The following is a 115,343-nucleotide window of genomic DNA, read 5'->3' on the forward strand; positions in this document are numbered from 1 at the left end:
TGTGTTGATCTCATCAAGTTTGCAGAAATAATTGTGAATAACTTGGATCTTATTCACTGGATCGTCGATCAATCGCTGGCGATCTTGGTTATCAACAGGTAAAATTGCCAGTCTTTTCCGATAATTCAATTACTCAGTGGGGGCACCGTGTCATCTTCGCTTTGGCTGCAATGTTTGCAGCAGCTTCAAGAAGAGCTACCAGCTACAGAATTCAGCATGTGGGTTCGTCCGCTACAAGCGGAGCTCAATGACAATACTCTCACTCTATTCGCGCCAAACCGCTTTGTGTTGGACTGGGTGCGTGATAAGTATCTGAACAATATTACTCGCTTACTGCAGGAATACTGTGGTGGCGACATTCCTAACTTACGCTTTGAAGTGGGGAGCCGACCTGTCTCTGCTCCAAAACCAGCGCCGACACGTACGCCTGCAGATGTGGCTGCGGAGTCATCTGCACCTGCGCAATTACAGGCGCGTAAGCCAGTACACAAAACTTGGGATGACGACGCTCAAGCGATTGCGGCGATCAATCACCGCTCAAACATGAATCCAAAACACAAGTTCGACAACTTTGTTGAAGGTAAGTCGAACCAACTGGGTTTGGCTGCGGCGCGTCAGGTATCGGATAACCCAGGTGCAGCTTACAACCCACTATTCTTATACGGCGGCACGGGCTTGGGTAAAACCCACTTATTGCATGCGGTGGGTAACGCGATTGTGGATAACAACCCGAACGCGAAAGTGGTTTACATGCACTCAGAACGTTTTGTGCAAGACATGGTGAAAGCGCTGCAAAACAATGCGATTGAAGAATTCAAACGCTACTACCGCAGCGTGGATGCGCTCCTTATCGATGACATTCAATTCTTTGCTAATAAAGAACGTTCGCAAGAAGAATTCTTCCATACCTTCAACGCACTATTGGAAGGTAACCAGCAGATCATTCTAACGTCTGACCGTTATCCTAAAGAAATTAATGGCGTTGAAGATCGTCTTAAATCTCGCTTTGGTTGGGGTCTTACTGTTGCGATCGAGCCGCCAGAGCTTGAAACGCGTGTGGCGATCTTGATGAAAAAAGCCGAAGATCACCAAATCCACCTTGCTGATGAAGTGGCATTCTTCATTGCCAAGCGTCTGCGTTCGAACGTTCGTGAGCTAGAAGGTGCACTGAACCGTGTTATCGCGAACGCGAACTTTACTGGTCGTCCAATTACGATTGATTTTGTTCGTGAAGCGCTGCGCGATCTGCTTGCTCTGCAAGAGAAGCTGGTGACGATCGATAACATTCAAAAGACCGTGGCGGAATACTACAAGATTAAAGTGGCGGACTTGCTGTCTAAGCGTCGCTCTCGTTCTGTAGCGCGTCCTCGTCAGCTGGCCATGGCGTTAGCAAAAGAGCTAACCAACCACAGCTTGCCTGAAATTGGCGATGCGTTTGGGGGCCGCGATCATACGACCGTACTTCATGCGTGTCGCAAGATTGAGCAGCTGCGTGAAGAGAGCCACGATATTAAAGAAGATTACTCTAACTTGATTCGCACCCTGTCCTCGTAATCGGTTAGAATAACGGTATTCTAAGCAAATCATTTATTGAGCTGACAGCGTAAAGAGCCAAGCATGAAATTTACCATTGAACGTAGTCATTTAATCAAACCGCTACAGCAGGTTTCGGGCGCTTTAGGTGGCCGACCAACTCTGCCAATCCTGGGTAACCTACTTCTTAAAGTAGAAGAGAACGTATTGTCGATGACGGCAACCGATCTTGAAGTAGAGTTAGTAAGCAAAGTGACGCTAGAAGGTGATTTTGAAGCGGGCAGCATTACCGTTCCTTCGCGTAAGTTTCTCGATATCTGCCGTGGTTTACCGGACGATGCGATCATCACATTTGTATTAGAAGGTGATCGCGTACAAGTTCGCTCTGGTCGCAGCCGTTTCTCATTGGCAACGCTTCCTGCGAACGATTTCCCTAATATTGAAGATTGGCAAAGTGAAGTGGAAGTATCACTGAGCCAAGCCGATCTACGTACGCTGATCGACAAAACTCAGTTCTCGATGGCGAATCAAGACGTTCGTTACTACCTCAACGGCATGTTGTTTGAAATTGACGGCACCACGCTACGCAGCGTGGCGACGGACGGCCACCGTATGGCGGTATCGCAAACTCAGCTAGGTGCAGACTTTGCGCAGAAGCAAATCATCGTGCCACGCAAAGGTGTGCAAGAATTAGTGAAGTTGATGGATGCGCCAGAGCAGCCCGTAGTACTTCAGATCGGTAGCTCCAATGTTCGTGCTGAGGTGAATAACTTTACTTTTACCTCTAAGTTGGTTGATGGTCGTTTCCCTGACTACCGCCGCGTATTGCCTCAGAGCACCAATAAGACCCTAATAGCAAGTTGTGACGAGTTGCGCCAAGCCTTTTCTCGTGCTGCGATTCTTTCCAACGAAAAATTCCGTGGCGTGCGTGTGAATCTGGCTGATACTGAAATGCGCATAACCGCGAATAACCCAGAACAAGAAGAAGCGGAAGAGATGCTTGATGTAACCTTTGAAGGTGACGCCATCGAAATCGGCTTTAACGTAAGCTATGTGCTTGATGTTCTGAACACGTTGCGTTGTGAAAATGTACGTGTGTCGATGTCGGATGCTAACGCTAGCGCATTGATTGAAAATGCCGACGATGACAGTGCCATGTACGTGGTGATGCCAATTCGTCTATAAGCCAACTGAATGCCTCTTTCTCGTCTCATCATTCAGCAGTTTCGAAACATTAAAGCCTGTGATATTGAGTTATCAGCAGGCTTTAACTTTCTTATCGGGCCGAACGGCAGCGGTAAAACCAGTGTCTTAGAAGCGGTTTACCTGCTTGGGCATGGCCGCTCATTCAAGAGCTCTCTCACCGGACGAGTGATACAAAATGAGTGTGATGAACTGTTTGTTCATGGTCGTTTTTTGAACTCGGATCAATTTGAGCTACCTATCGGCATTAATAAGCAGCGTGATGGCTCAACAGAGGTTAAAATAGGCGGTCAATCTGGACAAAAATTAGCGCAGTTGGCACAAGTTCTGCCTCTGCAGTTGATACACCCAGAAGGGTTTGATTTACTGACAGATGGCCCTAAACATCGTCGTGCGTTTATTGATTGGGGCGTGTTTCATACCGAGCCCGCTTTTTATCAAGCATGGGGAAGGTTCAAACGCCTGAACAAGCAGCGCAACGCGTTGTTGAAAACCGCCAATAGTTATCGTGAGCTCAGTTATTGGGATCAGGAAATGGCAGGATTGGCTGAAAGCATCAGCCAATGGCGAGCAAGTTACATCGAGCAGATGAAAACCGTCGCAGAAATTATCTGTCAGACATTTTTGCCAGAATTTGAGATCCAATTGAAGTATTATCGTGGCTGGGATAAAGACACCCCATACCACGAGATACTAGAAAAGAATTTTGAGCGTGATCAGGCATTGGGATACACCTTTAGTGGCCCAAACAAAGCTGATTTGCGCATTAAAGTGAACGGAACGCCCGTTGAAGATGTTCTGTCACGCGGTCAATTAAAACTCATGGTGTGTGCATTGCGTGTCGCGCAAGGGCAACACCTGACAGAGATGACCGGTAAACAATGCATTTACCTAATTGATGACTTCGCGTCGGAATTAGATAGCCAACGTCGCAAGCGTCTTGCTGACTGCTTAAAAGAGACGGGCGCACAAGTATTTGTAAGCTCTATCACTGAAAGCCAAATCGCCGATATGTTGGACGATAACGGTAAATTGTTTCATGTGGAACATGGCAGGATAGAGTCAAACTAGAAGAGAGAAACTCATGTCTGAAAATTACGATTCATCGAGTATTAAGGTACTGAAGGGTCTGGATGCGGTACGTAAGCGTCCAGGAATGTACATCGGCGATACGGACGACGGCACCGGCCTTCACCACATGGTTTTCGAGGTGGTGGATAACTCAATTGATGAAGCGTTGGCAGGTCACTGTAAAGACATCGTTGTGACAATTCATGAGGATAACTCGGTTTCCGTTAGCGATGATGGTCGTGGCATTCCAACAGAAATCCACTCAGAGGAAAATGTCTCTGCAGCAGAAGTAATCATGACGGTACTTCACGCGGGTGGTAAGTTCGACGATAACTCATACAAAGTATCGGGTGGTCTTCACGGGGTAGGTGTTTCAGTGGTAAACGCGCTATCTGAGAAAGTTGAGCTGACGATTCATCGTGGTGGCCATATCCATACGCAAACCTACCGCCATGGTGAGCCTCAAGCGCCACTAGCCGTTGTGGGTGATACGGATAAAACCGGTACACAAATTCGTTTCTGGCCAAGTGCCGAGACGTTCTCTAACACTGAGTTCCACTATGACATTCTGGCGAAACGCCTGCGTGAACTGTCATTCCTGAACTCTGGTGTATCGATCAAATTGGTTGATGAGCGTGAAGCGGACAAACATGATCACTTCATGTATGAAGGTGGTATTCAAGCGTTCGTTGATCACCTAAACACCAACAAAACGCCAATCATCGAAAAAATCTTCCACTTTAACTCAGAGCGTGAAGACGGCATTTCAGTTGAAGTGGCGATGCAATGGAACGATGGTTTCCAAGAGAACATCTTCTGTTTTACCAACAATATCCCACAGCGTGATGGTGGTACTCACCTTGCTGGTTTCCGTGCTGCGTTAACACGTACATTGAACAGCTTTATGGATAAAGAAGGTTTCTCTAAGAAAGCAAAAACAGCGACTTCAGGCGACGATGCGCGTGAAGGTCTAACTGCGGTTGTTTCGGTGAAAGTGCCTGATCCTAAGTTTTCAAGCCAAACAAAAGACAAACTGGTTTCTTCTGAAGTGAAATCAGCTGTTGAGTCTGCAATGGGTGAAAAACTGTCTGAGTTCCTGATTGAGAACCCGACAGAAGCGAAGATGGTTTGTTCGAAAATCATCGATGCAGCACGTGCACGTGAAGCTGCGCGTAAAGCTCGTGAAATGACGCGCCGTAAAGGTGCACTAGACCTAGCTGGCCTTCCAGGTAAACTTGCAGACTGTCAGGAAAAAGATCCGGCACTCTCTGAACTATACATAGTGGAGGGTGATTCGGCAGGCGGCTCCGCAAAACAAGGCCGTAACCGTAAGAACCAAGCAATCCTACCGCTAAAAGGTAAGATTCTTAACGTAGAAAAAGCACGTTTCGACAAGATGCTGTCTTCGCAAGAAGTGGCTACTCTGATCACTGCACTTGGTTGTGGTATCGGTCGTGACGAGTACAACCCGGACAAGCTGCGTTACCACAACATCATCATCATGACCGATGCCGATGTCGATGGTTCGCACATTCGTACGCTACTATTGACCTTCTTCTACCGTCAAATGCCAGAGCTTATCGAGCGTGGTTACGTGTACATCGCTCAGCCACCACTTTACAAAGTGAAAAAAGGCAAACAAGAGCAGTACATCAAAGACGAAGAAGCGATGAACCAATACCAAGTATCATTGGCTCTGGATAATGCATCGCTACACGTAAACGCAGAAGCACCAGCATTGGCAGGTGAAGCATTAGAGAAGCTTGTTCAACAGTACAATGCGGGTATTAAACTGGCGGAACGTATGAGCCGTCGTTACCCAAGTGCTTTGGTAAACGAGCTGATTTACACTCCTCGTCTAACGCCTGAGCAATGCCATGACGCATCAGTTGTTGAAGCGTGGACGAAGCAGCTTATTGAGCAGCTGAATGCGAAAGAAGTGGGCGCTAGCCAATACAGCTACGAAGTTGAACAGCACGAAGAACTAGGCTTAAACTTGCCTAAGATCGTGGTTCGTACTCACGGTGTGACGCACGAACATGCAATTAGCATCGATTTCCTAAACTCGAAAGAGTACGGCAAATTGGCTGATCTATCAGAAGCACTGGATGGGCTTCTGGAAGAAGGCGCGTACATCAAACGTGGTGAACGTACGATGCCAGTAGCAAGCTTTGCAGAAGCGCTTGATTGGTTGGTTAAAGAGTCAATGCGTGGTCTGAGTCGTCAGCGTTACAAAGGTCTAGGTGAGATGAACCCAGATCAGCTGTGGGAAACGACTATGGACCCAGAAACGCGTCGCATGATGCAAGTAACGATTGAGGATGCGGTAGGCGCAGACCAATTGTTCACAACACTGATGGGTGACCAAGTAGAACCTCGTCGTAACTTCATCGAAGAGAACGCACTGAAAGTAGCGAACTTAGACGTGTAACGACAACTTGTCTTAATAGAAAAAAGCAGCGAGAAATCGCTGCTTTTTTGTTTTAACCACCAATGAAAATCGCCACTTTCTGCCAAGACTTTGGTTTTTCTGGTGCTAACTGCCAATAACCTGATCAAGCTTGCCATTTTATTTCTGTTTTCTTTTTTTCTCGCCATTTTGTTCGCTTGGGCACTTTTGCTTTCTTTTTTCTGCTCGCTATAGTGCTGAAGAGCTGATGAATAAGGAGGTTGAGAAAATGGTGATGACTTTCCTGAACTAAGCCGGAGGTGATGCACTTCCGGTTCAATGCACTGAATTTATTTGTAAAACAAGGCATTAAGAAGGAAATAATCATGTTTGAACGCTGGTTCTCGGCGTACTGTTTGGCGCTGCGAACTTGGTGGTTAACCAGTCGCTTTTTAACCTATCAATCACCACTAAGGTTGTTATCGCTATTTGAAACCTGCGAGCAACAGGCCCATTGCCGTAACCGAGCTCGTATTGCGGTTGGGGACACGGTTCGCTTAGTGGATGTTGAACGCGCCTATCAATATCGCATGACGTTAGTCAGCTCGCGCAAGGGACAACCGATGACATGTATGCTCGCGGTCGATTCTTATTTGGGGTCTCGATTGTTAGGTCGAGCTAAAAATGATGCGCTCGAAGTGGAAATTTTTAATCAGCGACGCTGCTTTGTGATTACTGAAATTGTTCATCAATCGCAGCCACCAGCTCAGAAAATGCTGTGTGGTTGTCTGTTGTGCCAATAAATAGAGGTGAAGCCATGAGTAAGAAAGACAAAAAACAACCGCAGTTGAGTCTGAAAGAAAAGCGTAAGTTAAAACAGGAAAAAGCGGCAGAAAAGAGCGTTGTAAAAGCGCGTAAATCCTCCCGCAAGTAGAGTGCAGATTGAGCCCACCAGAAAGGTGGGCTTTTTAATACCGATCGCAAAGCGAGGGTAAACTGACCTTTCTGGGGAGATAACGAGCGTACTTAAAATTTTTTATTTTTTCCCTTGAAAGTCATTTTTGACGACCTTATATCTAGTTGTGAAGAGGATGACTGGCTTGCTAGAGACTAGAAGACTGCCCTCTGGAATCGCTAAAACGAGATCGCTCAAAAGAGGATATGGCGTTTTAGCACACAACTTAAACCTTTAGATTTCCTATCATGTCTCCGAGCCAAATGATGGCCTGCGGAATGATAAAAATCTCTTAGCTCGGCGTTGGTTTTTGCATAAACACGCCTGTGAGATGAAGGTCATCTGAGCTAAGACTATTGCTTAATTAAGAGGATAGATTTATGCGTAACGTAGATTTCTCACCACTATACCGTAATGCAATTGGCTTTGATCGTCTGCTAAACCTGATGGAAGCGAATACCGCGAAAAATACTTCTGGCGGTTACCCTCCGTACAACATTGAGCAAAAAGACGAGCATAACTACCGTATTACTATGGCAGTTGCTGGCTTCTCTGAAGACCAACTCGATCTGACTCAAAACGAAAACATGTTGATTGTGAAGGGCGAACGCAAAGCAGAAGAAGGCAAAAATTACGTGTACCAAGGCATTGCTGAGCGCGACTTTGAACGTAAATTCCAGTTAGCGGATTATGTAAAAGTGACTGGCGCATCAATGGAAAACGGCTTATTACATATTGATTTGGTTCGTGAAATCCCAGAAGCAATGCAACCACGTAAAATTGCTATCGGTGGCAACAACCTGCTAGAAAGCAACTAATCAGCAAGTTATTTGCCTTATAGAGTGAGAAAGAGCGCCAGTTGGCGCTCTTTTTAATTGGAGTAGCCGAAGCGATTGCTTCGTATTACAGACCTTGCTGGTAAGCCTTTTCAACTTCTTCCGCGATAATCGCAATCCCTTTCTGCATCATCTCATCGTCTTGAACGTAGTTCATGCGTAAGCACTGATGAGCATGGTCCCACTCGTCTTTCTGACCAATAAAGAAGTACTCACCCGGAACAATCAATACGCCACGCGCTTTCAAGCGTTGGTACAACTCCATTGTCGTAATTGGCAGCTCATCAAACCATAACCACAAGAAGATCGCCCCTTCAGGTTTGTGAATACGGAAGCGCTCATCGGTAATCGCTTCTTGCAGCAGTTCAACCGCACGTTGCGACTTCTGCTTGTAAAACGGCTTAATCACCTCTGAACTCAGTTTAAGCAGGTCGCCTTTAGCGATGATGTGGTTTGCCAGCGCTGGACCCACACTGCCTGGTGCTAGGCTGATGATGCCGTTCATATTGGTTAACGCTTGAGTGATTTCTTCACTCGCAATCACAATCCCGCAACGCACGCCAGGCAAGCCAAGTTTGGATAGGCTCATGCACAAGATGGTGTTTTCATTCCAGAACGGTTCGACATCTTCAAAGATGATGTTCGGGAACGGCAAGCCGTAGGCGTTATCGATGATCAGTGGGATGTTGTTTTCACGTGCGAGTTTGTCCAGTTTACGCACTTCTTCGTCTGTCAGTACGTTACCCGTTGGGTTGGTTGGGCGAGATGCGCATATTGCCGCAACAGAATCGTCGACGGTTAGCTGTTCAAAATCGACGTGGTATTTAAACAATCCGTTATCTAACAGCTCGATTTCTGGGTGGTAAGAGACAAAAATATCTTCATCAATGCCAGCATCACCATAGCCGATGTACTCAGGCGCGATAGGCAGTAGCACCTTCTTATGCGAACCGTCAGGCTGTTTACCTGCGAGTAAGTTGAACAAGTAGAAGAAGCCACTTTGGCTGCCGTTAGTTAGGCTGATGTTCTTCTCTGAAATCTCCCAACCGTAAGTTTCACGGAATAACTGAGCCAGCGCTTTCACGAACGCATCTTTACCCTGCGGCCCATCGTAGTTGGCGAGTGCGGCGACGAGTTCGCCACTGGCGAGCATTTCCTCACTGGCTTGGTGAAAGTAATCGAGCATGGCAGGAATGGCGGCTGGGTTGCCTCCACCGAGCATGATGGCACCTGGTGTGCGTAGACCATCATTCAAATCGTCCATTAACTGCGTGATACCTGAATACTGATTAAATTTTTCACCAAACTTTGAGAACTGCATGCTGACTGATACCTAATTCATTGTGATTGCTTATGTGTATTGAATGCTGATGAAACATCAGCTTATAGAGTAATACTTGACCTTACCCTAATGTTATTACGACGCAAAGTGTGAATTTACTCGAAGAAGAAAAAAGTTTGTCATCAGACCAGATGATGGGGATATGAGCAGTGAATAAAAAAGGGAAGCGAAATGCTTCCCTTGCTGGTGGAGTGAATCGGCTATTCGCCAGTGTAGACGATCAGCACTTTGTCGTCGTGGTATTGGCGCTCGAACGCGTAATACCCTTCTTGATTGCGAGTGATGTGTTTGCCTTGCGCAACCGCTGGGTGGCGTTTACGGAATTCGCCCAACTTTTGCCAATGTTGCAGTAGACCTTCTCGCTTGCCATGAATCTTATCCCATGGCATATCAGAGCGAGTACCTTGAGTAGGATCGGAGCCAGTCACGCCAAAGTCACGAGCAATCTCATCGCCGTAGTAGATTTGGACTGCACCCGGAGCCAGCATTAGTGCATTGGCAGCGCGTGCTTGGTCATCGAAGCTGCGGCTGCGTGCCGACCAAAACAGTTGAGTATCGTGCGAAGACAGGTAACTCAACACGTTGAACTCAGGATCGGAGTTAATACGTTCCGCGTAGCGGCGATAATCGCTATCGAGTTGCGCAAAGCATTTCAGCGCTTTTGGTGCTACATCAGATTGGAACTCGAAGTTGATGATGGAATCGAAGCCGTTATCGAAATACGGGCTTTTCACCACGCTGTGCGCCCATACTTCACCCGTCATCCAGAAAGGTAGGTCATCCAAGGCTTTGTCTGGGTTGTTTTGTTTCCACTGGGCAAGCGCTTGAGTGGTGCTGGCTTTCAGCTCTGCCCATGCTTCCATTTCTACGTGTTTAGCAGTGTCGACGCGGAAGCCATCAATGCCGTAGTCGCGCACCCAATCGGATAACCAGGTAATCAGGTGTTCACGTGGGGTTTGCAGCTCATCTTGCGCATTGGTGTCTTTATTGCGGAAGAAGTTTGGTAATCCGGTTTTCTGAGTCGATTCGGTTTTGAGATCCGGTAGGTAGTTCAAAGACATGGTGATGTCGTTGTAGCCTGGTGCATCATAGTCACCAATGTCGGTGCGGATCCAATCTTTGCCCCACCATTTATCCCACGCTTCGCTATCACTGTATTTGATGTAGTCGTTGAAGCTGTGCCAGCTTTGTCCTGATTTTGGCTGCCAGTCGGTCCATTTTTCACCAAGGACTTCTTTGGCTTCTTGGTCATCAAGGTAAAGCTGACCAAATCCGAATTCCTGCATGTCTGCTAATGTTGCGTAGCCAGTGTGGTTCATGACCACATCCCAAATCACGCGGATGCCTTTCTTGTGGGCAGTATCGACGAAGGTTCTGAGTTCATCTTCGGTACCCATGTTGGCATCAAGCTTGGTCCAATCTTGATGGTAGTAGCCGTGGTAGCCGTAGTGTTTAAAGTCGCCTTTATCGCCGCCGCCAACCCAGCCATGGATTTGTTCCAGTGGTGAGGTTATCCAGATAGCATTCACACCAAGTGATTCGATGTAATCGAGTTTTTTCGTCAGACCCGCTAAGTCACCACCATGGAAGGTACCAATCTCGTATTTCCCGTCTTTGCTGCGACCGTAGCTGTTGTCGTTGTCTGGGTTGCCGTTATAGAAGCGGTCAGTCATGACGAAGTACACCGTCGCGTTATCCCAGCTGAACGGTTTATCGGCTTGCTGTTCAACTTCTTCTAGCAGCAATAGACCTTGGCTCATAGGACCCGGCTGCATGGTGACGCTGCCATTGGTGACTGTGGCTTCTTGTCCGGTTAAGGCATCACGAACGACTGTGCCATCATTAAAGGTTTGCTCAACGTTGATGGTTTTTGGCGCGTCAGTTGCGACAGGGCAAGAGTAGGTGATGTCTTGGTTCTGTTTGGGTTTGAGCCTAACAGTTAGCTCGTTAGTAGTTGGGTTGAGCGTAAACTGATAGGTGTTGGCTTTGAAGATGCGCAGCGGCATTTGGGCATCTGTGGCGCAATTATCCATTTTTAATGGACGATTGAATTTGATGCGGCTTTCTTCTGCCAAAGCAAAGCTGCTGCCGCAGGTTTGGTTGCTGTCGGCAATGGTAAAGGTGTAGCTGCCTTTTTCGAGTTTTTGCTCGGCGACAAGTAAGCCGTTAGAGTTTGGTTCGAAGACGGCTGTATCGTCTCCAACGCTCAGTACGATAGCATTTTCTGGAATTTGGCTGCAGGCGCTCAATAGTCCAATAGAGAGTGCGAGAATTGTTTTTTTCATTGTGTCCTTCCCCCGAATAAACAGTCCAGTTATAGCAAAACCGAGCCTCTACAATCCGAGCTCTGCACCAACAAGTTAAACGTGTCTCACCCTACAAATTTTTGCCTTGTTCACAAAATGAATAATAAGCGTCACCTTCATCAGTTTGAAGACAACAAAAAAGGGAAGCATTTGCTTCCCTTTTACTTATTTCTTAATCACTTCGAAGAGTAATGAATTACTTTTGAAGGACAGAGATATCTGCGACCTGTAAGAACAGGTTACGCAGGTTGTTCAGCAATGTCAGACGGTTCTTCTTAAGTGCTTCGTCGTCTGCCATTACCATTACGTTATCGAAGAATGCATCTACTGGCTCACGTAGATCTGCTAGCTTGCTTAGGGCTTCTTGGTAGTTACCGGTCGCAAATGCAGGCTCTAGTGCTTCAGTCATGACTTCAACGCTTTCTGCTAGCGCTTTCTCTGCGTCTTCTTGTAGCAATGCTAGGTCAATTTCTTCTGCAAGTTCGCCGTCGAATTTCGCTAGGATGTTACCAACACGTTTGTTCGCTGCTGCTAGAGACTCTGCCGCTTCCAGTTCACGGAAGTGAGAAACCGCTTTAACACGTTGGTCAAAGTCTGCTGGTTTAGTCGGACGACGAGCCAGTACCGCTTGAATGATGTCTACGCTGAAGCCTTCGTCTTGGTACCAAGCACGGAAACGACCAAGCATGAACTCGATAACGTCTTGTTCAACGTTGTCGTTGGTTAGGCGGTCGCCAAACAGTGACTTCGCTTTCGCTACTAGGTCAACAAGATCTAGGTTGTAGCCATATTCAACGATGATACGTAGTACACCCAGAGATGCGCGGCGTAATGCGAATGGATCGCTGCCTTTAGGTGCTTGACCAATACCGAAGATACCTACGATAGTGTCTAGCTTGTCTGCCATTGCAACTGCTGTTGAAACGCCGTTTGATGGCAGTTCATCACCAGCGAAACGAGGCATGTATTGCTCGTTCAGTGCTACTGCAACTTCTTCTGCTTCACCATCGTGGCGCGCGTAGTGCATGCCCATGACACCTTGAGTATCCGTAAATTCGAATACCATAGAGGTCATTAGGTCACATTTTGCTAGTAGACCAGCACGCTTTGATTTCTCAACGTCAGCCCCGATTTGTTCTGCGATGTAGCCAGCAAGTTCAGTGATGCGGTCTGTTTTGTCTTTGATCGTACCCAGTTGCTTTTGGAAGATCGCTTGCTCTAGTTCAGGAAGACGGTCGATAAGCGGACGCTTACGGTCTGTGTTGAAGAAGAACTCTGCGTCAGCAAGACGAGGACGAACCACTTTCTCGTTACCTTCGATTACGTAACGAGGTTCTTTTGATTCGATGTTCGATACGAAGATGAAGTTAGGTAGTAGCTTCTTGTTTTCGTCATAAACAGGGAAGTACTTCTGGTCACCTTTCATGGTGTAAACCAACGCTTCAGAAGGCACTTTTAGGAACTCTTCTTCGAACTTCGCTGTAAGTACTACTGGCCATTCAACCAGAGACGTAACTTCTTCTACTAGATCATCTTCTAGATCAGCGATACCGCCAACTTCGGCTGCCGCTTTTTGTGCGTCAGCTAGGATGATGGCTTTACGTGCTTCGTAATCTGCCATAACTTTACCGCGCTCTTCTAGGATTGCAGGGTATTGCTCAGCAGAATCGATAGTGAACTCTTGTTCACCCATGAAGCGGTGACCACGGATAGTGCGGTCAGAAGCAACACCAAGGATCTCGCCTTCGATTAGGTCGCTGCCCATTAGCATGGTTAGCGTCTTAACTGGACGGATGAACTGAGTTGTTTTGTTACCCCAGCGCATTGGTTTTGCGATAGGTAGGTTTGCTAGTGCTTTCGCTGCAAGTTCAACTACGATCTCAGACGTTGGCTGACCTTTCACTTCTTGTTTGAACAGTAGCCACTCACCTTTGTCTGTAACCATGCGCTCTGCTTGGTCAACCGTGATGCCACAACCGCGTGCCCAGCCTTGAGCCGCTTTGGTTGGGTTGCCTTCCGCGTCAAACGCTGCAGAAACCGCAGGGCCACGTTTTTCAACGATTTTGTCTGATTGGCTTTCTGCTAGTGCCGCGACTTTAAGTGCAAGACGACGAGGAGCCGCAAACCATTTCACGCCTTCGTGAGCAAGCTCAGCGCTTTTTAGTTCTGCTTCGAAGTTTGCTGCGAATGCTTCAGCTAGCGTACGAAGTTGCGTTGGTGGTAGCTCTTCTGTACCTAGCTCAATTAGAAATTCTTTTGCCATGTTCTCTACCCCTTACGCTTGTTCTTTCTTACACATTGGGAAGCCAAGAGCTTCACGCGATGCGTAGTATGCTTCTGCTACTGACTTAGTCAGATCGCGAATGCGCAAGATGTAACGCTGACGCTCAGTTACTGAGATCGCTTTACGCGCGTCTAGTAGGTTGAATGCGTGACCAGCTTTTAGAATGCGCTCGTAAGCAGGTAGTGGCAGTGGCTTTTCAAGCTCAAGCAACTCTTTACACTCTTTCTCACATTGCTCGAAGAAACCAAATAGGAATTCAACGTCTGCGTGCTCGAAGTTGTAAGTCGATTGCTCTACTTCGTTTTGGTGGAAGATATCACCGTAAGTCACTTTGCTGCCGTCTGGTGCGATGTTCCAAACGAGGTCGTAAACCGAGTCTACTTCTTGGATGTACATTGCTAGACGTTCGATACCGTAAGTGATCTCACCAGTGACTGGTTTACACTCAAGACCACCAACTTGCTGGAAGTAAGTAAACTGAGTCACTTCCATGCCGTTTAGCCAAACTTCCCAGCCCAGACCCCATGCGCCTAGTGTTGGGTTTTCCCAGTTGTCTTCTACGAAACGGATGTCGTGTACAAGAGGGTCAATACCAAGAACTTCAAGGGAGCCAAGGTACAACTCTTGAATATTGTCAGGCGATGGTTTTAGCGCTACTTGGAATTGGTAGTAGTGCTGAAGACGGTTAGGGTTTTCACCGTAACGGCCATCAGTAGGACGACGTGAAGGTTGTACGTAAGCTGTCGACATTGGCTCTGGGCCAAGCGCTCGTAGACAGGTCATTGGGTGAGAGGTACCCGCACCCACTTCCATATCTAGCGGTTGAACAATGGTACAACCATTTTGAGCCCAATAATCCTGCAGCGCGAGGATCATTCCCTGGAAGGTTTTGATATCGTATTTTTGCATAAGTCAGGTTCGCGCGATTCTCTTGTTACTCGTTAATTCGTCATCTATGCCGAGTTTTTCAACTCTAACAACGGCGATAAAGAGTAATTACGGTTGAATAAATTAACAATCTAGTATAACCAGATATTGAGCATGGGAGTAGAGCTAATCTTGATTAATTCGTGGGCGATTTTCTCCTTTAATGAATTTTTACCGCGTTATCTGCTGTATTTTTCTTAAAAGGGAGTTTTTGCCTGCTTTGGCTCTTGAGAAGCGCAACAAAGGTGGCTAGAATTGCGCCTGTCTTTGGGGAGTAGCTTACCTGATGAAGTTTCTGTTTCATCTGGTTCGTCCGTCAACATAATTGGTGCAAAATCACCATGGCGTTCGAGACTTGAAGCCTTTCAAGTTTAGCAAGACCTTAGACAAATCATCACGAACCGGGGTAGGGGCGTGAGGTTTGTCTTTGGTTAAATATAATAATCCCTGCCCCAATGAGCATGTCGTGAGCGTTTTAGCTATTTCAATTACTACTGTAGCGTTAGCAGAAATTGGCGATAAGACCCAATTGCTATCTCTATTACTCGCAAGTCGTTACCGCAAACCAATCCCAATTATTGCAGCAATCTTTTTGGCAACCATTGCCAACCACGCTTTGGCTGCATGGTTAGGTGTGGTTGTCGCTGATTATTTATCACCTGATATTTTAAAGTGGGTGCTGGTGGTCAGTTTTGTCGCGATGGCGGCTTGGGTGTTGATTCCTGATAAGTTGGATGATGACGAACAGATTTCAAACCGAGGTCCTTTCATTGCCAGCTTTATTGCTTTCTTTGTGGCTGAGATTGGTGATAAAACTCAGATCGCCACTTCCATCTTAGGGGCGCAATACGCGGATGCGCTGAGTTGGGTCATACTTGGCACGACCATTGGTATGTTGTTGGCTAACGTGCCTGTGGTGTTAATTGGTAAGCTTTCAGCAGACAAGATGCCCCTGGGGTTGATTCGTAAAGTCACCGCTATTTTGTTCGTGTTGTTGGCGATTGGTGCGGCCTTCTTTTAATATTTTTAGGCGGATAACGCAGCCTGAAAATGGAAAATGTTATCCGCGAACAATCGTTAAAATGATGCAAATAATCAATAACTAGCGAATTAGTGGCGTAGCTCAAACTCTGACTTAAAATCGCTCCGTAGCGTGACGGATGACATATTAGTGTCATACTTGTCATGGTAGTTTAATGGTGTGAATGATAGCGAGAGGGCAAGTTTATGCTTACACGTTACATGGGGATGACCCCAAAGAGTCAGAGTTATTTATTCACCTTTGGTTTGGCGCTGTGCTTGTTAGCGATGGTACTGACTGATATGTGGTTGCCGATTGTGGCAGGATCGTTCGTTCTTACTGGATTAACAGTAGAGGCGTGGATTCGCGTAGCCCACATCATTCCTATGCATGAAGAGATGCGGGCAATGAAAAAACAACTCAACAAGCTCCAATCAGAAGTTCGCACACTCGAATACGATGAATAAACAAACGGCAGCCAATCGGCTGCCGTTTTTAATTCGACCAGATTATTCCAATCCTTTCTTGATCAGGTACTGATACGGAACTTGCTCCGTTTGTGCTGCAATTAATTGGTGATCCATAAAACGGCAGAAACTCGGAATGTCTCGAGTCGTGGATGGGTCATCTGCTTTGACCAGCAAAATCTCACCATCTTGCATGTTGCGAATTGTCTTCCTGACCATCATCACTGGCTCTGGGCAGCGCAGTCCTTCCGCCTCTAATGTCTTTGTTGCCAGTTCAGGATTAAAGCTCATAGTGTGATTCTCGTAACTAACTTAGCGGTGAATTCTACGTTCGTTGAAAAAATATTCAATAACCACTTGGCAAACGGAATTTTTGTTTTACCTTAAATTAACAATTTGGTAACAACTAGCAAGGGAGAGGCAATGTTAACAGCGTTAGACAGACTTACGATTTACTCCGTACTTTGTTTTATCTCGTTTTGTGCTTTGGTACTCAGAACGCCAGCTGACACCTCTTTGATGCCTCTTGTAGGCATGGTTGCCACTATTATTGGGATTTGGATCGAGATGCGCAAATGGTCAGGTGCATCTGAGCAAGAAAATTAGCGCTTTTTGCTTCGATCAGAATACTTTAATAACGCTCACCTATTTTTACCGACACTTCATTCCGACACTATCCCCATTTTTCTTGGGCTTCCCCGCTGAAAGGCGGGATTTTTTTTGCCTGAAGAGTACAATTTACCCAAACACATACAAAATAAGTGGCTAATTCGTGGAACTGGAAGACATCTATCGCCGAGATTTAAATTTACTGGTTGCGTTGCGAGTACTGATAGAAGAAAACAGTGTCAGTAAGGCGGCAACACGTCTGAATTTGAGTCAATCAGCAATGAGTCGTGTGCTTGGTCGTCTGCGTGACTTATTGGGAGACCCGCTGTTTACTCGTCAGGGGCAGCATTTGATCCCAACTCAGAAAGCGTTAGAGATCGATCGCTCACTAGGCGAGCCATTAGAGTCTTTACGTCAGTTGTTATCTCCGGTTGAGTTTGACCCATTGCAATGCGTACAGACTTTCAACATCGTGACCACCGACTATGCCATGCAAACGATCTTACCGTTCGCTTTGCCGAGAATTTACCAAGAAGCGCCGAATGTGTCGTTTAACTTTTTGCCTTTGCAGCATGACCGTTTATCCGATCAGTTGACTTATGAAGGGGCAGACTTAGCGATTTGTCGCCCGACAGGTCCGGTGGAGCCGCTACGCAGTGAAGTGTTGGGGCGAGTGGGGGTGCTGTGTATGCTTTCAAAACAGCATCCATTAGCGGATAAAGAAATGAGCTTGGATGATTATCTGAGTCATCCACATGCCATGATCGCCATCAGTGATGGTGTTAAGGCACTGATCGAACAAGCTTTGATGGAGAAACCTAAGCGTAAAATGGTTCTGCGGGCTTATCATTTAGAAGCCGCATTGGCGATCATGGATACCTTGCCAATTATCATCACAGTGCCAGCGGACTTGGCGTATCTGGTTGCCGAGCGTTATGACTTGGTGGTGAAACCATTACCATTCCAATTTACTCCATTTGAATACTCGATGATTTGGCATGCGCGTTGCGAGCATTCTCCTGCTCAAGAATGGTTAAGAACGATTGTGCGTGAAGAATGTAGCCGTCTAATAGCTAAGCGTATCGAAGATATGGGACTAAACTGCTAACAAAAAGAGCCAGCAATGCCGGCTCTTCGTCTGTTTACGCTGAGTCAGTGTTTATAGCTTGATAACCACACGACCCGTTACTTGACCGTTGGTGATGTCTTCTGCGTATTTTGGTGCTTCTGCTAGTTCTACTTCAGTACACGCTTGCTCGAAATAGCTGTCTGGTAGTAGTTCAACCAGTTTTTCCCATGCTGCGATGCGTTTCTCTGTTGGACACATTACTGAGTCCACACCTTGTAGACGAACGTTACGTAGGATGAACGGCATCACTGTAGTTGGTAGATCAAAACCACCTGCAAGACCACAAGCGGCGACTGCACTGTTGTAATCCATTTGCGCCAATACTTTTGCTAGTACTTTGCTGCCGACGGTATCTACCGCACCTGCCCATACTTGCTTTTCAAGTGGACGTGCTGGTTCTTCAAATTCAGTGCGGTCGATGATGCGGCTAGCACCTAGTTTTTCAAGTAGCGGGCCGTTTGTCTCTACACGTCCTGTCACTGCAGCAACTTTGTAGCCAAGCTGTGCTAGGAGCGTTACTGCAACCGAGCCTACGCCGCCACTTGCGCCCGTTACTAGGATTTCACCAGCTTCAGGTTTGATGCCTGCATCAAGCAGTGCTTGAACACATAGCATACCAGTGAAGCCAGCAGTACCAACCATCATTGCTTTCTTGCTGTCTAGACCTTTTGGTAGTGGCACGAGCCAATCCGCTTTTAGACGAGCACGTTGAGCCATGCCACCCCAATGGTTTTCACCCACGCCCCAGCCAGTTAAGACCACTTTATCACCAGCTTGGTAACGCGAATCTTCAGAACTTACAATCGTACCTGCTAGATCAATGCCAGGTACCATCGGGAAGTTACGGATGATTTTACCTTTACCTGTGATCGCCAAACCATCTTTGTAATTCAACGATGAGTAATCGACCTCAACCAGAACGTCGCCTTCCGGCAGTTGTGTTTCATCGATTTGCTCGATACTAGCGATAGTGCGTTTGTCTTCTTGGTTTAGAACTAGAGCATTAAACATAAGGTTCTCCGAAATTGCGTTAGCGTGACTCAGTTGCCACATACAGCAAGATATTAACTGTCTATAAGTCTATGTCTTCTCTATCTATGAATAAAATGAAAGTTACTCATTTAATGTATGCTTTGTATGCATATTTACTGTGTTTGGCGTAAAACAAAGGGCGACATCTGATGTCGCCCTTAAGTGTAATACTAAATTATTTTAGTATTTATTCATTTCATTCTGGTTGTTGAGTAGATCACTACGACCATCGTCGTTTTGAGCCTACTTCACCCCAAGCGTTAAGGCCTCTCAAATACGGTCGCTATACCCTGACCCAAACCGATACACATGGTGGCTAGACCATATTTCGCATCTTTCGCTTCCATTAGGTTGATCAATGTTGTTGAGATGCGTGAACCAGAACAGCCTAGTGGATGACCCAATGCTATCGCACCACCGTTAAGGTTGACCTTCTCATCCATCACATCAAGCAGACCTAAGTCTTTAGCACACGGCAGAGACTGCGCCGCAAATGCTTCGTTTAGCTCAACCACATCCATGTCTTCAATTGAAAGACCGGCACGCTTGAGCGCTTTTTTCGTCGCAGGTACAGGACCGTAACCCATAATAGAAGGATCGCAGCCCGCAATGGCCATGCCTTTAATACGTGCACGAATCTTCAAGCCAAGCTCATTGGCTTTCTCTTCACTCATGATCAACATCGCTGATGCACCATCGGACAGCGCCGATGAAGTACCGGCTGTTACTGTACCGTTTGCAGGGTCGAACACTGGGCGAAGTTGAGATAGACCTTCAACGGATGTTTCAGGACGAATCACTTCATCATAGTCGAGAGTAAACAGTGTACCGTCAGCCGCATGGCCTTCAATTGGTAGGATTTCGTTTTTAAAGCGACCCTCTACGGTTGCTGCGTGCGCACGAGCGTGAGAGCGCGCGGCAAACTCGTCTTGTTGCTCACGGCTAATGCCATGTAATTTACCAAGCATTTCAGCCGTTAAGCCCATCATGCCCGCAGCTTTTGCTACGTTCTTTGACATACCAGGGTGAAAGTCTACACCGTGGTTCATTGGCACATGCCCCATGTGCTCAACGCCACCAATTAGGCAGATTTCAGCATCGCCAGTCATGATCGCACGTGTACCGTCATGCAGCGCTTGCATGGATGAGCCACACAAACGGTTAACCGTCACAGCGCCAATTTCAATCGGCAGGCCCGCGAGTAGCGCGGCATTACGTGCAACGTTAAAGCCTTGCTCTAGTGTTTGCTGTACACAACCCCAGTAGATGTCTTCAATCTCGCTTGGGTTCACTTGTGGGTTACGTGCAAGAATGCCTTTCATTAGACGCGCAGATAGATCTTCTGCTCGTGTATGACGGAAAGCACCACCTTTAGAGCGACCCATTGGAGTACGTAGACAATCGACTACGACAACATTTCTTGTTTGATTAGTCATTTTAGAATCCCTCCTTAGATAGAACCTTGCTGTTGTGCACCGTAAAAGCTTTCACCTTTCGCCGCCATATCAATCAGCATTTGCGGTACTTGGTACATCGCACCTAGCTCGGCGTGTTGTTTTGCCATTTCAACGTATTCAGCAATACCCACGCTGTCTAGATAGCGGAATACGCCACCGCGGAATGGAGGGAAACCAAGACCATAAACCAATGCCATGTCTGCTTCCTGCGGAGTAGCGATGATGCCTTCTTGAAGGCACAGCACAACTTCGTTGATCATTGGAATCATCATACGTTGAATGATGGTCTCATCGTCAAAGTCATGCTTATCGGCACAAACGTCGGCAAGTACTGGTAAGATCGCTTCTGAGAAGGTTTTCTTCGGCTTACCTTTTTTATCTATGGTGTAGCTGTAGAAGCCATTACCATTTTTCTGACCATATTTGTCTGCTTCGAATAGTGCATCAATCGCATCACGACCTTGTTTACCCATACGCTCAGGAAAACCGTCAGCCATCACAGCTTGTGCGTGGTGCGCGGTATCAATGCCGACTACGTCAAGCAAGTACGCCGGTCCCATCGGCCAGCCAAACTTACGCTCCATGACTTTGTCGATTTTCGTAAAGTCAGCACCATCACGAAGTAGCATGCTGAAGCCGCCAAAGTATGGGAACAATACGCGGTTAACGAAGAACCCTGGGCAGTCATTGACGACAATTGGTGATTTGCCCATTTTCGCAGCATACGCCACAACACGATTTATGGTTTCATCAGAGGTGTGCTCACCACGGATGATCTCAACAAGAGGCATACGATGCACTGGGTTGAAGAAGTGCATACCACAGAAGTTTTCTGGGCGTTTTAGTGATTTTGCCAATAGGTTGATAGGAATCGTCGAGGTGTTTGAGGTGATAACGGTGTCGTCACCGACATGGGATTCAACTTCACTCAAAACTGCTGCTTTTACTTTCGGGTTTTCAACGACAGCTTCAACAATCACATCTGATTCTTCGATGCCTTCGTAATGTAGGCTTGGTGTGATAGACGCTAAAATACCCGCCATCTTAAAGCCATCAATGCGACCGCGAGATAAGCGTTTATTCAGCAGCTTAGATGCTTCAGTCATGCCTAGGTCGAGCGACGCTTGTGCGATGTCTTTCATTAAGACAGGCACACCTTTTAGCGCAGATTGGTAAGCAATGCCGCCACCCATGATACCTGCACCTAATACGGCTGCACGTTGCGTGTCTTTACTTGCTGACTTCGCCGCTTTTTTCGCAATGCCTTTAATGTATTGATCGTTAAGGAATAGGCCAACCAGTGATTTTGCTTCTTCCGATTTAGCCAATTTCACGAAGTGCTTACGTTCAATGTCTAACGCTTCATTACGTGCAAAGCGAGCACCTTCTTCAATCGTGATAACGGCTGTCATTGGGGCAGGGTAGTGAGGACCGGCTTTCTGTGCCACCAGACCCTTCGCCATGGTGAAGCTCATCATTGATTCAAGCTTACTCAGCGTTAGCGGAGATGTTTTCTGTGCTCGGCGTGCTTGCCAGTCAAGTTTCTCGTTAATTGCAGAGTTAAGAGTTTGTAGTGCTGATTCGTATAAAGCATCAGTCTCTACAACAGCATCGAGTAAGCCAATTTTCAATGCTTCATCAGCTCGGCATGCTTTGCCTTGGGTGATGATTTCCATTGCGCTGTCTGCGCCAATAACGCGAGGTAAGCGTACACAACCACCAAAGCCTGGCATGATTCCCAGTTTCGTTTCTGGTAGGCCGATGCTGGTGGTTTTGTCACCAATACGCATGTCTGTTGCTAGTACACATTCACAACCGCCACCAAGAGCGTGGCCTTTGATCACTGAGATGGTCGGAACGGGTAAGTCTTCTAATTTGTTAAAGATGCTATTAGCAAATTGCAGCCATTGGTCGAGCTCGGCATCCGTTTTAGCAAACAGACCTAAAAACTCGGTAATGTCTGCGCCTACAATGAATGCGTCTTTATCTGAAGTGAGCAACAACCCCTTGAGGCCTTGATGGGCAATGAGCGCATCAAGAGCTTTATCTAGCGATTCCAATGTCGCTAGGTCGAGTTTGTTGACGGATTTTGGAGAGCAGAAGCTTAGCTCTGCAATACCATCTTGTATTTCCTTTACCTGTAGGGTTTCGGCTTGGTAAATCATTGTCTATCTCCATGACATACAATCGTGGATTGTCTGTATACCTATTTCAACGACGCCGTGTACCTCGGCAAATAGGTATCGAGGAAGTCGTTTTATTTTTGTTCTGGTTTGACCAGTAAAGTTAGTTTGGATCGTGGATTGTTTAATTTCAATACATTTTTTAAACAAGTGTTTAACATTGTGCGCTGTGGCAGATCTTATGCGACGGGTAAATCACACTCGTGATAGACTTCAGGCAAATAGACCTGAATCCATAATCCTATGAATGACAAGCCTTATCTGATTCCAGCAGAGCCCGCTCAATTTGAAGAAGAAATTAAAAAGAGCGTCTTCATTACTTATTTGGCACACACGCCAAGTATCGAAGCTGCAAAAGCATTTGTTGATCAAATCAAAGCTAAACACGCTGATGCTAGACATAACTGTTGGGGCTTTGTTGCTGGTCGCCCGGAAGATTCAATGAAATGGGGCTTTAGTGATGATGGGGAGCCGTCCGGAACTGCAGGCAAACCGATCCTGGCTCAGCTGTCTGGCTCTGGGGTGGGGGAAATCACGGCAGTGGTCACGCGATACTCTGGTGGAATCAAGTTAGGTACAGGCGGCTTGGTTAAAGCGTATGGGGGTGGAGTACAACAAGCGCTCAAGCTGCTTCAAACTATTGAGAAAAAAATAACCACAAAGCTCAGACTAACGTTAGACTATGGGTTTATGCCGATCGCACAGTCAATCATGCCGCAATTTGGTGCGGTAGAAGTCGAGGCTGAATACAGCGATCAGGTCGTATTAGTGGTGGAAATTGAGCTTCGAGAAGTGAGCGCGTTTACCCAAGCAATCATCAATAAAAGCGGGGCAAAGGCAATTGTCACTCCGCTAGACGGACAATAATGAAAAACAGGAAGCAACAGGGACAGCTTCGCTAGTCAATTTATCCATGCAATTTCGTTCAATTATTCGAATCGTCGGGCTACTGCTCGCACTCTTTAGTGTCACTATGCTTGCGCCAGCACTCGTTGCGCTGATCTATCGAGATGGTGCAGGTGTGCCTTTTGTCACGACATTTTTTGTTCTGCTGTTTTGTGGGGCCGTTTGTTGGTACCCAAACCGCAGGTATAAGCACGAGCTTAAAGCTCGAGATGGCTTTCTTATTGTCGTTCTGTTCTGGACAGTACTTGGCAGCGCAGGCTCGATCCCCTTTCTAATAGCTGACAACCCGAACGTCTCAGTGACAGATGCGTTTTTTGAATCGTTTTCTGCTCTCACGACGACTGGGGCGACCGTTATTGTTGGTTTGGATGAGTTACCTAAAGCAATTCTATTCTATCGACAGTTACTGCAGTGGTTCGGCGGTATGGGGATCATCGTATTAGCGGTGGCGATTTTGCCAGTGTTGGGTATTGGTGGTATGCAGCTTTACCGCGCTGAGATCCCTGGCCCAGTAAAGGACACTAAAGTGACGCCGCGCATAGCAGAAACCGCTAAAGCGCTTTGGTACATCTATTTGAGCCTGACTATCGCCTGTGCATCGGCTTTTTGGTTAGCTGGTATGACGCCATTTGACGCCATCAGTCACAGCTTTTCCACCATTGCCATTGGTGGTTTCTCTACCCACGATGCCAGCATCGGATACTTTGATAGTTACGCGATTAACCTAATTACCGTGGTTTTTCTGCTTATATCTGCATGTAACTACACACTGCACTTTGCTGCATTTGCATCGGGTGGTGTGCATCCCAAGTATTACTGGAAAGATCCTGAGTTTCGCGCCTTCTTGTTTATTCAAGTGCTGCTATTTGTCATTTGCTTTCTATTATTACTGAAACATCACTCTTACACATCGACATACGATGCTTTCGATCAGGCACTGTTCCAAACCGTGTCAATTTCGACAACAGCGGGCTTTACAACGACAGGTTTTGCGGACTGGCCGCTCTTCTTACCTGTACTGCTATTGTTCTCCTCTTTTATCGGTGGTTGTGCTGGTTCAACAGGCGGCGGCATGAAAGTGATTCGTATCCTGCTTCTTACCTTACAAGGTGCGCGTGAACTAAAACGTTTGGTCCATCCTCGCGCAGTTTACACCATCAAAGTCGGTGGTAGTGCTCTGCCGCAACGTGTTGTCGATGCGGTTTGGGGTTTCTTCTCCGCGTACGCATTGGTATTTGTGGTTTGTATGTTGGGCTTGATTGCTACAGGGATGGACGAGCTCAGTGCATTCTCTGCGGTGGCTGCAACTCTGAACAACCTCGGTCCAGGCCTGGGGGAAGTGGCGCTTCACTTTGGTGATGTTAACGACAAAGCAAAATGGGTATTGATAGTTTCTATGCTGTTTGGTCGTTTGGAAATCTTTACCTTACTTATTCTACTTACGCCGACATTTTGGCGTAGCTAAGGGGAAATCGTGGCAAAAGCATTATTTCTATACTCTTCCCGCGAAGGGCAGACTAAAAAAATTCTCCACTATATAGATGAACAACTTCCAGACTTCGATTGTGAGCTGGTGGATTTACATAATGTCGAGACGATTGACTTCAGTCAATACGACAGAGTGTTGATAGGCGCCTCTATTCGTTATGGTCATCTTAATAAAAAGCTATACCAGTTTATTGAGCGAAATCTCAATCAATTGGAGCAAAATAAAGTGGCATTTTTCTGCGTAAACCTAACCGCTCGTAAAGAGGACCAAGGAAAGGATACACCTGAAGGTAGTGCTTACATTCGCAAGTTTCTAATTAAGTCGCCTTGGAAACCAACGCTAATCGGTGTTTTTGCTGGTGCACTTTATTACCCACGTTACAGCTGGTTCGACAGAACTATGATTAGGTTCATTATGTCGATGACAGGTGGCGAAACCGATACGACCAAAGAAGTGGAATACACCAATTGGGAAAAAGTGGCTCTTTTCGCAGATAAATTCAGAGAACTGTAGAAATAACGTGCTCTTTTGACTGCTTTTGATGCAAATTTATCCGAACGATAAAAAAATCAAAAAAAACGTGAAAAAGGGCTTGCCAATGTGATCGCAATCTCTATAATGCCACCTCGCTGACACGGCAACGCTTCGAAAGAAACGAAGTCGAGGTTAGCAAGCCAAATTAGCCAAGCGGAAACGCTTGAAGAAAGTTTGAAAAAAGTGATTGACACTAAACTTTAACTCGCTAAAATGGCCGTCCTGTTTTGAGCAAAGCTCAACAGGAAAGCTCTTTAACAATATAGACCTATCAATCTGTGTGGGCACTCGTTGATGATAATCCAATTCGATACCTCGGTATCAAATTAGGTTTCAATGATACGAAGTGACCATTGAATCTTCGGATTCAGCACAGTCAATTCAAACATTACTTATGTAATGTTCAGTATTCATTGAGCCGAACAAAATCTTAAATTGAAGAGTTTGATCATGGCTCAGATTGAACGCTGGCGGCAGGCCTAACACATGCAAGTCGAGCGGAAACGAGTTATCTGAACCTTCGGGGAACGATAACGGCGTCGAGCGGCGGACGGGTGAGTAATGCCTAGGAAATTGCCCTGATGTGGGGGATAACCATTGGAAACGATGGCTAATACCGCATGATGCCTACGGGCCAAAGAGGGGGACCTTCGGGCCTCTCGCGTCAGGATATGTCTAGGTGGGATTAGCTAGTTGGTGAGGTAAGGGCTCACCAAGGCGACGATCCCTAGCTGGTCTGAGAGGATGATCAGCCACACTGGAACTGAGACACGGTCCAGACTCCTACGGGAGGCAGCAGTGGGGAATATTGCACAATGGGCGCAAGCCTGATGCAGCCATGCCGCGTGTATGAAGAAGGCCTTCGGGTTGTAAAGTACTTTCAGTCGTGAGGAAGGCGTTGTAGTTAATAGCTGCATCGTTTGACGTTAGCGACAGAAGAAGCACCGGCTAACTCCGTGCCAGCAGCCGCGGTAATACGGAGGGTGCGAGCGTTAATCGGAATTACTGGGCGTAAAGCGCATGCAGGTGGTTTGTTAAGTCAGATGTGAAAGCCCGGGGCTCAACCTCGGAATAGCATTTGAAACTGGCAGACTAGAGTACTGTAGAGGGGGGTAGAATTTCAGGTGTAGCGGTGAAATGCGTAGAGATCTGAAGGAATACCGGTGGCGAAGGCGGCCCCCTGGACAGATACTGACACTCAGATGCGAAAGCGTGGGGAGCAAACAGGATTAGATACCCTGGTAGTCCACGCCGTAAACGATGTCTACTTGGAGGTTGTGGCCTTGAGCCGTGGCTTTCGGAGCTAACGCGTTAAGTAGACCGCCTGGGGAGTACGGTCGCAAGATTAAAACTCAAATGAATTGACGGGGGCCCGCACAAGCGGTGGAGCATGTGGTTTAATTCGATGCAACGCGAAGAACCTTACCTACTCTTGACATCCAGAGAACTTTCCAGAGATGGATTGGTGCCTTCGGGAACTCTGAGACAGGTGCTGCATGGCTGTCGTCAGCTCGTGTTGTGAAATGTTGGGTTAAGTCCCGCAACGAGCGCAACCCTTATCCTTGTTTGCCAGCGAGTAATGTCGGGAACTCCAGGGAGACTGCCGGTGATAAACCGGAGGAAGGTGGGGACGACGTCAAGTCATCATGGCCCTTACGAGTAGGGCTACACACGTGCTACAATGGCGCATACAGAGGGCGGCCAACTTGCGAGAGTGAGCGAATCCCAAAAAGTGCGTCGTAGTCCGGATTGGAGTCTGCAACTCGACTCCATGAAGTCGGAATCGCTAGTAATCGTGGATCAGAATGCCACGGTGAATACGTTCCCGGGCCTTGTACACACCGCCCGTCACACCATGGGAGTGGGCTGCAAAAGAAGTAGGTAGTTTAACCTTCGGGGGGACGCTTACCACTTTGTGGTTCATGACTGGGGTGAAGTCGTAACAAGGTAGCGCTAGGGGAACCTGGCGCTGGATCACCTCCTTAAACGATGATTATTGCGATGAGTGTTCACACAGATTGATACGGTTTATGAAGTTTAAGAGATAGAACATCCCCCAAGATGTTCAACTTAGTGTCCCGTTCGTCTAGAGGCCTAGGACACCGCCCTTTCACGGCGGTAACAGGGGTTCGACTCCCCTACGGGATACCATTGGGTCGTTAGCTCAGTTGGTAGAGCAGTTGACTTTTAATCAATTGGTCGCAGGTTCGAATCCTGCACGACCCACCATTTCCTTCCACGGAAATTAAAATAATGTGGGCGATTAGCTCAGTTGGGAGAGCACCTGCCTTACAAGCAGGGGGTCACTGGTTCGAGCCCGGTATCGCCCACCATTCTCTAAGTATTTTTGGAATAAAACGTCCAAACCAGAACAAGCAATTGATACTGGTTGGCATTTTTGACTCTGAAAGTCTTTAGAAAATGTAACTTCCTTGTGAAGAAACATAGCTCTTTAACAATTTGGAAAGCTGACAAAACAACAATTTATTGTTGTTTGTAAAGTTCTCAAAGTATTCCTGATGGAATACAACTAAAAACACATTCAAGTGTTCTTGGGAATAGCATGAAAATGTTATTCATATTTGAGTCCGGCAAAATCGAAAGCTGTCTCGCTCATTCAAATAATGAGACAGCAACTTTGGTTGTTTGACCGTTTGATTTCACTTTTTAAAGTGAAGACAAAATGCAATTCGAAACTCCTTCGGGTTGTATGGTTAAGTGACTAAGCGTACACGGTGGATGCCTTGGCAGTCAGAGGCGATGAAGGACGTATTAACTTGCGATAAGCCCAGATTAGGTAGTAAAAACCACTTGAGTCTGGGATTTCCGAATGGGGAAACCCACTTACATAAGTAAGTATCGTTATGTGAATACATAGCATAACGAGGCGAACCGGGGGAACTGAAACATCTAAGTACCCCGAGGAAAAGAAATCAACCGAGATTCCGAAAGTAGCGGCGAGCGAAATTGGACTAGCCCTTAAGCTTTATAGGCGTTAGGTGAACAAGCTGGAAAGCTTGGCGATACAGGGTGATAGCCCCGTAACTGACGACGCATATTCAGTGAAATCGAGTAGGGCGGGACACGTGATATCCTGTCTGAATATGGGGGGACCATCCTCCAAGGCTAAATACTACTGACTGACCGATAGTGAACCAGTACCGTGAGGGAAAGGCGAAAAGAACCCCTGTGAGGGGAGTGAAATAGAACCTGAAACCGTGTACGTACAAGCAGTAGGAGCAGGCTTGTCCTGTGACTGCGTACCTTTTGTATAATGGGTCAGCGACTTATATTCAGTGGCAAGGTTAACCATCTAGGGGAGCCGTAGGGAAACCGAGTCTTAACTGGGCGTTCAGTCTCTGGATATAGACCCGAAACCAGGTGATCTAGCCATGGGCAGGTTGAAGGTTGAGTAACATCAACTGGAGGACCGAACCGACTAATGTTGAAAAATTAGCGGATGACTTGTGGCTAGGGGTGAAAGGCCAATCAAACCTGGAGATAGCTGGTTCTCCCCGAAAGCTATTTAGGTAGCGCCTCGGACGAATACTACTGGGGGTAGAGCACTGTTAAGGCTAGGGGGTCATCCCGACTTACCAACCCTTTGCAAACTCCGAATACCAGTAAGTACTATCCGGGAGACACACGGCGGGTGCTAACGTCCGTCGTGGAGAGGGAAACAACCCAGACCGCCAGCTAAGGTCCCAAATTACTACTAAGTGGGAAACGATGTGGGAAGGCTCAGACAGCCAGGATGTTGGCTTAGAAGCAGCCATCATTTAAAGAAAGCGTAATAGCTCACTGGTCGAGTCGGCCTGCGCGGAAGATGTAACGGGGCTAAGTAGTAAACCGAAGCTGCGGCAATATACTTTTGTATATTGGGTAGGGGAGCGTTCTGTAAGCGGTTGAAGGTGTGTGGTAACGCATGCTGGACGTATCAGAAGTGCGAATGCTGACATGAGTAACGATAAAGGGGGTGAAAAACCTCCTCGCCGGAAGACCAAGGGTTCCTGTCCAACGTTAATCGGGGCAGGGTAAGTCGACCCCTAAGGCGAGGCCGAAAGGCGTAGTCGATGGGAAACGGGTTAATATTCCCGTACTTCTTACAATTGCGATGGGGGGACGGAGAAGGCTAGGTGGGCCTGGCGACGGTTGTCCAGGTTCAAGTGCGTAGGCTGAAGAGTTAGGTAAATCCGGCTCTTCTTAAGGCTGAGACACGACGTCGAGCATCTACGGATGTGAAGTCATTGATGCCATGCTTCCAGGAAAAGCCTCTAAGCTTCAGATTGTAAGGAATCGTACCCCAAACCGACACAGGTGGTCGGGTAGAGAATACCAAGGCGCTTGAGAGAACTCGGGTGAAGGAACTAGGCAAAATGGTACCGTAACTTCGGGAGAAGGTACGCTCTCGACGGTGAAGTCCCTCGCGGATGGAGCTATTGAGAGTCGCAGATACCAGGTGGCTGCAACTGTTTATTAAAAACACAGCACTGTGCAAAATCGCAAGATGACGTATACGGTGTGACGCCTGCCCGGTGCCGGAAGGTTAATTGATGGGGTTAGACTTCGGTCGAAGCTCTTGATCGAAGCCCCGGTAAACGGCGGCCGTAACTATAACGGTCCTAAGGTAGCGAAATTCCTTGTCGGGTAAGTTCCGACCTGCACGAATGGCGTAATGATGGCCACGCTGTCTCCACCCGAGACTCAGTGAAATTGAAATCGCTGTGAAGATGCAGTGTACCCGCGGCTAGACGGAAAGACCCCGTGAACCTTTACTACAGCTTGGCACTGAACATTGACCCTACATGTGTAGGATAGGTGGGAGGCTTTGAAGCGCAGTCGCTAGATTGCGTGGAGCCGTCCTTGAAATACCACCCTTGTAGTGTTGATGTTCTAACGTTGACCCCTTATCGGGGTTGCGGACAGTGCCTGGTGGGTAGTTTGACTGGGGCGGTCTCCTCCCAAAGCGTAACGGAGGAGCACGAAGGTGGGCTAATCACGGTTGGACATCGTGAGGTTAGTGCAATGGCATAAGCCCGCTTGACTGCGAGAATGACAATTCGAGCAGGTGCGAAAGCAGGTCATAGTGATCCGGTGGTTCTGAATGGAAGGGCCATCGCTCAACGGATAAAAGGTACTCCGGGGATAACAGGCTGATACCGCCCAAGAGTTCATATCGACGGCGGTGTTTGGCACCTCGATGTCGGCTCATCACATCCTGGGGCTGAAGTCGGTCCCAAGGGTATGGCTGTTCGCCATTTAAAGTGGTACGCGAGCTGGGTTTAGAACGTCGTGAGACAGTTCGGTCCCTATCTGCCGTGGGCGTTGGAGAATTGAAAGGGGCTGCTCCTAGTACGAGAGGACCGGAGTGGACGAACCTCTGGTGTTCGGGTTGTGTCGCCAGACGCATTGCCCGGTAGCTAAGTTCGGGATCGATAACCGCTGAAAGCATCTAAGCGGGAAGCGAGCCTTGAGATGAGTTCTCCCTGATACTTTAAGTATCCTAAAGGGTTGTCGTAGACTACGACGTTGATAGGCAGGGTGTGTAAGCGTTGTGAGGCGTTGAGCTAACCTGTACTAATTGCCCGTGAGGCTTAACCATACAACACCCAAGGGGTTTTGATGGACTCAATGAAAGAACATTGAATGTGTAAGAACGAGAATTAAACACAGCTTTCCGAATTAAAGAATTTGCTTGGCGACCATAGCGTTTTGGACCCACCTGATTTCCATGCCGAACTCAGAAGTGAAACGAAATAGCGCCGATGGTAGTGTGGGGCTTCCCCATGTGAGAGTAGGACATCGCCAGGCTTTAAATTTGAAAAAGCCCACTCGAAAGAGTGGGCTTTTTTACGTTTCTGGGCTCTGAAAATTACCTAAGCACTCAGAACTCAAACATCTATTGTTAAAGTGTAATGTATTTACTCTCCGCTACTTTCCAAAAAGCCTTCACTAATGGATTCTCTAACTGATTTTTGGTACAGCAGACACCAAGTTCAAACGGCTTAATTGGTAACACTTTTAAGCGATTTATCTTCTCCCTCACTGGGCTATTGTTGATCACGACATCAGGTGCGATACCCACACCGCATCCCAGTGCAACCATACTTACGATGGCTTCATGCCCTGACGTTTGCGCGTAGATTTTCGGCTTTATTTTCATTTGTTTGAGCCAAGTATTGGCTCTATCTCTTGCTGTCCCTGCTTCTGGGAGAATGAATGGAATGACTGACCAGTTTGGTCTTTCTTTTTGTAGCTCCTCCGCAAATGAACTCACGCCGACAGGAGCGATGACAGAAAGTGGTATTTCACTGATCGTTTCAAATGCGATTTTGCTTGGCATCTGCTCAGATTTGGCTGAGATGGCAATATCGGCTTCATCTGCTAGAATTTTGTCGATCGCTTGAGCCGGGTCGCCGGTTGATAGCTTAAATTCGATAAAAGGATGCTGCAGACGAAAATCAGAGATTAACTCTGGCAGGTGGCTGTAGCTTGCAGTAACCGAACAAAATAGACGGATTTCTCCTTTCAATTCGTCCTCTGCTCCCTTTAGGTGACTTTGGTACTGTTGCCATTCGCCAAGAATTTTTAAGGCGACAGGAACCAGTTTTTTGCCTTGGCTCGTTAAATCAACGCTGCGATTGTCCCGCAAAAATAATTGTTGGCTAGTTTCTTCCTCTAGCTTTTGTATTTGTCTGCTCAAGGCTGAAGGACTCACATGCATCGCTGCTGCGGTCTTAGCGAAACTTTTACTCTCACACAGATGAATAAAAAGTTGCAGGCTTTTGATATTCATTAAATCTTCATTTCCATGTTGCATAAATTGCAATAACTAATTGTGAATATATCACTTTAAGCAATTTAATGTCTGTTTTAGTATGAAGTTATTCGGTAAGGCAATTACCGACCTCAATGGAAGAATCTCAAAGGAGCACCCAGATGGCTAATTATTTCAATACCTTAAACTTGCGCGAGCAGTTGGACCAATTAGGTCGTTGTCGCTTTATGGACCGTAGCGAATTTGCTTCAGAAGCGGATTACTTAAAAGGCAAGAAAGTGGTCATCGTAGGTTGTGGTGCTCAAGGTCTTAACCAAGGTCTGAATATGCGTGACTCTGGTCTAGAGGTTGCTTACGCGCTTCGCCAAGCAGCAATTGATGAGCAACGTCAATCTTTCAAAAATGCAAAAGACAACGGTTTTGAAGTAGGTAGCTACGAAACGCTAATTCCACAAGCTGACCTAGTAGTAAACCTTACTCCAGATAAGCAGCACACAAACGTTGTTGAGACGATAATGCCGCTAATGAAAGAAGGCGCAGCGCTAGGTTACTCACACGGCTTCAACGTCGTTGAAGAGGGCATGCAAATCCGTAAAGACCTAACAGTAGTAATGGTTGCACCTAAGTGCCCGGGCACGGAAGTTCGTGAAGAGTACAAGCGTGGTTTCGGTGTTCCAACTCTTATCGCTGTTCACCCAGAGAACGACCCAAAAGGTGAAGGTTGGGATATCGCGAAAGCTTGGGCTGCAGCAACAGGTGGTCACCGTGCAGGCTGTCTAGAGTCTTCTTTTGTTGCTGAGGTGAAATCTGACCTAATGGGTGAGCAAACTATCCTTTGTGGCATGTTGCAGGCTGGCTCTATCGTATGTTATGAGAAGATGATTGCTGATGGTATCGATCCTGGCTACGCAGGCAAGCTTCTTCAATACGGTTGGGAAACCATCACTGAAGCACTGAAGTTTGGTGGTATCACTCATATGATGGATCGCCTAACGAACCCTGCAAAAGTGAAAGCATTTGAACTTTCTGAAGAGCTAAAAGAGCTGATGCGTCCGCTATACAACAAGCACATGGACGATATCATTACAGGTCACTTCTCTAGCACTATGATGGCTGACTGGGCAAACGACGATGCGAACCTACTAGGCTGGCGTGCAGAAACGGGTGAAACTGCTTTCGAAAACTACCCAGAAACTGACGTAGAAATCTCTGAGCAAGAGTACTTCGATAACGGTATCCTGATGGTCGCTATGGTTCGTGCGGGTGTTGAGCTAGCATTCGAAGCAATGACGGCATCTGGCATCATCGATGAGTCTGCTTACTACGAGTCTCTACACGAGCTGCCACTTATCGCAAACACTATCGCACGTAAGCGTTTATACGAGATGAACGTGGTTATCTCTGATACGGCTGAATATGGTAACTACCTATTTGCTAATGTAGCAACGCCGCTACTGCGTGAAAAATTCATGCCTTCTGTTAGTACAGACGTCATTGGTAAAGGTCTAGGTGAAACGTCTAACCAAGTGGATAACGCGACTCTTATCGCTGTGAATGAAACAATCCGCAACCACCCTGTAGAATACATCGGTGAAGAACTACGTGGTTACATGACTGATATGAAGCGTATCGCGGTGGGCGGCTAAATTACTGGCCTTAAGGTTCCATTTCGGTGTCGAAGGTGCTCGTTTACTATCGTAAAGTCCGCGCCTTCTCCTAGAAATGAAACCTTAATACTGCTTAATTTACTTAGTCTCAAGTAACGCAGTAGATAAACTCCAGGCAGACTGGAGTGATAAATACAAAATAAAACACAACATCTAATCAAAAGGCTTGGTCGCCGTTGACCAAGCTTTTTCTTTTTAGCCACTTATGAAACAAGTCGGTTTAATCCTCATAAAGAAAACGCTCCTTTATGAGGAGCGTTTTAACACTTATTTTTCTGCAAGCTTCTCTTCAAGCTCCGCCAATTTCTGTTCCATTTCTGTCAGTTTTTGACGCGTGCGCAGTAAAACTTGAGTTTGAACATCAAACTCTTCGCGGCTTACTACATCTAGCTTATTCAGTTGGCCTTGGATTACTTGGCGAACCTTCTGATCAACATCAGAACCCAACTCTTTTACAGGTTGAGGCATTGAGTCGTGAATCTGTTTAGCAATTTGCTCTAATTTCTTTGGGTCAAACATAGTGGCTAAAACTCCTTTTGATTTGCCCTCATTTTAAGTAAATGATACGTGAAAGTCGCCATTTAGATGGCAAAAAAAGAGAGCGGCAATAAAAAAGGTCACCGAAGTGACCTTTTTGAATGCCTTAAAAGCTTATCTGTTATCCGCTAATTCACGGTGTGCTGCTTTCGCTTCATCAACTCGTGCTAACTTCTCCAAGTCTTTGTCTTCAACAAATACTGGCAGTGGTTTGTGTTTTTCAGCTAAGTAGCTGTAAATCACAGGTAGTACGAATAGTGTGAACAATGTACCGATTGCAAGGCCAGCAACGATGACGATGCCGATACTGAAACGTTGCGCGGCACCTGCACCGGTAGCGTACATCAGCGGGATCAGACCTGCGATCATCGCTGCGGTTGTCATTAGGATAGGGCGAAGACGCACTTTCGCAGCCTCCATCACCGCATCAATACGAGACAGTTTATTATGTAACTGCTCTTCTTTGGCTACTTCACAGATCAAGATACCATGCTTGGTGATCAGGCCGACCAGCGTGATCAAACCAACCTGCGAGTAGATGTTCATCGAGGCAGTACCCCACGCCAACGCGATCAAGGCACCACATATTGCTAGCGGTACAGATACCATGATGACAATAGGGTCGCGGAGTGATTCAAATTGAATCGCCAGAACGAGGAAGATGATCGCAAGTGCAAGACCAAAGGTTGCATACAAGGCACTACCTTCTGTCACAAACTGACGAGATTCGCCCATGTAATCGTGGTTATAGCCTGCAGGCAGTTTGGTTTGTGCGATATTTTCAAACCAATTAACTGCATCTCCCATCGAGACACCAGGGCCAGTAACTGCACCTACAGTCGCTGAGTTTAACTGGTTGAAGTGTGGCAAAGAGCGAGGCTCGGCCACCACATCGATGGTAATCAGACTACCTAATGGAACCGCTTTACCATCTACAGAGCGTACATAGTAGTTCTTCATCGATTCTGGGTTTAGACGCCATTTACGCTCAACCTGAGGAATTACCTCATAAGAACGGCCATTTAGGTCGATACGGTTTACATAGCCATCTGCCATCATCGTACTGAGGGTGATACCTATGTCTTGCATAGTCACACCGTAGGCACCCGCTTTGTCTTTATCGATCTTGATCTTCATCGTTGCAGAATCATATTTCAGATCCAGATCGGAATAGACAAACATTGGACTGCTTGCTACTTCTGACAGAATGTCATTTGCAACGGTAAACAAACTTTCAAAATTGTTTGGTGTTGTAATTACGAACTGTACAGGAAGGCCTGAACCAGCACCTGGTAGCTCCGGCATTTCGTAGGCAGCAATAGACATTCCCGGAATGCTCGAAACAAGCCCACCAACACGCTGTTTGATTTCTGCTTGGCTCGCTTCTCGTTCGCCCCATGGTTTGAGTGTAGCTAAACCAAACGCTTGATTAGAATCCGGAACACCGTTAAATACCTGAGCGTATTCTACTTCTGGTTGAGCAGAGAGAATCTTATTCACATCATCCATGGTGTTTTGGATGTAGTCCAAATTCGAATTCGATGGTGCGGTCCCTATGAGCACAACAACACCTTTATCTTCAGAAGGAGCTAGTTCACTAGGAATAAACTTGAATAAAACAGGTAGGCTTGCAAATACAATAATGGCAAATACGATCACCACTGGTCGGCTCGCCATTACTGCTTTTAACATATTTGCGTAGCGATTAGTCATGCCATCAAGGATATGGTGAACTTTTTGCTCAAACTTGCTCGGCTTTTCGTTCGCCTTCAGCATCTTTGAACACATCATAGGTGATAGCGTTAAAGCGATGATACCGGACACAAATACCGAACCTGCTAGCGTTAAAGCGAACTCTTTGAACAACGAGCCCGTAATACCGCCCATCAACGCGATTGGTGCGTATACCGCACCTAGCGTTAATGTCATCGCAATAACTGGCACAGCAATTTCGCGCGTACCAATGATTGCTGCACGGAATGGTGACTCGCCTTCTTTGATATGACGGTCCACGTTTTCTAGCACCACGATCGCGTCATCCACCACCAGGCCGATGGCAAGTACCATCGCTAGTAGTGTCATTAAGTTCCAAGAGAAGCCCATTGCCTGCATAACCATCGCCACACCAATCAAAGAGAGTGGAATAGTGACGATAGGAATGATGACCGCACGGAACGAACCTAGGAACAGTGTGATCACTACAAGTACGATAATTGCCGCTTCAAGAATCGTTTTCACTACTTCGTGAATTGACTCGTTGATCGCAATGGTAGAGTCGTACATCACGTTCATTTTGATGTTACTTGGTAAGTTGCGCTCAAGTTGAGGTAATAATTCAAGCACATCAGCAGCGATGTTGATTGGGTTGGCACTTGGCGCGGCGTTGATTGCAGCAACCACGGCTTCTTGGCCGTTTGCACTTGCACGGTAAACGTCGTGACTCTTCTCAAGTGTTACCTTGGCGATATCACCTAAGCGAATAACGTCCCCTTCACCCGTTTTTACGACCAACGCTTCAAGTTCAGCAACGTTTGATACCTGAGTATCCGCGCTACCGTTATAAAGCACGAACTCACCCGTCGCTTGACCCGTCGCAGATTGGTAGTTGTTGGCGTTAAGAACGCTCATCACATCCGTTGCAGTCAGCTTTAACGCGCCCATTTTTGCTGGATCTAGCCATACGCGCAGCGCGTATTTCATACCACCGTAAAGGTCAACTTTTGATACACCATTTACAGTGAATAGCTGTGGGTTGATTACACGCTCAAGGTAGTCGGTGATCTGGCTGGAAGACAACTCGTCACTGGTAAAACCAATATACAATACCGCGGTAGTAGAACCGGTCGACATCGTTACGGTCGGGTCTTCGGCTTCTTTTGGAAGCTGGGAACGTACCGAGTTAGTTTTCGCTAAGATGTCAGCCAATGCCGCGTTTGGGTCGGTATTCAACTTCATGTTGACAGTAATGGTTGATTTACCTAACACCGATTGCGAGGTCATATAATCAATATTATCGGCTTGCGCCACCGCTTGCTCCAATGGCTGAGTAATAAAGCCCTGGATCAAGTTGGCACTTGCACCGTAGTAACTGGTGGTCACAGTGACCACTGTATTCGTCATTTCAGGGTATTCACGAACTTGCATTTTGAACACGGCTTGCAAACCAAGCAATGCAATCAAAAAACTGATCGATACCGCTAAAACTGGACGTTTTATAAAAACATCTGTAAAGCGCATGATGCCTCCAACTTAAAGCATTGGTGTTTCAGCAGGTGGGGTAGTTGCATCGCTTTCGACAATGCTTACTTTTGCGTGGTTACTTAAACGGACTTGACCCGATGTCACCACTACATCACCTGGCTTCACGCCTTCTAGAATGTGTGCGATATCTTTAGAGCGTTCGCCAACTTTTACCACATGCTGCTTAACGCGTTTCTCGCCATCTTCTTCCGTTACGATGTAAACATTGTCGCCGTATAGCGTAAACGTGATCGCAGTTTGAGGCAGAGTGACCTGATTTTCTAATTTAGGCAGAATGATGTTTGCACGTGCGAACATACCACTACGCAGTTTGCCATCACTGTTAGGGATATCTGCTTGAACCTGAATCAAGCCACTTTGTACGTTAACCGCAGGCTCAATCGCAGAAATTGAACCTTTGAAAGGCTGTTCTGGGTAGGCATCCACGAAGATATCCACTTCTTGGTCGATGTTGATACGTGAGATATCGGTTTGCGGCACGGTAAAGCGTAAGCGCATCACGCTGGTGTCTTCCAGGCGAACAATATCAGTACCCGCTTGTAGGTACTGACCTAGGTACACGTTACGAATACCTACCACACCATCAAATGGCGCTTTGATTTCGCGTCGGTCGATGGTCGCTTTCAAGCTTTCAATGTCCGCTTTTAAGGAGAAGTAGTTCGCTTCTGCTTCGTCATACGCTTCTTTAGAAATAGAGCCTTTTTTAAATAGCCCTTGGTAGCGTTTGTATTTCGCTTCTGCTGCTGGCAACTTGGCTTGCGAGCTCTTTAAATTCGCTTTCTCAACGTCAGAGTCAAGCAGTACTAATGGCTGGCCTGCTTTGACTTGAGTACCGGAATCAAATGCGATTTTGTCGATAACACCGCTAGTTTCATTAGCAACGGTAACCCCTTGGTTTGGTTCAATAAAGCCAATTGCCTCTATAGCAGGAACCCAATCAACCGCTTGTACTTCAGTTACGGTTACTGGGAATGCTGGTTCAGGGCGATTGGCAAACTGCTCCATTTTGTCTTTGATATCAATTAGCCTGTATGTCACAACACTACCAAAAAGTAATAAAACAATTGATAGCATCAAAATCCACTTTTTCATTCTATTAAGAACTCCAAGTTAGTGTTTAATAATTGCATCCCAACTGGCTTCGATAGCAGCTTCTAATGCCGCCTTATCCAGCTGATAAAATCCCAAAGCGTGTTTCCTAGCAAGCGCAACACTTGCCTCAAAACTCAATCCAGAAAGTACTTCGTTATCGAGAGGTTTAAATACGCCCTCTTCTTTCCCCTGATTAAAAAGAAGATCTACTTGGGCAAACATTTGTCTTTCAAGTTCCCGAGCTTTGCTACTATTTGAACAGGGTAGAGACTCATATTGAACTCGATTGCTGAGCGCATTTAAATTCGAGCTCGCTAGATTCCAAATATTGAGCCACATGGTTCGATATCGCTGTTTTAAAGGCATCTCTTCACTCACGCCCAGTTGCACAGCCGTAGCGACGCGCTTTGCAACGTTAAGGCGTAACTCCTCCAAAAGATGTTCTTTATCTGAGAAATAACGATAAATCGTTCCTGCTGCGACACCTGCTTCATTGGCGAGCTTTTGCATGGAAAGTCCTTGAAAGCCCGATTCAGCAATGAGTTGCTCTGCAGCGACTAAGATTTGTTCTCGCTTATCTACAGCAGGGTTATCCTTCATAATCCTACCACCAGTGAATGAACGTTCATTCATTATAGCTCAAATACCCGCCTTTTATGCAACAGAATGTTGCGCTTGTTGGTATGAAAATTACAAGAAATCAGCGTAGCTTTCACGAGGCCACCCCTTTATCATAGGCGCCACATTTATCACCCGCAGAGAATTTCTATGAAGCTGAACCCTAGTCAAGATGAAGCCGTGAAATACGTGTCTGGTCCATGCCTAGTGCTAGCTGGTGCTGGCTCGGGCAAAACTCGTGTTATTACCAATAAAATCGCTTATCTGGTTCAGCAATGTGGCTACAAAGCGCGTAATATTGCAGCGGTGACGTTTACCAACAAAGCGGCGCGTGAAATGAAAGAACGTGTCGGCCAAACGTTGGGGAAAGCCGAGTCTAAAGGTTTGATGGTATCAACGTTCCACACCTTGGGATTAAACATCATCAAACGCGAATACAAGCATTTAGGGTTGAAAGCGGGCTTTTCACTGTTTGATGACCAAGACCAACTGGCGCTACTCAAGGAACTTACCGAAAAGCAGCTTGATGGTGATAAAGATCTGCTACGTCAGCTTCTGAGTTGTATTTCCAATTGGAAAAACGACATGTTGACGCCAGAGCAAGCCAAAGCGCGTGCGCAAGGTGAGCAGCAACAATTGTTTGCGTTCTGCTTTGATATGTACCAAAAGCAAATGAAAGCCTATAACGCGCTCGATTTTGATGACCTAATTTTGATGCCCGTCTTACTCTTGCGCAATCATGAAGACGTTCGTCAACGTTGGCAGAACCGTATCCGCTATCTATTGGTCGATGAGTACCAAGATACCAACACGAGTCAATATGAGTTGGTGAAATTAATCGTCGGTGAACGTGGGCGATTGACGGTCGTAGGAGATGATGACCAGTCCATTTATTCATGGCGTGGTGCGAAACCTCAGAATCTAGTCTTGCTGGGTGAAGATTACCCGAATTTGCGATTGATTAAGTTGGAGCAAAACTACCGCTCAACGAGTCGAATCCTGCGTGCGGCCAACATTTTGATAGCCAACAACCCTCACGTCTATGAGAAGTCCTTATTTTCAGAAATTCCTGACGGTGAAAAACTCAAAGTGTTGTTGGCTAAAAATGAAGAGCATGAGGCTGAGCGTGTCACGGGGGAGTTGATTGCACACAAATTCTTGAATCGAACCGACTATCGTGATTACGCAATTTTGTACCGTGGTAACCACCAATCGCGCTTAATTGAAAAGTCTCTGATGCAAAACCGTGTGCCGTATAAAATTTCTGGCGGCACCTCGTTTTTTGCACGAGCAGAAATTAAAGACATCATGGCGTATTTGCGTGTTTTGGTTAATCCAGATGACGACAATGCATTCTTACGTATTGTGAATACACCACGACGTGAAATTGGCCCAGTAACGTTAGAAAAGCTAGGCAGTTATGCCAATATGCGTGGGAAGAGCCTGTTTGAGTCGAGTTTTGAAATGGGGCTCGAACAGCACTTAACGGGACGCGGCCTGGAAAACTTACGTCGTTTCACCCAATGGTTAGTGGCGATTGCTGACCAAGCTGAGCGTGGTGATACCGTCGAAGCGGTTCGTTCGCTAGTTCGTGATATCCATTATGAAGATTGGCTATACGAAACTTCAGCAAGCCCGAAAGCCGCTGAAATGCGAATGAAGAACGTTTCTGATCTTTACTCCTGGATAGTGGCGGACCTAGAAGGTGACAACTACGATCAAGAAGAGAAAACGTTAAAAGAAGTCGTTCAGCGTTTGACCTTGCGTGACATGATGGAACGTGGCGAAGAAGATGAAGACAGTGATGCAGTACAACTGATGACCTTGCACGCATCAAAAGGCCTTGAGTTCCCATATGTATACTTAATTGGGTCCGAAGAAGGTATTTTACCGCACCAAACCAGTATTGATGAAGACAACGTCGAAGAAGAGCGTCGTCTGATGTATGTTGGCATTACCCGTGCGCAGCGTGAACTGACTTTCACTATGTGCAAAGAGCGTCGACAGTTCGGCGAGTTGATCAAACCGACGCAAAGCCGCTTTTTGGATGAGTTGCCATTTGATGACGTTGAATGGGAAGTAAACAAAAAGCCAGTATCAGCAGAAGAGCGTATGGCGAAAGGTCAGGCGCACATTGCCAATATTCGAGCAATGTTTAAGAAGTAGAGTAACCTTGTTCTCACTGACTAAAAACAAAAAGGCTTGCCAGTTGGCAAGCCTTTTTCGTTGATGTCTTTACTTATAGACCTTCAATCATGTGGTCGATTGCTGCGATGATTTCATCGTCAGAACAGTCCATACAGGTTCCTTTGGCAGGCATCGCATTGAAGCCTTCTAACGCGTGCTTCACTAACGTCTCTTTGCCTTGTGCAATACGCGGTGCCCAGTCATCGGCATTACCTGTTTTAGGTGCGCCGTTTACACCAGATGCGTGACAAGCAATACAAAAAGTACCATAAACTGTGGCGCCATCACGTGGACCGGTTGGTTCTTCTTTCACTGGCTCAGAACCCGCTAGATAAACATCACCGACAGGTTGGATGCGTTCTGCGATCGCATCGTATTCAGTTTGGCTGATGTCAGAAGCTAAAGCTGCCGTAGAAAACGTTAAGGCAGCGAACAAAACGCTAATCATTTGTCGAGACATATCCATTAAACCCACTTCACATTCCCGAGGTAAGTGACTTACCTATTTATATAGTTAGAGTATTAATGCCGAGCAGAGAAATCACTAAATTCCACTGAATGGCATAGAATGATTAGACAACTTGGTTGCAGCTGTTAAATCAATGTAAATAATGGGTGATTATATCCCGATAACTTGTTGCAATAAACAACAAGTTATCCATGACAGGGCGTGAATCACATCAAAAATTCAGTTTAAAGGAAGATAACTGTCGAAAAAGAGACCAAACGATAAAAAAAGTAAAAAAAGTACTAGACGGCATAGTGTGATATCCGTATTATTCCACTCCGCCGATAGGGCATGCGCCCGTAGCTCAGTTGGATAGAGCGTTGGCCTCCGGAGCCAAAGGTCGAAGGTTCGAATCCTTTCGGGCGTACCATTGCCTCGGAGGATACATCGGTAAAAATCAGTGGTGGCTATAGCTCAGTTGGTAGAGCCCCGGATTGTGATTCCGGTTGTCGCGAGTTCAAGTCTCGTTAGCCACCCCATTCTTTCTTTTTTAGATTGAATGCGGTAGCATTGCTCCCAATCTTGATTAAATCAAGATAAAACATCGTCGGTGAATAGCGCAGTTTGGTAGCGCATCTGGTTTGGGACCAGAGGGTCGGGGGTTCGAATCCCTCTTCACCGACCACTATTTAGTTTATGGCTGAGATAGCGGTAAACATGACAATTTGATGGTGGCTATAGCTCAGTTGGTAGAGCCCCGGATTGTGATTCCGGTTGTCGCGAGTTCAAGTCTCGTTAGCCACCCCATTCTTTATTTAAAGAATACATGCTCGGTGAATAGCGCAGTTTGGTAGCGCATCTGGTTTGGGACCAGAGGGTCGGGGGTTCGAATCCCTCTTCACCGACCACTATTAGAAAGCCTGCTTTTTAGCAGGCTTTCGTCGTTTTAGAGTTTATTACATCGCTTGGGCGACTATTAGTCGACAGTATTTCAAAGGATTTGAACCCAAGTGGGGTTCGCCTGAAGTTAGAATACGGCTCTTCACCGACCGCTATTTAGAGCCCCAGTCGAAAGACTGGGGCTTTTTTGCATCTACCCTCTTAAAAGCATCTGCATTCGATTTCAATTTCACCAAAAGTGTACAGCTCTAGGGGCTTTTGACCACCTATGATCCAAATGCTTTTCGAGCGGACAAAATAAACCCCAGAACGACGTCTGGGGTTTTGTGTTTTTCTAATCCACTACTTTTATTGGGCGAGTGTTTTAAGGATTTCTCTCAGCTCTACCGTTTCTTGGATTTCAAAATTTGGCGTTATATCTGTTGAGTTACTTGCGCCTGTCGCATTTACCCACACACTCAAAATGCCCATATTGTTAGCGCCTGCTATATCTGCTGGTAAAGAGTCGCCAATGTGCAGGGCTTCTTCTGGTTTTACTTCGACCAAGTCGAGCGCTTTTTGGAAAATGCTCGCAGCGGGCTTCTCTTCAGGCTCTTCTCCCCCCACAATAATATGGTCCACCCAGTCGCTCATCTGTGTCGCGCTGAGTTTAGGGTGTTGAGAAAAAATCGGGCCGTTAGTGATCACGACGAGTTTATAATGCTGACGAAGGTCGCTGAGCATTTCTTTTACACCAGGGAAGAAAGTGAACGCGCCCATACGTGCAGAGTCAAAGTAGTCTTGAGCTTGTTGAGCCTCTTCGGCATTAATGCTGACTCCGTGCTCCGCCAATATGTTTTGGATCAGGCCACAACGGAACGCGTTTTCATCAGGTAGCAGAGCCACAAGGTGAGGGAATTCCGCATTCAGCTTCTTGTACACACCCTGTAAGTAGCGCTGTAAAAAAGCTTGTGGTTCGGTAACTTGCGGGTAGGTCTTATGAATCCAAGTCGTAAACTTTTGTCCTGCAACTTTATCGGCTTGTGACGTCGCACATAAAGTCTCGTCCATATCAAAAAAAATCGCTTTAAGCACAGGGGCTCCTTTCATTTACAGCTTGGATCTAACATTGATTATCTATTATCCCACTCTCAATTGTGTCGTAAAGGGTTAAAATCGACGTGCTTCACCTACACTGGGAGAGTGATGGTAACCGCATTTTCTTTTGTTTAGTCAACAAACCGCTTAAGCGGCGCATAATCGTCGTCGACAGAGGATTTGTGTGGTTTTGCTGTTGTGTTCACGTTTTAGCCTATCCTTTCTCTTTCTAAGTTTGGCTTTTTATATTTGCCGACTATTTTATTAATAGTTTTTTATGTTGAAAAATTGCTTTTCGCATACGATATTGTTTGTTAAATGTTAATAATTGCACATGAATAGTATGGTTAATGGTCCCGGTTGGCTCGTGCTTATTTTTAGAGCATTTTTCTAGTTTTATTGGTGCATGGCGCACAAAAATAGTGTGATATGAAAATGGTTAAATACTTGTTAATGCATTTTTATTCGCTCATTGTGCGTTTATTTAATGTTTTCTCGGCGGAATATACTTTAATTGTTGCTTTTTTGTGTGATTTTTGCCAAATTGTTTCCGCATTAAGATTTCAGAGTATTATTCTGAATTTGAACGGATTCATTCAGGTGATGAATGGTGCCTTTGGCGCGATTCGATACCACAGACAAGGCAGTAGAGGTCTGAAATGTCACTATTAGAAGTGAAAAACCTTCGTATTGAATACCCATCCCGACACGGCGTTCACGCTGCCGTGAAGTCACTTTCTTTTCATATTGAACGTGGTGAAATCGTGGGTGTTGTTGGCGAATCAGGTGCGGGTAAATCCACCGTTGGTAACGCCGTTATTGATTTGCTTAGCCCTCCAGGTCGCGTTGCTAGCGGCGATGTTTTCTTGGATGGAGAAAAAATTTCTGGTTTATCACCAGAAGCGATGCGTAAGGTTCGCGGATCGAAGATTGGTTTTATTTTCCAAGATCCAATGACCTCACTTAACCCACTTTTTACGGTTGAGCAGCAGCTGAAAGAGACGATCCACGCCAACATGAAAGTCTCTGATGAAGAGGCGTATCAACGTGCGCTTTCTCTAATGCAGCAAGTTGGCATCCCGCAGCCAGAAAACCGCTTAAAACAATACCCACACCAATTCTCTGGTGGTATGCGTCAGCGTGTCGTCATTGCGATTGCTTTGGCTGGTGAGCCAGATCTGATCATCGCCGATGAGCCAACCACGGCACTGGACGTATCAATCCAAGACCAAATCCTCAACTTGATCCGAGAATTGTGTATCAAGAACAATGTCGGCTGTATGCTGGTTACTCACGATATGGGTGTGGTCTCCAACGTCACGGACCGCGTCGCGGTAATGTATCGTGGTGACTTGGTGGAGTTTGGGCCAACAGCCAAAGTGTTGGGCGATCCTGATCACTCCTACACTCGCAGCCTAATTTCAGCCGTTCCACGTTCAGACAGAAAGCTAGATCGCTTCCCTTTGGTAAGCTACATCGAAGAAGCGGCAGAAATGGAGCCACTCGACATCAAGAATCACTGGCTAGGACAAAGTCAGGATGAGCGCGAGTACACAGGCCCGCTTTTAGACGTGAAGAACGTTAATCTACGCTTTGTCACCAAAGACTCTTTATTTGAAAGCCGTCGCGAATACGTGCAGGCATCCAATAATGTGAGCTTTGAAGTGCATGAAGGCGAAACCTTTGGTTTGGTGGGTGAGTCTGGCTCTGGAAAATCAACCATTGCGCGAGTCATTGCTGGTTTATACCAACCTAACTCTGGTCAGGTGAAGTTTGAGGGTATTGACCTGACAGCTTTAACCTCTGAGAAAGAACGCCGCCCAATGCGTCGTCAGATGCAGATGGTGTTCCAAAACCCGTATACCTCAATGAACCCTCGTATGAAGGTATTCGATATTATTGCTGAGCCAATCCGTTTTCATAAACTGACGAAAAACGAGTCGGAAACTCGCCAAATCGTGAATGACCTTCTCGATCATGTTGGTTTGGGCCGCATGGCTGGGCTTAAGTACCCTCATGAATTCTCCGGTGGTCAGCGTCAGCGTATTTCTATTGCGCGTGCGTTGGCGACTCGTCCTCGACTTTTGATTTGTGATGAACCGACATCGGCACTGGACGTATCGGTACAGGCACAAATTCTAAACTTGCTGAAAGATCTGCAAAGTGAGCTGAACTTGACTATGTTGTTTATCAGCCACGATTTACCTGTTATTCGCCAGATGTGTGATCGAGTAGGTGTGATGCAAATGGGGACACTGTTAGAAGTGGCACCAACAGAACAGTTATTCACGGCACCTCAACACGAATACAGCAAAAAATTGATTTCTCTGATGCCTGAATTTACAGGCTTGCGAGAAGAGATCGAAACGGCATAAACCAAGCAACTTGCTTGGCTAACCTTTAGTCATAACAAAGACGCAAACACAACAACAAGGGATCCGTATCCCCGCATGAAGGAGTTATGCAAATGAAAACCATGAAAAGCAAATTAGCAGTGGCGCTAATGGCGGCGGGCCTAAGCTTTAATGCACTGGCAGCAGATATCAAAGTTGGCTACGCAGCTGACCCAGTATCGCTTGACCCACATGAGCAGCTATCAGGTGGCACACTGCAAATGTCACACATGGTATTTGATCCGTTGGTTCGCTTTACTCAAAAAATGGATTTCGAACCTCGCCTAGCGGAAAGTTGGGAACGCATTAACGATACTACTGTTCGTTTCAAACTGCGTGAAGGTGTGAAGTTCCACTCTGGTAATACCCTAACGGCTGACGACGTTGTATGGACGTTTGAGCGTCTACAAAGTTCTCCTGATTTTAAAAACATTTTCGACCCGTACGAGAAAATCGTCAAAGTGGACGACAACACGTTCGATCTTGTAACCAAAGGTCCTTACCCACTAGTGCTGCAAACTGCAACGTACATTTTCCCTATGGACAGCAAGTTCTACACGGGTAAAACAGCAGACGGCAAAGACAAGTCTGAGCTAGTGAAGCACGGTAACTCATTCGCATCGACTAACGTTTCTGGCACGGGTCCGTTCATCGTGACATCACGTGAGCAGGGCGTAAAAGTGGAATTTGAACGCTTTAAAGATTACTGGGACAAAGAGTCGAAAGGTAACGTTGATAAGCTAACGCTTGTTCCAATCAAAGAAGATGCGACTCGTGTAGCTGCGCTACTTTCTGGCGGCGTTGACATGATTCACCCGGTAGCACCAAACGATCACAAACGTGTGAAAGACGCAGACGGCATCGATCTAGTAACGCTACCAGGTACTCGTATCATCACGTTCCAACTAAACCAAAACAGCAACGAAGCACTGAAAGACGTTCGCGTTCGCCAAGCGATTGTTCACGCAATCAACAACGAAGGCATCGTGAAGAAAATCATGAAAGGCTTCGCGACAGCAGCTGGCCAGCAGAGTCCAACTGGCTACGTTGGTCACGATGACAAGCTAGTACCTCGCTACGATCTGAAGAAAGCAAAACAACTGATGAAAGAAGCGGGTTACGAGAACGGCCTGACGCTAACTATGATTGCGCCAAACAACCGCTACGTAAACGATGCGAAAGTAGCGCAAGCGGCGGCGGCAATGTTGTCTAAGATTGGCATCAAGGTTGATCTGAAAACTATGCCAAAAGCGCAATACTGGCCTGAGTTTGATAAGTGTGCGGCAGACATGCTGATGATTGGTTGGCACTCGGATACAGAGGACTCGGCAAACTTCAACGAGTTCCTAACCATGACTCGTAACGAAGAAACCGGTCGTGGTCAGTACAACTGTGGTCACTACTCAAACCCAGAAATGGACAAAGTGGTTGAAGCTGCAAACGTAGAGACGGACCCTGCGAAACGTGCAGCAATGCTGAAAGGTGTCGAAGCGACGCTATACAACGATGCTGCATTCGTACCGCTACACTGGCAAAGTGAAGCGTGGGGTGCGAAGTCTAATGTGAAAGCCGCAGACATCGTGAACCCAATGGTAATGCCTTACTTTGGCGACCTAGTTGTCGAGTAATCATACTTAGTCATGACAGAGAGGGGCGCCAGTCCTTCTCTGTTTTCGACACTTGGCTCGGTTTTGTTTCAGTCGGATTGAGCCAGTTTTACAGACTGAATTTTCTCTCTAAGTTTAGAGATCTATGGATAGTTAAGGGGCAAGGAATGTTTTCGTTTCTGGTCAAGCGCCTGTTTCAGGCACTGATAGTGATGTTTGTGATCAGTTTGGTGGCGTTTGCCATTCAGGACAACCTGGGTGATCCGCTGCGTGAGCTTGTAGGTCAGTCGGTTTCGGAATCGGAGCGCCAAGCGCTACGCGACGAATTGGGCCTGAACGATCCCTTTATCACAAAGTACACGCGCTTTGTGGGTAATGCACTGCAAGGTGATTTGGGTACATCATACTTTTTCAAGCGACCTGCGGTTGAGGTGATCCTCGATAAGCTGGTGGCAACATTAGAGCTCGTGTTTGGCGCGACGCTCATCATTATCGTTTTCTCTATACCGCTCGGGGTGTATTCCGCGATTCACCCGAAGAGTGTCTTTACCAAATTTGTTATGGCGATGAGTAGTGTCGGCATCTCGATTCCGGTGTTCCTAACCGCAATCATGCTAATGTACGTCTTCTCCATCGAACTCGGCTGGCTGCCTTCCTACGGGCGAGGTGAAACCGCTAACGTGCTCGGTTGGGAATCTGGCTTCTTTACCATCGATGGTATTAAGCACCTTATCCTGCCGTGTATTGCGCTAGCGTCTATCATGCTGCCGTTGTTCATCCGTCTGGTACGTTCAGAAATGCTGGAAGTACTGAGCTCGGAATACATTAAGTTCGCCAAAGCAAAAGGTTTGAACTTACAAAAGATTTATTACCAACATGCACTTAAGAACACCATGCTGCCAGTATTGACGGTAGGTGGCGTGCAGATTGGTACCATGGTGGCTTACACCATCCTAACCGAAACCGTATTCCAGTGGCCGGGTACAGGCTTTCTTTTCCTAGAGGCAATCAACCGTGTCGATACACCGTTGATCACAGCTTACGTTATCTTTGTTGGTCTGATTTTCGTGGTAACCAATACCATCGTTGATTTGCTGTACGGCATCATCAACCCAACTGTGAACTTAACTGGAAAAGGAGCTTAATAATGAGCCAATCAAATGTAACACCAGCTCCTGAAGCCGCTCCATCTGCATGGCAGCGTTTTAAAGAGTCGGACTTCTTGTATTACTTCAAGCGCGACAAAGTGGCGATGGCAAGTTTTACGGTCTTTATGATGTTCTTAGTGTTGGCATTAGCTGCGCCAATTCTAGCTCCGACTGACCCGTATGATCTGACGTCTATCGACATCATGGATTCAGAGCTACCACCGTCTTGGATGGAAGAGGGCGATGAGCGTTTTGTTCTTGGTACTGATGAGCAAGGCCGTGATATTTTATCGACCATTCTTTATGGTTCTCGTCTGTCTTTGACGATCGGCTTTTTAGCCGTCGGTCTTCAGTTGATTCTGGGTATCATCATTGGTTTGTCGGCGGGTTACTTCGGTGGTCGTATCGATAGCTTCTTGATGCGCTTTGCGGATGTTCAACTATCGTTCTCAACCATGATGGTGGCGATCATCGTATCGGCCATTTTCAAAGCCAGCTTTGGCAGCGATTTTTACAGCCAATATGCGGTGGTGATGCTGGTGGTGATCATCGGTGTGGCTGAATGGCCGCAATACGCACGTACCATTCGTGCTTCAGTACTGGCTGAGAAGAAGAAGGAATACGTAGAAGCGGCACGAGTGATGGGCTTTAAAGCGCCACGCATCATGTTCCGTCACATCCTGCCAAACTGTCTATCACCAATCTTGGTTATCTCGACGGTACAGGTAGCGAATGCGATCATGTCGGAAGCGGCACTGTCATTCCTAGGTTTGGGTCTTCCTGTTGATCAGCCGTCACTAGGTGCGCTGATCAGCATCGGCTTTAACTACATCTTCTCAGGTGCGTGGTGGATTACTGCATTCCCAGGCATCGTGTTGGTTACACTGGTTCTGGTTATCAACTTATTGGGTGACTGGTTACGAGATGTATTCAACCCGAAACTGTACAAAGGTTAAGAATTTTCCCGCCAAGCGTTGTAAATTCGCTTAATTCCTTCCTAAACTGAGAGCCGGATGCAAATTCCGGCTCTTTTTTTGCTAGTTATTCTTTGTTCACATTTTTTTGGCGCTTTGCCGCCATAATGACCTTACCCACTAATTTAGAGTGAAGTGTATGGAAATGAAGAAGGCACAACACCCATCTCGTATCTTCCAAGCAAGCCTAGCTTTCGGCTTGTTGCTGGTATGCGCCCAGTTTTCTAGCCCAGTATCGGCGGAGGAGTTCCTTTGCCAAGCTACTCAAGCGAGCGAGAAAGAACTGCCGATGCTTGAGAAAACGTGCCCAATTGGTAACGGAGTATGGGGAAAGAAAGTGCCGCAAGGAGGCAACTACCTCTACTGGATTCAATGCGGATTACTACCAAAGCCAATGTCACTCGCGAAAGCAAAGCCGCTTTACAGCAAGATTACGACTGACGTGTGGATGAAGCCGGAGTCCAAAGGTTATCGCTGTTTGATTGGGCCTTACAAAGATCTGTTTGATGCGAGAGGGGATTTGCGAGGAGTCAAAACCTTGTCGAATTACAAAGAGGCGTTCATCCGCGTGGTTGGAAAAGAGAATAAACAGTCTACGACTCCATCTAAACCCGCTGTGCCGTCGAAATCAGCCGCATCTTCGGTTAAGCCAACACCGACGGTGACCCCGAAATCCGCGCCAGTTCCTGCCGTGCGAGCTGATACCGACGCCTTTACAGCGCCGGTAGAGAAGTCAAAGACCGCGGCAAAAAATACACGTGATAATTCTTCTTCCAAGCCTGTTGCTAAGACCAAAGCGAAGCCAGTTGTGAGCGGGAATGATAACATTGAAGTTCGGTTGAGAACCTCCTTACAAGGCAAAATGTACGTGGTGCCATATTTACTCGACCACCACAATCAGTTTTACATGGAATACGGCAAGCCGTGGAATCGTCTCAACTACGAAAACTCGCAAAAAGTATGTCAGCAACTGGGTATGAGCTTAGCCAGCCCTGCAGAATTCAAAGTGTTGAGGGCGTCTGGTGTGATGGAAAAAAATCAATGGCCACTGCAACTGCCGTATTGGGGCAAAGGTAAGAAAGGTTTGTTCGCAGATCGTGAGCCAAACCAGCTCACCGGAACCTCATTATTGAACGTGGTGTGCGTGAAATAACCGTTATTCATCCTTAATACTTCAAGACATTTCAGGACGAAATACGATTTTCAAAAAGAAAAAAGTATCCGCCGGCATAGCTGGTGGTTTTTCATATACGCCTATAAGGCTCTCCTATCGGCAGCTCCCTAGCAGGCGCTTAGTGCCATTTGCATATGACTATTTCCGGCGACCCGTAAACGGGCTACCTGAATACGGGATCGACAATTGTTGCTCTCCCACTTTATCCTGCTCTAGTTGGTGCTTTATGTAACTTTGTATCTTGCCGGTGTTTTTTCCTACCGTATCTGCATAAGACCCTCGACACCAAAATTCTGATTCCTGTATTTGAACTTCAAATCGCTCATATAGCATCAGGCTACTTTTTCCTTTCAAATACCCTATAAATGATGAAACACTCATCTTCGGTGGTATTTCTAAAAGCATATGAATATGATCTGCGCAGCATTCCGCTTCAACAATATTTACACTTTTCCATTCACATAGTTTTCTAAGTATCTGGCCTACTGCCCTTCGTTTCTCACCATAGAACACCTGCCTTTGGTACTTTGGTGCAAAAACTACATGATATTTACAATTCCATCACATGTGCGCTAAGCTCTTTTCGTCCCCCACTGGGACCTCCTTCAATTCTTAGTTAACTCTTGCAGTTGCCAGACCACAAGACGTTTTTATTAAATTGAAAGGGGTATATAACTGATTTATAGCTGTAAGCTTTACGGAATCCCCAGCCTAGCAGGGGGGGGGGGCTCTGTACAATAAGAGAGCCCCGCGATACGGGGCTTTTTACAATGTTACTTCTTAAAGCTGAAGATCACTCGCTCACCTTCGTCAAGGCGTTTAGGTTTTGCTTCGATAGTGTAAAGCCCAGCAGGAATAGCTTCTTCTTGATTGAACGGAAGCATGTTCAAATAACAACCGTTGTCGATTTTGAACTCTCGGTTCACAAAGTGAGAGCCTGCTGCATCGTTGGAGCCCATTACACGAATTGTGTAATCGTTTTTCAGTACATCACACGCATGGGCATCCTCTGCGTACAGAGATGCTGCGGTGTAGGTATGAACTTGGCCGTCCGTACCTTCATAATCAAATTGCTGAACGATGCCGCTCACATCAAGTTCTTGGATCTTACCATCAATCACAGTGTGTGTAAGACCAACTACCCAAGGTGCATTATCCATTGAACGACCGATTGGTTGATAAATCTCTTTTTCAACTTCACGTTTGTCAGTGTAGTAACCGTAAACTTCAGTCACAGATTCAAGCTCTTCACTCTCATCGTCAATGTAGCTGAACTTGACGAGGTAATGGTTTGACATGTCATCATCATAAATCGAGCTTTCAACCAGTTCGAAACTAATGCCATCTTGAGCGAAGTTAGTTGATTTAATCAGACCATCTTCAATTGTGTAAGTGATCTCTGAAGTGAAGTTGTTTAAGTCCTCGTCGACACAAGACTGTTTGTTAGCGTCTGTTCGATTGCTCCAGTAAGTCTTGTTTGATGCTGAATCAAAGTAAATCGAGTCACACCAAGCATTTGTGTAGTTTGTGCCGTTGCTGCCCACTTCAACAAAGTGAAGGAATTTATTTTGTAGGTCTGCAACTGAAACGACAGGTGGCTCTGGTACAACAGGTGTGCCTTCGATGATCTCTGGCAGTGCAAATACTACTAGAGGCTCGTCAGCGTTGACGCTGTCTTTAGCATAAACATACAGGCTTTCTGTGCCAGCGGCTGCTTTGAACGGCAGTGGACCGTCAAATGAGATGTTGCCGTTGCCATCGACATGAACTTGGAAGCCTGTCTCTACACCACCATTTTTGCTTATGGAGGTCTCTACTGTGTATGTCAGAAGGTCTGAGTCTGCATCGTCAAATAGCGTTGAGATGTTCAATGTATCAACAGGTTGCTCACCCTCGACCCAGTACCAAGCATCGACTTCGGCTTGTAGTTGAGCTTTTACATCTTCGTTGACCACTGGTGCTGTGTTTGGCGCTTCAACCGTTACTGTGAAGGTTAGTGGGTAAGAGCGCGCTTTATGCTCATCAGTCGCAAACACTTGGTAGGTAAATACGCCTGCAGATTCTGGAGTGCCGCTGATCGCGCCAGTTGTCGAGTTAATCGACAAACCATTTAGTCCATTCGCTAGTTTTAGCGCTTTTAGCTCGTATGTTAGCGTGTCATCGTCAATGTCGGTAAATGATGCAGTGAACGATGTGATAGCCTCACCTAGCACGACTGTGATTGGCTCGACCGCCTGAGAACTTGTTGGGCGATGGTTTTTCTCAACTACAATAGGGCTGTCATCTGTTGGTACAGTAATAACAGGTGAAAAATCGGTCATATCACCGTTGTTTTCGATAATGTCGTTCGCTTCTTTCGCAACAAGATCGGCAACTTCAAGCTGCTTCTCAACATCGATATCAGCGTTATCAACCAGCGCTTCACCGATTGCATTTAGCGCTTGAGCTTCTTTCGATTCATCTGCTTTCGCGATGTAGTCGCCAAAAATCATCGAAGCGTCTACGTTAAGACCTGATTGAGTTAACTTGGCAACCACTTCTTCTTTTGCCGCTTTCTTCGCCGCTATAACGTCCAATGTTGGATCACTGGCTAGCTGCTTAGCAACCTTGCTAACCACCATGTTGGTCATTGGGTTCACAACGCTTGAACCTGACTTAGACGCCAGCGAGAAGGTCTCTGTTACGATACCGCGAGTCGTGTCTTCCGTTTGACCTGCGACAGCTTGAATAAAGACCGTTTGCGATTTGTACTCTTCAGGAAGGGTAAACTTGCCGTATTCGTTAGTCACCACATCCAGTTTCGTATCTTCACCGGTGTCTAGAACCAAGTTCTCGTTGGTATCTACCCATACTGCGGCATTTTTCAAGTAACCATCAATGGCAGTGATCTCTAGGCCACTTTGTGCTGTTGATGTGTTGTCGCTACCTGAACCACCGCCACAACCAGTAAGTGCTATAGCCACTGACGCTGCTAGCAAACTCATTTTTTTCATTCTGAATGTTCCTTTTTCAAAGGTTAGTGATCTGTTGTTTTGAATCGCCAAAACTAAAGCGAAAGTTTAGTTATCTGATAAATGAGTCACTTTGTAGGACTTTAACGAGGAGAAAACAAGACACGAAAAACCGCACAAAACCCGTAAAATTTATTTCTATTTTTTGTCTATGATGGAAAATTGATAATTTGATCACGGTTCCAGTTTTGTTTTTGGGATGATTGTTTTGTCAAAATAACTATCTGTAAAGAAAGGCTTATTGGGTGTCGCTAAGGACAGGGACGTGATAAATCATGTTGATCTTAAATTCCTCAACGCGATCAGCGAGCTCAGGTTTCGGACGTAAAATGTAGCTATACACCTCGCCATCAAGTAGTTCATCGTAAGGGGAATAGTTAAGATCAAACGATAACGATTGTTGTCCAGTAGCGGGGGCGCTGATGAACTCGTGGCAATCAATTTGGTAAGTCGGATCGTCTGGGTTAGGGTCTGATATGATGTCTATTTGATAGTCTCCTTGACCAGCAATGACATGGCTGTGATACCAAATGGCGACATCGCTACAATACAGGTTAGGACCATAAGTTCGTAAATTGAGATCGGATTCGAGACTTTCACCATGTGGACCCACGACTTTAGTACCATAGTGATAAATATAATTGCCAGCTTCAGCAACCAGATACCCCCCGCTTGGGAGAGGTAACAAATAGTCAAAAAAGGATATCTGGCGTAAATATCGCCCTGTCGGTGCGTTGATGCGCTTTTCCATCGATTGCTTGTTTTTTTGCATGGTATAGCTTTCGAATTGTTTGCCATCAAACACGGTGGTGAAATAGTTCTGAGTCTCTTTATGAACCTGAGATGCGTATACCTTTTTAGTGGTCCAAATTTGGCGTACGCCGTGGACATAAACAATCAACGAGTCATCACTGATTTTGTACTCACCCACCTTTTTTAAGTCTCCCTTTTCAGGACACTGGTGTTTGTTGTTTGAGGCGGCATAACGTACCTCGTCATCCTCAAACTGAAACGCTTCGCAATACACCACTTCATACGCGTACGCAGTACCGCCAAGATTTTGCGTCGTCTCCAAGCGATAGACAATGTCGCCAATTAACGGGTGTTCCATGTCATTGTGACCTGGAGTGACAACAGGCAACTCAAAACGTGTTGTGACCCACGCATGGTCGCTGTCGCCGTGGTAATCATCACGCGCCGCTACCGCCAGGTATGTGGTGGTTTTAATGTTCTCTGGTGCACCTAGCACCATCATTTGTCCTTGGTTTAGCACCCTTAATCCATTGGCGTTTTCGAGCCAAATCCGAGTGGTGAGGAGATCACCATCCGGATCTTCAAACAGTTGGTTAAGATTGAGCGAATAGCTAATCGGAGAGTTTTGGTTGAGCTCCCAAGCATAAATAATGGTTTGTAGCTGTTGTTCCACCGTGAGGTTGATGATGGGTTTATTGTTCTCTGATGGGTCCTCTTTTGAGCGGCTGTCTTCATAACCCACAGACGAGTCGTAAAAAGAGCCGTCTTCTGTAGTATGAAATGGGTTCGTAACTGGCTCTGGTTGTCCTAAAATGGCAGAGTTGAAGGCGTCATCACCGTCTTTTTTGTGGGCGTTCTCCAACGCAGAACCTGTCAACGCTTGCTTTACTTCAACTAAAGATGTGCGCTCATATTGACGATGTGTTCGCGTGGTTGATTGGCTCGTGCTGTCTGATGAGTCCGCCGCGGATGCCAAGCTGGATTCGTCTGACATGCAGTATACGCCGAGCAAACCGACGCAGATTGCGCCGATTATCCAAAACTTTTTGCTTATCATTACGCGAGCGCCATTCGTGATTGCAACCAACTGCGAGAGAATTTTAGGTCTTTCTCTATTAAGCTCGCGCTGCACTCGAGCAGTTCACTGATTTCTTGGTTTTTCATTCCCATTAAATACTTGAGTTTGAGTGCACTTGATTGGCGTGGGTAACGGCTACTGAAGTTATCCAGCGCTTTATCCATGATGATCAATTGTTCGAAGCGATCTTCTTCATCTCTCATCAACGTAATGTGTTGGCGCTTTTGCGCTTGGTGTGAGCGTGCGTTATCGATCAAGATTTGACGCATCACTTTGGCGGCCATCAAAAAGAAATCACGTTTTGTTTCAATTTCACTCATGTCGCAGTTGGACATCTTCAGGTAAGCATCATGAATTAATGCCGTGGTGCTGTTGACGCTATCGGCCAATACTTTGTTGTCGGTGCCGTACTTTTCCGCGTTTCGTTCACGCTCGTGTTGGGCGATCTTACGTAACTGCAAATACGCAAATTGGTAGAGCTCACTCTCAGCTTGTTTATCACCAGATTGCCATTGTTGAATGATTTGTGTCAGTGCTACTGCTGCTGCCATGGTTATACATCCTCGCTCACTTTGACAAATTCAGAAATGGTGTGGGTTTCAATGCGATCGGAGCCGTCTCGGTTGCGGAGAACATCTTGTTGATAGCGATATAAAATGCCTTGTTCCCAAGTTGCGCCAGCGGGCAAATATTCCCACGTGGTGTAATTGATTTCGGCTGGGGTCGTTGACCAACGTACCATGACATTCATTTGCGCAAGCTCGGCTTTGGGTTCGTCATTGTTGACCCACCACATGTCCGCATACTCTTGGGTGACATCTTGGGTGTATAGGCTTGCGTCGGTTGGACAGGTGTCTGCATTGTGCGGCAGTCGCATGACTTGTTGGTGGCGCATCAATAGGCACGATTGTGTCATGGACTGCTGGTGGTATTGGGTCTGCTGCCATACCCCGAGGTAGTCGATGTCGTGTTCGTTCGTGTTGGGGTAGGTAAACCACAGCATTTCTGTACGATTGTGGTGGTGGATGTTTTTTTTACGCCCAAGGCCTTGTACTTTTTCCATCAGTAGCTCAGTACTTGGATCAAAGTTGAGTGCAACGGAGCGGTATTTCCAGTCGCCTTCATCATCAAAGTCTTCAAGAGAGAAGCCATTCAAATCGTTGCGGGTGCATCCAGTGATTGAGCAACCGACGATATTAAACCAATCCGCAAATTTGCTTATCGGCTCGACAATGTCTTCCGTGATAGGGCGCTTCATCGAGAGGAAGCAACCTTGAAAATGATCGCCAATGCTTGGATGTTCAATCAATGAATCTTTGGTGATGGTGAATCGAGTTTCACCAAACGGAGGGCGATATTTAGGATGATGTTGATAACGTAAATCGTAAGCACAAGCGCGGCCTTGCCAATCTTTCTTTTTGATCACGATGTTTTTGAACGTCATGCCGCGAGGTTCGAAGATGATCTCATCAGAGGCAAAGTTTTTCTCAATGTACAGCTGGCTTTCGTTTAGGTGCTCGATTGCCTCATCGACAGATACCCAGTCGAGATTGAGGTGACGTTTGGCGTCATCCAGATAATTGAGGTCAAGGCCCTTGAGCTGGTTTTGAAAGCGAGCATCAGACAACACGCGGTTGGCTAAGACAATTTCCTTACGATTCTCAGGCGTGCTGTCGAGAGAGAGCAGCAGGCGCGTCATATTGATGCTACGACTGGGTTTGGTTGTTGCCATCGTTGGTGTAAGCACTTCTTGGCTCGATAAGGTTGTCAGCAGATAACCTTTATCATCGTTGCCAAGGAAGAAGCTAATCACATCACCAGGTTGGTAGTGAAATGCCCCTTGTTGGGTAACGCCAGTGATATTGGAACTGGTTTTGTAATACAAGCCAGTCACTGGCGCATCGATAAAGTAGCCTTGCCTCAAGGTTGAAGTGGGCGGGTGTGAAGTGGCAGCAGAAGTGTCTGCTGCTAACGTGGAGGTAGCCGTCAATGCAGACAGCCAAAATACCACTGAACGTGTATACATCTTGTTTTAAGCCTTATTGGTTGGTGCTGTCCTCAGACGCACAATTTGGCTGACAACTCATTGGAGTAGTTAGGTGCTTCTTTGGCACCGGTGTCATCATCGCCAACAACATTTTTTGTTTTATATGTTTGGGGATATCTGGATTAGAGAGTATCCGCCTTCGTGTTAACTCCATCATGGAGCTCACCGAGAGGTGTTCGACATTTTGCCCCTTCGCGTGGAAGATAAGGCGAGTCATTTCGTACATCATATCTTCTGCAATCTTCTTCTCTTGTTGCAGTTGGATATTCTTTTGCATCATGGCGCTGCCAAATAGCACACCTGATAGCACGATGATGCCTGACAATGCAGAAGCAAGAGGGCGCCGTTGCACCAAACGAAAGGCGCTATACAACGGCCAGTGTTTTTTCTGCTCGATAGGGCGACGTTCGATAATTCGCTCGATATCAATGCGTAGCGCTCGCACATCTGGGTATCGCACTTGGGTGGCTGGACGCGTCGCCCGTCTTATCACCCAATACACATCAGACCAAACCGCTGGTGACGGAAACATCAAAGCGAGGATTTTGCCCAATGAATAAACATCGCTTTGCTCTGTCAGTACTTGTCCTGCCTGCTGCTCAGGGCTGGCAAAATTTTGGCTAAACGCAATCAGTGCCGAGGGTGAGCCCTCTCGGGTGGAGTGCGCTTTTTGAGTTAAGTTGAAGTCGAGCAGTTTGGGTCGTTTGCTACGATCGATCAGTATATTTTCTGGTTTTAGATCGGCATGCAAAACATGATGCTGATGGGCGTGCTCCATCGCCTGACAAATCTGCTTAAACAGCAGCAGTTTTTCCGTCTTTTCCAGCTTATTTTCTGACAGGTATTCATCTAAGGTTTGACCAAATACCCGCTCCATCACGATGTAAACTGAATCTTGATGAAGACCGCCATCAAACACTTTCGCTATGTACGGATGGTTTAGACGCGCGAGCAGTTGTGCCTCATCAAAGAGTGCACGTTGTCCCAGCACATTACTCAAATTGCTTTGAATAAACTTGATGGCCAGATCTTGTTCGAACGTTTCATCTGCACGTAGGGCGGCGTAAACGACACCCATGCCACCGCGACCCAACTCATGAGTTAGGCGATACTTACTGATGACTTCTCCGCTTAGATCGACGTCTCGGTTCGTAGCCTGGTGAGCACCAAAGTAAAGTAACTGCGTTAGTTGTTCTTCAGGTGTCTCGTGGGCTAAAAGAGGAACGAGTTGTTGATACAGCTCAGGTTGACTTTGTTGCAATGCTTGGAGGTATTGCTGCTTTTGGGAGTCGTCCAGATCAAGCAAGTGATAGTAAATCTGGGTTTCGCTAGAGCCTAACTGCACTGTGCCTAATGTCTTATTCTTTTAGGTACGGCATTTTATAAGAACTTTGATATAAATGTCATTTATTTATTCGGCTTTGACTCACAATGTATGAAACGCAATTTGGTGGCTAATAGAATAATAACGTCATGATTTTGCGAATTATTTTCACTGAGCTTGTCGGCAGAGAGTCTATTCGTCATAATGTTACTTGTAACATTACTGATAAATCACATATTTATGGCTCAACAGAATAAGAAAACTCGCACGACATTGCAGGATGTCGCAGACCAAGTTGGCGTCACGAAGATGACGGTTTCACGTTATATGCGTAACCCTGAATCGGTGGCAGAAAAGACTCGGGCCAAGATTGCGACTGCGATTGAAGAGATGGGATACATCGAAAACCGCGCCCCCGCTATGCTGTCAAAGTCGTCCAGTAAAGCCATTGGTATTTTACTGCCCTCATTATCCAACCAAATTTTTGCTTCCTTTGTTCAGGGCATCGAGATGGTAACCAAAGCCAATGGCTATGAGACGCTTTTAGCGCATTTTAGCTACGATGAGCTTGAAGAAGAACGCAAGATCGCGTCATTACTCTCTTATCAGGTCGATGGACTTATTCTAACTGAAAGCCATCACACGCCGCGTACATTGCAAATGATAAAAAATTCAGGGATCCCTGTGGTGGAAACCATGGAGCTGCCACCAGAGCCGATTGATATGGCGGTTGGGCTAGATCATGAAGATGCCTCGTACACGGCGGTTAAGCAGATGCTAGATACAGGTAAGCGCACAATCGTTTATTTTGGGGCGCGTTTGGATACGCGAACCAAGCTGCGTATGCAAGGTTATGATCGCGCGATGACGGAAGCAGGGCTAGAACCTAAGCACGTATTAACGGGTGACCACTCTAGCTTCTCTTTAGCGCATGATTTGCTTGAACGCGCACTGAAAACGTACCCAACGCTCGACGGGGTATTCTGTACCAACGACGACATCGCAATTGGTACTATGCTGAGTGCGCAGCAACGTGGCATTCAAGTCCCGCAGCAATTAGCGGTGGTGGGTTATAACGCGTTGGATATCGGTCAGACCATCAGTCCGAAGCTGACCAGCGTTGATACGCCTCGTTTCCAAATTGGTGTAAAGAGTGCAGAGCTTTTAATTGCGCGTCTGAAAGGCGAAGCGCAAGAAGAAAAAGTGTTTGATATGGGTTATCAGATCACTTCAGGAGAGAGTGTTTAACTCGCAGTTAACCGCTCTTCGTATTCGCTCATCAATGGTATTGGCAGGTTAGGGTATGGCACATCAGCTGGATGCATTGGATCTCAACTTAATGCGTTTATTAAAAGCCGTGGTGGAAAACCGCAGCATCAAGCTGGCCGCAATGCAGCTTGGCATTTCTCAACCGAGCGCCAGCCGCGGCGTAATGAAGCTTAAGCAAGTGTTTGATGACCCGCTATTTGTGCGTAAAGCGCATGGGGTAGAGCCATCTCCCATGGCGATTCGCCTTGCCGCCGAATTCGATAACATGATTGCACCACTGGAAAAAGTGGTGCAAGAGTTTGAAGTATTCGACCCTCAGCAATATCAAGGGCAGATCGCGATTGTAACCGACCCTTATTTGATGGATGAACAAGGGCAGCGATTGCTAACTGGCTGCCATCGAGCGTTCCCTAAAGCGCACTTTGCCTTTTCCAGTTGGAACAGTTACTCGCACGATGAAATGCTCGAAGGTGAGCACGATTACTGCATTCTTGACCAAGAGACCGAACTGTCGAAAGACATTTACATGCGCCCGTTATTCGTTGAAAAACGAGTGATTTTGGCGCGTAAAAACCATCCGACCTTGTCGAAAGTCAGCAATGATTGGGACACGGTCTCCAAGCTGCCCCTTGTTTCTTTGCCTGCGCCCGCGTCATATAAACCGCTTTGTACCGTGGAGTCTGAGTATCGCCGCATGGGCTATGAGCCTGTGGTGTTATTGAAATCCTATAATTTGCGTGTGGCGTGCCAAATGTTGCAAGAAACCGACGCGATTATGTATGCCAGCCAAAGCTCAGCAGTATTGATGCCGGAGCTGGACTCTTACGCGATGCCTTTGGTCAACCGTGAGTTTAGCCAGTTTGTCGTCTCTGGCGGTTTCTTACAAACCAATCGCAACCATCCTTTGCACCGATACTTACATAAAGTGGTACGCCAAACTCTGAAGACGCCATTAATTTTCGCACAGTGACGACTGATTATTGTCTCTCGTAAACGAGATTCTCTGCACAATTTAACCATGAAGAAAATGTGTGATTACATAGACAACTCGATCCTATAGATATTCAAAAATGAATATCTCAATTACCTGTCTCTTTTTCCTGCTCAGCGCTAACCTTATCTCAAATAGTCAGGAGAAGTGGCTCATTTTTATCTTTTTAACTTTTTGAATGTCGATACAGATGCGTGACATTCACCATTCTCCGTTATGCAGTTTTTTAATTTCTGATGGAGGATTCATCATGCTAGTTGCACGTCTATTTTTATTGCTCGCCATCGTTGCCGAAGTAGCAGGCACCAGCACCATGTCTTTTATCGGACAAGGTCATGGATGGTTGGGCTACATCGTGATGTACGTATTGATTGCGGTGTCGTACTACTTCCTCTCGATTGCTGCGAAAAAGATTTCTATCGGCGTGGCATACGCTGTTTGGGAAGGATTGGGTATCTCATTGATCACGGTTGTTTCGATCGTGTTGTTTGATTCTGACTTAAATACCCAAGAGCTGCTTGGTTTGATGTTAGCTGTCATCGGCATCGTTTGTGTGACTTTAGGTGAGTCACACGGTCAATCTAACACCAAGAAAAACGCCGATAAACTGGCAAAAGAACGTTCATTTTCTACAAGTGTAAGGTGTGAATCATGAGTCAATTTTTTACGATGTCATTTGGATTTGTCGTGATGGCTGCCTTGGTCGATATCGTGGCGAACATGGCGCTCACACGTTCTCACGGCTTTAAATACAAAGGCTGGGGCATTACAGCGATTGTGTTGGTGCTGGCTGCATTCACGTTATTGGCGCAAGCGGTGAAAGAGATCGACTTAGCCATTGCTTATGCTTCTTGGGGCGCGATCGGTATCTTGGGTACCGCAGTAGGTGGTGCCTTGCTGTTTAAGCAGAAACTCAAGCCAATCGGCTGGTTTGGTATCTTTGTGGTGATTGCTGCAGTCGTGGTGATGAAGACGGCTTAATCAAGCCGAACAAAAACAACGAAGACAAATACAAAGAGCGGAGTATCAAACTCCGCTCTTTTTGTTTTTCTGGCTTACACAATGAAGCTTGCGCCTTCTTCTGCGCTAGAGACGTTTTGGCGGATCACGCTAAACAAGCCTCGTCCCCATGTTTGTTGGGTAGATTCGGTGTCGAAATGAATCAACTCGCGACCAGTGGTATCGCTTAAGTTGTTCAGTTCGCCCGTTTGGCAATCCAGACGAATCAAATCGCCGTTGCGCACCAAACCAATCGCGCCACCACGAATGGCTTCTGGAGAAACATGAATCGCAGACGGAATTTTACCTGAAGCGCCAGATAAACGACCGTCAGTAACCAGCGCCACTTTAAAGCCCGCTTTTTGCACGTTACCTAAAATTGGCATCAGCTTGTGCAGTTCAGGCATGCCGTTTGCCGCTGGGCCGTTGTGTGTGACCACAACGATGCAATCTTGGTTTAGCTCACCGCGTTTGTACGCCGCTTCCACTTCGTGTTGGCATTGGAATACGATCGCAGGCGCTTCGATGATGCGCTGATCTTCTTTCACCGCAGAGACTTTCACCACGGCTTTACCCAAGTTGCCAGTCAATACGCGAGTGCCGCCAGTGTTTTGGAAAGTGGCGTCTGGTTTGGCGATCACGTCACCGTCTTGGCTGCCTTGGCACGGTGTCCAAGTCAGTTGGCCATCGACAAGGCTCGGTAGCGTCATCTGATCTTCAAATTCACCAAACACGGGTTTCACATCGCGATGCAAAAGCTCGGATTGGTTCAAGCGGTGCAATAACGCAGGCACGCCACCCGCGTCTTGGAACGCGTTCATATCGGCTGGGCCGTTCGGGTAAACGCGAGCTAACAAAGGAACCACATCCGACAGATCGCTGATGTCTTGCCACGTGAGCAAGATGCCAGCAGCACGCGCCACGGCGATCATATGAATGGTGTGATTGGTGCTGCCGCCAGATGCAAGTAGAGCGATGATGCCGTTGACCAAGCTCTTTTCTGTGACCACTTCTGCCAACGGACGGAAGTGTGCAGAACCCGCCGTCATTGAGGCGATTTTCAGAGCCGCGTGATCGGTTAACGCTTTACGCAGTTGGGTATGGGGATGAATGAATGCCGAACCTGGCAGCATCAAGCCCATGGCTTCGAACACCAACTGGTTGGTGTTGGCGGTGCCGTAAAACGTACACGTACCCGCAGAGTGGTAAGCGCGACACTCCATATCCAGCAGAGCGTCTTTGCCGACTTCACCCGCTGCGTATTTTTGGCGCACGTCGACTTTCTCTTCATTGCTGATGCCTGTTGCCATCAGACCCGCTGGTACAAACGCAGTCGGTAGATGCGCGTAAGACAGCGCGCCCATCAGTTGCCCCGGGGCGATTTTGTCACAGATACCAAGCAGTAATGTGGCATCAAAGACATTGTGACTCAAAGACAACGCCGTTGATTGCGCAATTAAGTCACGCGAAAACAGCGACATATCCATGCCTGCTTGACCTTGAGTCACCCCATCGCACATCGCTGGCACACAACCTGCGACTTGCGCTGTATGGCCGTAGTCCGCCAGCACTTGTTTGATTTTCGCTGGGTAGTCTTGGTACGGCTGGTGGGCGCTCAACATGTCGTTGTAGGCGCTGATCAGCGCGACATTGGCATGAGTAAAATCGAGAATATTTTTCTTTTCAGAAGAGCAAGAAGCGGCGACTGCATGGGCTAAGTTACCACAAGATAAACCAACACGGCCTTTGCCCGCTTCGGCTTGCACTTCGGTGCGAGCAAGAAACGCAGCGCGCGCTTCACGGCTGCGCTCGGTCAAACGTTGTGTGACCTCAAGAACAACAGAGTGAGTCATTACGCCACCTCGATCGCTTGCATTTTGATTAGCTCAGCGGCAGAGCGTTCTACCACGTCGCTGATGTCTCCGTCGATACTGACGATCAGAGTTTGAGGCTCGTTGTCTGGGCGCTCTAGCGTCTCGAATTGGCTCTTCACCATGTTTTCTTTCATGAAGTGGCCTTTGCGCATACGCATGCGATTAAGGATCAACTCCATATCGCCATCAAGGAACAGGAAGGTCACGTTGTCGTTGCCTTCGCGGATCTGATCGCGGTAAATCTTTTTCAGTGCTGAACAGACAATAATGCCGTGCTCGTTTTTGCTTTCTAGGCTGTACGCCGCATCACGAATGCGTTCTAGCCATGGCTTGCGATCATCATCGTTCAGAGGCTGGCCCGATGCCATTTTCTGAATGTTCGCTCGTGGATGAAGATCATCACCATCAATGAATTTACGCCCTAGCTTTTTCGCTAGATGCTCACCAATTGTGCTTTTACCACTAGCACAAACGCCCATAACGATGACACTACTACCAGCCATAACTTATCCTCATAACCAAATTTGCGCGTGATCTCAATTTTTGAATTCACTTTAAAATATGGGTTTATCTTATTCATGTTATCGGTAACATGTTACCGGTAACTGAAATAAATGTGAACCATAACACAAACAATAATTCTTAAAGGTGAACCTATGGAGCAATTAACCCAAGCCCCAGATCCTACGTTCCTACTGACGATTGCAGGCCTTGCCATAGCAGCGTTACTCGTTCTGATCATTAAACTGAAAGTCCATGCTTTTGCTTCCCTTACGATGGTGAGTTTAGGCACAGCAATCGCCACTGGCGTTCCTTCTGAGAAAGTCGTATCGACCATGATGGGCGGCTTCGGCGGCACACTGGCTTCCGTGGCATTGCTGGTTGGTCTTGGTGCGATGATCGGTAAAATTCTTGAAGTGACTGGCGGTGCGAAAGTGCTGGCAGACACTTTGATTGGTCGCTTTGGTAAAGAGCGCGCACCATTTGCTTTGGGCGTCGCTTCATTACTGTTTGGCTTCCCAATCTTCTTCGATGCTGGCCTTGTAGTGATGATGCCAATCATCCTAAGTGTGGCGGCTCGTTTTGGTGGCTCACCAATTAAATATGCGTTGCCTGCTGCCGGTGCTTTTGCGGTTATGCACGCGTTTGTTCCACCACACCCTGGCCCGGTTGCAGCGGCAGAATTCCTTGGCGCAAACATCGGTCTGTTATTGGTGGTGGGTATTCTGGTGGCTATTCCCACTTGGTACCTTGGCGCTTACCTATTTGGCTTGTACGCGGGCAAAAAATTCGATATTCCACTATCTAAAGCCTTCTTTAATGGCGAAGCGATGGTGGATGAGCGCAACGCACCAAAATTTGGCACGGTTATGACCATCCTTGTGCTGCCAGTCCTGCTAATCTGTTTGGATACGGTATTGAACACACTGGCGGTTGCGGGTGTGATTGATGGCAAAACGGCACTGGTTGAGTTTCTACGTATGCTAGGTAAAACCCCAGTTGCGTTGCTGATCACTTTGATTGTCTGTCTGGCTGTGTTTGCCAAAGACTACGGCATGGCAAAACTAGAAAAATTGTGTGGTGAGTCATTGGCTCCTATCTGTGGTGTTATCCTAGTAACGGGTGCAGGTGGCATGTTTGGCGGCGTACTGCGCTCAAGCGGTATTGGTGATGCACTGGCTGACGTTCTTACAGACACAGGTATGCCTGTGATTGTGGCGGCGTTTGTGATTTCAACCTGTCTGCGTGTTGCTCAAGGCTCGGCAACCGTAGCGCTAACCACGACGGCGGCTCTTATCGCGCCAGTTGTGGCAGCATCAACAGGTTTGAGTGAACTAGACCTTTGCTTTATCGTAATCGCGATTGCGGGTGGTGCAACGGTACTGTCTCACTTCAATGACTCTGGTTTCTGGTTGGTATCTCGTCTGCTTGAGATGGATGAGAAAACCACATTAAAAACTTGGACGGTAATGGAAACGTTACTTGGCGGTATCGCGTTTATTATCGTCGCAACATTAAGCTTTATTCTTTAGAGGTTCCCCATGACAACACTTGAACAACGATTAAGAGAAATCAAAATCGTCCCAGTTATCGCAATCAACGACGTAGCACACGCTCTGCCACTGGCAAAAGTGTTGGTAGAAAACGGTTTACCATGTGCGGAAGTAACATTCCGCACCGAAGCGGCGGCGGAGTCGATTCGCATCATGCGTGAAGCGTACCCAGAACTGTTGATTGGCGCGGGCACCGTTCTGACCACAGAACAAGTTGATATCGCCATCGAAGCGGGCGTGGACTTTATCGTTAGCCCAGGCTTCAACCCAACCACAGTGAAATACTGTCAGCAACGTGGCGTGACTATCGTACCGGGTGTAAACAACCCAAGCTTGGTTGAGCAAGCGATGGAAATGGGTCTGCGTACGTTGAAGTTCTTCCCTGCTGAGCCATCAGGCGGCGTAAACATGCTGAAAGCACTCACGGCGGTTTACCCAGTGGAATTCATGCCAACAGGTGGCGTAAGCCCATCTAACGTGGAAGATTACCTAGCGCTGAAATCGGTTGTAGCTTGTGGCGGTACGTGGATGGTGCCAACCGCAATGATGGACAACGGCGATTGGGAAGGCATTGCTGAATTGGTTCGCGCAGTTAAGTAAAACGCACAAACGGCTCCGAAATACCCCCGAACGTTAGAAAACGTGATACGAAAAAGGGTCATCAAGTTACTTGATGACCCTTTTGCTTTTTGGAATGAAACAGCTTTAGAAGTGATGCTTCATAAAGCGCTTAATAAAGCGAATGAAATCTGCTTCGGCTAGCTTCGCGCACTTCAATGTTTGGGCGTGAGACAATTCTACATCTCCCAAGCCTTCTGCCATGTTGGTGATCGCACACACTGCCAATACGGGTAAGCCGCAATGCGCCGCAGAAATCACCTCTGGCACGACCGACATGCCCACTACATCACCACCGATGATTTGCATCATGCGGATTTCGGCTGCGGTCTCAAAGTTGGGGCCTGTGTAAGAGACAAACACACCTTCATTCAGGTGAATGCCATTGGCTTTGCCAACTTCAAACGCTTCTGCGCGCAGGTCTTTGTCGTACGCACTGGCGAGGCTGAAGAACCTCGGGCCGTACTCTTCATCATTCGGACCGATCATTGGCGACTCAGGCATGGTATTGATGTGGTCATGAAATACCACCAGAGAACCGACGTCGATGCGTTCAGGGCGAAGTGAGCCTGCCGCGTTGGTGACGAGCAGAAACTCACAGCCCAGCTTTTTAAAGGTGCGCACGGGCGTTGTCATGACCTTCATTGAGCCGTGCTCGTAGTAGTGACCGCGACCTTTCATGCACACTACGTCTACGCCGCCCATGGTACCAAGTACCAACTCACCAGAGTGGCCTTGCACGGTGCTAACCGGAAAGCCTTCGAGCTCTTCGTATGGAATGACCACTTTGTCTTGTAGTTCGTCTGCCAATACGCCTAAGCCAGAGCCTAAAATAAACGCCGCTTTAGGTTGGAAGTTTGGTTTGCGTTCGCGAATGGTTTGTAGCGCGCCGATTACTGGATCGTGATTCATGTTAGTCACCTTCTGGTTGTGTGTTGATTCCATTGTGTGACTTTCTGCGCTGGTTATCTTTGCTTTATTCGCTACTATCATCCTTAAAAAGAGGATGATGAAACTCGCTAGGACCTAATGCATGAAGTCAGAACCATTTGAGCGCGTGACGCTGAAGATGCTGCGTTACTTTTACGAGGTCGCACAAACCAAGCATTTCACTAAGGCGGCCGAGAACCTCAATATCACCAATTCGCCGTTGAGCAATCGCATCAAAGAGTTTGAAGAGGTACTTAACGTCAAACTGTTTGAGCGTGATTCAAGAAACGTCATGCTAACGGAGGCCGGGCGATTGTTGGAGTCCAAATGCCAACTGATTTTTCAGACCTTGGATGTCTCGCTCAATCAAGTGCAGCAAGTGGGGTTGAACCAGAGAAATATCCTGCGAATCGGTGTGGTAAGTAGCGCATTTTGGGGTGGATTTGATCGTTTGTTACAGCGCTTCCATGCTGAGCATAGCACTTATCACGCCGACATTTTTGACCTTAACCCAGAGACGCAAAAGAAGCATCTGAGTGAGAAGAAAATCGACGTGGGCATTGTACGTTTTGCCGATGCACTCAACATTTATCCGTATCAGTCGGTGTCTTTGGGCAAAGATGTGTTTGTGGTGGCGGTGTCGGAGCAACATGAGTTAGCCAGCAAATCTTTGCTGCGGCTCCAAGATTTAAAGACGTGTGAGTTTGCGTTTATGAGTTTGGCGAATTCTGCCTCGGCAAACTTCATCATCAATGCCTGTCTGCAAGAAGGCTTTTCACCCCATATTGGCAAACAAGTGGTGGAGCCAAGCACCTTGATGGCGTATGTGGCAAACAGCAATACCGTGACGTTGGTGCCGTCGACGTTTTCTCAGCATCATTGGCATGGGATTCGTTTTATCAAGCTGAAAGAATCACTGCGTGCAGACTTATGTCTGATTCATGACGGTAAGCAGGAGAGTGCTATCAAAGCCGAGTTTATTCGCACGTTATTGGAGAATGCGAGTTAAGCATGGGCTAACAAAAAAAGGTCACCCTAAGGTGACCTTTTCAAATGATTCGCTGAAATCAGCAATGCGATTAGCGCGCAATTAACGCATCGTTGCAATCTACCAACACAGGTAGTTTCTGAAATAAATCTGGAAAGTTTTGTTTCATAAGGTTTATGAGCCTTTTCCAGGAAAAACGAAATGTGCCCCGATTTTTCCTAAACTATTGACTTCGATTATATCATTTTTCAGAAAAACCATACAAAAAGCAGATAGTGTGTGACTACGAGGAGGTCTCAAGCTGATAGCCTTTGTCTACAACCTAAAGCTCGCTATATAATACCTCCAATTAGATTTTAAGGAGTTAGCATGAGTTGGAACAAGCTTTTTCACAATGGTCGCAGAAAAGATAAGTCAGAAGGGAATAAAACCTTTGGTACTGATATGTGGGGGTTGTTAGGAGTGAAAAACTCCCGAGAAGAAGTTGAACGAGATTACGATCGTATCTTGTTTTTGGCTCCTACTCGTCGCTTGTCCGATAAAACACAGGTGTTCCCTCTAGAACAAAACGATAGTGTTCGAACTCGTCTAACGCATTCCCATGAAGTTGCAAACTTAGCTAGAAGTATTGGTACGCAACTGGCTTATGAGCATGCTGAGCTGTTCGATGATGATAGTAGTGAGCGACAGTGGAGTCTTACCAGAGTTCTTCCGTCTTTGTTAGCTGGTATTGGGTTGGCTCATGACTTAGGGAACCCTCCTTTTGGTCATCAAGGCGAGAGTGCAATTCAAGATTGGTTTAAAAATAAATCTTTAGAAATTTTCCCTCAAGAGGAAGGTAAGATACCGAATGAGTATAATGACTTCATTCAATTTGATGGGAACTCGCAAACTATCCGTCTCTTGACTCAGCTTCAAATTCTCAATGATAAGTTTGGTATTAACTTAACTTATGGGATGTTAGCCGCGATGCTGAAATACCCTCAATCTTCGAAGTATGTTGCTGATAAAAAAGAGGCTATAGCTGCTTGGAGTGAAGAAGAGAGTCAGGGCGCTTGTCCAAAAAAATCAACTTGGAAAAAGCATGGCTACTTTTACTCTGAAACAGATATCATCAAGGACGTCTGGGAAGAAACTGGTTTAAAAGAAGGGGTTAGGCACCCGCTCACATATGTTATGGAGGCATGTGACGATATTGCCTATTCTGTTTTAGATGCGGAAGATATTATCAAGAAAGGTCTTGCTTCTTATCACGACTTAATTAATCACCTTACCTATTACATATCTGACGACTGCGCAAAAGCTAGAATCAAGAAAGATAATAGTGGCTTGAGTGAAGATGAAGTTGACACTCTAGTTCATGAACTAAAGCCTAAGTTTGAGATTATACAAGAAACGATTATTGCTAGTAAGGACAAGCACAATAGTTTCTCAAATCCTTCGTTAGGGCTAACCCCTGCAGAGCTTAATGATATGAGCATGCAAATGTTCAGGGTTTTTGCTATCGGCAACCTTGTCAAACATACAACTCAAGCCTTTGTAGATAAATTTGACGACCTTTGTTCAAATGAAAACCCTCAGAAAGATTTAATGTCATTGAGTATTGCCAGCGAGTTATGCGATGCGCTGAAAGATTTCGATCTTAAGTGGGGGTATAAGAATAAATCTGTCCTAAAATTAGAGCTAGAAGGACATGGCTATATTCAAGGACTGATGGATATGCTATGGGTAGGCATTCACGGTAAATTAGATTCAGGGCACCCTAAAGATTCGAATACACCATTTGGTAAGTATGCTTATGGTCGTATTTCAGAAAACTACCGACGAGTTTTTGAAGATGAAAGTAATGGTTTACCTAATGAATACAAAGAAGCACAGTTATTAACAGATGCTATTTCTGGCATGACAGATAGCTACTTGATTGATTTGCATGATGAATTGAAGGAACTCCACAGGAACTTTTCCGGTTAATGAAAACTCACGCGGCACCGCACAAACAAGCATTAAAGAAGCGAGTTAATCGCTTCTTTAACAGCTCAACTCAATGTAGAGCTGATGTTTATGACTTTGTTGATATCTTGACTAAGAACAACCGCTTTGATGTATATGCATTTGGCGGTTTAGTGCGAGATATTGGTCTTTTTGGTGTGCGTGATTTCTCATCTGATGTTGATTTAGTTGTTGAAACCAGTAGACCTGTATTGAAGAAAGCTATTTCGGTGTTGCCGAAGAGTTCTGTTACTGAGAATAAATTTGGAGGATTTCGAATAAAGCAAGGTGCATGGGACATTGATATCTGGTGTGCTCGAGATACTTGGGCAATTAAAAATAACCTAGTAACATACCGAGATGTAACAAGTCTTTTGCAAACTACTTTTCTTAGTTGGGATTCGGCTTTGTTTGATATTAGAAATCAATCGCTTATTTGCCAGCATGGCTACCTTGATGATCTAAACAATGGAACCCTTGATATTGTATTAAAAGAATCCCCAAATGAGTTAGGGTCAATGGTGAGATTAACAAGGGCTATTTATAGTAAAGGGGCAAAAGAGCTTAAATCCAATGCGTTAGAAGTTCTGGAGTACTATTTAGGAAAGTATGCCGACCAAGATATTGTTGCCTATGAAATGAATTCTTATCATAAAGTTTTTTTAAGTTTAAGTAAGTTGAGAGTGCTTAGAGATGAGGTAAAAGCCTCATCTGCAAGTTCTAAAATGAAAGTAAATCTGGTCGGACAGCTGCCTCTTCCATTGGATTTTTCTTTCCATGGTGTAGAACAAGATGATCACATGCCAAGATTTGTTAACAGGCTTAATACGCAATACAGAAAAAAGAATGCAATAAACATCTCTGACGAAGAACAATTGAACTTAAACTTTAAGTACCACAGATAAGCCAAACTGGGAGCATCTTTCGCTCACTTCAGTGGGCTACGGGAGGGCGACTTGATTAGTACTACTTGGTTTCTTTTTAACCTAACAAGCTCTCCCCGAAGCTCAGAAGTTTCATACTCCAACTCATCCACACGAGCTAATGCCTGAACCAACTTATCGTTCAGGTGATGCTGTGCCGCCGCAAACAGGGCTGATTTTTCTCGTTCTGCCTCATACTTGGCCTTGTAGTTATCCTTGATACGCTTTTGCTCTTTGAGTTTGGTGCGCACAGTCTGGATCTCAGGTCGGACTACTTCACCTTTGCCTGCCGCAATTTCAGCCTTGGTTTGTTTAACCTTTTCAACAAATTCAGGGTAGTAATAACCGCTACCATTACCTAAGTTTGCTTCTTCCTCGACAGCTCTTACACTAAGTTTACGGTGAGCGGGAATGCGTTTAGGCTTGCCTTGTTTAATACGTTCTAGGGCAGCCTCTAATGCTAGTAGTGTATTTTCGCTCTTATTCATAAACTAGCTACCTTCAAATCAGGTTCAAATGGGGTAAAGGGCATATCAAAGTCAGCCATGACTTTCTCTGCGGCTCTTACTTGAGTGACATAGTGGCTATGTTCACTTACCGAAATATCTTCGCCAGATTCCATGTAGGCAACTAGACTACGGTGCTTTTTTTGCCACCATTTAGCCTGTTGTTCGTCAATGATGCTACTACCAGAGCCACAGTCCACACAGAATTGGGGAGTGACCACTCCGTCCATGTCGCAGTCATAACCAGATTTGCAATAGCTGTGCATTGAGCCATGTAGTGTCAACTTACCATCCTTTACGGCTTTATAGATAACATCCCATGAGCTATAAATGGTCGGTACTTCCCCTCGCATTTTCATGATCGCTTTGCCATGAGTGCCTGATAACATTTCATCTGAGTGCCATTGTTTAAAGATTTTATTTGCGGTGGTTTCTGCATTTATTTCATCGAGTGCTTTTTGCACTTGCTCGTCAACTTTTAGATCCCGTAGGCTCGCCAGCCTCCCACCATTGGTGTACCACTCGGTCATCGCGAGGTATAAGTGCTTGAACTGTTGTTTGAGCGCTACTAATGTCCCTAGGCGGTTCTTAATGCAGTAAAAGGCTAAAGTGCGCCTAAACTGATGAGTTGTCATGTGCCAAGGATTTCCAACCGTTACGTCTTTTTTTACACGGTTTAATGAGCGAGGGTTTGACTCAAGGCATTCTGCGAAATCCTCTTCAGTTACAATGAAATTGAATTGATTGCAAAAACGCTGTAGTCGGTGATTCCATCCTGTAATCAATGTGGGGGGCTTGGAGCGGTATGATTTATTTACCCAAATCGAGTCTTTGTATTTTTTATCTGGGTAAGTGATTTCTTTGCGCCATTCTTCAGTTAATGTGGTCATTAACTCTATTGCAGTTTTGGAAGATGAAGCTGTGACCCATGTTTCTCGCTTATTGCCTAACTTAAAAGTGTGAGATTGGAGCATATGGAAATCACGTCCTTCAAAGGTATCCTTGTAATAACTTTTAGGCGTTAATTTATCGAGTTCGGAGTCTCGCATACCGCTAAAACCTCCACAAACGATATAGCAAGCATTGGTTATTTGACCCCAGTAGCGTTTAAAGTCCGTTCCATTGTTTAGTCTAATACTTGGTACTTTAGCGGCTAATGGAGCGATGAGGTCTTTAACTTTATGTGGTTGGCACTCTTGAATTGCGGAAGTGTATTTTCTCTCGTCAATGCTACCGTCCTCATTCATGAATGAGTAACGGTTCCCTTGCTTGATTTTTTCTTCAAGATTGCGCACTCCTTCATCATAGTTATGCTGTAGAGACTTCTCAGTATTCAAAATTAATTGTCTATATGGGTGAGCACCATTGACCAGTTCTATAGCTTTTCCATAAATGGCATCACATATACGTTCAGGTATAACAAGAGTTTGTTGTGCTTCATTGAAACTTATCCGTCTTGCTTCAGTGCTTGATTTTATTGGATTTAGGCCAAGCTCAAGCTTGTGCCATGACTCATCATTTATGGCTGTATTTATTGCCACAAAAGTAGACTCGATGGTTCCTTGGGCATAGTTACGATTTTGCAAGAAGTGTTCAAACTTAGTCCACACAACAGGCGAACCAAGATCTTTCAACGAGCTATAGTTACTCTCCATCAAGAAACTATAAACCACCTTTATATTATTTAGTCGAGTGCGAACACTTGAGAACTTTACAGATTTTTTCTGTTTAGGACTTTTATTAAATAGCCAACCAAAACTCAGAAGCTTCAGTTCTCGTTGTAACTTAGGTGCACATTTAAATTCCTCTGTATTTAGATTGTTCTTATCTTTCTTTCGAGAGAAAGGTAAGCAATCCCAATTATTTTGTCCAAAGGTGGCGGTAACGTTTCCGTCTTTATCCTTGCAGATGACGACGGCATCTAGCTCTTCATATCTTCTCTCATGGTAGAGCGTAACCACATCTACATCCTTAACCTTATGCTGTTGTGGAAAGTCAGGTAAATAGAGTTTAGATGTATCCATTATCCTACCTCGGCTGGTGATTTTGGAATTAAGCTTAAAACTGACTCGCTGTCATCCCAAGCGGGGTGCAGGCCATCATCATCGAGTTTGGTCTCTGACTTTCTCAATATTTGTTTATTTATGTTTGGAAGTATTTTTTGATTTATAAACAGTATGATGTTTTCAAAGTTTTGTTTGTAATGGCTGACATCCAAATGAAGGAATAGTGATTCCTCAACACAGGACTTGAATGAGAGCAGACACCAGATATCTGAGACTGACTGTACAATCACTTGGTCAGGACAGCCAAAGCACCCCAATAGGTCTGCACAGGCTAATCGTTCTCCCTCCTTGGCAAGTCCATGTGTTTGGGCTTTCTTGGTGTACTTTTGGGACTTTTCACCGAATGGGGAAGCGCAGCTACCGCCATTAGAAGTTCGGCTTAAATTGGGAAGGTTAATCTTGTTTTCTTCCTCGATAACCAGTACCTCAATTCTGAGGTTTTTCTTAGCCTGCTGGGTGCTGACCTCGCTCTTGACCTGCTCCTCCCGAATTGACATCGTATCTTGCATCATGCCGTTATTTGCCAGCTTATTTCCCTCGCTATAGTGACGCTTGCGGGTGTTGGGCGTGTTGTTAAGCATGAGGTTATTAACCATTTCACTTTGATGATATGAGGTTAGTTGAGAGCCTGTTTCACGGAAGCGGCTTATGCTAGGGCGTAAGCGTCTTCCCATTTGATCTGTTAAGGAAAAATGTTTTTCTACCCACCTTTTCAAAAAAGACTGAAGCCTTGAAGTCTGTAACTTTTGCACCTTTCGAGAGGCAATGGTTTGAAGAAGAGTCGCTTCTTCATTTGTGCTAATTATTCTTGAAGCATTGAGTAGTTTGTCGAAAAAGTTCATAGCATACTTGGGTATTTCTAACTCGTGCTCACCTATCTCAACTTGAATAGTTTTAAATGCACGACGTTTAAAAGCGGGCATGGTATACCATGTTTCCCCTGTTGATATTGAAGCGTTATTAGGCTGCTTTAACCTAAATAAATCAGTGGTGTTAGCGTAAGTGTAATAAGCGAGTAGGTAGGTGGCTGCACACATCATCTTCGTTATGCCACCGCAAAGTTTATACTCTCTACCTTGCCATTCAAAGATCATGGTAGGTGTATTTTTATAGGCTTGAATATGCGTTTCAGGATTTTTGATAAATTGTGAATAGGTTTGATTGAAAAGGCGTCTTAGAAATGGAAGCAGTTGTTTTAAATCACTTTGAGTGTAGGATTCATAAGATTCGCTATCGCTATTATCCATGATAACCACGTTATTAAAGTAATAGTGTGGTAGATCAAGATATCGAGAAAATAGGGTGACCATATTAGCTCGTCTATTCTTATACGTGCTACTTTTGAGTTCGCCTAGCATTACTCTGGTTTGTAAGTGTTCCATATACCCCTCTAATGAGCTTTGGGTAAATGCTGGCTCGCTTTCTTTATCGCACCACCGTAGGTATTGAGAGGCTTCAACATAAATGCCATATAGTGAGTCGTGACTAACTCCTTCATCTATTTTTTCACTAAAACTGTCTTTTAACTGAACAACGAACGCTTCACGATCTGCAAACTTGAATTGGTTGCTTTGTTGTAACTCTTTACTTGATGGTAAGCCATTGAATAAAAATCGGTTAAAGTCTGCTGAAAGATTGTCCCTAGCATCAAGCTTGATACAGAGGTCACGCCTCCATCCAGATAAATAGGTTAGCTCAGTCATCCTGACCTGCTAGCACATCGTGCATAATGGAATCGAGGATGCCAAACTTCACTTTGAACGCCTCTTTGCGTTTTAGAAAGCGTAAATACTTCCAAGTCGTACTTTCATCTTTATGCCCCATCCAGCCCATCAGAAGATCCATACAGTCGACAACGGGCAATCCAGCCTCTAGCAAGTCACTGAGGCGATAGGTGCCATAGGTGGCGCGTAAATCATGGAAGCGATGGGTAAAGGATGGCTCTGCCTGTTTTATTTCTGCCCTGAACTCAATCCACCTAGCTTCAATGGATTTCCCCGTAGCAGGGTTGCCTTGCTGACTAACAAAAAGTGGTTCATGACGATCACAGCGCTCCAGTATTTCAATGGTCTTCTGGGTGAAGGGGGGAGCATCGCTGTCTAATTGTTCTATTTTCTCGTTGAGCCTAGTAACACGCTTCAGGCGGCGTTCTGAAATTCGATACTCATTCAATGATTGGAGCAAGTCTGATGAAATCTCGACAGTCCGAGTTTTTAGGAACTTGGTTTGTACGCCTGTAGAGCGGGGGCATAACAGAATTTCAAAGCGATGTTGGCTCTCAGCAAGTGGAGTTGCAGTATCTAACGCATCTAGTGTTAGGGTTGCTACTTCTTCAACCCGCATACCTGTATCAATCGCAAGCAAGGCTTGTAAGCGCAACTCTTCAGACGTTTGTGGAAGGTGTTGAGTTAAAATACCAAGGGCATCACGGCTTAATGGGGATAGTGGCCTGATGTTTTTACTATCTGCATCCCTCGGAACCTTTATGCGTAAATCACTGGTCTCAACAATGAAAGTTGAGGATATGTGGGCAAGCATCCCACTGTTCTGAACAGAGACAAACTCCATTTTGAATGGGGCTTCCTTCTCATTTTTTACGCGTAGATAACCATCATGCATTAGCCACTTATAGTAATTGACGATTTGGTTCATACGAACACTGGCAGTGCTGTGTGCAAGCTCGCCTTGCTTTATTTGCTTGAGCAGGTGAGAGCGGTACAGGTAAGTTGGTTTGAGCCGTTTGACTGGCGGGAATTTATCCCAGCGTAGTCCCTTGTCCTCAAGAAATTGGTAATAGGCACGCAGTGCCTGTGCGCAGGGAGATAGGTCTTCTGCCTTCTTTACGGCCTTGAGATAAAACAGGTAGCTGTTGGCTTCGTGATTGAATACACCATCTTGCGAAAAGAGGGTTGGCAGCGAACCGATATTGTCATTGGAGGGGAGGCAATGGAATGTACCATCATCCAGTTTTTGTAGCTCAGTCTCTTTGAAAACATCGCTGGAGTGTACAAGGTATGTCATAAATCATCCTGAAAAATATCACTGTCCATGTATACAGTATGGACAGTGATTGATTATTTTCCAGATTTATTTACGTGTGTAAGATGCTTTTCCTACACTAACCCCTCATGGTAACGAACTCTTCTGAGCCCGTTGGGTGGATAGCCACAACAGAGTCGAAGTCTGCTTTGGTTGCGCCCATCTTCATTGCTACGCCGAAGCCTTGGATCATTTCATCTACCGTGAAACCGATGCCGTGTAGACCAACAACCGTTTCTTCTTCACCCGCACATACAAGCTTCATCTTACATGGTTGACGGTGCTTAGTAACGGCGGTGTACATCGCAGTAAAGCCAGATGTGTAGACTTTGATGTTGTCTTTGCCGTACTTCTCTTCCGCTTCTTGCGTTGTAAGACCGATAGTGCCGATTGGTGGGTGGCTAAATACCACAGTTGGAACTAAATCGTAGTCCATCTTCGCGTTTGGTTTATTGTTGAACAAACGTTCAGAAAGTTGACGACCCGCTTTCACTGCTACTGGTGTTAGCTCGATACCGCCTTCCATGATGTCACCCACACAGTAGATGCCTTTCACGTTGGTTTCTTGGTATTCGTCTACCTTGATGTAGCCTTTTTCGTTCGTTGCCACGCCGGTTGACGCTAGGTTGATTGCGTCTGTCGCTGGGTGACGGCCGATTGCCCAAATCAGTTGGTCAACGTTTTGGCTCTCACCGTTTTCTAGGTGCAGAGTTAGGCTGCCATCGGCTTCTTTTACCACTTCTTTTGGTACAGAGTGGGTGTGCAGCTTTGGACCTTCTGCGTCCATCACTTCAACCAACGTATCGATGATCATTGGATCGAAGCTACGCAGTGGTGACTCTTTACGTACGAACAGGTGCGTTTCTGTACCTAGCGCGTGCAGTACGCCAGCAATTTCAACTGCGATGTAGCCAGCGCCCACAACCGCAACGCGTTTTGGTTGCTCTGCTAGGTCGAAGAAGCCGTTTGAATCGATGCCGTATTCAGCGCCTGGAATGTTTGGAATAGTAGGACGACCACCAACCGCGATCAGGATGTGATCTGCTGTGTAATGTTCACCGTTTACTTCGACAGTTTTTTCGTCAACAAACTTAGCAAAGCCTTTAATCACGTTTACTTTGTTGTTGCCAAGAACGCGATCGTAAGATTGGTGAATACGACCAATGTATGCCTGACGGCTCTCAACCAGTTTGCTCCAGTCGAAACCTTTCACGTCGACATCAAAACCGTAATCTTCTGCGTACAGGTTCATTGCTTCTGCGATTTGCGCGCCATGCCACATCACTTTTTTCGGTACACAACCTACGTTGACACAGGTGCCACCAAGGTCTTGAGCTTCGATTAGCGCAACTTTCGCGCCGTACATCGCCGCACGGTTTGCAGATGCGATGCCGCCACTGCCGCCACCGATACAGATATAGTCAAAATGAGTCGCCATTACTTTCTCCAAGAGCTTATAAATTTTATCTGGTACATAGATAGATTGGGATGACCTTGCCCGAACTCAATGCCACCGTTATCCCACTATCATAAATCTAATTCGACTAATTCCTAAATGGGAAAAAGCGACAATACTTATGACAAATAGCGATGAGAGGCACAAAAAGAAGAATAAGCGCGACTGGAGGGAGAAGGTGAGAGCATAAAAAGCGCAACGAGCATGTCGTTGCGCTAGAAGGTTTCGGTGCAGATGAGCTTACTCTGGCACAATCCAGTCCACTTTCCAGTGGCCAGTTGCTGGCGCGATCGCGTCTTGCAGGAATGGCAGAATTTCTTTCATCTGGCTTTCCAGTTTCCACGGTGGGTTAATCACAATCATGCCTGATGCCGTCATGCCGCGCTCGTTGGTATCGGGTGCGACACCTAACTCGATTTGCAGAATTTTACGAATACCGAGTGCTTCCAAGCCTTCGATCATATCTTCGATGTCGTGACGGTTTACCACTGGGTACCAAATCGCGTAGATACCGGTTGCCCAACGCTTATGGCTCTGATGAATCGCGCGCACCACATCGCGGTACTCTTTCGCGAGTTCGTATGGTGGGTCAATCAGCACCAAACCACGACGCTCTTGTGGCGGTAAGCTTGCTTTTAGACGCTGGAACCCGTCCTCTTTGAAGATACTCACTTGGCGATCGCGATGGAATTCTTGCTCTAACAACGGGTGATCGGCTGGGTGCAGCTCCGTCAGCACCATGCGATCTTGTGGGCGGATTTGCGCGCGCGCTACACGTGGTGAGCCTGGGTAGTAACGCAGCTTCTCGCCGTTGTTGAGCACTTTGATGGCATCGATGTAGCTTTTGATGTCTTCAGTAATGTTTGGGTTGTCCCAAATACGCGCGATGCCTTGTTTGTATTCGCCCGTTTTTTCAGACCATTCGTGAGTCAGATCGTAACGGCCCACACCCGAGTGGGTATCGTGATAAACGAATGGCTTATCTTTTTGTTTCAGCGCATCAAGAATGAGGCTTTGAACGATGTGTTTGACCACGTCGGCATGGTTGCCGGCGTGGAAGCTGTGGCGGTAACTTAACAAATTAAACTCTCGAAACACTCTTTGGTTGAGTGTGGTCTGTGATTTTCACTCTATGGCGGTATTATACTCAAGTAACTTAAAGATGTAGAACTTCCAATCAAATCCGTTCCTCTAATAGGGGCTCACTATTGAAATTTCTTTAAGTCACCCACACTTACTATTGGTAATCGAATTGAACTAGGTGAGTTTCTCGTGCTCAAAGAGTGTGAAATCTCATTTAGGTATAACAAGACTCAAGGACAGAGTAGCGCTCGTTGACTATATGGTCATCGCAGCATAGAGAAAGGGAACGGAGCTCCCCCAATCCATGTTGCTGGCTCGTCTGTACATTGAGTTGGCCTATCTACACAAAATAGACAGGCAATCACAGAGTCAAAACACAAAAGGAATTATTCATGTCTAATCCTCTTCTGACGTTTACGGACTTACCTCCGTTTTCTCAAATTAAACCAGAACACATCAAGCCTGCTGTTGAACAAGCGATTGCTGACTGCCGAGCGAAAATCGATGAAGTTCTAAAAGATAATGCTCACCCAACTTGGGACAGTGTGATTGCGCCAATTGAAGAAGCGGATGACCGCTTAAGCCGCATTTGGTCGCCAGTGGGTCACATGAACTCCGTGGTGAACAGCGAAGATCTGCGTGAGGCGTACGAAAGTTGTTTGCCAATTTTGTCAGAGTACGGCACTTGGGTTGGTCAGCACAAAGGCCTGTACGAAGCGTACAAAGCGATTAAAGCCAGTGATGCATTCGCAACGCTGACTCGCGCTCAACAAAAAACCATCACCGATGCGTTACGAGACTTTGAGCTATCGGGTATTGGTTTACCATCCGATGAGCAGCACCGTTACGGCGAAATCAGCAAGCGCATGTCTGAGCTCAGCTCTAAATTCTCTAACAATGTACTGGATGCCACCATGGGTTGGACCAAGCACATCACGGATGAGAAAGACCTTGCTGGCATGCCAGAATCGGCGCTGGCAGCAGCGAAAGCCGCGGCAGAAGCAAAAGAGTTAGATGGTTACCTCATTACGCTGGATATCCCATCTTACCTACCTGTCATGACGTACTGCGACAACCAAGAGTTGCGTAAAGAAGTGTACGAAGCGTATGTAACACGCGCCTCTGATCGCGGTCCAAATGCTGGTAAGTGGGACAACTCAGAAATCATTACTGAGCAACTGAGACTGCGTCACGAAATTTCACGCATGTTGGGTTTCAATACTTACAGTGAAAAGTCGTTAGCAACAAAGATGGCTGAAACGCCGGATCAAGTGCTGGGCTTCCTGAATGACCTAGCGACACGAGCGAAACCGCAAGGTGAACGTGAAGTCGAAGAGTTACGTCAGTTTGCGAAAAGTGAGTTTGGTGTTGAAGAGCTGAACGTTTGGGATATCGCTTACTACAGCGAGAAACAAAAGCAGCACCTGTTCCAAATTTCGGATGAAGAACTGCGCCCATACTTCCCAGAATCAAAAGTCGTGAGCGGTCTGTTTGAAGTGCTAAACCGCGTGTTTGGTATGACAGTAAAAGAGCGCGAAGGCGTAGACACTTGGCATGAGTCCGTGCGCTATTTCGATATCTTTGATGCTGAAGGCACACTCCGTGGCAGTTTCTACCTAGATCTCTATGCACGTGAACACAAACGTGGCGGCGCGTGGATGGACGATTGTCGTGGTCGTCGTATTACGCTCTCTGGTGAACTGCAAACGCCGGTGGCGTACCTAACGTGTAACTTCAACCGTCCAGTGGGCGACAAGCCAGCACTGTTCACGCACGATGAAGTTGTGACGCTATTCCATGAGTTTGGTCATGGAATCCACCACATGCTGACGCAAGTAGAAACTGGCGCGGTATCAGGCATTAATGGCGTACCTTGGGATGCGGTTGAATTGCCAAGTCAGTTCCTGGAAAACTGGTGTTGGGAAGAAGACGCACTGGCGTTCATTTCTGGTCACTATGAGACAGGCGAGCCGTTGCCAAAAGCGATGCTAGATAAGATGCTCGCGGCGAAAAACTTCCAGTCGGCGATGGGTATTTTGCGTCAGCTAGAATTCGGTTTGTTCGACTTTACTCTGCACACCGAATACGACCCAGAAGTGGGTGCACGCGTTTTAGAAACGCTGGCGAAAGTGAAAGAGAAAGTTGCGGTGGTTCCAGCTGTTGAGTGGGCGCGCTTCTCGCACAGCTTTGGTCACATCTTCGCTGGTGGTTACAGCGCGGGTTACTACAGCTATCTGTGGGCTGAAGTGCTGTCGTCAGACGCGTATTCTCGCTTTGAAGAAGAAGGTATCTTCAACAAAGAAACGGGTCAAAGCTTCCTGAATAACATCCTAGAAATGGGTGGCAGTGAAGAGCCAATGGAGCTGTTTAAGCGCTTCCGTGGTCGTGAACCACAAATTGATGCGCTATTGCGCCATTCTGGTATTGCAGCGTAAGCGCACGCTGTCTTTCCAAAAATACTAAGGCCAACCATTCGGTTGGCCTTTTTTGTCCATTTTTTATAAAAAATTCACGGATTCACACTGCGGTTAATTGGGTTCTGCAGCGATATTAATGTCTCCGTAGACTGAACCTCATCAATGGCTTGCAGCTTATCAATCAGCACAAATTGCAGTTCTTCAATCGATTTGCACATCAATTTGACGAATATGTTATACGCGCCCGTGGTGTAGTAAGCTTCAACGACTTCGTCGAGCGCGTTGAGTTTTTCTAGCGCGGAATGGTAATCACGAGCTGCGTTTAGGTTAATACCAATGAAGCAGCACACATCGTAGCCGAGCTTTTTGGTATTTACGATCACCTCCGTTCCTTCGATGATGTCAGCCGATTTCATCTTCTCAATACGCACATGGATAGTGGCAGGGCTGACATCGAACTGCTTTGCCATTTCTGCGTAGGGCGTTCTGGCGTCAGCCATCAGTGTTTTTAATATTGCGCGGTCAAGGTCGTCGAGTTTCGGCAGGCTCGCATTCATACTATTATTTCCGTTAGGGATAGAGTTTTACCTCCCTTTTATACTCATAGCGGATAGGATTCACAAGGTTTGGCAGGAGTAACTGCGGGTTAACTCCGAGCTATGGAGATAATGTGCAGCGTTTTCTGGTTATTGTCGCGCTATGTTGGAGCGCGTTTGCCGCGGCCTCAGATCCGAAAGTTTTGGTCGTGCACTCCTATCATCAAGGTTTTTTCTGGACGGATTCCATACAGCGAGGTATCGAGCAGCAATTGGGTGATCGATCGCTGGATATGCGTGTGCTCTATTTAGACTCGAAACGTAACCAGAGTGAGCAGTTTTTCGCTCAGCTTGAATCCTTATATCGTACGAAATTAAGCAAAGAACGATTCGATGCCATTTTAGTGAGTGATAACAACGCGCTTGAACTGATGCAGCGTTTGGCGCCAATCATCAAAGACACCCCGGTTATATTTAACGGCATCAACAATTATCATCCTTCTTTGCACCAATCTCTGAACGCAACAGGAGTAACAGAAGATGTCGACTTGGAGGCAAATTTAGCCCTCATAGAGCGACTACACCCTGATTACACCCAAATTCTTATTGTCAGTGACCATTCCGTAACGGGAGAGGTATTACGCTATCAAATCGACGATTTTGTACATGAACATCCGCAATATCGCGACAAAATTGTGCAAGTTATTCCCGACAGTATCATTGACTTAAAGCAACAAGTGGCGAAGCTGAATAAAGATAAAGTCGTCCTGTTTTGGACTTATTACCGAGATAAACAGGGTGTGGTTGGCAGTGAACGTGACTGGATTGGCGTTAACAGAGCCTCAAATGCGCCGCTGTTTATGGTGCACGACATTGGCTTAGGGCACGGTGCGGTTGGTGGCGTGATCCAGAGTGGTTATCGGCATGGCATTGAGAGCGCTGAGATACTTGAGTTTGTATTGGATAACCCTGACCAATCTCTGCCAGCCGTGAAGAAAAGTGATTCTGAAATCAAGCTCGATTATCAAGCTGTAGTGCGCTGGGGGTTGGGTGCTGAGCAAGAGGTCTCTGCGGTATTTTTTAATAAACCGATGAAGTTTTCTGAGCGTTTTGCCAAAGAAATTCGCTTGTTTGGTAGCCTGTTTGTTGTGATGTCGGTGGTCATTTTGTTGATGGGTTACTATTTACAGCGGATGCGTCGCAGCGAGAGTGCCGCGCGAGAAAGCCAAGCCATCTTAGAATCGATTTTTGATCAGAGCATGCAGTATATGGGCATTTTGGATGCCAACGGTGTACTTAAATCGGGCAACGATCACCTGCAATCTTTGCTGTATCACCAAGGGCTGCGTTTAGACCGACCACTTTGGTTTCATCCCAATTGGAGTGATAAAGCGCAAGCGTTGCTTGAGGCGTATTTCCACGCGCCTCACCATCAAGTGTCGACGTTTGAGGCTGAAATTTGGAGTAAAGAGCACGGTACATTGGTGTTGGAAATTTCACTCAAGCCTTTTTCTCAGCAAGTAGGAAATCAAAAGCAATACTTGTTTGAAGCGCGCGATATCACTAGTCGTAAGTTGATGGAAGATAAGCTCTATCAACGCGAATCAACCCTGCGTAACTATTATGAGCAACAGCCAGTCATGATGGTGACGCTCGACAGCAACAATCGCATTCAAGAAGTGAATCGATTTGCTCAGCTACTCCTAGGCTACAAACCGATGGACATGCTCGGACACCGCCTAAGGGAGTTTTATTTTGATGACAAGGTACTGTTTCCTCGCCAAGTGCTATTGCAACCCAATCAACAGGTGCATGGGGTCTGGCGACGGGAAGTCGAGTATCGCCATGCAAACGGTCATCGTGTTTGGGTACGCGAGAACATTCGTCCACTGAGTGAATCTGATCAGCTATTGATTGTAGGTGAAGATATTACAGAAACCAAACAGCTTTCCGAGAAGTTGGAATATCAAGCGCGCTATGACTTACTGACAGGGACTTATAACCGAAACCACTTTGAGCTAGAGCTCAAGACCGCACTGCGTGAGGTGGACAGCCATCGTCGCGTCCACGCCATGCTGTACCTCGACTTAGATCAGCTAAAAGTCCTCAATGATACGGTTGGGCATGATGCGGGTGACGCGGCGATTCAATTTTGCGCCAGCATGTTAGAGGAAGTGCTGCCATACAATTCCATCTTGGCTCGAATGGGAGGCGATGAGTTTGCGGTACTACTCAAAGATTGCGACGAATACGGCGCGATTAATATCGCTAAACTGATCATCTCGACGTTGAGTGAACATCTCTTTATTTGGGAAGATACACGCTTGTTCATCAGTTGTTCTATTGGTATTCGTATCATCGATCATACGGCAGAGACGCCGCAAATGGTGCACGCTCAAGCGGACTCTGCGTGTCATGCCGCCAAGGAGCAAGGCCGTAACCGCTACAATCTGTTCAGCTTAGATAACGAAGAGCTACAACGTCGCCAGATGGAAATGCAGAGCGTCAATTTGGTGCATGAGGCATTGTCGAATCAGCGTTTAGAGCTATTTGCTCAACCTATCAAAAGCTTACAAAAGCACGATGCTCAGATGTATTTTGAGATTTTAGTGCGCATTCGCAATGGATATGGTGATTATGTTTCTCCTGCATTGTTTATTCCTGCCTCCGAGCGCTACAACATTGCGCATTGGATTGATAAACAGGTCATTACTCAAACGCTAGAATGGTTTGAGCAACGCCCGGAGGTGGTTGAAAAACTCGGTCGTTGTTCGATAAACCTTTCAGGTCAATCTATGGGGAATCAAGAGTTTATCGATTTCTTATTGGAGCGGTTGGAACGTTCGTCCATGCCGTGTGAAAAAATCTGTCTAGAAATCACCGAGACAGCTGCGATGAGTAATCTTGAGCAAGCCATTGAGCTCTTCACCAAGCTCAAAGCGCTGGGTTGCATGATTGCATTGGATGACTTTGGTTCGGGCTTGTCTTCATTTGGTTACTTAAAGAAACTTCCCGTTGATATCGTGAAAATTGATGGTCTTTTCGTGCGAGATATCAACGTAAATGAAATGGACCGTGTGATGGTTCGCTCGATCAATGATCTGGCAAAACAGCTAGGCAAAGTGACGGTGGCGGAGTTTGTCGAAAACGAACAAGTCATGCAGCATTTGATCGATCTTGGTGTGGATTATGGCCAAGGCTACGGTATTGGGCATCCTCAACCGCTTTCTGAGTTAGTTGAGCGACTGACGGCTGAGTAGTCTTGTCATATCAAGCTCAACCTAGCATTGAGAGGTAACTTAGGTATACACTCAGCGCCAGTTACCGCGATTTTTTATTGGAGCCTCCTTTTGCAACTGCAATTGATCTGTGAAGACCCGTCTCAACAACCTCATCTGGATGAACTGGCTGCGCGCTGGCAGCTTTCTCACACTGACGAGAGCGATTTTGCTTTGGTGCTGACCACCGAGCGTTTAGAGCTGCGTAAAGTGGATGAGCCAAAGTTGGGCGCTATTTTTGTCGATTTAATTGGTGGCGCAGTGGGACATCGCCGAAAATTTGGTGGTGGTAAGGGCCAAGCCATCGCAAAAGCTGCAGGTTTGAACAAAGGGGCAACGCCAACCGTTCTAGACGGCACGGCGGGGCTGGGACGTGACGCATTCGTTTTGGCTTCGCTCGGCTGTAAGGTACAGATGGTGGAGCGACACCCGGTAGTCGCAGCGTTGCTGGATGACGGCTTAGCGCGTGCGAAACAAGACCCTGAAATTGGAACTTGGGTATCAGAGCGTATGTCGCTGATCCATGCCTCCAGTCATGATGCATTGGAACAGCTGGCACAAGATGAAGACTTTGTTCAGCCAGATGTAGTGTATCTCGACCCTATGTATCCGCACCCAGAAAACAAGAAGAAATCGGCGCTCGTAAAAAAAGAGATGCGCGTTTTCCAATCGTTGGTTGGCGCCGATTTGGACGCCGATGGTTTGCTAGATCCTGCCATGGCGTTAGCCACAAAACGCGTGGTGGTGAAGCGCCCAGACTATGCAAACTGGCTGAGCGAGCAAAAGCCGACTATGGCGATTGAAACCAAAAAAAATCGCTTTGATGTCTATGTTAAAGCCTCAATGGCATAACTTCCTGACCGCTCAACTTTTCTTGTCACAGTACGGTGTATCGTGCTGTGATCAAGCCTCTCTTTCTGAGTCGTTACTGATAGTTTTCTCTTGCTAATTCTCCTCCCTGACTGTATATCTAACTAAGAATTATTATTATTTCACTTGTTGTGATGCGGTCGATAATTGGGAAGCTGGAGTAGTAGAATGGCTAAACGCTTATGTAAAATGAGTCGTAAACAGATCGCGGCGGAGCTTGGCGACATCCATCGTTTAGTTGTCGCACCAAAGTTTGTTTGTCGCTCTTGCGCACGCTCTTCAGCGGCCAAAGATACCCTGTGTAAACCAGCCGCTATTCCGCCGCAAAAGTGCCAAGACAAGCCATTGAACGAGCAACAATCATGTGGCTTATTGGCTGAAGCGCTGCCAGTGCAACCGAATCCTGTGACAACAAAACAAAGCAACGAAAAAGCAGCGATTGTGAAGCGTGTTGTTGAGCGCGTGAAAGAGAAAAAGCAAGCCGAAAAATCCCTGGAGCCAGTAAGAACCGACGCACCAGTATGGTTTGATTTAGCGGATAAAAAATCGATTAAGAAAGCGAAAAAAGCACTGAAAAAGCATTACAAGCAGCAGAAAAAGTTGTTAAAAGTAGCGAAAAAACAACAAAAGTTACTTAAGCGTCAGCGCAAGCTTGAAGCGCGCAATGCGAAGCTAGAAGTGTTGTTGCCAACGTCGCCTAAGGCGTTGATGAGCGCAAGCTCGCAAGTCAAAGTGCATTAATCTAATCCCAAAAAACGCTCTCCAGTTGGAGAGCGTTTTTTATTGTCGGTATGTGTGTTGGGAGCGGTCGCTTTACTTCTTGGCGTAGCTCATTTCGACGCGCTTTTTCACCCAGGTTTCGTTAATCCATAGCGATAGCATGATGATCGCACCGCCAATGGCGAGTCGCATGACATCAACATCGCGGTTCCAAATCACAATGTTCACAATCAAACCCGCCGGAACCAATGCGTTGTTCATTACTGCCAGTGCACCTGCGTTCACCATGGTTGCGCCTTTATTCCATGCGAAGTAACCAAAACCGGAAGCAATTAAACCAAGGTACGTCAGAATGCCCCATTGCGTTGCGGTGGTGGGTAGTTTGTCGAGGTTGCCCATCAGAGCGAAAGCCACGGTTGCTACACAAAGCGCACCTAAGTAGAAGTAACCAAACACGGTGTGTTGTGGCAAATCAACCGGCTCACTTTCCATGATGTATTTGTAGCCCACCTGACCAATGGCAAAACAGAGGTTTGCTCCTTGTACGACCAAAAAGCCCAGCAGGAAGTCCTCATTAATGCCTGCAAACTTAATCCAGGCTGCGCCAAATACAGCAATCGCCGCGGTAACCAAATACCAAGGTGAAAAGCGACCTTTCAAGAAGTCATAGATCAGCGTGACGTAAATGGGGGTGAATACGGTGAACAGCAATACTTCTGGCACGGAAAGGAGCAAAAAAGATTGGTAGTAGAAGCAGTACATCAGACCAAGCTGAAAGCCACCGACCGTCATCAGTTTCGCGATTAGGGATTTGCTAACGCCGCGGAATTTTAAAAAGGGAATGAAAACCAGACTCGCCAGTGCCACGCGCATGAACACCGAGAACCAAGAATCAACCTGACCAGCGAGGTAAACGCCGATCAGGCTAAATGAGAATGCCCAAAGTAGGGTAACTGCGGATAGATAAGCCATGGATGAGAATCTTTATCAACAACAAATGTGCCCGCAGTCTAACCAAGTTTTAACGTCGCGCCAATCAGTCTTTTAGCGGTACGACCAGCATATCGACTGGAGAGCAGTTAATCAGTTGTCGAGTCGAAGACAGAATCTTGCTCCAGAAATCTTGGTGATGACCACAAACCACCAAGTCTATACTGTAATCTTGAATGGTATCGCACAGCTCATTACTCAAATCGCCACTACCGACCAAAGTATGGGCTATTGGGTATTGCGCATATTCTGCGAAATTCGCCAATTGTGTGCGCGACGCTTCCATTGCTTGATGTTGCGCTTCTGCCATATTGATGTCGATAAGCCCGGTGTAGAGCTCTGCGTAGTTCACGTCGATGTGAATAAAAGAGACTTTCGCATCCAGAGGTTTAGCCAGTGATACGGCTTTTTTAATCAACACTTTACTGTCGTCTGACAGGTCGACTGCCACAAGTATGTGTTTGTAACTCATATTGCTATCTCCTTGTAAGGTCATAGTTTTAGATTAGCACTAACCCCCAAAAAAATTTGCTGAAGTGATCTCATATCAGTGTCGTAGGTACAAAGTCTTGTCTCAGTAATCATGTTATAGTGGCGTTATACCCAAGTGACTTTGAGATGCGGAGTTCAGCGCTCCGTTACTGACTATAGTTCAAGTAAAACCTTGCCTCTGATGTAGAGCAAGTCAATCTCGCGGCGTCGTTTATCTCGAGGTTACTTGGGTATATTGCATGCACATTAATAGGAGTTAACATGCTGTCTCAAACTATGGTCGAACAATTGAATGAGCAAATTAACCTAGAATTTTTCTCATCCAATCTATACTTACAAATGAGTGCTTGGTGTGAAGACAAAGGTTTTGAAGGTGCGGCTGAATTTTTGCGCGCTCACGCCGTAGAAGAAATGGAGCACATGCAACGCCTATTCACCTACGTAAGTGAAACTGGCTCAATGCCAATTTTGGGCGCTATTGATGCACCAAAGCATGATTTTGCAAGCTTAGGTGATGTTTTCCGCGAGACCTTCGAACATGAGCAAATGATCACGGAAAAAATCAATAAATTGGCACATGTTGCATTTACTAGCCAAGACTACTCAACGTTTAACTTCCTACAGTGGTACGTGTCTGAACAGCACGAAGAAGAGAAGTTGTTTAAAGGGATTTTAGATAAGATCGAATTGGTAGGTGAAGATGGTAAAGCATTGTTCTTCATCGACAAAGATCTAGCACAAATGGCGAAAGAAGGTTCATCTTCAATCATGGATGCTCCAGCTGCGTAAACGCGTTTTTTGACGCTATAAGTAGCGAGTAAAGACGAAGCATTGATCGTCTTTTTCTCTTGAGCATTGTTGAAGATGTAGGGAGGAAAAGATGATCAGTGGAGACACAATCTTATTTGCGCTAATGGTGGTAACTGGAGTCAACATGATCCGGTATCTCACCGCTCTTCGTTCTCTAATTTACATCATGCGTGAAGCGCATCCGTTGTTATATCAGCAAGTTGATGGCAATGGCTTTTTTACCACCCATGGAAATGTCACCAAACAGGTGCGTTTGTTCCACTACATCAAAAGTAAAGAATATCACCATCACCACGATGAAATTTTTACTGGTAAGTGCGAAAGGGTGCGTGAGCTATTTGTTTTATCGACCGCTTTACTCGGTGTTACCCTACTCGCGGCCTTCATTCTTTAAAGAATCAATAATCTAGCGAGTTAATCTCCTAGGATTGTACGGGCATGCATAGCGCTTACCGTTTAAGCGCTTTTCCCCTTCGAGATTTGTCGGTAGAATGTCGCGCCTAGAAAGCAAGGATGTGCAATGTGCACATCCTTTTTTATTTCGATTCGATACCAATCAGTCTAAGAGCTACCGATGAGTAAGAAATTTGATGTTGTTGTAATTGGCGCAGGCGCAGCGGGTTTGATGTGTGCTGCAGAAGCCGGCAAGCGAGGCCGCCGTGTTTTGGTGCTCGATCATGCTAAAAAGCCAGGACGTAAAATCCTTATCTCAGGCGGTGGCCGTTGTAATTTCACTAACTACGATGTTTCAGCCAGCAACTACCTATGCCAAAACCCGCATTTCGTTAAGTCTGCGCTTTCCCAATACACTAACTGGGATTTTATCTCGATGGTGTGTAAGCATGGTATTGAATTTGAAGAGCGCGATCACGGTCAGCTGTTTTGTGTCGATGCGTTTACGGCGAAAGACATTGTGAAGATGCTGTTGGCTGAGTGTGGCATGCCGAATATCGAGCAGCGTTACCAATGCGATGTTCACTCAATTGAGAAAATCGATGAAGGCTTTCGTTTGCATGCTGGCACTGAGATTGTTGAGTGTGAGTCTTTAGTTATCGCAACAGGTGGCTTGTCGATGCCAAAACTGGGGGCGACACCATTTGGCTATAAAGTCGCGGAACAATTTGGTCTTCGAGTTATCCCAACTACGGCAGGGCTGGTGCCATTTACGTTGCATAAAGAAGACAAAGAAGATTTTGCTGAGTTATCTGGTATCGCGGTACCTGCGGAAATTACAGCTGAAGATGGCACCATGTTCAAAGAAGCCCTGTTGTTCACACATCGTGGTTTATCTGGCCCAGCCGTTTTACAGATTTCATCATTCTGGCGAGCGGGGCAAAAGGTGTCGATTAATCTGGTGCCAAACGATGATGTTGCCGAGTTATTAGAACGCAGCCGTGAAAAGCATCCGAATCAGTCGCTCAAAAATACGCTCGCTAAAGTGCTACCAAAGCGCTTGGTTGAAGTCTTGATTGAACGTAAAGAGCTGGTCGATAAACCGCTAAAGCAGTTCAATCAAAAGGAGCTTGCGGCGATTGTGGCGCGCTTAGAACATTGGGATATCACCCCGAATGGCACTGAAGGCTACCGAACCGCGGAAGTGACACTAGGCGGTGTGGATACCGATCACTTATCTTCGAAAACCATGGAATGCAAAGACATCAAAGGGCTGTACTTCATTGGCGAAGTGATGGATGTGACTGGCTGGTTAGGGGGCTACAATTTTCAGTGGTGCTGGTCGAGCGGCTTTGTCGCGGGTCAGTGGGTGTAATCAAACGCTACACATCCGCATAAAAGATAAGATAAAAAAGAGCACTGAATTGTATTCCGTGCCCTTTTTATATTCTCATTGTATTCCCACAGCGAGTTACTCGTCTTGATACTTTTCGAGTTTGTTGTAGAGCGTTTTAACGCTAATGCCTAATTCCTGCGCTGATTCCGTTTTATTGCCTTGATTCTCTTCAAGGGTATTGAGAATAGCGGCTTTTTCTAGCTCTTCTAGCGAAACGCCCGCTGGAACAAGGTCTTCGATGCTTGTGCCTGTTTCCAATGGCGGTGTATCGAATATCAGGTGTTCATCTCGGATGGTGTCATCAGCCAAAATAAATGCACGCTCGATCGTGTGTTTGAGCTCACGGACATTACCTGGCCAATCGTGTGCAGCGATTTTTTGGATGGCAGAATCAAGAATGGTTTTGGTTTTAGCCTCATTTGCGTTGCGGTGCGCGATAAAGTGTTTAGCCAGACCGACGATGTCACCGCCTCGATCTCGCAGTGGCGGTATCGTTAATGGGAAGTGCGATAAACGGAAAAACAGATCTTCACGCAGGAACTGCTCTTCAATGGCGACTTTAGGATCACGGTTGGTGGCGGCAATGATGCGAGTGTTGGCGATATGCACCGTATTACTGCCCACTGGGCGATACTCTCCGGTTTCCAACACACGCAATAGCTTCACTTGATGCTCGATAGGCATCTCGGTGATTTCATCTAAAAACAGCGTGCCGCCTTCTGCCTGTTTAAATACACCTTGGTGAGTTTTATTCGCTCCGGTAAAGGCGCCTTTTTCATGGCCAAACAGTTCACTATCGACCAACTCTGGGCTAATCGCACCACAGTTAATCGCGATAAAGGGTTGTTGCTTGCGATCGCTAGCTAAATGAATGGTCTGCGCGACTAACTCTTTACCTGAGCCGCTTTCACCGACAATGAGGACGTTGGCTTCTGTTTTTGCGACGCGTCGGATCATGCGATAGAGCTGATGCATTGGCGATGAGGACCCCACCAAAAGGCCAAACTGGTCGAGATCGCTAGTGGACACTTTACGTCCTTGATCTTGTTTTTGCTGATAGTACTGGCTGACTTCGCTTAGGGTGTCCGTCAAAATGGCAATATCGACGGGTTTTCTGTAGTGAAAAATTGCACCTAAGTTCATTAGCTTATCCAAATTTTCGTTTGGAGCACCAGAGCTAATGATGATCAAGTCCATATCGTAGATGTCTTCGATATTAGAAAGGCGCTGGTAATCTGCGCTAGTAAAGTGGGCGACTTCAACAATCGCAACTTCCGGTTTGAGTTGTAGGAAATCTTCAATCCAACTATCTGCGGCATCGGTATTATGCAGACGAAATTTGTTCAGTTCCTGGCAAGAGGCAATAGCATCTTTAAGTGTCGGGTCTTGTATTCGTAGAAACAGGCTTGGCAACGACATAGAAATGTCCTCTTTACTATGACAGAAACAATGTACGTGGATTATTCTAAGTGCACAAGACAAAATATTGTCAGCAGAGATTTAAGGGTCTGTAGGCTATTTTAATTTTGTTGATCCTCTCTTGGTATATATCAGTAATAATTCTGATAAATATTGCTTCTTTATTCGGGTGTCTCACATTTTAAATAATAATTCTGCGATTAAGTGAAGTCGAAGAAATAATGTCTCATCTTTTATTGGCGTATTATGTAATTGATTGCGAAATTATTAACGATTAAAAATTACATTTCTTCTGTGTAAATAATTCATGCTTATATTTTCTTGTTCGTCTTATTTTTATCTCTTGTTTTTATTATTCCTTTAAAAATAACAAGTTACAAACTTGGCACATGGTTTGCTCCTATGGAAATACAACGTCAATAAAGGAGAATTACCATGAATAACATCGCAGCTAAAATTGTACTTACGTCAGTTCTTGCTACTTCATCTACAGCAGTCTTAGCGAGTGATAAATGGGAAAAAGAATCCATGGACGCTTGGCTAGATGGTAAAGCTGAAACGACGCTGCTGCTAAACAGTAACCTTAACTCTTTTGATATCAACACCGATGTTGAAAATCAGGTAGTTACCCTTTCTGGTTCGGTAAACAATGACCTTGAAAAATCGCTTGCCGAAGAGCTTGTAACAGGTCTTGATGGTGTGAAAGAAGTAAATAACGAATTGTCAGTGGTGAATGAAGGTAAGAAAGAAACCGATTCAGAGGCATTAGCCACACTGACCGACTCTAAAATCACGACTATAGTTAAAACGCGCCTACTGATGGATACCAATGTAAGTGGTACGGACATTGATGTAACGACGGAACGTAAAACGGTAACGTTGGCAGGTAAGGTTAATTCAGATGCGGAGCATGATCTTGCACTTTCAATTGCAAATAATACCAATGATGTAAATAAGGTGATTGATAAGCTAGAAGTGGTTCAATAATAACGAGCCGAGTGACCTAACCCAATTTTATTAGGAGGTAACACTATGGTTCGTTGGATGTTTATTTTTCTGGCTTTGGCACTGGTTTCTGCACTACTAGGTTTTACTGGTATTGCAGGGGCGGCGGCCTCTATCGCGCAAGTGATATTTTACCTATTCCTATTGTCATTAATTGTATCAATAGTGATTGTTCTGCTAGGAAGAAAAAACGTAAATAGATAGGAGATTTCATGCGACTTACGTCATTAATTTACCGTATCGCCGCAGTATTTGGTTTGGTGTTCGCACTGGCTGCTTGTAGTGAAGAAGGGCCAATGGAACAGGCAGGCAAGAAGATAGATGAAGCCGCCGAAGAAACTCAAAATGCGATTGAAGATGAGTGTGAAAATATTAAAGAGAACATGAACGCAGAAGACCAAGATTGTTAGTCGAGTCAGGTCAGCTTTTTGTTCACAGCAATGTAAGAGAAGGGCGGTCAATCACCGCCCTTCCTTTTATCCCAAGTGTTTACAATCAGATGAGGAGTCAAAGATGAAAAACATATTTGATGTACTAAAAGAGAGTCATGAAAAGCAACGCCTTTTACTCGATGCTCTGATGGAAACGTCTGGAGATTCCCCTGCACGCGAAGAGTTTTACCACAATCTGAAGGATGAACTCGAACAGCACGCCGCCGCAGAAGAGCGTTTTTTCTACGCGCCTTTAATCGAGAGCGATAAAACCATCGATCTTACTCGTCATGGCATCGCAGAGCACCACGAGATTGATAAAGTGATTGCACAGCTTGATGCAACCGACATGAGCTCGCCAGCATGGCTCAACCTCATGAAAACTTTGCGTCACAAAGTATTGCACCACCTCGAAGAAGAAGAGCATCGTTTTTTCCAATTGGCCGGTAAGGTGATGACCGATCAGCAGAAAATGAAACTAGCGGATAGCTACGTCGAAGAAATGGCTAGTTAGGTGGAGTATTGGTCCTTTTCGTGCCATTTCGGCACGGGAAGGGGCCCAATCAAAGCGTTTACCAAGCTAATTAGCCTAAACTAGAACCAGCTTATTCTCACTTTCACTAAAAAAGCGCACTCGCTGAAGGCAAGGAGAGCGAATGTTTATCATCAAATATTATATTCTTGGCGCTCTGATCAGTTTATCGGCCGCTATTTATATTCCCCAAATCATGGTTAGCCTGTTGTTCTTGTGGGTATCTCTTTCTTTAGCATTAGTCAGCGTAGCCTACGTTTTCGACATTCCCTCCATTTTTAGAAAAAACCAAGACGGCAAGATTGTCAGGTGGATCCGCTGGGCATTCATCCCCTTTTTACTGGGCGCTAGAGCATATAATGCCTGGGAAAGACGGCGCGATACTGTGCCTCCAATCCAAAAAGTCAGCGATAATTTATACCTCTCCCGTCGGCTATTTCAGAGTGACTTAGATTTTCTCGAATCCAATGACATCTCTTGTATTGTCGATGTCACCGCAGAATTTGCTGGGCTTGAAAGTGCGATGACCGACAAGCAGTTTCATTACCTTTCGATTCCGGTACTTGACCACAAAGCCCCAACGTTGGAGCGCTTGCGTCATGCGATTAACTGGATTGATACGCAAATCTCGTGCTCGCGAGCTGTGGTTGTGCATTGTGCGTTAGGGCGCGGTCGTTCGGTGTTTGTTGTTGCGGCGTATCTACTGAGCAAAGATCCGTCGCTGACGGTTGAGTCTGTGATGAAAAAAATCAATGACGTGCGCAGTACCGCGAGATTGAATAAATTGCAGATCAAAACGTTACGAGCGATAAGTGAAAAAGGCGTACTGGGTCTGGATCAATCCACTTGGATGGTGGTTAACCCTGTTGCAGGTGGTGGCAAATGGGAGGAAAACGAACAGCACTTGATTCGTGAGCTAACCAAAAAATATCGTTTGAGTATTCATCAAACGACGACAGACCTCAGCGCCGAGCAGCTAACACAACAGGCAAAAGAAAGTGGGGCTAAGCAAATTATCGTAGCGGGTGGCGATGGCACAGTGACGGAAGTGGCGAGCCAGCTGGTAGGTACTGATATCAAACTCGGTATTGTTCCGCTCGGGACCGCCAATGCGTTATGTCATGTGCTCTATGGAGTTGGCGCAAAATTCTCACCAGTCGAAAAAGCGTGTGAAGCATTGCTAGCAGGTCACTGTCAACGTATTGATACGGCGGAGTGTAATCAGAGGCTTATATTGTTAGTCCTAGGTATTGGCCTAGAGCAGAAAATGATCGAGCATGCGCAGCGAGAAGAGAAAAACACCTTTGGACAATTGGCCTACTTAACGGGCTTTTTTAACGCGGTGGTGGCGGAAGAGACGCAGACGTTGACTGTTGCGATGGATGCGCCATTTGAAGATGAAAACCGCGAAAATGGATCACAAACGCTAGAAGTTCATAGCTTTGTCGTTGCGAACATCGCTCCTTTTAGTACGTTGCTCGCGCAAGGTGGTGGTGCTCCGCAGCCTGACGATGGCAAGCTGCATATCACGTATTTAGATAACACCGAATCTTTAGGCGGACGCCTCATCGCATTGTCTGATCTGACATTAACCAGCGTAGGTGCGCAGGAGGAATCGACTCATTTTCAATACGCGACGGCTCAGAATGTCACTATTTCTGCGAACAAACCGATTGAGTATGTGATTGATGGTGAGCTTTATTCTGATGAGCAATTAGCGATCAAGCTTCGTCCAAAATCGTTGAACGTATTTGTCCCAAGCGGGAGAAGTAAATCGGCTTAGCTTTAAAACAGATAAGCAGTGGATAATGCGCCATTTGCCAGTGCTTTATAGCGTGCCTTTGTTTACCGGTTTAGTCGTAGTTTTGAAGGAACCAATAAGGTCGCTGCGTAGGTGCAGCGGCTTTTTTTATATCGGTATTTTTTGTATCTGAGAGAGCGTCTATTTATCGTTCTCGAAGTGAAAGGAAGAAGGGGGTGAGTATGACTACTCACCCTGGGGTAAGTGCTTTTCAATTTCATCGTTTTCGACTTGTAAAGCAGCTAACCAGTAAGAAACAAGCGCCGTTAAGTTGGTGTCGTCAATGGCTCTGAGTAGCGCTTTTAAATCATCTAACAACAACTTGTTCATGAAATGCATTTCTTTGTAATTACCTAATTCGGCAACGCCGTATTCGGTGGCATTTTCTGCAATGAATTGTTCACCATCTTGGTCGAAGAACAACTTCGCCATCTTTTTGATCATCACTTTTTCTATTTTAACGAATCGATACGCCGCTCTTGCGAGTGTCATATGCGATTGCGGATTAACGAGAGGCAAACACGTTTGGCGATGGTGTGTCATTTTTACGAGTAGCTCCCTTACTCGATTATTATCCAATGTCATACTGACCTCTTTATTTATGACTACCGTGTTGATTACTCGGTTTAGTGTTTTCTAGTTTTGGTTGTATTGAGGTGCCAGTGGTCTTATCAGAAATGGCCAAAACGGGTTGGCCATTTTCTCTGCCAGCGCTTGATTGCAAAGGCGACCACTAAGGATCAGCTGATAAGGCTGATGCTGCTGAGCTTTTCTTTACAGCTTTTGATATCACTGCGAACTTTCAGTAGAACCGAATTATCCGCTTGCTCTGGGTGGCTAGTAATTAGGTTTTCGATCTCTTTGAGCACCTTGCTTTCAACACCTTCGAGCTGTTCCAAATACATGGACTCTTTGTCAGAAGACACCTCCTTCATCACATCGCTGTATACCTCACGCGCTTTAATGGTGTAGGAAACCGGAGTGTCGTCGGCAGAGTCTTCCTGGTTATTTGTCAATGTGTAGGGAGTAAGCTCAAGCACCGCTCGCTCACGTACTCTAAGCAGTTCTACCAACACATTATTCAAAGAAGTGTTGTCAATGTTCTCAATGGCCTTGTTGTAAATGTCATTTCCGCTCTCGATAAGCTCAATGATTGAGGCGATATTTTCATTTTTCATATCTCACTCCTGATTTGGTTGGTGATGGGAGTGTTTGTACGTATGGGGAACAAACACAGATGTTTCATCTTTAGTTGCAGGTTGTATGCCAATGAATGTTATTTTTCTATTAATCAATTGGTTATGAGTTTATTGCGCAAGAATTGGAGGGTTGCAGACAAGGCGCTAAGAAAAAATTACAAGAATGCTGGGGAAGTCTGGAAAGAATTACACGTACAGATAAGGGTTTGTCGTGAAACAAAATAAAAATCAAATAAAAACAAATGTTTATAATTTTGGCACGGATATGGCTTTGTAGTGAGTAAGTGAGTTCAAAAGTTGTTTCACTTGATTTACTACTCAACTCATCAACGGAGGCTAGTTATGGCTACAACAAAAGAAAGCACAGTAAAACCTCAAGAGCAGTTAGAAGAAGCATATCACTTGGCGGAGCAAGCCACGACGGAAGCCGTCGGCGCAATGAAAGACCAAGCTAAAGAGAAATTTGATGTGGGCGCGGAACACGTTCAGCAGGCGACCAAGTCGGCAGAGAACGTTATCAAGGAGCGTCCATTGCTGAGCATTGGTTGTGCCTTCCTTGCGGGTTGGGCGGTTTCGAAGCTGATCAAATAATCACGGTCCAACGGATTAAGCCACATAACAGAAGGCGAGGGTTCCAATGAATAATTCCGGACAAGTCACCAACCAGCAACCGGGCTCGGCCGCAGCAGACAGCGGTCGAGCCCCAAGTGGGGCAGAAGAGCAGGATATCCAACAAACCATCAATGGTTTGAGCAGTATTCTTTCACAACTGGACCAATTGACTCAATCGCTGAAAGCGTGGTCGGGTTCAACGTTGGATTTGTTCCTCTTGGAGGTGAAAATTAATGCGTCCGCAGCGCGACAGATTTTGCTGTGCACCATTGTTTTTACCTTATTGTCGGTATTGTTCGTGTTCAGTTTGTGCCTTGCCTCTGGTGTGGTAGCTTATCAGCTGACCGCTAACGTGTATGTTGCAGTGGGCGTATTTATTGCGTCCTTAGGTTTAGCATTACTGTCTTTAGCTTGGTGGCAGAAGCGTTTAGTTGGTTTCCTTGGATTCAAAAATACGACAGAACAGTTGCAGGAGGGGTGGGATGCGCTCGCTACAAAAGCTCAATCGAGCCATTCGAATCAAGCGGATGGAAGGTAAAGCATCTTTAGAGCAATGCTGCTTATCGATGGAAATGTTCACGTTTACCACTAAGAAGTTTGTGAAAGAAAATCCTTGGACGACGCTAGGTATTAGTGCTGTCGTTGCCGTTACCGCTGCCAAAGCGGGTCGATTGTCTCGACTGACTTCCTCTATCTCTTCCATGGGGCTATTGGCGAGTAGTGTCTCCGAACTAACGGATTCGCTTGCCAAGCCAGTTATGGCAGCGTCTTCTAACCAGTCGGGCGTAGAACAAGAGCGAAATGCTGAACCACAAGCAAGCAATACTGCTTCGACAGAAGAGACCGCGACAGAAACAGAAGTCGAGCAACCCCAATAACGGCTTTCGCCGATAATTATTCCTACCGACCTTGAGCCTTTTTATGACAGCGAAATTGAACATTCCTGCCAATACCGCGATTGGTGCAACCCTTCTTGTCTTATTGCTCGTTCCTGGGCTGTATTTTGCTAAGCCAATCTTGTTACCTATTGTGCTTAGTACCTTTATTTCTCTGTTATGCAGTCCTTTCATTAACTATCTTGAAGACAAAGGTTTACCGCGCGCGATTACCGTCGTGGTGACTCTGTCATTCTTGGTTGGTGCTTCAATTATTGGCCTTGCTGCCATGTCGGAGCCTGCCAAGCAGTGGTGGTCTGAACTGCCCAGTATCGTGAAAAATGTGTCGCAAGAAGTGAGCGAAGTGACTCAAGCCTCGGCGGATCACCTTAATACGCCGCTGAATATTGCCAGCGATATGGGTATGGATGAAGTCGGGAACAATACCGTATTTTCTTTGGTGAAGACACTCGCGACCACGACGCCGACCATTTTGACACAAGCGATGATCGTGCTGTTTATGGTTTATTTTATGCTCAATCACGGACGCAGCTTATTTCGAAAGTCAGTGTCGTACTTGCATGGGTTTGCCAAGCAGCGCCAAGCGATTGAACTGGTCAAAGCACTACAGAAAGACCTATCTCGATACATTGGCACTATCACGTTAGTGAATGCGGGACTTGGGTTGAGTGTTGGGGCGGTGTTTTTTGTTTTAGGCCTTGAGGATCCGTTCTTGTGGGGTGCGTTTGCTGGCGTGATGAATTTTGCGCCGTATCTCGGCCCAGTCATCTCCATGGTGAGTTTCGGTTTTGTGGCTTATCTGCAGTTGGAGTCGGTCAGTTTTATGCTCACTGTGGTGTCTATCTATTTGTTGATCAACTTGATTGAAAGTCAGTTTGTCACGCCAACGTTATTAGGGAAAAGATTCAATTTAAATCCGTTAGTGATCTTCGTTTGGCTCGTGTTCTGGGGTTGGCTTTGGGGCGGTATGGGGCTCTTAATCGGTGTACCGCTATTGGTCTGCATTAATATTTTGGTTGAGCGTCTGGAGCTGTGTCAATCAACTCAAAGTCAACCAAGCCAAACCATCCCCGAGGATGTGGCTCCACGAGAATGACTTGGGCGACAAGCTGGCTCAACGAAAAAGTTTTTCCGCACTTACTGGTCGGCTAAAAAGATACCCTTGACCGTAAACACAGCCTTTTTCGAACAAGTAATCGGCTTGCTCCTGAGTTTCTATTCCTTCCGCTACGACTTTCAATGACAGTGTTTTGCCCATGGCGATAATCGCATTCACAATCGCATTGCTATCGCTATTGCTGGGTACATCACTGACAAACGAACGATCAATTTTCAGCTTATTGATGGGTAAACCTTTCAAATAAGACAAAGACGAATAGCCTGTGCCGAAATCATCCAGAGAAATCTCGATACCTAACCCTCTTAGTTGATTTAACGACGCAATGGCTTGTTGAGGGTCGATCAGTAAAAAGCTCTCGGTGATCTCCAAATCCAGCCGTTGAGCAGGGAAACCAGTTTGATTGAGGATATCGCTCAATCTCTGAATGAAATTCGATTGCTGAAGCTGTAATGCCGACACATTAACCGCAATTCTGCCAAACTCAACGCCTTGTTTCAGCCAAGCATTTCCTTGCTGACAAGCGTGTAGCAAGACCCACTCGCCAATGCTTTGGATAAGCCCCGTTTTTTCTGCAATTGGAATAAAGTCGGCTGGTGGTACAAGGCCAAATTCGGGGTGCTGCCAGCGTAATAAGGTTTCAACGCCAACAATCGCATGTTGCTCCAAGTTATATTGTGGCTGGAACTCTAATCGAAGTTGCTGTTTTTCTATCGCTTGATGCAAAGCAGATTGAATGCGCACATGGGATACCGATTTATCGGTTAAATCTGGTGAGTAAAATGCGTAGCCGTTGCGCCCATTTTTCTTCGCTAAGTACATCGCCGTATCTGCGTTTTTGAGTAAGGTTTCGCTGTCTTGGCCGTCTCTTGGGTATAAGGCTATGCCAATACTGGTCGAGACGCGCAGTGAGTCGTGATTTGCCAAGTCGAACGGTTGTTGGAAAACGCTGAGAATATCGCCGACGGTTTCCAGCAAAGCCACATCACTGTGGACGTCCGGCAAAATGATCACGAACTCATCGCCGCCAATACGAGCCACATGCGCATTTAAGTGAAGAATATCTTGCAGACGGATAGCCAACTTAGACAGCAACTGATCACCACAAAAGTGACCCATGCTATCGTTGATGTGCTTGAAATGGTCGATATCCAGAAATAGGGTGGCAAACGTCTGTTGGTTCTTGTGCCCGGTTTCAATGTGTTGCTCAAGCAAGCTAAGTAAATGTGTGCGATTAGGCAGATTCGTTAACGGATCATAAAAGGCCATGCGCTGTAGTTTTTCTTCGTGTGCTTTACGCACGGAAATATCTTCAAATACACAGATGTAGTTAATGAGATGATTTTTATCGTCCATTACGGCACTAATGGTCGCTAACTGCGGGTAAATGCTGCCATCTTTCTTTCGGTTGATGAACTCGCCTTTCCATTGACCTTTGGTTTCGAGCTGATGCCACAACTGTTTATAGAAGCCTTGGTCATGATGACCAGATCGCAGAATTCTGGGGTTCTTTCCAATCACCTCTTCAGAGCGATAGCCGGTGATTTGAGTAAAGGCTGTGTTTACATCAATGATGTTGGCATTGCGATCAGTAATGACCATGCCTTCTTGTGAGTTATTAAAAATTTTGGACGCCAATGAGAGTTGCGTTTCGACCATTTTCCGGCGTGTGATGTTGCGCGTCATGCCCAGAATGCCAATTAAGTTTCCGTCATTATCACGGACAGGAGACTTAATGGTTTCTAGCCAAGTTGGGTTATTGTTTTCATCAATTTGGCGGCATTCTTCGACGATGTTCAGCGTGCCTGTCGCCACGACCAAGTTATCGGCCTCAATGAACTTCTCTGCTCGCTCGTGGCTAAATAGTGCGAAATCATCTTTGCCGATGATCTCACTATTGGTCTTTTGCCACGCATTTTCTACGCTTCGGTTGGTCATCGAATAAAGACCATCCATGCCTTTTATCCAAATATGGTCTTCAAGGCAGTCGATAAACTCTTGCAGCGTCGGTAATGGTGTGGTCGCTGCAGTTTGATGGCGTGTTCGTTCTTGCTGGTAGTGTGAGCTGATATCAAAGCTCATTCTTCCCACTAATGCACTCAGCCAAGCAGAGACTACCGTGATTTGATCGTCAGGGTGAGTCAGCGCCAATACGGCAAACAGATCGCCATTTGGTAGCCAAATTGGACCTATGCTCAAGGTTTGCTGTCCAAAGGATGTGTGGCTTATCGTCAAGTCTGTCGGTGTAAATTGAGCGGCAACTTGCACTACCACTTCGACGATAGCGCGATGATTTTGAGCCGAGGTGGACACCTCAGTTGATAGCCACTGCTGGGTATCGCTCAGAGTATAAAGTTGTCCCTGAGCTTGAGTAGCATCACAGCATTGTTGCAGAGCCTGTTGCCAGTCTGCCATCAAAGGCGAAGGAATAGCGAAGCGAAACATAATTAATAACGTGTCCTGAAGCGCCCAAAGATAGTGGTATTAGAATCTAGCTTAAGCTATTGGGCCGTGTTGGTATCGTATCCAACGCTTAGGTAATTCCCAGCAGCGTAAGGCGCTTTCTATCATTAAACTGTTAGCTATATCTCTTTTTTATCCAACTCATTGCATCGTTTATTGAGGTTTTTTGTTCATCATTGAGAAGTGCTCATGGCTTTGGTTTTTTTACCCCACGATACTTGTTGGACCACTAATCCACTGATGATCAGTATTAAACCAATCAAGGTTGATGGATGAATTTCTTCACCAATGATGGTTGCCAATAGCATCAGTGAGATGAATGGCGAAGCAAAGATCAGATTACTGATGCGGGCTGTGTTTTGCGTCGATTTGAGGGCGCTTAGCCATAGGACGAAAGTAATCCCCATTTCAAATAGCCCGACATACGTCACCGCTGCCCAGCCTTTAATTGAGATTGCCTGCCAGCTCGCACCTTCATAAATACTTAAACCAATGGCAAATGGAATAGCGACCAAAAAACCAAGTAATACACCAACCACAGGGTCGGCCTTATTTTTGGTGTTTAAAATCCAGTAACCAGCCCACAACAGTGTCGATAACAGCGCCAGTCCCACGCCCAACGGGCTCTCGAATTGCATGCCGAGAACATTGCCCTGCGTGGCAATCACAATCACGCCTACATAGCTAAAACCGCAAGCGAGCCAATCTTTAGCACGGATCTTCTGCCCTAAGAAAACAGCAGCCATTAGCGTCAAGGTAATGGCCCAGCTGTAGTTGATCGCTTGGGCTTGGGATGCAGGCAGCAAGTCATACGCTTTAAAGAGAATGACGTAATACGCCAAGGGGTTAATCAACCCAAGCAGTAGGTAATACCAAGGATTTGAGAGGAAGGTGGCACTTAACTGGCCCAACTTGCCTTGCACACCACAGATTATCGTCAGCGCAATCGCAGAGACGATACTGGCAATGCACAGCATTTGGATTGGCGTAAATTCTGCCAACGTGAGTTTAAATGCGGTTGCAACGGTAGACCAAAGTAATACTGCTGAGAGCCCAAATCCTAGGGCGCGACGCTCGTTCATGATGCCTCTGCGTGATGATGTGCCGCTCGGTCTGGTTCATTTGAGCGGAAGAAAGAATATTATAGGAAGGCCTAGTGTATGCGAGGATTTTTCATCCAACAAACTGGACATTTATCCAGTGTCTAAATACCATTGTTATAGATACAAAACACAGGCTAACTCGCTATTATGCAATGGATTCTTGAGTACCAATCTCTCATTCTCTCTTCTCTTTGCGCTGCCACGCTTAGTGGTGTCGCCGTCGGTTGGTGGGTGAAACAACGTTTTATCACCCAAACTCAGCTTCTCGAACAACAACTTGTTTCAGAAAAGCAGCTTCACCAACAGCAGCTTGAACAGGTTAAACAAAGCCTTGCTGATGCCCAGCAAGAGTTGGATGAATTAGATGATGAGCGCGATAAAGCTGCGTTTGAAGTACGCCAAACACACGGAAAGCTGATGGCCGCAATGGAAAAACTGCGTTACTTCGAGGCTGTAAAGCAAGAGCGCCAGCAATACTTTGATGAGCTTGGTCAGATGCGTGAGCACAAATCACGTCTAGAAACGCAACTACGTGAGCAGCAAGCACGTCATGAGCAAATCAACCAAGCCAATGCCGAAAAACTGCAAATTCTAGAGCAAGCGGAAGCACGTCTGAAACAGCAATTTGAGCACTTGGCCAACCAATTGTTTGAAGAAAAAACCGCGAAGGTCGACTTGCAAAACCGTCAGAGTTTGGAAGGTTTGTTGTCACCGCTCCGAGAGCAGCTAGAAGGATTCAAAAAGCACGTTAATGACAGCTTTAGCCAAGAAGCTAAAGAGCGCCACACCTTAGTGCATGAGCTCAAAAACCTGCAACGTTTGAATGAGCAAATGACGCGAGAAGCGGTTAATTTGACCCAAGCGTTGAAAGGGGACAACAAGCAGCAAGGTAATTGGGGTGAAGTGGTGCTCGCTAGGGTGCTTGCCGAGTCTGGCTTACGTGAAGGGCACGAATATCAGACTCAGGTGAATTTGCAAAATGAAGCAGGCAAGCGCTACCAACCTGATGTGATTGTTCATCTCCCACAAAACAAACAAGTGGTTGTGGATTCCAAAATGGCGCTGGTCGCCTATGAGCGCTATTTCAACGCCGAAACTGATGCCGAGCGAGACCAGGCTTTGAGTGCGCACTTAGCCGCACTGCGTGCGCACATTAAGGGTTTAAGCATGAAGGACTACCACAAACTCAAAGGTATTCAGAGTTTGGACTATGTGCTGATGTTTATTCCGGTTGAGCCTGCGTTCCAAGTTGCGATTCAAGCCGATCCAAGCTTGATCAAAGACGCGATGGAGCAAAACATCATTTTGGTGAGCCCAACAACGTTGCTGGTGGCACTGCGCACCATTGATAATCTATGGCGCAATGAACGCCAGAATGAAAACGCCAAAATGATTGCGCAGCGCGCGACAAAACTCTACGACAAATTACGATTGTTTGTGGACGACATGGAAGGGCTCGGCGGTGCGCTGGATAAGGCGAATCAAAGCTATCAAGGCGCAATGAACAAGCTTGCCACAGGGCGCGGGAATGTGATTCGTCAAGCCGAAAGCTTTAAGCATCTTGGGGTTGAAATCAAACGACCAATTTCTTCTGACCTCGCACAGTTAGCGCAGAGTGATTCATTTTCAGAAAATGACCCGTTAGTAGAAAGACATCCGGCTGAGGATAAAGTAAACTAATCGCCCGCAGTGCAGTGGGCGATTTTATTTGTCAGCAAACGCCCCGCAGAGAGAAAGCGCTGCCTAAGAGGAATTAGAATGACGGACACAAGTTTGCAATCCAATACAGCGTTAGAGAATGAAACCACTCACTTTGGTTTCTCTACAGTGGCAAAAGACGAAAAAGTGACTAAGGTTGCCGAAGTATTCCACTCCGTGGCAACAAAATACGACATCATGAATGACCTGATGTCTGGTGGTATTCACCGCCTTTGGAAGCGCTTCACAATCGATTGTAGTGGCGCTCGCCCTGGCCAACGTATTCTTGACCTAGGTGGTGGTACGGGTGATTTAACGGCGAAATTCTCGCGTATTGTTGGTGATGAAGGCCATGTCATCCTTGCCGATATCAATAACTCAATGCTTAATGTTGGTCGCGATAAACTGCGCGATAACGGAATTGTGGGTAACGTGCATTACGTTCAAGCCAACGCAGAAGAACTGCCGTTCCCTGATGATTATTTTGATGCCATCACCATCAGTTTTTGTTTGCGTAATGTGACTGACAAAGACAAAGCGCTTCGTTCAATGTTCCGCGTATTGAAGCCAGGGGGCCGTCTATTGGTGCTAGAATTTTCGAAACCAGTGCTAGAGCCGTTATCGAAAGTATACGACGCATATTCATTCCACTTATTGCCGAGAATCGGTGAGCTAGTTGCGAATGACTCAGAGAGTTACCGCTACCTAGCGGAGTCAATCCGTATGCATCCAGACCAAGAAACGCTGGAAGGCATGATGCAAGACGCAGGTTTTGAAAACACCAAATACTACAACTTAACTGGTGGTATTGTGGCTTTGCATCGCGGTTATAAATTCTAAGGGTTAACGGCATGCCATTTGAACCACTTATCACCGCTGTGATTGAAACGTCACTGAATACTCTGATCAAAGACGACCCTGCATTGGGCCGTCGTTTAGCGCGTCTAAAAGGTCAAGTTATTCAAGTTCACCTGAAAGAGATCAATAAAACACTGACGTTCGTTTTTAGTCAGCAAATTGATGTGCTCGGTCATTACGAAGGACAGCCAAACTGCTATCTATCGCTCAACTTGAGCGTGTTGCCAGAGCTGCGTGACCAGGCCAACATCACTCGCCTTATTAAACAAGATAAACTTGAGCTTGAAGGCGATATTCAATTGGCGCAGAAATTCTCTCAGTTGATGGTGGATTGCAAGCCAGATGTTGAAGAGTGGTTGTCTCGCGTGACTGGCGATGTCGCCGCACATACCTTTGTGCAAGGTTCAAAAAACATAGGCAACTTCCTCGTATCTCAAGCAGAAAAACACCAGCGTCATCTTGCGCAAGTAGTGACTGAAGAGTGGAAGTTGGCACCTGCTCCTCTAGAAGTGGCGTATTTTTGCGACCAGGTTGATGAGGTTCGCAGCCAGGCTTCTCGCGTTGAAGCTCGCTTGACTGCTTTGCTGAATAAGCTGGATGCAGATAAGCCGGCATTGGAGAAACCATGACGCCAGCAGAACTAAAGCGCTTATACCACATCGCCAAAGTACAACTGGAATACGGCTTAGATGAGCTGCTTCCCGATCACCAACTGACTAAAGCTCCGTTATTACTGCGCAAAAGCCTGTTCTGGATTAAGAACAAGCATCCAGAAAAACCACTCGGTGAGCGCCTGCGTTTAGCGTTGCAAGAGCTGGGACCAGTTTGGATTAAGTTCGGTCAGATGATGTCAACGCGCCGTGACTTATTTCCTCCGCACATTGCTGATCCCCTGGCTTTGCTTCAAGACCAAGTGGCGCCATTTGATGGTGAGCTAGCAAAAAAGCAGATGGAGCAGGCATTAGGTGGCCCGTTAGAAAACTGGTTTACCGAGTTTGATATCAAACCACTGGCGTCTGCGTCGATTGCTCAGGTGCATACTGCGCGTTTAAAAGACTCTAACCAAGAAGTGGTATTAAAGGTTATCCGCCCAGATATTCGCCCGGTCATTGATTCAGATCTAAAACTGATGCACCGAATGGCGCGTATAGTCGCCGGAGCGATGCCTGAAGCACGTCGTTTGAAACCGGTTGAAGTTGTACGTGAGTACGAGAAAACATTGCTTGATGAACTCGACTTACGACGTGAAGCGGCGAATGCCATTCAGTTGCGCCGCAACTTTGAAGGCAGCGAAGAATTGTATGTTCCTGAAGTTTTTCCTGACTTCAGTAATGAAACTGTCATGGTTTCTGAGCGAATATATGGCATTCAAGTCTCTGATATTGAAGGCTTGAAAGCAAATGGCACCAATATGAAATTGCTCGCGGAGCGCGGCGTGAGTGTGTTCTTCACTCAAGTGTTCCGAGACAGCTTCTTCCATGCCGATATGCATCCGGGGAACGTGTTCGTCAAACCAGAACACCCAGAGAACCCAATGTGGATCGGGCTAGATTGCGGAATCGTTGGTACACTTAATAGTGAAGACAAGCGTTATCTGGCGGAAAACTTCTTGGCGTTTTTCAATCGAGACTACCGCCGAGTGGCGGAGTTACATGTGGACTCAGGATGGGTGCCTGCCGATACCAATGTCGATGAGTTTGAGTTCGCGATTCGCATTGTGTGTGAGCCTATTTTTGCTAAGCCACTGTGCGAAATCTCCTTTGGTCATGTGCTGTTGAATTTGTTCAACACGGCACGTCGATTCAATATGGAGGTTCAGCCACAGCTTGTATTGCTGCAAAAAACGCTGCTGTACGTGGAAGGTCTTGGTAGGCAGTTGTACCCTCAGCTTGATTTGTGGGAGACCGCAAAACCATTCCTTGAAGAATGGATGATGAATCAAGTTGGGCCGCAAGCTTTGGTGAATGCGATTAAAGATCGCGCGCCATTTTGGGCGGAGAAGCTACCGGAACTGCCAGAGCTGCTTTACGATAGCCTGAAACAAGGTAAAGCGATGAACCAACGAATGGATCAGCTTTACCAAGGGTATCGTCAGAGCAAGCGCCAGCAGGCGACAGGAAAGTTTTTATTTGGCGTTGGCGCCACTTTAGTCGTATGCTCGGCAATATTGGTGAACAATGCTTTTGAGCAGCTTTCGTTGGCCAGCGGTATCGCAGGTGTCACATTTTGGCTGCTTAGTTGGCGAGCTTATCGTCAATAGACGTTAAACTCTTGAAATATTTTTGTTTATTTAAAGACCCGAGGTAAAGAGAATGGGTGGTATCAGTGTTTGGCAACTTCTAATCATTGCTGTAATTGTTGTATTGCTATTCGGAACTAAGAAACTACGCGGTATCGGTGGCGATCTGGGTGGTGCCGTTAAGGGCTTCAAAAAAGCGATGAGCGAAGATGAACCTGCGAAAAATGACAAAGACGCAGACTTCGAACCAAAAAGTCTAGAAGAGCAGCAGAAAAAAGAAGCTGCTCCTGAAACGAAAAAAGACAAAGAGCAGGCGTAAAACGTGTTTGATATCGGTTTTTGGGAACTGGTATTAATATCTGTTGTTGGTCTGGTCGTTCTTGGGCCGGAGCGTTTGCCTCATGCTATTCGCAGCGTGTCTCGCTTTATCGGTGCCGCTAAGAGTATGGCAAATAGCGTCAAAGACGAATTGTCACACGAGCTGAAAGTCCAAGAGCTGCAAGAAAACTTGCGCAAAGCAGAGCAAATGGGGATGGATGATTTGTCCCCTGAGTTGAAATCTTCAGTCGAAGAATTGAAGAAGGCAGCGCAATCTGTAAATCGTCCTTACGCAAAGAACACCGATTCAGAGGCTGAGCCTGTAAAAACAGAGTCAGCAGCAGAAAAGGTAGAGAAAGCGGAAGAGAGCAAGGTTACAGCGGCAGATAAGAAAGCCGAATAGTCTCATTAGGAGGAGCTACTAGTGATTGGTAGCTCCTTTTTGATCTGGTTTTTAATAAGAGGTTTGCCATGTCTACCGTCGAGCAGACACAACCTTTAATTAGTCATTTGTTGGAGCTTCGCAACCGACTACTGCGCTCAATTTTGGCAGTGTTGGTGGTGTTTGTCGGACTAATTTATTTCTCTAACCACATTTACGAGTTTGTTTCCGCACCTTTAGTAGAGCGTCTACCTGAAGGCGCGACCATGATTGCTACGGATGTGGCTTCACCCTTTTTCACGCCACTGAAGTTGACGTTAATCGCTTCGGTATTTATTGCGGTGCCGTTTATTTTGTATCAAGTTTGGGCCTTTGTTGCTCCTGGCTTATACAAACATGAGCGTCGTTTGATCATGCCGTTGCTGTTTTCCAGCTCACTGCTGTTTTATTGCGGTGTGGCATTTGCGTATTTTGTGGTGTTTCCACTAGTTTTTGGCTTCTTTACTGCTATCTCATTGGGTGGTGTAGAGTTTGCGACCGACATTTCTAGCTATCTCGATTTTGTCCTAGCACTATTTATGGCGTTTGGCATTGCGTTTGAGGTGCCTGTTGCGATCATTTTGTTGTGTTGGACTGGTGCCACCACTCCAGAAGATCTAAGACAGAAACGGCCTTATATCATTGTGGCTGCGTTTGTCGTTGGTATGGTATTAACACCGCCAGACATGATCTCACAAACCTTACTCGCCATTCCGATGTGCTTACTGTTTGAAGTCGGTTTATTCTTTGCGCGTTTTTATACGCGTCGAGGCGAAGAGGCAGAAGCGGAAACCGAAGAATAAGTTTACTGTAGATGTAAAAAGCGGCTCAATTGAGCCGCTTTTTTTTGCGGTTGGTTTGTTTCTTGGGCTAATTACTTAACTTTCATGACGTAACCACACTTTGTGCATACGTATACTTCCTTGATGCCCAGCAGCTTTTGAAAAAAACTGCGCGGTACGCGTTGTAAGTAAGCACCATGTGTACACACTTCAACTTCCATATTCATGCTGTTTTACATTTGTGCTAATTAATGGGCATAAAGCAGTATAGAAAAAGAATATGTCTAATTGTCGACAGTTTTGCAAAACAGACGAAGTAAAGTGGTGATATGAGAGGTAAGTAGAGTTGCTAGTTAATTATTATGTTTATCAATAACTTTGTGTGGGTTGTTCTATTATTTCAATAGGTTGAATCATTCATTCAATAGTTTAGGTAATAAAAAAGCGACGTTGATTTCGTCGCTTTTTTCAATTTTCGTGAATTAAATATTAAACAGCTTTTTGGCATTTTCAGTCGTTATTGCATCGATAGTTGCGACATCGACATCACGCAAGTCGGCAACACGTTGTGCAACGAGAGAAGTGTAGGCTGGTTCATTACGCTTACCACGGTGCGGTACTGGCGCTAAGTATGGACAATCGGTTTCTAAAATGACCCACTGCATATCCAAATGTGGAATGACTTTATCCATCCCGCCATTCTTAAAGGTCGATACGCCACCCAAGCCTAAGTGGAAGCCTAGCTCATTGATTGCTTGCGCTTCTTCTAAGCTGCCTCCAAAACAGTGGAATACACCACGCAGACGACCATCTTGCTCTTGTCTTAGCAAAGTGAGTGTTTCTTCAATCGAATCACGAGTGTGGATAACGACTGGTAAATCCATCTCTTTTGCCCAGTTTAGCTGAGTCACGAATGCCATCTCTTGCTTGGCGCGATAGGTTTTGTCCCAATACAGGTCGATACCAATTTCGCCCACCGCAATAAACTTGTGTTTCTCAAACCAGCCGCGGATGATTTCCAACGTTTGCTCAACGTTGTTATCCACATAGCAAGGATGGAGTCCCATCATTGAGTGGCACACGTCTGGATACGCCGCTTCGGTTTGTAGCATGGGCTCAATAGAGTCCAGATCGATGTTTGGCAACAGGATCTTATTAATGCCTTGCGCTAAGGCGCGTTGTACTACTTCATCGCGGTCGTTATCAAATTCGCTGGCATAGATGTGCGCGTGGGTATCGATCATCGTTACTCTCTGTGCTTCATGGTTGGTTTCGTATTCGAAGTATACTTGAGTGTGAGTGCTGGGTCATTTTCAGTTTTTTTCATTACCTTTTTCCAGATTGTCACTCGCAACATGCATCAAGAGTGATATGATTTTGTTCACCAGATGATTTGATCATCATAACCGTCCAGACAAGGAGAAAATGGTGTCTGTATCAATTCAAGGTCCATTCCCTGCACGCCGTATGCGTCGTTTACGTAAGCACGATTTTAGTCGTCGTTTGATGGCTGAGAACCAACTTTCTGTTAATGATCTGATTTACCCAATGTTCATCCTAATGGGTAAAGATCGTCGTGAGAGCGTGGAGTCCATGCCGGGTGTAGAGCGTTTGTCGATTGATTTAATGCTAGAAGAAGCGCAATACCTTGCAAATCTAGGCGTTCCAGCAATCGCGCTTTTCCCTGTCGTAAACCAAGACGCTAAAAGCTTATGTGCTACTGAAGCCTACAACCCAGAAGGTTTGGTTCAGCGAGCAGTACGTGCGCTTAAAGAACATATTCCTCAAATCGGTGTGATCACAGATGTGGCACTTGACCCATTCACGACGCACGGCCAAGACGGCATCATCGATGAAGATGGCTACGTAATGAATGATGAAACCACGGAAGTACTGGTTAAGCAGGCTTTGTCTCATGCAGAAGCGGGTGCTGACGTAGTCGCGCCTTCAGACATGATGGATGGCCGTATTGGTAAGATCCGCGAAGCATTAGAAAATGCGGGCTACATTCATACACAAATCATGGCTTACTCGGCTAAATACGCATCGAACTACTACGGACCATTCCGTGATGCGGTTGGCTCCTCTTCAAATCTAAAAGGCGGCAACAAGAAAAACTACCAAATGGACCCAGCAAACATTGATGAAGCGATTCACGAAGTGGCGCTAGACATCAATGAAGGTGCGGACATGGTGATGGTTAAACCTGGTATGCCATACTTAGATGTAGTTCGCCGAGTAAAAACTGAACTTCAAGTACCGACATTTGCTTATCAAGTATCTGGCGAGTACGCGATGCATAAAGCGGCGATCATGAATGGCTGGCTCAAAGAGCGCGAAATTGTGATGGAATCACTACTGTGCTTCAAACGTGCAGGTGCTGACGGCATCTTAACGTACTTTGCGAAAGATGTGGCTGAGTGGTTGGCAGAAGAGAATGCACAAACTGCTCAACACCTAAATCGTACTCCGGAAGCGACTGAAGAGTAATTATCGCTCAGTGAGAAACACCAGACCAACAAGAGTTGTTCGTCTGTATATACCCAAGTAACCTCAGGCGGATTACAACAGTAACAATCCAAGGTGCTTGGGTATTTTTATTTTGGAGAAGAGAACAATGACAATGCTGATTCGTGAAGGCACATTGGAAGAAGCACTTCAAGTTGTGGCACGTGTTACCGAATTTTCGAAAGGAGAAACGGTAGACTCCATGACTCAACGTTTAGAAGAGAAAAACAGTTTAATCCTCGTTGCAGAAAAAAATGGCACGATTGTCGGCTTCAAAATAGGTTACGAATTAGAGGATGGTGTTTTCTATAGCTGGTTGGGTGGTGTCGTTTCTGAGGCTCGAAATGAAGGCGTGGCACAATTGCTTTTGGAAGCACAAGAAGATTGGGCGGCTGAGCAAGGCTATAACACGTTAAAAGTGAAATCTCGAAATCAGTTTCCTGCTATGCTTCGATTGTTATTGAGAAATGGCTATATCATTGAAAAATTTGAAGAAAAAATTAATCTTCGTGAATCTCGAGTTCATTTCATTAAAGCGATGTGAAAATAAATGAGATTTTTTCTCATTTAACTGTTGACTACGAAATGAGAATCATTATTATTAAACCTGTCTTAGGGAATGAGGAAGAGTTCACAAGGACGTTGAATGACTTATTAACAGAAGTTGATTAACTGAAAGTTGAGAAGTGATGAAACATTTTTCCGAGAACTTGCACGAATTCTTTTTGACACGACATTGCTCACATTGCTTCCAGTGTAATTTATAGCTTCTTGGTTAAGCTGCTCTATTTACAGAATTTGCTTTACCACTTCTGCTAGGCGACCCCATTCGGGTCGCTTTTTTCTTTTCTACGATTTCTATTTGACGTCACTATTCGTATTTTTTCCACACACGATGATCATTTAAGGATCGTTGATCTTCTCGCCGTTTTATAAAATAAACATTTAAAAACAATAGCTTACCTTGTGTGTTTTTTGTGTTTTCTATCATTGGATAACCAGTGGATAATTTCTATAAACAGAGTTATCCACAGGGTGAGGTTGTCTTCGTGAATAAAATCGAAAAATTTACGCGACCTAGATCGAGCGAACAAGATAGATTCGGATCAGCAGTCATGGCATCCTAGGCAGATCTCTCAAGTACTGAATTGGATACAGACAATTATGGCAAGTATTCCTGAAAATCCGTTGATCCTTATCGACGGCTCTTCTTACCTATATCGCGCTTTTCACGCCTACCCGGGCACCATGAGCAATGGTGAGATTCCAACTAATGCCGTTTACGGTGTCGTGAACATGTTACGCAGCATGATGCGTCAGTTTGCGTCTGAGCGCATCGCGGTGGTTTTCGATGCGAAGGGAAAAACCTTCCGTGATGATATGTATGCAGAATACAAAGCTAATCGTCCGCCAATGCCGGATGATCTGCGTTGCCAAATTGAACCATTGCACAATGTTATTCGCGCGATGGGTTTACCACTGATCTGTGTTCCTGGTGTCGAAGCGG

The 115,343-nt window shown here is 46.1% G+C and carries 93 protein-coding genes, 8 tRNA genes, 3 rRNA genes and 1 pseudogene (1 of these 105 running past the window's edge); 66 read left to right on the forward strand and 39 right to left on the reverse strand.

Annotation, left to right across the window (positions count from 1 at the left end):
* The first annotated feature begins 147 nt into the window (after nt 1-147).
* The 6 genes from dnaA (at nt 148) to J8Z23_RS00030 (ending at nt 7,969) form a co-directional block, all read left to right on the forward strand.
* Nucleotides 148-1,554: a chromosomal replication initiator protein DnaA gene (dnaA, locus tag J8Z23_RS00005; RefSeq protein ID WP_005378835.1), complete on the forward strand. Its 1,407-nt coding sequence runs from the start codon at nt 148-150 to the stop codon at nt 1,552-1,554.
* Nucleotides 1,555-1,617: 63 nt separating this feature from the next.
* Nucleotides 1,618-2,718, forward strand: coding sequence for a DNA polymerase III subunit beta (gene dnaN / locus J8Z23_RS00010; protein WP_005394106.1), 1,101 nt, complete (start codon nt 1,618-1,620; stop codon nt 2,716-2,718).
* Between the two features lie 9 nt (nt 2,719-2,727).
* Nucleotides 2,728-3,807 (forward strand): DNA replication/repair protein RecF, encoded by a 1,080-nt coding sequence (gene recF / locus J8Z23_RS00015; RefSeq protein WP_253645001.1) that lies wholly within the window; start codon nt 2,728-2,730, stop codon nt 3,805-3,807.
* 13 nt (nt 3,808-3,820) lie between these two features.
* A complete protein-coding gene (gyrB, locus tag J8Z23_RS00020; protein ID WP_005394109.1) occupies nt 3,821-6,238 on the forward strand; it encodes a DNA topoisomerase (ATP-hydrolyzing) subunit B in 2,418 nt (805 codons plus the stop codon).
* Between the two features lie 344 nt (nt 6,239-6,582).
* Entirely contained in the window at nt 6,583-6,999 is a 417-nt protein-coding gene (locus J8Z23_RS00025; protein ID WP_256950213.1) for a GreA/GreB family elongation factor, read from the forward strand.
* 532 nt (nt 7,000-7,531) lie between these two features.
* Complete coding sequence (locus J8Z23_RS00030) at nt 7,532-7,969, forward strand: Hsp20 family protein (protein WP_005458680.1); 438 nt, start codon at nt 7,532-7,534, stop codon at nt 7,967-7,969.
* Between the two features lie 85 nt (nt 7,970-8,054).
* Here J8Z23_RS00030 and J8Z23_RS00035 read toward each other — a convergent pair whose 3' ends face one another.
* The 4 genes from J8Z23_RS00035 to glyQ form a co-directional block, all read right to left on the reverse strand.
* Complete coding sequence (locus tag J8Z23_RS00035; RefSeq protein ID WP_182034702.1) at nt 8,055-9,308, reverse strand: valine--pyruvate transaminase; 1,254 nt, start codon at nt 9,306-9,308, stop codon at nt 8,055-8,057.
* Between the two features lie 221 nt (nt 9,309-9,529).
* Entirely contained in the window at nt 9,530-11,614 is a 2,085-nt protein-coding gene (locus tag J8Z23_RS00040) for an alpha-amylase (protein WP_434634349.1), read from the reverse strand.
* A 217-nt stretch (nt 11,615-11,831) separates the two neighbouring features.
* Nucleotides 11,832-13,898, reverse strand: coding sequence for a glycine--tRNA ligase subunit beta (gene glyS, locus J8Z23_RS00045; RefSeq protein WP_434634352.1), 2,067 nt, complete (start codon nt 13,896-13,898; stop codon nt 11,832-11,834).
* Nucleotides 13,899-13,910: 12 nt separating this feature from the next.
* The gene (gene glyQ / locus J8Z23_RS00050) at nt 13,911-14,828 is read right to left on the reverse strand and encodes a glycine--tRNA ligase subunit alpha (RefSeq protein ID WP_048625586.1); all 918 of its coding nucleotides are present in this window, start codon (nt 14,826-14,828) and stop codon (nt 13,911-13,913) included.
* 484 nt (nt 14,829-15,312) lie between these two features.
* On the opposite strand from glyQ, the gene J8Z23_RS00055 reads away from it, so the two are divergent.
* Complete coding sequence (locus J8Z23_RS00055; RefSeq protein WP_012841256.1) at nt 15,313-15,867, forward strand: TMEM165/GDT1 family protein; 555 nt, start codon at nt 15,313-15,315, stop codon at nt 15,865-15,867.
* Between the two features lie 206 nt (nt 15,868-16,073).
* Nucleotides 16,074-16,334: a hypothetical protein gene (locus tag J8Z23_RS00060; RefSeq protein ID WP_031780377.1), complete on the forward strand. Its 261-nt coding sequence runs from the start codon at nt 16,074-16,076 to the stop codon at nt 16,332-16,334.
* Between the two features lie 42 nt (nt 16,335-16,376).
* Here the strand turns inward: J8Z23_RS00060 and tusA are convergent, their stop codons facing one another.
* Nucleotides 16,377-16,625, reverse strand: coding sequence for a sulfurtransferase TusA (gene tusA, locus J8Z23_RS00065; protein WP_005394130.1), 249 nt, complete (start codon nt 16,623-16,625; stop codon nt 16,377-16,379).
* A 132-nt stretch (nt 16,626-16,757) separates the two neighbouring features.
* On the opposite strand from tusA, the gene J8Z23_RS00070 reads away from it, so the two are divergent.
* Together J8Z23_RS00070 and J8Z23_RS00075 are read left to right on the forward strand one after the other, a co-directional pair.
* On the forward strand, nt 16,758-16,940 hold the full coding sequence (locus J8Z23_RS00070; RefSeq protein ID WP_005394131.1) for a hypothetical protein: 183 nt from the start codon (nt 16,758-16,760) through the stop codon (nt 16,938-16,940).
* 166 nt (nt 16,941-17,106) lie between these two features.
* Nucleotides 17,107-18,051, forward strand: a complete 945-nt coding sequence (locus tag J8Z23_RS00075) for a LysR family transcriptional regulator (RefSeq protein WP_005378881.1) — start codon at nt 17,107-17,109, stop codon at nt 18,049-18,051.
* Between the two features lie 51 nt (nt 18,052-18,102).
* On the opposite strand, the gene acuI is transcribed toward J8Z23_RS00075, so the two are convergent.
* From acuI to fadB, 3 genes are all read right to left on the reverse strand, one after another.
* On the reverse strand, nt 18,103-19,083 hold the full coding sequence (acuI, locus tag J8Z23_RS00080) for an acrylyl-CoA reductase (NADPH) (protein ID WP_434634357.1): 981 nt from the start codon (nt 19,081-19,083) through the stop codon (nt 18,103-18,105).
* Nucleotides 19,084-19,364: 281 nt separating this feature from the next.
* Nucleotides 19,365-20,540, reverse strand: coding sequence for an acetyl-CoA C-acyltransferase FadA (fadA, locus tag J8Z23_RS00085; protein ID WP_006743176.1), 1,176 nt, complete (start codon nt 20,538-20,540; stop codon nt 19,365-19,367).
* Nucleotides 20,541-20,554: 14 nt separating this feature from the next.
* Nucleotides 20,555-22,726: a fatty acid oxidation complex subunit alpha FadB gene (fadB, locus tag J8Z23_RS00090; protein ID WP_434634360.1), complete on the reverse strand. Its 2,172-nt coding sequence runs from the start codon at nt 22,724-22,726 to the stop codon at nt 20,555-20,557.
* Between the two features lie 261 nt (nt 22,727-22,987).
* Between fadB and J8Z23_RS00095 the strand changes: the two genes are divergently transcribed.
* The 9 genes from J8Z23_RS00095 to rrf all read left to right on the forward strand — a co-directional run bounded on the left by J8Z23_RS00095 (nt 22,988) and on the right by rrf (nt 31,484).
* Nucleotides 22,988-23,611 carry a YigZ family protein gene (locus tag J8Z23_RS00095; RefSeq protein ID WP_193448136.1) on the forward strand — a complete coding sequence of 208 codons (624 nt, stop codon included), beginning with the start codon at nt 22,988-22,990 and terminating at the stop codon, nt 23,609-23,611.
* A gap of 46 nt (nt 23,612-23,657) precedes the next feature.
* Entirely contained in the window at nt 23,658-25,115 is a 1,458-nt protein-coding gene (locus J8Z23_RS00100; protein WP_006743175.1) for a TrkH family potassium uptake protein, read from the forward strand.
* Between the two features lie 9 nt (nt 25,116-25,124).
* Nucleotides 25,125-25,652, forward strand: coding sequence for a menaquinone-dependent protoporphyrinogen IX dehydrogenase (hemG, locus tag J8Z23_RS00105; protein ID WP_005378894.1), 528 nt, complete (start codon nt 25,125-25,127; stop codon nt 25,650-25,652).
* Between the two features lie 453 nt (nt 25,653-26,105).
* Nucleotides 26,106-27,658: ribosomal RNA gene (locus J8Z23_RS00110) — 16S ribosomal RNA — on the forward strand.
* A gap of 90 nt (nt 27,659-27,748) precedes the next feature.
* Nucleotides 27,749-27,824: transfer RNA gene (locus tag J8Z23_RS00115), tRNA-Glu, on the forward strand.
* A gap of 2 nt (nt 27,825-27,826) precedes the next feature.
* Nucleotides 27,827-27,902 (forward strand) — tRNA-Lys (locus tag J8Z23_RS00120).
* A 28-nt stretch (nt 27,903-27,930) separates the two neighbouring features.
* Nucleotides 27,931-28,006, forward strand: a tRNA-Val gene (locus J8Z23_RS00125).
* A 379-nt stretch (nt 28,007-28,385) separates the two neighbouring features.
* Nucleotides 28,386-31,275 (forward strand): 23S ribosomal RNA (locus J8Z23_RS00130).
* Nucleotides 31,276-31,367: 92 nt separating this feature from the next.
* Nucleotides 31,368-31,484: ribosomal RNA gene (gene rrf, locus J8Z23_RS00135) — 5S ribosomal RNA — on the forward strand.
* The 16S, 23S and 5S rRNA genes sit together here with 3 tRNA genes alongside, the layout of an rRNA operon.
* A 94-nt stretch (nt 31,485-31,578) precedes the next feature.
* On the opposite strand, the gene ilvY is transcribed toward rrf, so the two are convergent.
* Nucleotides 31,579-32,469, reverse strand: coding sequence for an HTH-type transcriptional activator IlvY (gene ilvY / locus J8Z23_RS00140; protein WP_301659547.1), 891 nt, complete (start codon nt 32,467-32,469; stop codon nt 31,579-31,581).
* 143 nt (nt 32,470-32,612) lie between these two features.
* Between ilvY and ilvC the strand changes: the two genes are divergently transcribed.
* Nucleotides 32,613-34,097 (forward strand): ketol-acid reductoisomerase, encoded by a 1,485-nt coding sequence (gene ilvC, locus J8Z23_RS00145; RefSeq protein ID WP_301659414.1) that lies wholly within the window; start codon nt 32,613-32,615, stop codon nt 34,095-34,097.
* Nucleotides 34,098-34,385: 288 nt separating this feature from the next.
* Here the strand turns inward: ilvC and ubiK are convergent, their stop codons facing one another.
* The 4 genes from ubiK to J8Z23_RS00165 all read right to left on the reverse strand — a co-directional run bounded on the left by ubiK (nt 34,386) and on the right by J8Z23_RS00165 (nt 39,608).
* Nucleotides 34,386-34,637 (reverse strand): ubiquinone biosynthesis accessory factor UbiK, encoded by a 252-nt coding sequence (gene ubiK, locus J8Z23_RS00150; RefSeq protein WP_005398178.1) that lies wholly within the window; start codon nt 34,635-34,637, stop codon nt 34,386-34,388.
* 132 nt (nt 34,638-34,769) lie between these two features.
* The gene (gene vmeD / locus J8Z23_RS00155) at nt 34,770-37,892 is read right to left on the reverse strand and encodes a multidrug efflux RND transporter permease subunit VmeD (RefSeq protein ID WP_301659415.1); all 3,123 of its coding nucleotides are present in this window, start codon (nt 37,890-37,892) and stop codon (nt 34,770-34,772) included.
* Nucleotides 37,893-37,904: 12 nt separating this feature from the next.
* Entirely contained in the window at nt 37,905-39,008 is a 1,104-nt protein-coding gene (locus tag J8Z23_RS00160) for an efflux RND transporter periplasmic adaptor subunit (protein WP_012841250.1), read from the reverse strand.
* Between the two features lie 18 nt (nt 39,009-39,026).
* Nucleotides 39,027-39,608, reverse strand: coding sequence for a TetR/AcrR family transcriptional regulator (locus J8Z23_RS00165; protein WP_005398171.1), 582 nt, complete (start codon nt 39,606-39,608; stop codon nt 39,027-39,029).
* A 168-nt stretch (nt 39,609-39,776) separates the two neighbouring features.
* On the opposite strand from J8Z23_RS00165, the gene rep reads away from it, so the two are divergent.
* Nucleotides 39,777-41,792 carry a DNA helicase Rep gene (gene rep, locus J8Z23_RS00170; RefSeq protein ID WP_005398170.1) on the forward strand — a complete coding sequence of 672 codons (2,016 nt, stop codon included), beginning with the start codon at nt 39,777-39,779 and terminating at the stop codon, nt 41,790-41,792.
* A 73-nt stretch (nt 41,793-41,865) separates the two neighbouring features.
* On the opposite strand, the gene J8Z23_RS00175 is transcribed toward rep, so the two are convergent.
* Complete coding sequence (locus J8Z23_RS00175; RefSeq protein WP_012841248.1) at nt 41,866-42,279, reverse strand: c-type cytochrome; 414 nt, start codon at nt 42,277-42,279, stop codon at nt 41,866-41,868.
* A 335-nt stretch (nt 42,280-42,614) separates the two neighbouring features.
* Here J8Z23_RS00175 and J8Z23_RS00180 point away from each other — a divergent pair.
* The 5 genes from J8Z23_RS00180 (at nt 42,615) to J8Z23_RS00200 (ending at nt 43,169) form a co-directional block, all read left to right on the forward strand.
* Nucleotides 42,615-42,691 (forward strand) — tRNA-Arg (locus J8Z23_RS00180).
* A gap of 33 nt (nt 42,692-42,724) precedes the next feature.
* Nucleotides 42,725-42,800, forward strand: a tRNA-His gene (locus J8Z23_RS00185).
* Nucleotides 42,801-42,869: 69 nt separating this feature from the next.
* Nucleotides 42,870-42,946 (forward strand) — tRNA-Pro (locus J8Z23_RS00190).
* Nucleotides 42,947-42,992: 46 nt separating this feature from the next.
* A tRNA-His gene (locus J8Z23_RS00195) sits at nt 42,993-43,068 on the forward strand.
* A 24-nt stretch (nt 43,069-43,092) separates the two neighbouring features.
* A tRNA-Pro gene (locus tag J8Z23_RS00200) sits at nt 43,093-43,169 on the forward strand.
* 340 nt (nt 43,170-43,509) lie between these two features.
* Here the strand turns inward: J8Z23_RS00200 and J8Z23_RS00205 are convergent.
* Nucleotides 43,510-44,235 (reverse strand): HAD family hydrolase, encoded by a 726-nt coding sequence (locus J8Z23_RS00205; RefSeq protein ID WP_005394354.1) that lies wholly within the window; start codon nt 44,233-44,235, stop codon nt 43,510-43,512.
* A gap of 662 nt (nt 44,236-44,897) precedes the next feature.
* Here J8Z23_RS00205 and J8Z23_RS00210 point away from each other — a divergent pair.
* The 5 genes from J8Z23_RS00210 (at nt 44,898) to J8Z23_RS00230 (ending at nt 51,513) form a co-directional block, all read left to right on the forward strand.
* Nucleotides 44,898-46,613 carry a dipeptide ABC transporter ATP-binding protein gene (locus J8Z23_RS00210; RefSeq protein ID WP_005379108.1) on the forward strand — a complete coding sequence of 572 codons (1,716 nt, stop codon included), beginning with the start codon at nt 44,898-44,900 and terminating at the stop codon, nt 46,611-46,613.
* A gap of 92 nt (nt 46,614-46,705) precedes the next feature.
* The gene (locus tag J8Z23_RS00215; protein WP_005394355.1) at nt 46,706-48,259 is read left to right on the forward strand and encodes an ABC transporter substrate-binding protein; all 1,554 of its coding nucleotides are present in this window, start codon (nt 46,706-46,708) and stop codon (nt 48,257-48,259) included.
* 146 nt (nt 48,260-48,405) lie between these two features.
* Complete coding sequence (locus tag J8Z23_RS00220) at nt 48,406-49,383, forward strand: ABC transporter permease (protein WP_031780394.1); 978 nt, start codon at nt 48,406-48,408, stop codon at nt 49,381-49,383.
* A 2-nt stretch (nt 49,384-49,385) separates the two neighbouring features.
* On the forward strand, nt 49,386-50,342 hold the full coding sequence (locus tag J8Z23_RS00225) for an ABC transporter permease (protein ID WP_005394358.1): 957 nt from the start codon (nt 49,386-49,388) through the stop codon (nt 50,340-50,342).
* Between the two features lie 157 nt (nt 50,343-50,499).
* Nucleotides 50,500-51,513 (forward strand): SPOR domain-containing protein, encoded by a 1,014-nt coding sequence (locus J8Z23_RS00230; RefSeq protein WP_301659416.1) that lies wholly within the window; start codon nt 50,500-50,502, stop codon nt 51,511-51,513.
* A gap of 159 nt (nt 51,514-51,672) precedes the next feature.
* On the opposite strand, the pseudogene tnpA reads toward J8Z23_RS00230, so the two are convergent.
* From tnpA to J8Z23_RS00260, 6 genes and pseudogenes are all read right to left on the reverse strand, one after another.
* Nucleotides 51,673-52,128, reverse strand: a pseudogene (tnpA, locus tag J8Z23_RS00235) (IS200/IS605 family transposase).
* A 179-nt stretch (nt 52,129-52,307) separates the two neighbouring features.
* The gene (locus J8Z23_RS00240; protein WP_301659417.1) at nt 52,308-54,527 is read right to left on the reverse strand and encodes a putative Ig domain-containing protein; all 2,220 of its coding nucleotides are present in this window, start codon (nt 54,525-54,527) and stop codon (nt 52,308-52,310) included.
* 256 nt (nt 54,528-54,783) lie between these two features.
* Entirely contained in the window at nt 54,784-56,355 is a 1,572-nt protein-coding gene (locus J8Z23_RS00245) for a hypothetical protein (protein WP_434634373.1), read from the reverse strand.
* The gene (locus J8Z23_RS00250) at nt 56,355-56,927 is read right to left on the reverse strand and encodes a sigma-70 family RNA polymerase sigma factor (protein ID WP_301659418.1); all 573 of its coding nucleotides are present in this window, start codon (nt 56,925-56,927) and stop codon (nt 56,355-56,357) included. Before J8Z23_RS00250 ends, J8Z23_RS00245 begins: the two co-directional genes overlap by 1 nt.
* A 2-nt stretch (nt 56,928-56,929) precedes the next feature.
* Entirely contained in the window at nt 56,930-58,402 is a 1,473-nt protein-coding gene (locus J8Z23_RS00255; protein ID WP_301659419.1) for a chromosome partitioning protein ParA, read from the reverse strand.
* Nucleotides 58,403-58,415: 13 nt separating this feature from the next.
* Nucleotides 58,416-59,768 carry a serine/threonine-protein kinase gene (locus J8Z23_RS00260; RefSeq protein WP_053808533.1) on the reverse strand — a complete coding sequence of 451 codons (1,353 nt, stop codon included), beginning with the start codon at nt 59,766-59,768 and terminating at the stop codon, nt 58,416-58,418.
* Nucleotides 59,769-59,987: 219 nt separating this feature from the next.
* Here J8Z23_RS00260 and J8Z23_RS00265 point away from each other — a divergent pair, with 219 nt between their 5' ends.
* The 4 genes from J8Z23_RS00265 to J8Z23_RS00280 all read left to right on the forward strand — a co-directional run bounded on the left by J8Z23_RS00265 (nt 59,988) and on the right by J8Z23_RS00280 (nt 62,988).
* Nucleotides 59,988-60,995: a substrate-binding domain-containing protein gene (locus J8Z23_RS00265; protein WP_301659420.1), complete on the forward strand. Its 1,008-nt coding sequence runs from the start codon at nt 59,988-59,990 to the stop codon at nt 60,993-60,995.
* 55 nt (nt 60,996-61,050) lie between these two features.
* Nucleotides 61,051-61,986 carry a LysR family transcriptional regulator gene (locus J8Z23_RS00270; protein WP_301659421.1) on the forward strand — a complete coding sequence of 312 codons (936 nt, stop codon included), beginning with the start codon at nt 61,051-61,053 and terminating at the stop codon, nt 61,984-61,986.
* Between the two features lie 271 nt (nt 61,987-62,257).
* Nucleotides 62,258-62,662 carry an SMR family transporter gene (locus J8Z23_RS00275; protein ID WP_012841241.1) on the forward strand — a complete coding sequence of 135 codons (405 nt, stop codon included), beginning with the start codon at nt 62,258-62,260 and terminating at the stop codon, nt 62,660-62,662.
* A complete protein-coding gene (locus J8Z23_RS00280; protein ID WP_053807555.1) occupies nt 62,659-62,988 on the forward strand; it encodes an SMR family transporter in 330 nt (109 codons plus the stop codon). The genes J8Z23_RS00275 and J8Z23_RS00280 overlap by 4 nt, the downstream gene beginning before the upstream one ends.
* Nucleotides 62,989-63,062: 74 nt before the next feature.
* Here J8Z23_RS00280 and edd read toward each other — a convergent pair whose 3' ends face one another.
* Together edd and J8Z23_RS00290 are read right to left on the reverse strand one after the other, a co-directional pair.
* The gene (gene edd / locus J8Z23_RS00285) at nt 63,063-64,859 is read right to left on the reverse strand and encodes a phosphogluconate dehydratase (protein WP_301659422.1); all 1,797 of its coding nucleotides are present in this window, start codon (nt 64,857-64,859) and stop codon (nt 63,063-63,065) included.
* Nucleotides 64,859-65,383, reverse strand: a complete 525-nt coding sequence (locus tag J8Z23_RS00290; protein ID WP_005467756.1) for a gluconokinase — start codon at nt 65,381-65,383, stop codon at nt 64,859-64,861. Before J8Z23_RS00290 ends, edd begins: the two co-directional genes overlap by 1 nt.
* A gap of 153 nt (nt 65,384-65,536) precedes the next feature.
* Between J8Z23_RS00290 and J8Z23_RS00295 the strand changes: the two genes are divergently transcribed.
* Both J8Z23_RS00295 and J8Z23_RS00300 read left to right on the forward strand, forming a co-directional pair.
* On the forward strand, nt 65,537-66,913 hold the full coding sequence (locus J8Z23_RS00295; RefSeq protein WP_012841240.1) for a GntP family permease: 1,377 nt from the start codon (nt 65,537-65,539) through the stop codon (nt 66,911-66,913).
* 9 nt (nt 66,914-66,922) lie between these two features.
* A complete protein-coding gene (locus tag J8Z23_RS00300) occupies nt 66,923-67,534 on the forward strand; it encodes a bifunctional 4-hydroxy-2-oxoglutarate aldolase/2-dehydro-3-deoxy-phosphogluconate aldolase (RefSeq protein ID WP_005394384.1) in 612 nt (203 codons plus the stop codon).
* A 105-nt stretch (nt 67,535-67,639) separates the two neighbouring features.
* Here J8Z23_RS00300 and xapA read toward each other — a convergent pair whose 3' ends face one another.
* Complete coding sequence (xapA, locus tag J8Z23_RS00305; RefSeq protein WP_434634390.1) at nt 67,640-68,464, reverse strand: xanthosine phosphorylase; 825 nt, start codon at nt 68,462-68,464, stop codon at nt 67,640-67,642.
* Nucleotides 68,465-68,585: 121 nt separating this feature from the next.
* Between xapA and J8Z23_RS00310 the strand changes: the two genes are divergently transcribed.
* From J8Z23_RS00310 to J8Z23_RS00320, 3 genes are all read left to right on the forward strand, one after another.
* Entirely contained in the window at nt 68,586-69,491 is a 906-nt protein-coding gene (locus J8Z23_RS00310) for a LysR family transcriptional regulator (RefSeq protein WP_434634392.1), read from the forward strand.
* Between the two features lie 348 nt (nt 69,492-69,839).
* Nucleotides 69,840-71,441: a dGTP triphosphohydrolase gene (gene dgt / locus J8Z23_RS00315; protein WP_042522569.1), complete on the forward strand. Its 1,602-nt coding sequence runs from the start codon at nt 69,840-69,842 to the stop codon at nt 71,439-71,441.
* Nucleotides 71,441-72,364 (forward strand): hypothetical protein, encoded by a 924-nt coding sequence (locus tag J8Z23_RS00320; protein ID WP_052484247.1) that lies wholly within the window; start codon nt 71,441-71,443, stop codon nt 72,362-72,364. The genes dgt and J8Z23_RS00320 overlap by 1 nt, the downstream gene beginning before the upstream one ends.
* Nucleotides 72,365-72,387: 23 nt before the next feature.
* On the opposite strand, the gene J8Z23_RS00325 is transcribed toward J8Z23_RS00320, so the two are convergent.
* The 6 genes from J8Z23_RS00325 to J8Z23_RS00350 form a co-directional block, all read right to left on the reverse strand.
* Nucleotides 72,388-72,870: a hypothetical protein gene (locus J8Z23_RS00325; protein WP_042522570.1), complete on the reverse strand. Its 483-nt coding sequence runs from the start codon at nt 72,868-72,870 to the stop codon at nt 72,388-72,390.
* Nucleotides 72,867-74,912, reverse strand: a complete 2,046-nt coding sequence (locus J8Z23_RS00330) for a hypothetical protein (protein WP_042522571.1) — start codon at nt 74,910-74,912, stop codon at nt 72,867-72,869. The genes J8Z23_RS00325 and J8Z23_RS00330 overlap by 4 nt, the downstream gene beginning before the upstream one ends.
* Nucleotides 74,912-76,657, reverse strand: a complete 1,746-nt coding sequence (locus tag J8Z23_RS00335) for a hypothetical protein (RefSeq protein ID WP_042522572.1) — start codon at nt 76,655-76,657, stop codon at nt 74,912-74,914. The genes J8Z23_RS00330 and J8Z23_RS00335 overlap by 1 nt, the downstream gene beginning before the upstream one ends.
* Nucleotides 76,650-77,975: a tyrosine-type recombinase/integrase gene (locus tag J8Z23_RS00340; RefSeq protein WP_042522573.1), complete on the reverse strand. Its 1,326-nt coding sequence runs from the start codon at nt 77,973-77,975 to the stop codon at nt 76,650-76,652. Before J8Z23_RS00340 ends, J8Z23_RS00335 begins: the two co-directional genes overlap by 8 nt.
* 97 nt (nt 77,976-78,072) lie before the next feature.
* Complete coding sequence (gene gorA / locus J8Z23_RS00345) at nt 78,073-79,431, reverse strand: glutathione-disulfide reductase (protein ID WP_042522575.1); 1,359 nt, start codon at nt 79,429-79,431, stop codon at nt 78,073-78,075.
* Between the two features lie 258 nt (nt 79,432-79,689).
* The gene (locus J8Z23_RS00350; protein WP_243326896.1) at nt 79,690-80,529 is read right to left on the reverse strand and encodes a 23S rRNA (adenine(2030)-N(6))-methyltransferase RlmJ; all 840 of its coding nucleotides are present in this window, start codon (nt 80,527-80,529) and stop codon (nt 79,690-79,692) included.
* A gap of 395 nt (nt 80,530-80,924) precedes the next feature.
* Here J8Z23_RS00350 and prlC point away from each other — a divergent pair, with 395 nt between their 5' ends.
* Nucleotides 80,925-82,967, forward strand: coding sequence for an oligopeptidase A (prlC, locus tag J8Z23_RS00355; protein WP_256955800.1), 2,043 nt, complete (start codon nt 80,925-80,927; stop codon nt 82,965-82,967).
* A 74-nt stretch (nt 82,968-83,041) separates the two neighbouring features.
* On the opposite strand, the gene asnC is transcribed toward prlC, so the two are convergent.
* Nucleotides 83,042-83,506, reverse strand: a complete 465-nt coding sequence (gene asnC, locus J8Z23_RS00360) for a transcriptional regulator AsnC (protein ID WP_005394393.1) — start codon at nt 83,504-83,506, stop codon at nt 83,042-83,044.
* A gap of 113 nt (nt 83,507-83,619) precedes the next feature.
* Between asnC and J8Z23_RS00365 the strand changes: the two genes are divergently transcribed.
* The 3 genes from J8Z23_RS00365 to J8Z23_RS00375 all read left to right on the forward strand — a co-directional run bounded on the left by J8Z23_RS00365 (nt 83,620) and on the right by J8Z23_RS00375 (nt 88,374).
* On the forward strand, nt 83,620-86,745 hold the full coding sequence (locus J8Z23_RS00365) for an EAL domain-containing protein (protein WP_176318911.1): 3,126 nt from the start codon (nt 83,620-83,622) through the stop codon (nt 86,743-86,745).
* Between the two features lie 90 nt (nt 86,746-86,835).
* Nucleotides 86,836-87,615 carry a class I SAM-dependent methyltransferase gene (locus J8Z23_RS00370; protein WP_434634400.1) on the forward strand — a complete coding sequence of 260 codons (780 nt, stop codon included), beginning with the start codon at nt 86,836-86,838 and terminating at the stop codon, nt 87,613-87,615.
* A gap of 186 nt (nt 87,616-87,801) precedes the next feature.
* Nucleotides 87,802-88,374 (forward strand): hypothetical protein, encoded by a 573-nt coding sequence (locus J8Z23_RS00375; RefSeq protein WP_434634403.1) that lies wholly within the window; start codon nt 87,802-87,804, stop codon nt 88,372-88,374.
* A 72-nt stretch (nt 88,375-88,446) separates the two neighbouring features.
* Here the strand turns inward: J8Z23_RS00375 and J8Z23_RS00380 are convergent, their stop codons facing one another.
* A complete protein-coding gene (locus J8Z23_RS00380; RefSeq protein ID WP_006741764.1) occupies nt 88,447-89,325 on the reverse strand; it encodes a carboxylate/amino acid/amine transporter in 879 nt (292 codons plus the stop codon).
* A gap of 64 nt (nt 89,326-89,389) precedes the next feature.
* Complete coding sequence (gene uspA / locus J8Z23_RS00385; RefSeq protein WP_005379165.1) at nt 89,390-89,815, reverse strand: universal stress protein UspA; 426 nt, start codon at nt 89,813-89,815, stop codon at nt 89,390-89,392.
* 281 nt (nt 89,816-90,096) lie between these two features.
* On the opposite strand from uspA, the gene ftnA reads away from it, so the two are divergent.
* The 3 genes from ftnA to J8Z23_RS00400 all read left to right on the forward strand — a co-directional run bounded on the left by ftnA (nt 90,097) and on the right by J8Z23_RS00400 (nt 92,413).
* Nucleotides 90,097-90,624: a non-heme ferritin gene (gene ftnA, locus J8Z23_RS00390; RefSeq protein WP_005379167.1), complete on the forward strand. Its 528-nt coding sequence runs from the start codon at nt 90,097-90,099 to the stop codon at nt 90,622-90,624.
* Nucleotides 90,625-90,715: 91 nt separating this feature from the next.
* Nucleotides 90,716-91,039, forward strand: a complete 324-nt coding sequence (gene uspB / locus J8Z23_RS00395; protein ID WP_005394407.1) for a universal stress protein UspB — start codon at nt 90,716-90,718, stop codon at nt 91,037-91,039.
* A gap of 180 nt (nt 91,040-91,219) precedes the next feature.
* A complete protein-coding gene (locus J8Z23_RS00400) occupies nt 91,220-92,413 on the forward strand; it encodes an NAD(P)/FAD-dependent oxidoreductase (RefSeq protein ID WP_434634408.1) in 1,194 nt (397 codons plus the stop codon).
* Nucleotides 92,414-92,509: 96 nt separating this feature from the next.
* Here J8Z23_RS00400 and J8Z23_RS00405 read toward each other — a convergent pair whose 3' ends face one another.
* Nucleotides 92,510-93,853 (reverse strand): sigma-54 interaction domain-containing protein, encoded by a 1,344-nt coding sequence (locus tag J8Z23_RS00405; protein ID WP_047009371.1) that lies wholly within the window; start codon nt 93,851-93,853, stop codon nt 92,510-92,512.
* Between the two features lie 435 nt (nt 93,854-94,288).
* Between J8Z23_RS00405 and J8Z23_RS00410 the strand changes: the two genes are divergently transcribed.
* From J8Z23_RS00410 to J8Z23_RS00430, 5 genes are all read left to right on the forward strand, one after another.
* Nucleotides 94,289-94,840 carry a BON domain-containing protein gene (locus J8Z23_RS00410; RefSeq protein ID WP_047009372.1) on the forward strand — a complete coding sequence of 184 codons (552 nt, stop codon included), beginning with the start codon at nt 94,289-94,291 and terminating at the stop codon, nt 94,838-94,840.
* Nucleotides 94,841-94,885: 45 nt separating this feature from the next.
* Complete coding sequence (locus tag J8Z23_RS00415; protein ID WP_012841233.1) at nt 94,886-95,062, forward strand: DUF1328 family protein; 177 nt, start codon at nt 94,886-94,888, stop codon at nt 95,060-95,062.
* Nucleotides 95,063-95,070: 8 nt separating this feature from the next.
* On the forward strand, nt 95,071-95,268 hold the full coding sequence (locus tag J8Z23_RS00420; protein WP_301569029.1) for a hypothetical protein: 198 nt from the start codon (nt 95,071-95,073) through the stop codon (nt 95,266-95,268).
* A 103-nt stretch (nt 95,269-95,371) separates the two neighbouring features.
* Entirely contained in the window at nt 95,372-95,803 is a 432-nt protein-coding gene (locus tag J8Z23_RS00425; protein WP_203346755.1) for a hemerythrin domain-containing protein, read from the forward strand.
* A 142-nt stretch (nt 95,804-95,945) separates the two neighbouring features.
* On the forward strand, nt 95,946-97,604 hold the full coding sequence (locus J8Z23_RS00430; protein ID WP_301569033.1) for a diacylglycerol kinase family protein: 1,659 nt from the start codon (nt 95,946-95,948) through the stop codon (nt 97,602-97,604).
* A gap of 204 nt (nt 97,605-97,808) precedes the next feature.
* Here J8Z23_RS00430 and J8Z23_RS00435 read toward each other — a convergent pair whose 3' ends face one another.
* Nucleotides 97,809-98,207 (reverse strand): hypothetical protein, encoded by a 399-nt coding sequence (locus J8Z23_RS00435; protein WP_005379193.1) that lies wholly within the window; start codon nt 98,205-98,207, stop codon nt 97,809-97,811.
* A 155-nt stretch (nt 98,208-98,362) separates the two neighbouring features.
* Nucleotides 98,363-98,800 carry a PA2169 family four-helix-bundle protein gene (locus J8Z23_RS00440; protein WP_301569040.1) on the reverse strand — a complete coding sequence of 146 codons (438 nt, stop codon included), beginning with the start codon at nt 98,798-98,800 and terminating at the stop codon, nt 98,363-98,365.
* Between the two features lie 363 nt (nt 98,801-99,163).
* Here J8Z23_RS00440 and J8Z23_RS00445 point away from each other — a divergent pair, with 363 nt between their 5' ends.
* Genes J8Z23_RS00445 through J8Z23_RS00460 form a run of 4 tightly spaced genes read left to right on the forward strand, consistent with a single transcriptional unit; the run spans nt 99,164 to nt 101,425 of the window.
* Nucleotides 99,164-99,412 (forward strand): hypothetical protein, encoded by a 249-nt coding sequence (locus tag J8Z23_RS00445; RefSeq protein ID WP_005394426.1) that lies wholly within the window; start codon nt 99,164-99,166, stop codon nt 99,410-99,412.
* 46 nt (nt 99,413-99,458) lie between these two features.
* Nucleotides 99,459-99,971, forward strand: coding sequence for a hypothetical protein (locus tag J8Z23_RS00450; RefSeq protein WP_301569043.1), 513 nt, complete (start codon nt 99,459-99,461; stop codon nt 99,969-99,971).
* The gene (locus J8Z23_RS00455) at nt 99,916-100,311 is read left to right on the forward strand and encodes a hypothetical protein (protein ID WP_301659430.1); all 396 of its coding nucleotides are present in this window, start codon (nt 99,916-99,918) and stop codon (nt 100,309-100,311) included. The genes J8Z23_RS00450 and J8Z23_RS00455 overlap by 56 nt, the downstream gene beginning before the upstream one ends.
* Before the next feature lie 43 nt (nt 100,312-100,354).
* Nucleotides 100,355-101,425 (forward strand): AI-2E family transporter, encoded by a 1,071-nt coding sequence (locus J8Z23_RS00460; RefSeq protein WP_005394430.1) that lies wholly within the window; start codon nt 100,355-100,357, stop codon nt 101,423-101,425.
* An 18-nt stretch (nt 101,426-101,443) separates the two neighbouring features.
* Here J8Z23_RS00460 and J8Z23_RS00465 read toward each other — a convergent pair whose 3' ends face one another.
* The gene (locus J8Z23_RS00465; protein WP_104971124.1) at nt 101,444-103,891 is read right to left on the reverse strand and encodes an EAL domain-containing protein; all 2,448 of its coding nucleotides are present in this window, start codon (nt 103,889-103,891) and stop codon (nt 101,444-101,446) included.
* Nucleotides 103,892-104,082: 191 nt separating this feature from the next.
* Nucleotides 104,083-104,991 (reverse strand): DMT family transporter, encoded by a 909-nt coding sequence (locus tag J8Z23_RS00470; RefSeq protein ID WP_006741770.1) that lies wholly within the window; start codon nt 104,989-104,991, stop codon nt 104,083-104,085.
* 168 nt (nt 104,992-105,159) lie between these two features.
* Here J8Z23_RS00470 and rmuC point away from each other — a divergent pair, with 168 nt between their 5' ends.
* The 7 genes from rmuC (at nt 105,160) to tatC (ending at nt 111,349) form a co-directional block, all read left to right on the forward strand.
* Complete coding sequence (rmuC, locus tag J8Z23_RS00475) at nt 105,160-106,692, forward strand: DNA recombination protein RmuC (protein WP_005394435.1); 1,533 nt, start codon at nt 105,160-105,162, stop codon at nt 106,690-106,692.
* Between the two features lie 78 nt (nt 106,693-106,770).
* Nucleotides 106,771-107,550 carry a bifunctional demethylmenaquinone methyltransferase/2-methoxy-6-polyprenyl-1,4-benzoquinol methylase UbiE gene (gene ubiE / locus J8Z23_RS00480; protein WP_005394436.1) on the forward strand — a complete coding sequence of 260 codons (780 nt, stop codon included), beginning with the start codon at nt 106,771-106,773 and terminating at the stop codon, nt 107,548-107,550.
* A gap of 11 nt (nt 107,551-107,561) precedes the next feature.
* Nucleotides 107,562-108,197: a ubiquinone biosynthesis accessory factor UbiJ gene (locus J8Z23_RS00485; RefSeq protein ID WP_104970025.1), complete on the forward strand. Its 636-nt coding sequence runs from the start codon at nt 107,562-107,564 to the stop codon at nt 108,195-108,197.
* Nucleotides 108,194-109,828, forward strand: a complete 1,635-nt coding sequence (ubiB, locus tag J8Z23_RS00490) for a ubiquinone biosynthesis regulatory protein kinase UbiB (protein ID WP_104974618.1) — start codon at nt 108,194-108,196, stop codon at nt 109,826-109,828. Before J8Z23_RS00485 ends, ubiB begins: the two co-directional genes overlap by 4 nt.
* Before the next feature lie 52 nt (nt 109,829-109,880).
* Complete coding sequence (gene tatA / locus J8Z23_RS00495) at nt 109,881-110,126, forward strand: Sec-independent protein translocase subunit TatA (RefSeq protein WP_005382958.1); 246 nt, start codon at nt 109,881-109,883, stop codon at nt 110,124-110,126.
* Between the two features lie 3 nt (nt 110,127-110,129).
* Entirely contained in the window at nt 110,130-110,528 is a 399-nt protein-coding gene (gene tatB / locus J8Z23_RS00500) for a Sec-independent protein translocase protein TatB (protein ID WP_012841229.1), read from the forward strand.
* Between the two features lie 68 nt (nt 110,529-110,596).
* The gene (gene tatC / locus J8Z23_RS00505; protein ID WP_005394442.1) at nt 110,597-111,349 is read left to right on the forward strand and encodes a twin-arginine translocase subunit TatC; all 753 of its coding nucleotides are present in this window, start codon (nt 110,597-110,599) and stop codon (nt 111,347-111,349) included.
* Nucleotides 111,350-111,810: 461 nt separating this feature from the next.
* Here the strand turns inward: tatC and J8Z23_RS00510 are convergent, their stop codons facing one another.
* On the reverse strand, nt 111,811-112,572 hold the full coding sequence (locus J8Z23_RS00510; RefSeq protein WP_104971128.1) for a TatD family hydrolase: 762 nt from the start codon (nt 112,570-112,572) through the stop codon (nt 111,811-111,813).
* Nucleotides 112,573-112,756: 184 nt separating this feature from the next.
* Here J8Z23_RS00510 and hemB point away from each other — a divergent pair, with 184 nt between their 5' ends.
* The 3 genes from hemB to polA form a co-directional block, all read left to right on the forward strand.
* Nucleotides 112,757-113,818 carry a porphobilinogen synthase gene (hemB, locus tag J8Z23_RS00515; protein ID WP_031777176.1) on the forward strand — a complete coding sequence of 354 codons (1,062 nt, stop codon included), beginning with the start codon at nt 112,757-112,759 and terminating at the stop codon, nt 113,816-113,818.
* A gap of 127 nt (nt 113,819-113,945) precedes the next feature.
* Nucleotides 113,946-114,380: a GNAT family N-acetyltransferase gene (locus J8Z23_RS00520; RefSeq protein ID WP_301644322.1), complete on the forward strand. Its 435-nt coding sequence runs from the start codon at nt 113,946-113,948 to the stop codon at nt 114,378-114,380.
* Between the two features lie 620 nt (nt 114,381-115,000).
* Nucleotides 115,001-115,343, forward strand: partial view of a DNA polymerase I gene (gene polA / locus J8Z23_RS00525; RefSeq protein ID WP_434634422.1) — the 5' portion only. Its footprint extends 2,444 nt past the window's final position; only the first 343 of its 2,787 coding nucleotides appear in the window; it begins with the start codon at nt 115,001-115,003; its stop codon lies beyond the right edge, outside the window.

The sequence above is a fragment of the Vibrio sp. SCSIO 43086 genome, assembly GCF_051132235.1.
Classification (GTDB): Bacteria; Pseudomonadota; Gammaproteobacteria; order Enterobacterales; family Vibrionaceae; genus Vibrio; species Vibrio diabolicus.

What these genes read in the sequence shown, in the direction of transcription:
- J8Z23_RS00210 (WP_005379108.1), top strand. Translation starts at nt 44,898, where the DNA reads ATGTCACTATTAGAAGTGAAAAACCTTCGTATTGAATACCCATCCCGA.
- J8Z23_RS00455 (WP_301659430.1), top strand. Translation starts at nt 99,916, where the DNA reads ATGCGCTCGCTACAAAAGCTCAATCGAGCCATTCGAATCAAGCGGATG.
- J8Z23_RS00100 (WP_006743175.1), top strand. Translation starts at nt 23,658, where the DNA reads ATGCAATTTCGTTCAATTATTCGAATCGTCGGGCTACTGCTCGCACTC.
- J8Z23_RS00460 (WP_005394430.1), top strand. Translation starts at nt 100,355, where the DNA reads ATGACAGCGAAATTGAACATTCCTGCCAATACCGCGATTGGTGCAACC.
- J8Z23_RS00415 (WP_012841233.1), top strand. Translation starts at nt 94,886, where the DNA reads ATGGTTCGTTGGATGTTTATTTTTCTGGCTTTGGCACTGGTTTCTGCA.
- J8Z23_RS00270 (WP_301659421.1), top strand. Translation starts at nt 61,051, where the DNA reads ATGGCACATCAGCTGGATGCATTGGATCTCAACTTAATGCGTTTATTA.
- J8Z23_RS00380 (WP_006741764.1), bottom strand. Translation starts at nt 89,325, where the DNA reads ATGGCTTATCTATCCGCAGTTACCCTACTTTGGGCATTCTCATTTAGC.
- J8Z23_RS00445 (WP_005394426.1), top strand. Translation starts at nt 99,164, where the DNA reads ATGGCTACAACAAAAGAAAGCACAGTAAAACCTCAAGAGCAGTTAGAA.
- acuI (WP_434634357.1), bottom strand. Translation starts at nt 19,083, where the DNA reads ATGTTTAATGCTCTAGTTCTAAACCAAGAAGACAAACGCACTATCGCT.
- glyQ (WP_048625586.1), bottom strand. Translation starts at nt 14,828, where the DNA reads ATGCAAAAATACGATATCAAAACCTTCCAGGGAATGATCCTCGCGCTG.
- asnC (WP_005394393.1), bottom strand. Translation starts at nt 83,506, where the DNA reads ATGAATGCGAGCCTGCCGAAACTCGACGACCTTGACCGCGCAATATTA.
- J8Z23_RS00175 (WP_012841248.1), bottom strand. Translation starts at nt 42,279, where the DNA reads ATGGATATGTCTCGACAAATGATTAGCGTTTTGTTCGCTGCCTTAACG.
- J8Z23_RS00340 (WP_042522573.1), bottom strand. Translation starts at nt 77,975, where the DNA reads ATGACATACCTTGTACACTCCAGCGATGTTTTCAAAGAGACTGAGCTA.
- ubiK (WP_005398178.1), bottom strand. Translation starts at nt 34,637, where the DNA reads ATGTTTGACCCAAAGAAATTAGAGCAAATTGCTAAACAGATTCACGAC.
- J8Z23_RS00225 (WP_005394358.1), top strand. Translation starts at nt 49,386, where the DNA reads ATGAGCCAATCAAATGTAACACCAGCTCCTGAAGCCGCTCCATCTGCA.
- tatA (WP_005382958.1), top strand. Translation starts at nt 109,881, where the DNA reads ATGGGTGGTATCAGTGTTTGGCAACTTCTAATCATTGCTGTAATTGTT.
- J8Z23_RS00320 (WP_052484247.1), top strand. Translation starts at nt 71,441, where the DNA reads ATGAAAACTCACGCGGCACCGCACAAACAAGCATTAAAGAAGCGAGTT.
- J8Z23_RS00310 (WP_434634392.1), top strand. Translation starts at nt 68,586, where the DNA reads ATGAAGTCAGAACCATTTGAGCGCGTGACGCTGAAGATGCTGCGTTAC.
- J8Z23_RS00425 (WP_203346755.1), top strand. Translation starts at nt 95,372, where the DNA reads ATGAAAAACATATTTGATGTACTAAAAGAGAGTCATGAAAAGCAACGC.
- ubiE (WP_005394436.1), top strand. Translation starts at nt 106,771, where the DNA reads ATGACGGACACAAGTTTGCAATCCAATACAGCGTTAGAGAATGAAACC.
- tatC (WP_005394442.1), top strand. Translation starts at nt 110,597, where the DNA reads ATGTCTACCGTCGAGCAGACACAACCTTTAATTAGTCATTTGTTGGAG.
- J8Z23_RS00070 (WP_005394131.1), top strand. Translation starts at nt 16,758, where the DNA reads ATGTTAACAGCGTTAGACAGACTTACGATTTACTCCGTACTTTGTTTT.
- J8Z23_RS00470 (WP_006741770.1), bottom strand. Translation starts at nt 104,991, where the DNA reads ATGAACGAGCGTCGCGCCCTAGGATTTGGGCTCTCAGCAGTATTACTT.
- ilvY (WP_301659547.1), bottom strand. Translation starts at nt 32,469, where the DNA reads ATGAATATCAAAAGCCTGCAACTTTTTATTCATCTGTGTGAGAGTAAA.
- J8Z23_RS00030 (WP_005458680.1), top strand. Translation starts at nt 7,532, where the DNA reads ATGCGTAACGTAGATTTCTCACCACTATACCGTAATGCAATTGGCTTT.
- dgt (WP_042522569.1), top strand. Translation starts at nt 69,840, where the DNA reads ATGAGTTGGAACAAGCTTTTTCACAATGGTCGCAGAAAAGATAAGTCA.
- xapA (WP_434634390.1), bottom strand. Translation starts at nt 68,464, where the DNA reads ATGAATCACGATCCAGTAATCGGCGCGCTACAAACCATTCGCGAACGC.
- tusA (WP_005394130.1), bottom strand. Translation starts at nt 16,625, where the DNA reads ATGAGCTTTAATCCTGAACTGGCAACAAAGACATTAGAGGCGGAAGGA.
- rep (WP_005398170.1), top strand. Translation starts at nt 39,777, where the DNA reads ATGAAGCTGAACCCTAGTCAAGATGAAGCCGTGAAATACGTGTCTGGT.
- J8Z23_RS00060 (WP_031780377.1), top strand. Translation starts at nt 16,074, where the DNA reads ATGCTTACACGTTACATGGGGATGACCCCAAAGAGTCAGAGTTATTTA.
- J8Z23_RS00420 (WP_301569029.1), top strand. Translation starts at nt 95,071, where the DNA reads ATGCGACTTACGTCATTAATTTACCGTATCGCCGCAGTATTTGGTTTG.
- J8Z23_RS00325 (WP_042522570.1), bottom strand. Translation starts at nt 72,870, where the DNA reads ATGAATAAGAGCGAAAATACACTACTAGCATTAGAGGCTGCCCTAGAA.
- J8Z23_RS00165 (WP_005398171.1), bottom strand. Translation starts at nt 39,608, where the DNA reads ATGAAGGATAACCCTGCTGTAGATAAGCGAGAACAAATCTTAGTCGCT.
- dnaN (WP_005394106.1), top strand. Translation starts at nt 1,618, where the DNA reads ATGAAATTTACCATTGAACGTAGTCATTTAATCAAACCGCTACAGCAG.
- glyS (WP_434634352.1), bottom strand. Translation starts at nt 13,898, where the DNA reads ATGGCAAAAGAATTTCTAATTGAGCTAGGTACAGAAGAGCTACCACCA.
- J8Z23_RS00280 (WP_053807555.1), top strand. Translation starts at nt 62,659, where the DNA reads ATGAGTCAATTTTTTACGATGTCATTTGGATTTGTCGTGATGGCTGCC.
- J8Z23_RS00410 (WP_047009372.1), top strand. Translation starts at nt 94,289, where the DNA reads ATGAATAACATCGCAGCTAAAATTGTACTTACGTCAGTTCTTGCTACT.
- J8Z23_RS00230 (WP_301659416.1), top strand. Translation starts at nt 50,500, where the DNA reads ATGGAAATGAAGAAGGCACAACACCCATCTCGTATCTTCCAAGCAAGC.
- J8Z23_RS00040 (WP_434634349.1), bottom strand. Translation starts at nt 11,614, where the DNA reads ATGAAAAAAACAATTCTCGCACTCTCTATTGGACTATTGAGCGCCTGC.
- uspB (WP_005394407.1), top strand. Translation starts at nt 90,716, where the DNA reads ATGATCAGTGGAGACACAATCTTATTTGCGCTAATGGTGGTAACTGGA.
- J8Z23_RS00215 (WP_005394355.1), top strand. Translation starts at nt 46,706, where the DNA reads ATGAAAACCATGAAAAGCAAATTAGCAGTGGCGCTAATGGCGGCGGGC.
- J8Z23_RS00220 (WP_031780394.1), top strand. Translation starts at nt 48,406, where the DNA reads ATGTTTTCGTTTCTGGTCAAGCGCCTGTTTCAGGCACTGATAGTGATG.
- J8Z23_RS00265 (WP_301659420.1), top strand. Translation starts at nt 59,988, where the DNA reads ATGGCTCAACAGAATAAGAAAACTCGCACGACATTGCAGGATGTCGCA.
- J8Z23_RS00435 (WP_005379193.1), bottom strand. Translation starts at nt 98,207, where the DNA reads ATGACATTGGATAATAATCGAGTAAGGGAGCTACTCGTAAAAATGACA.
- J8Z23_RS00330 (WP_042522571.1), bottom strand. Translation starts at nt 74,912, where the DNA reads ATGGATACATCTAAACTCTATTTACCTGACTTTCCACAACAGCATAAG.
- J8Z23_RS00510 (WP_104971128.1), bottom strand. Translation starts at nt 112,572, where the DNA reads ATGATCGATACCCACGCGCACATCTATGCCAGCGAATTTGATAACGAC.
- uspA (WP_005379165.1), bottom strand. Translation starts at nt 89,815, where the DNA reads ATGAGTTACAAACACATACTTGTGGCAGTCGACCTGTCAGACGACAGT.
- J8Z23_RS00520 (WP_301644322.1), top strand. Translation starts at nt 113,946, where the DNA reads ATGACAATGCTGATTCGTGAAGGCACATTGGAAGAAGCACTTCAAGTT.
- J8Z23_RS00485 (WP_104970025.1), top strand. Translation starts at nt 107,562, where the DNA reads ATGCCATTTGAACCACTTATCACCGCTGTGATTGAAACGTCACTGAAT.
- fadA (WP_006743176.1), bottom strand. Translation starts at nt 20,540, where the DNA reads ATGACTAATCAAACAAGAAATGTTGTCGTAGTCGATTGTCTACGTACT.
- J8Z23_RS00290 (WP_005467756.1), bottom strand. Translation starts at nt 65,383, where the DNA reads ATGGCTGGTAGTAGTGTCATCGTTATGGGCGTTTGTGCTAGTGGTAAA.
- edd (WP_301659422.1), bottom strand. Translation starts at nt 64,859, where the DNA reads ATGACTCACTCTGTTGTTCTTGAGGTCACACAACGTTTGACCGAGCGC.
- J8Z23_RS00160 (WP_012841250.1), bottom strand. Translation starts at nt 39,008, where the DNA reads ATGAAAAAGTGGATTTTGATGCTATCAATTGTTTTATTACTTTTTGGT.
- ilvC (WP_301659414.1), top strand. Translation starts at nt 32,613, where the DNA reads ATGGCTAATTATTTCAATACCTTAAACTTGCGCGAGCAGTTGGACCAA.
- J8Z23_RS00035 (WP_182034702.1), bottom strand. Translation starts at nt 9,308, where the DNA reads ATGCAGTTCTCAAAGTTTGGTGAAAAATTTAATCAGTATTCAGGTATC.
- vmeD (WP_301659415.1), bottom strand. Translation starts at nt 37,892, where the DNA reads ATGCGCTTTACAGATGTTTTTATAAAACGTCCAGTTTTAGCGGTATCG.
- J8Z23_RS00465 (WP_104971124.1), bottom strand. Translation starts at nt 103,891, where the DNA reads ATGTTTCGCTTCGCTATTCCTTCGCCTTTGATGGCAGACTGGCAACAG.
- J8Z23_RS00405 (WP_047009371.1), bottom strand. Translation starts at nt 93,853, where the DNA reads ATGTCGTTGCCAAGCCTGTTTCTACGAATACAAGACCCGACACTTAAA.
- gorA (WP_042522575.1), bottom strand. Translation starts at nt 79,431, where the DNA reads ATGGCGACTCATTTTGACTATATCTGTATCGGTGGCGGCAGTGGCGGC.
- fadB (WP_434634360.1), bottom strand. Translation starts at nt 22,726, where the DNA reads ATGATTTACCAAGCCGAAACCCTACAGGTAAAGGAAATACAAGATGGT.
- J8Z23_RS00400 (WP_434634408.1), top strand. Translation starts at nt 91,220, where the DNA reads ATGAGTAAGAAATTTGATGTTGTTGTAATTGGCGCAGGCGCAGCGGGT.
- recF (WP_253645001.1), top strand. Translation starts at nt 2,728, where the DNA reads ATGCCTCTTTCTCGTCTCATCATTCAGCAGTTTCGAAACATTAAAGCC.
- J8Z23_RS00300 (WP_005394384.1), top strand. Translation starts at nt 66,923, where the DNA reads ATGACAACACTTGAACAACGATTAAGAGAAATCAAAATCGTCCCAGTT.
- J8Z23_RS00255 (WP_301659419.1), bottom strand. Translation starts at nt 58,402, where the DNA reads ATGTATACACGTTCAGTGGTATTTTGGCTGTCTGCATTGACGGCTACC.
- prlC (WP_256955800.1), top strand. Translation starts at nt 80,925, where the DNA reads ATGTCTAATCCTCTTCTGACGTTTACGGACTTACCTCCGTTTTCTCAA.
- J8Z23_RS00025 (WP_256950213.1), top strand. Translation starts at nt 6,583, where the DNA reads ATGTTTGAACGCTGGTTCTCGGCGTACTGTTTGGCGCTGCGAACTTGG.
- J8Z23_RS00430 (WP_301569033.1), top strand. Translation starts at nt 95,946, where the DNA reads ATGTTTATCATCAAATATTATATTCTTGGCGCTCTGATCAGTTTATCG.
- J8Z23_RS00095 (WP_193448136.1), top strand. Translation starts at nt 22,988, where the DNA reads ATGAATGACAAGCCTTATCTGATTCCAGCAGAGCCCGCTCAATTTGAA.
- gyrB (WP_005394109.1), top strand. Translation starts at nt 3,821, where the DNA reads ATGTCTGAAAATTACGATTCATCGAGTATTAAGGTACTGAAGGGTCTG.
- J8Z23_RS00250 (WP_301659418.1), bottom strand. Translation starts at nt 56,927, where the DNA reads ATGGCAGCAGCAGTAGCACTGACACAAATCATTCAACAATGGCAATCT.
- ubiB (WP_104974618.1), top strand. Translation starts at nt 108,194, where the DNA reads ATGACGCCAGCAGAACTAAAGCGCTTATACCACATCGCCAAAGTACAA.
- rmuC (WP_005394435.1), top strand. Translation starts at nt 105,160, where the DNA reads ATGCAATGGATTCTTGAGTACCAATCTCTCATTCTCTCTTCTCTTTGC.
- J8Z23_RS00295 (WP_012841240.1), top strand. Translation starts at nt 65,537, where the DNA reads ATGGAGCAATTAACCCAAGCCCCAGATCCTACGTTCCTACTGACGATT.
- J8Z23_RS00450 (WP_301569043.1), top strand. Translation starts at nt 99,459, where the DNA reads ATGAATAATTCCGGACAAGTCACCAACCAGCAACCGGGCTCGGCCGCA.
- J8Z23_RS00275 (WP_012841241.1), top strand. Translation starts at nt 62,258, where the DNA reads ATGCTAGTTGCACGTCTATTTTTATTGCTCGCCATCGTTGCCGAAGTA.
- ftnA (WP_005379167.1), top strand. Translation starts at nt 90,097, where the DNA reads ATGCTGTCTCAAACTATGGTCGAACAATTGAATGAGCAAATTAACCTA.
- J8Z23_RS00240 (WP_301659417.1), bottom strand. Translation starts at nt 54,527, where the DNA reads ATGAAAAAAATGAGTTTGCTAGCAGCGTCAGTGGCTATAGCACTTACT.
- J8Z23_RS00440 (WP_301569040.1), bottom strand. Translation starts at nt 98,800, where the DNA reads ATGAAAAATGAAAATATCGCCTCAATCATTGAGCTTATCGAGAGCGGA.
- J8Z23_RS00335 (WP_042522572.1), bottom strand. Translation starts at nt 76,657, where the DNA reads ATGACTGAGCTAACCTATTTATCTGGATGGAGGCGTGACCTCTGTATC.
- J8Z23_RS00375 (WP_434634403.1), top strand. Translation starts at nt 87,802, where the DNA reads ATGGCTAAACGCTTATGTAAAATGAGTCGTAAACAGATCGCGGCGGAG.
- J8Z23_RS00245 (WP_434634373.1), bottom strand. Translation starts at nt 56,355, where the DNA reads ATGATAAGCAAAAAGTTTTGGATAATCGGCGCAATCTGCGTCGGTTTG.